Annotated in this window: 104 protein-coding genes, 3 tRNA genes, 3 pseudogenes and 1 riboswitch (1 of these 111 only partly in view); of the genes and pseudogenes, 62 read left to right on the top strand and 48 right to left on the bottom strand. The window is 71.0% G+C overall.

Annotation, left to right across the window (positions count from 1 at the left end; translation table 11 throughout):
• Positions 1–296, top strand: the 3' end of a protein-coding gene (locus tag AB0B58_RS28125) for an MFS transporter (protein WP_360229597.1). Its footprint begins 1,123 nt before the window's first position; 296 of the gene's 1,419 nt are visible here — the last part of the coding sequence; the start codon falls outside the window, past its left edge; it ends in the stop codon at positions 294–296.
• On the opposite strand, the gene AB0B58_RS28120 is transcribed toward AB0B58_RS28125, so the two are convergent.
• The 7 genes from AB0B58_RS28120 to AB0B58_RS28090 all read right to left on the bottom strand — a co-directional run bounded on the left by AB0B58_RS28120 (position 274) and on the right by AB0B58_RS28090 (position 5,594).
• Entirely contained in the window at positions 274–1,905 is a 1,632-nt protein-coding gene (locus AB0B58_RS28120; RefSeq protein WP_360229595.1) for a glycoside hydrolase family 13 protein, read from the bottom strand. The two genes, AB0B58_RS28125 and AB0B58_RS28120, sit on opposite strands and share 23 nt — an antisense overlap.
• Before the next feature lie 19 nt (positions 1,906–1,924).
• The gene (locus tag AB0B58_RS28115; RefSeq protein ID WP_360229593.1) at positions 1,925–2,644 is read right to left on the bottom strand and encodes an HD domain-containing protein; all 720 of its coding nucleotides are present in this window, start codon (positions 2,642–2,644) and stop codon (positions 1,925–1,927) included.
• 43 nt (positions 2,645–2,687) lie between these two features.
• Entirely contained in the window at positions 2,688–3,614 is a 927-nt protein-coding gene (locus AB0B58_RS28110) for an MHYT domain-containing protein (protein ID WP_360229591.1), read from the bottom strand.
• Between the two features lie 200 nt (positions 3,615–3,814).
• Positions 3,815–3,958: a GPGG-motif small membrane protein gene (locus AB0B58_RS28105; protein WP_184997106.1), complete on the bottom strand. Its 144-nt coding sequence runs from the start codon at positions 3,956–3,958 to the stop codon at positions 3,815–3,817.
• Between the two features lie 55 nt (positions 3,959–4,013).
• Positions 4,014–4,757 carry a metallophosphoesterase gene (locus tag AB0B58_RS28100; protein ID WP_360229588.1) on the bottom strand — a complete coding sequence of 248 codons (744 nt, stop codon included), beginning with the start codon at positions 4,755–4,757 and terminating at the stop codon, positions 4,014–4,016.
• A complete protein-coding gene (locus tag AB0B58_RS28095) occupies positions 4,754–5,008 on the bottom strand; it encodes a hypothetical protein (RefSeq protein ID WP_360229586.1) in 255 nt (84 codons plus the stop codon). The genes AB0B58_RS28100 and AB0B58_RS28095 overlap by 4 nt, the downstream gene beginning before the upstream one ends.
• Before the next feature lies 1 nt (position 5,009).
• The gene (locus tag AB0B58_RS28090) at positions 5,010–5,594 is read right to left on the bottom strand and encodes a nucleotidyltransferase family protein (RefSeq protein WP_360229584.1); all 585 of its coding nucleotides are present in this window, start codon (positions 5,592–5,594) and stop codon (positions 5,010–5,012) included.
• 210 nt (positions 5,595–5,804) lie between these two features.
• On the opposite strand from AB0B58_RS28090, the gene AB0B58_RS28085 reads away from it, so the two are divergent.
• Positions 5,805–6,596 (top strand): dTMP kinase, encoded by a 792-nt coding sequence (locus AB0B58_RS28085; RefSeq protein WP_360229582.1) that lies wholly within the window; start codon positions 5,805–5,807, stop codon positions 6,594–6,596.
• Here the strand turns inward: AB0B58_RS28085 and AB0B58_RS28080 are convergent.
• Positions 6,593–7,276, bottom strand: a complete 684-nt coding sequence (locus tag AB0B58_RS28080; protein WP_360229579.1) for an SDR family NAD(P)-dependent oxidoreductase — start codon at positions 7,274–7,276, stop codon at positions 6,593–6,595. The genes AB0B58_RS28085 and AB0B58_RS28080 overlap by 4 nt on opposite strands.
• Before the next feature lie 550 nt (positions 7,277–7,826).
• On the opposite strand from AB0B58_RS28080, the gene AB0B58_RS28075 reads away from it, so the two are divergent.
• The gene (locus AB0B58_RS28075; protein ID WP_360229577.1) at positions 7,827–8,828 is read left to right on the top strand and encodes a sigma-70 family RNA polymerase sigma factor; all 1,002 of its coding nucleotides are present in this window, start codon (positions 7,827–7,829) and stop codon (positions 8,826–8,828) included.
• A gap of 70 nt (positions 8,829–8,898) precedes the next feature.
• On the opposite strand, the gene AB0B58_RS28070 is transcribed toward AB0B58_RS28075, so the two are convergent.
• The 3 genes from AB0B58_RS28070 to AB0B58_RS28060 form a co-directional block, all read right to left on the bottom strand.
• Positions 8,899–9,858 carry an NlpC/P60 family protein gene (locus tag AB0B58_RS28070; RefSeq protein WP_360229575.1) on the bottom strand — a complete coding sequence of 320 codons (960 nt, stop codon included), beginning with the start codon at positions 9,856–9,858 and terminating at the stop codon, positions 8,899–8,901.
• Positions 9,859–9,870: 12 nt separating this feature from the next.
• Positions 9,871–10,004: riboswitch (cyclic di-AMP (ydaO/yuaA leader) on the bottom strand.
• Between the two features lie 210 nt (positions 10,005–10,214).
• The gene (locus AB0B58_RS28065; protein WP_360229573.1) at positions 10,215–10,541 is read right to left on the bottom strand and encodes a DUF3817 domain-containing protein; all 327 of its coding nucleotides are present in this window, start codon (positions 10,539–10,541) and stop codon (positions 10,215–10,217) included.
• Between the two features lie 17 nt (positions 10,542–10,558).
• On the bottom strand, positions 10,559–10,984 hold the full coding sequence (locus tag AB0B58_RS28060; protein ID WP_360229571.1) for a hypothetical protein: 426 nt from the start codon (positions 10,982–10,984) through the stop codon (positions 10,559–10,561).
• A 77-nt stretch (positions 10,985–11,061) separates the two neighbouring features.
• On the opposite strand from AB0B58_RS28060, the gene AB0B58_RS28055 reads away from it, so the two are divergent.
• Both AB0B58_RS28055 and AB0B58_RS28050 read left to right on the top strand, forming a co-directional pair.
• On the top strand, positions 11,062–11,319 hold the full coding sequence (locus AB0B58_RS28055) for a DUF6158 family protein (RefSeq protein ID WP_360229569.1): 258 nt from the start codon (positions 11,062–11,064) through the stop codon (positions 11,317–11,319).
• A 621-nt stretch (positions 11,320–11,940) separates the two neighbouring features.
• Positions 11,941–12,861, top strand: a complete 921-nt coding sequence (locus tag AB0B58_RS28050) for an ANTAR domain-containing protein (protein WP_360229567.1) — start codon at positions 11,941–11,943, stop codon at positions 12,859–12,861.
• 4 nt (positions 12,862–12,865) lie between these two features.
• Here the strand turns inward: AB0B58_RS28050 and AB0B58_RS28045 are convergent, their stop codons facing one another.
• The 5 genes from AB0B58_RS28045 to AB0B58_RS28025 form a co-directional block, all read right to left on the bottom strand.
• Entirely contained in the window at positions 12,866–13,168 is a 303-nt protein-coding gene (locus AB0B58_RS28045; protein ID WP_360229565.1) for an antibiotic biosynthesis monooxygenase, read from the bottom strand.
• 56 nt (positions 13,169–13,224) lie between these two features.
• Positions 13,225–14,958 carry an MDR family MFS transporter gene (locus tag AB0B58_RS28040; RefSeq protein ID WP_360229563.1) on the bottom strand — a complete coding sequence of 578 codons (1,734 nt, stop codon included), beginning with the start codon at positions 14,956–14,958 and terminating at the stop codon, positions 13,225–13,227.
• Positions 14,955–15,440, bottom strand: coding sequence for a MarR family transcriptional regulator (locus AB0B58_RS28035; RefSeq protein ID WP_360229560.1), 486 nt, complete (start codon positions 15,438–15,440; stop codon positions 14,955–14,957). Before AB0B58_RS28035 ends, AB0B58_RS28040 begins: the two co-directional genes overlap by 4 nt.
• A 63-nt stretch (positions 15,441–15,503) precedes the next feature.
• Entirely contained in the window at positions 15,504–16,136 is a 633-nt protein-coding gene (locus tag AB0B58_RS28030) for a 50S ribosomal protein L11 methyltransferase (RefSeq protein ID WP_360229558.1), read from the bottom strand.
• Positions 16,137–16,186: 50 nt separating this feature from the next.
• On the bottom strand, positions 16,187–17,053 hold the full coding sequence (locus tag AB0B58_RS28025) for a BTAD domain-containing putative transcriptional regulator (protein WP_360229556.1): 867 nt from the start codon (positions 17,051–17,053) through the stop codon (positions 16,187–16,189).
• 240 nt (positions 17,054–17,293) lie between these two features.
• On the opposite strand from AB0B58_RS28025, the gene AB0B58_RS28020 reads away from it, so the two are divergent.
• Complete coding sequence (locus tag AB0B58_RS28020; RefSeq protein ID WP_360229554.1) at positions 17,294–17,956, top strand: response regulator transcription factor; 663 nt, start codon at positions 17,294–17,296, stop codon at positions 17,954–17,956.
• A 283-nt stretch (positions 17,957–18,239) separates the two neighbouring features.
• A complete protein-coding gene (locus AB0B58_RS28015; RefSeq protein ID WP_360229552.1) occupies positions 18,240–19,553 on the top strand; it encodes a hypothetical protein in 1,314 nt (437 codons plus the stop codon).
• 21 nt (positions 19,554–19,574) lie between these two features.
• Here the strand turns inward: AB0B58_RS28015 and serA are convergent, their stop codons facing one another.
• Positions 19,575–20,789, bottom strand: coding sequence for a phosphoglycerate dehydrogenase (gene serA, locus AB0B58_RS28010; RefSeq protein WP_360229550.1), 1,215 nt, complete (start codon positions 20,787–20,789; stop codon positions 19,575–19,577).
• Positions 20,790–21,026: 237 nt separating this feature from the next.
• Between serA and AB0B58_RS28005 the strand changes: the two genes are divergently transcribed.
• Complete coding sequence (locus AB0B58_RS28005; protein WP_360229548.1) at positions 21,027–22,004, top strand: ATP-binding cassette domain-containing protein; 978 nt, start codon at positions 21,027–21,029, stop codon at positions 22,002–22,004.
• A gap of 150 nt (positions 22,005–22,154) precedes the next feature.
• Positions 22,155–23,003 (top strand): ABC transporter permease, encoded by an 849-nt coding sequence (locus AB0B58_RS28000; RefSeq protein WP_360229546.1) that lies wholly within the window; start codon positions 22,155–22,157, stop codon positions 23,001–23,003.
• A 270-nt stretch (positions 23,004–23,273) separates the two neighbouring features.
• On the opposite strand, the gene AB0B58_RS27995 is transcribed toward AB0B58_RS28000, so the two are convergent.
• Positions 23,274–24,398: a HAMP domain-containing sensor histidine kinase gene (locus AB0B58_RS27995; protein ID WP_360229544.1), complete on the bottom strand. Its 1,125-nt coding sequence runs from the start codon at positions 24,396–24,398 to the stop codon at positions 23,274–23,276.
• A complete protein-coding gene (locus AB0B58_RS27990) occupies positions 24,395–25,051 on the bottom strand; it encodes a response regulator transcription factor (RefSeq protein WP_360229542.1) in 657 nt (218 codons plus the stop codon). Before AB0B58_RS27990 ends, AB0B58_RS27995 begins: the two co-directional genes overlap by 4 nt.
• Before the next feature lie 124 nt (positions 25,052–25,175).
• Here AB0B58_RS27990 and AB0B58_RS27985 point away from each other — a divergent pair, with 124 nt between their 5' ends.
• The 7 genes from AB0B58_RS27985 to rph all read left to right on the top strand — a co-directional run bounded on the left by AB0B58_RS27985 (position 25,176) and on the right by rph (position 32,567).
• Positions 25,176–25,754, top strand: a complete 579-nt coding sequence (locus AB0B58_RS27985; RefSeq protein WP_360229540.1) for a hypothetical protein — start codon at positions 25,176–25,178, stop codon at positions 25,752–25,754.
• Positions 25,751–26,794 carry a peptidoglycan-binding protein gene (locus AB0B58_RS27980; RefSeq protein ID WP_360229538.1) on the top strand — a complete coding sequence of 348 codons (1,044 nt, stop codon included), beginning with the start codon at positions 25,751–25,753 and terminating at the stop codon, positions 26,792–26,794. The genes AB0B58_RS27985 and AB0B58_RS27980 overlap by 4 nt, the downstream gene beginning before the upstream one ends.
• A complete protein-coding gene (locus tag AB0B58_RS27975) occupies positions 26,791–27,450 on the top strand; it encodes an ABC transporter ATP-binding protein (RefSeq protein WP_360229536.1) in 660 nt (219 codons plus the stop codon). Before AB0B58_RS27980 ends, AB0B58_RS27975 begins: the two co-directional genes overlap by 4 nt.
• 2 nt (positions 27,451–27,452) lie before the next feature.
• On the top strand, positions 27,453–28,634 hold the full coding sequence (locus AB0B58_RS27970; RefSeq protein ID WP_360229534.1) for an ABC transporter permease: 1,182 nt from the start codon (positions 27,453–27,455) through the stop codon (positions 28,632–28,634).
• A gap of 66 nt (positions 28,635–28,700) precedes the next feature.
• On the top strand, positions 28,701–29,405 hold the full coding sequence (locus tag AB0B58_RS27965) for an MOSC domain-containing protein (RefSeq protein ID WP_360229532.1): 705 nt from the start codon (positions 28,701–28,703) through the stop codon (positions 29,403–29,405).
• Between the two features lie 22 nt (positions 29,406–29,427).
• Entirely contained in the window at positions 29,428–29,769 is a 342-nt protein-coding gene (locus AB0B58_RS27960; protein WP_360229530.1) for a gamma-glutamylcyclotransferase family protein, read from the top strand.
• A 188-nt stretch (positions 29,770–29,957) separates the two neighbouring features.
• Positions 29,958–32,567, top strand: coding sequence for a rifamycin-inactivating phosphotransferase (gene rph, locus AB0B58_RS27955; RefSeq protein ID WP_360229528.1), 2,610 nt, complete (start codon positions 29,958–29,960; stop codon positions 32,565–32,567).
• 12 nt (positions 32,568–32,579) lie between these two features.
• Here the strand turns inward: rph and AB0B58_RS27950 are convergent, their stop codons facing one another.
• Together AB0B58_RS27950 and AB0B58_RS27945 are read right to left on the bottom strand one after the other, a co-directional pair.
• A complete protein-coding gene (locus AB0B58_RS27950) occupies positions 32,580–33,146 on the bottom strand; it encodes a dihydrofolate reductase family protein (RefSeq protein ID WP_360229526.1) in 567 nt (188 codons plus the stop codon).
• A 108-nt stretch (positions 33,147–33,254) separates the two neighbouring features.
• The gene (locus tag AB0B58_RS27945; protein WP_360229524.1) at positions 33,255–34,019 is read right to left on the bottom strand and encodes an alpha/beta hydrolase; all 765 of its coding nucleotides are present in this window, start codon (positions 34,017–34,019) and stop codon (positions 33,255–33,257) included.
• 88 nt (positions 34,020–34,107) lie between these two features.
• On the opposite strand from AB0B58_RS27945, the gene AB0B58_RS27940 reads away from it, so the two are divergent.
• A complete protein-coding gene (locus AB0B58_RS27940; protein ID WP_360229522.1) occupies positions 34,108–35,805 on the top strand; it encodes an NB-ARC domain-containing protein in 1,698 nt (565 codons plus the stop codon).
• 60 nt (positions 35,806–35,865) lie between these two features.
• Here the strand turns inward: AB0B58_RS27940 and AB0B58_RS27935 are convergent.
• The 4 genes and pseudogenes from AB0B58_RS27935 to AB0B58_RS27920 all read right to left on the bottom strand — a co-directional run.
• Positions 35,866–36,111: pseudogene (locus AB0B58_RS27935) on the bottom strand (hypothetical protein); the annotation flags it as partial.
• Between the two features lie 15 nt (positions 36,112–36,126).
• The gene (locus AB0B58_RS27930) at positions 36,127–38,637 is read right to left on the bottom strand and encodes an Hsp70 family protein (RefSeq protein ID WP_360229521.1); all 2,511 of its coding nucleotides are present in this window, start codon (positions 38,635–38,637) and stop codon (positions 36,127–36,129) included.
• 515 nt (positions 38,638–39,152) lie between these two features.
• A tRNA-Arg gene (locus AB0B58_RS27925) sits at positions 39,153–39,225 on the bottom strand.
• Between the two features lie 69 nt (positions 39,226–39,294).
• The gene (locus AB0B58_RS27920; RefSeq protein ID WP_360229519.1) at positions 39,295–40,302 is read right to left on the bottom strand and encodes an alpha/beta hydrolase; all 1,008 of its coding nucleotides are present in this window, start codon (positions 40,300–40,302) and stop codon (positions 39,295–39,297) included.
• Between the two features lie 169 nt (positions 40,303–40,471).
• Here AB0B58_RS27920 and ssb point away from each other — a divergent pair, with 169 nt between their 5' ends.
• The 9 genes from ssb to AB0B58_RS27875 all read left to right on the top strand — a co-directional run bounded on the left by ssb (position 40,472) and on the right by AB0B58_RS27875 (position 52,154).
• Positions 40,472–41,245 carry a single-stranded DNA-binding protein gene (gene ssb, locus AB0B58_RS27915; RefSeq protein WP_360229517.1) on the top strand — a complete coding sequence of 258 codons (774 nt, stop codon included), beginning with the start codon at positions 40,472–40,474 and terminating at the stop codon, positions 41,243–41,245.
• 704 nt (positions 41,246–41,949) lie between these two features.
• Positions 41,950–42,918 (top strand): cobalamin biosynthesis protein, encoded by a 969-nt coding sequence (locus AB0B58_RS27910; protein WP_360229515.1) that lies wholly within the window; start codon positions 41,950–41,952, stop codon positions 42,916–42,918.
• Positions 42,915–44,507, top strand: a complete 1,593-nt coding sequence (locus tag AB0B58_RS27905; RefSeq protein WP_360229513.1) for a cobyric acid synthase — start codon at positions 42,915–42,917, stop codon at positions 44,505–44,507. The genes AB0B58_RS27910 and AB0B58_RS27905 overlap by 4 nt, the downstream gene beginning before the upstream one ends.
• Positions 44,504–45,112 (top strand): hypothetical protein, encoded by a 609-nt coding sequence (locus tag AB0B58_RS27900; RefSeq protein ID WP_360229511.1) that lies wholly within the window; start codon positions 44,504–44,506, stop codon positions 45,110–45,112. The genes AB0B58_RS27905 and AB0B58_RS27900 overlap by 4 nt, the downstream gene beginning before the upstream one ends.
• 40 nt (positions 45,113–45,152) lie before the next feature.
• Positions 45,153–46,214, top strand: coding sequence for a M48 family metallopeptidase (locus AB0B58_RS27895; RefSeq protein WP_360229509.1), 1,062 nt, complete (start codon positions 45,153–45,155; stop codon positions 46,212–46,214).
• A 61-nt stretch (positions 46,215–46,275) separates the two neighbouring features.
• Positions 46,276–47,625, top strand: coding sequence for a dipeptidase (locus AB0B58_RS27890; protein ID WP_360229507.1), 1,350 nt, complete (start codon positions 46,276–46,278; stop codon positions 47,623–47,625).
• A 1-nt stretch (position 47,626) separates the two neighbouring features.
• Positions 47,627–49,096: an FAD-dependent monooxygenase gene (locus AB0B58_RS27885; protein WP_360229505.1), complete on the top strand. Its 1,470-nt coding sequence runs from the start codon at positions 47,627–47,629 to the stop codon at positions 49,094–49,096.
• 261 nt (positions 49,097–49,357) lie between these two features.
• On the top strand, positions 49,358–49,564 hold the full coding sequence (locus AB0B58_RS27880) for a hypothetical protein (protein WP_360229503.1): 207 nt from the start codon (positions 49,358–49,360) through the stop codon (positions 49,562–49,564).
• A gap of 1,027 nt (positions 49,565–50,591) precedes the next feature.
• Positions 50,592–52,154 carry an ATP-dependent DNA ligase gene (locus AB0B58_RS27875; protein ID WP_360229501.1) on the top strand — a complete coding sequence of 521 codons (1,563 nt, stop codon included), beginning with the start codon at positions 50,592–50,594 and terminating at the stop codon, positions 52,152–52,154.
• A gap of 214 nt (positions 52,155–52,368) precedes the next feature.
• Here AB0B58_RS27875 and AB0B58_RS27870 read toward each other — a convergent pair whose 3' ends face one another.
• Both AB0B58_RS27870 and AB0B58_RS27865 read right to left on the bottom strand, forming a co-directional pair.
• A complete protein-coding gene (locus AB0B58_RS27870) occupies positions 52,369–52,791 on the bottom strand; it encodes a hypothetical protein (RefSeq protein ID WP_360229499.1) in 423 nt (140 codons plus the stop codon).
• Positions 52,792–52,801: 10 nt separating this feature from the next.
• Positions 52,802–53,620 carry an SURF1 family protein gene (locus AB0B58_RS27865; protein ID WP_360229497.1) on the bottom strand — a complete coding sequence of 273 codons (819 nt, stop codon included), beginning with the start codon at positions 53,618–53,620 and terminating at the stop codon, positions 52,802–52,804.
• 111 nt (positions 53,621–53,731) lie between these two features.
• Here AB0B58_RS27865 and AB0B58_RS27860 point away from each other — a divergent pair, with 111 nt between their 5' ends.
• A complete protein-coding gene (locus tag AB0B58_RS27860; RefSeq protein WP_360229495.1) occupies positions 53,732–55,213 on the top strand; it encodes a cobyrinate a,c-diamide synthase in 1,482 nt (493 codons plus the stop codon).
• Between the two features lie 846 nt (positions 55,214–56,059).
• Positions 56,060–56,662 carry a TIGR03086 family metal-binding protein gene (locus AB0B58_RS27855; RefSeq protein ID WP_360229493.1) on the top strand — a complete coding sequence of 201 codons (603 nt, stop codon included), beginning with the start codon at positions 56,060–56,062 and terminating at the stop codon, positions 56,660–56,662.
• 143 nt (positions 56,663–56,805) lie between these two features.
• Here AB0B58_RS27855 and AB0B58_RS27850 read toward each other — a convergent pair whose 3' ends face one another.
• The gene (locus AB0B58_RS27850; RefSeq protein WP_360229491.1) at positions 56,806–58,953 is read right to left on the bottom strand and encodes a transglycosylase domain-containing protein; all 2,148 of its coding nucleotides are present in this window, start codon (positions 58,951–58,953) and stop codon (positions 56,806–56,808) included.
• Between the two features lie 150 nt (positions 58,954–59,103).
• Here AB0B58_RS27850 and cobC point away from each other — a divergent pair, with 150 nt between their 5' ends.
• Genes cobC through AB0B58_RS27830 form a run of 4 tightly spaced genes read left to right on the top strand, consistent with a single transcriptional unit; the run spans position 59,104 to position 62,816 of the window.
• Positions 59,104–60,174, top strand: a complete 1,071-nt coding sequence (cobC, locus tag AB0B58_RS27845) for an Rv2231c family pyridoxal phosphate-dependent protein CobC (protein ID WP_360229489.1) — start codon at positions 59,104–59,106, stop codon at positions 60,172–60,174.
• Complete coding sequence (gene cobT, locus AB0B58_RS27840; protein WP_360229487.1) at positions 60,171–61,223, top strand: nicotinate-nucleotide--dimethylbenzimidazole phosphoribosyltransferase; 1,053 nt, start codon at positions 60,171–60,173, stop codon at positions 61,221–61,223. The genes cobC and cobT overlap by 4 nt, the downstream gene beginning before the upstream one ends.
• Entirely contained in the window at positions 61,220–62,413 is a 1,194-nt protein-coding gene (gene cobA / locus AB0B58_RS27835; RefSeq protein WP_360229485.1) for a uroporphyrinogen-III C-methyltransferase, read from the top strand. The genes cobT and cobA overlap by 4 nt, the downstream gene beginning before the upstream one ends.
• A 28-nt stretch (positions 62,414–62,441) precedes the next feature.
• Entirely contained in the window at positions 62,442–62,816 is a 375-nt protein-coding gene (locus AB0B58_RS27830) for a VOC family protein (RefSeq protein WP_360229483.1), read from the top strand.
• Here AB0B58_RS27830 and AB0B58_RS27825 read toward each other — a convergent pair.
• Positions 62,813–64,225 (bottom strand): trehalose-6-phosphate synthase, encoded by a 1,413-nt coding sequence (locus AB0B58_RS27825; RefSeq protein ID WP_360229481.1) that lies wholly within the window; start codon positions 64,223–64,225, stop codon positions 62,813–62,815. The two genes, AB0B58_RS27830 and AB0B58_RS27825, sit on opposite strands and share 4 nt — an antisense overlap.
• 216 nt (positions 64,226–64,441) lie before the next feature.
• On the opposite strand from AB0B58_RS27825, the gene AB0B58_RS27820 reads away from it, so the two are divergent.
• The 5 genes and pseudogenes from AB0B58_RS27820 to AB0B58_RS27800 all read left to right on the top strand — a co-directional run bounded on the left by AB0B58_RS27820 (position 64,442) and on the right by AB0B58_RS27800 (position 68,444).
• Complete coding sequence (locus tag AB0B58_RS27820; protein WP_360229479.1) at positions 64,442–64,873, top strand: hypothetical protein; 432 nt, start codon at positions 64,442–64,444, stop codon at positions 64,871–64,873.
• Between the two features lie 120 nt (positions 64,874–64,993).
• Positions 64,994–66,670 (top strand): energy-dependent translational throttle protein EttA, encoded by a 1,677-nt coding sequence (ettA, locus tag AB0B58_RS27815; RefSeq protein ID WP_360229477.1) that lies wholly within the window; start codon positions 64,994–64,996, stop codon positions 66,668–66,670.
• Positions 66,663–67,067 carry a thioesterase family protein gene (locus tag AB0B58_RS27810; RefSeq protein WP_360229475.1) on the top strand — a complete coding sequence of 135 codons (405 nt, stop codon included), beginning with the start codon at positions 66,663–66,665 and terminating at the stop codon, positions 67,065–67,067. Before ettA ends, AB0B58_RS27810 begins: the two co-directional genes overlap by 8 nt.
• Before the next feature lie 3 nt (positions 67,068–67,070).
• Positions 67,071–67,730, top strand: a pseudogene (locus AB0B58_RS27805) (hypothetical protein); the annotation flags it as partial.
• Between the two features lie 129 nt (positions 67,731–67,859).
• Positions 67,860–68,444, top strand: coding sequence for a YbjN domain-containing protein (locus tag AB0B58_RS27800; protein ID WP_184996985.1), 585 nt, complete (start codon positions 67,860–67,862; stop codon positions 68,442–68,444).
• 52 nt (positions 68,445–68,496) lie between these two features.
• Here the strand turns inward: AB0B58_RS27800 and AB0B58_RS27795 are convergent, their stop codons facing one another.
• From AB0B58_RS27795 to AB0B58_RS27780, 4 genes are all read right to left on the bottom strand, one after another.
• Entirely contained in the window at positions 68,497–69,756 is a 1,260-nt protein-coding gene (locus AB0B58_RS27795) for a PKD domain containing protein (protein ID WP_360229473.1), read from the bottom strand.
• A 60-nt stretch (positions 69,757–69,816) separates the two neighbouring features.
• Positions 69,817–70,242 (bottom strand): globin, encoded by a 426-nt coding sequence (locus AB0B58_RS27790; protein ID WP_360229471.1) that lies wholly within the window; start codon positions 70,240–70,242, stop codon positions 69,817–69,819.
• Complete coding sequence (locus AB0B58_RS27785; RefSeq protein ID WP_360229469.1) at positions 70,239–71,606, bottom strand: MFS transporter; 1,368 nt, start codon at positions 71,604–71,606, stop codon at positions 70,239–70,241. Before AB0B58_RS27785 ends, AB0B58_RS27790 begins: the two co-directional genes overlap by 4 nt.
• 222 nt (positions 71,607–71,828) lie before the next feature.
• The gene (locus tag AB0B58_RS27780) at positions 71,829–72,866 is read right to left on the bottom strand and encodes a mechanosensitive ion channel family protein (RefSeq protein ID WP_360229708.1); all 1,038 of its coding nucleotides are present in this window, start codon (positions 72,864–72,866) and stop codon (positions 71,829–71,831) included.
• Between the two features lie 270 nt (positions 72,867–73,136).
• Between AB0B58_RS27780 and AB0B58_RS27775 the strand changes: the two genes are divergently transcribed.
• A complete protein-coding gene (locus AB0B58_RS27775; RefSeq protein ID WP_360229467.1) occupies positions 73,137–73,679 on the top strand; it encodes an HNH endonuclease in 543 nt (180 codons plus the stop codon).
• Between the two features lie 16 nt (positions 73,680–73,695).
• Here AB0B58_RS27775 and AB0B58_RS27770 read toward each other — a convergent pair whose 3' ends face one another.
• Together AB0B58_RS27770 and AB0B58_RS27765 are read right to left on the bottom strand one after the other, a co-directional pair.
• A complete protein-coding gene (locus AB0B58_RS27770; protein ID WP_360229465.1) occupies positions 73,696–74,442 on the bottom strand; it encodes a class F sortase in 747 nt (248 codons plus the stop codon).
• Between the two features lie 56 nt (positions 74,443–74,498).
• Positions 74,499–74,987 (bottom strand): hypothetical protein, encoded by a 489-nt coding sequence (locus AB0B58_RS27765; RefSeq protein WP_360229463.1) that lies wholly within the window; start codon positions 74,985–74,987, stop codon positions 74,499–74,501.
• A 597-nt stretch (positions 74,988–75,584) separates the two neighbouring features.
• Here AB0B58_RS27765 and AB0B58_RS27760 point away from each other — a divergent pair.
• A complete protein-coding gene (locus AB0B58_RS27760; RefSeq protein WP_360229706.1) occupies positions 75,585–75,968 on the top strand; it encodes a DUF5130 family protein in 384 nt (127 codons plus the stop codon).
• Here the strand turns inward: AB0B58_RS27760 and AB0B58_RS27755 are convergent.
• Together AB0B58_RS27755 and pepN are read right to left on the bottom strand one after the other, a co-directional pair.
• Positions 75,965–76,525: a Uma2 family endonuclease gene (locus AB0B58_RS27755; protein ID WP_360229461.1), complete on the bottom strand. Its 561-nt coding sequence runs from the start codon at positions 76,523–76,525 to the stop codon at positions 75,965–75,967. The two genes, AB0B58_RS27760 and AB0B58_RS27755, sit on opposite strands and share 4 nt — an antisense overlap.
• Before the next feature lie 121 nt (positions 76,526–76,646).
• A complete protein-coding gene (gene pepN, locus AB0B58_RS27750; RefSeq protein WP_360229459.1) occupies positions 76,647–79,205 on the bottom strand; it encodes an aminopeptidase N in 2,559 nt (852 codons plus the stop codon).
• Between the two features lie 126 nt (positions 79,206–79,331).
• On the opposite strand from pepN, the gene AB0B58_RS27745 reads away from it, so the two are divergent.
• The 5 genes from AB0B58_RS27745 (at position 79,332) to AB0B58_RS27725 (ending at position 82,970) form a co-directional block, all read left to right on the top strand.
• Positions 79,332–79,958, top strand: coding sequence for a disulfide bond formation protein DsbA (locus AB0B58_RS27745; RefSeq protein ID WP_360229457.1), 627 nt, complete (start codon positions 79,332–79,334; stop codon positions 79,956–79,958).
• A 65-nt stretch (positions 79,959–80,023) separates the two neighbouring features.
• Positions 80,024–80,272: a hypothetical protein gene (locus AB0B58_RS27740; RefSeq protein WP_360229455.1), complete on the top strand. Its 249-nt coding sequence runs from the start codon at positions 80,024–80,026 to the stop codon at positions 80,270–80,272.
• A 54-nt stretch (positions 80,273–80,326) separates the two neighbouring features.
• Positions 80,327–81,517, top strand: coding sequence for a DUF1015 family protein (locus AB0B58_RS27735; RefSeq protein WP_360229453.1), 1,191 nt, complete (start codon positions 80,327–80,329; stop codon positions 81,515–81,517).
• 34 nt (positions 81,518–81,551) lie between these two features.
• Positions 81,552–82,472 carry an alpha/beta hydrolase gene (locus tag AB0B58_RS27730; RefSeq protein ID WP_360229451.1) on the top strand — a complete coding sequence of 307 codons (921 nt, stop codon included), beginning with the start codon at positions 81,552–81,554 and terminating at the stop codon, positions 82,470–82,472.
• 24 nt (positions 82,473–82,496) lie between these two features.
• Complete coding sequence (locus AB0B58_RS27725) at positions 82,497–82,970, top strand: ribose-5-phosphate isomerase (protein WP_360229449.1); 474 nt, start codon at positions 82,497–82,499, stop codon at positions 82,968–82,970.
• Positions 82,971–82,973: 3 nt separating this feature from the next.
• Here the strand turns inward: AB0B58_RS27725 and AB0B58_RS27720 are convergent.
• Both AB0B58_RS27720 and AB0B58_RS27715 read right to left on the bottom strand, forming a co-directional pair.
• Positions 82,974–83,168, bottom strand: a pseudogene (locus AB0B58_RS27720) (hypothetical protein); the annotation flags it as partial.
• A 293-nt stretch (positions 83,169–83,461) separates the two neighbouring features.
• Positions 83,462–84,703: a GNAT family N-acetyltransferase gene (locus AB0B58_RS27715; RefSeq protein ID WP_360229447.1), complete on the bottom strand. Its 1,242-nt coding sequence runs from the start codon at positions 84,701–84,703 to the stop codon at positions 83,462–83,464.
• A 101-nt stretch (positions 84,704–84,804) separates the two neighbouring features.
• Between AB0B58_RS27715 and AB0B58_RS27710 the strand changes: the two genes are divergently transcribed.
• The 4 genes from AB0B58_RS27710 (at position 84,805) to AB0B58_RS27695 (ending at position 86,788) form a co-directional block, all read left to right on the top strand.
• On the top strand, positions 84,805–85,404 hold the full coding sequence (locus AB0B58_RS27710) for a DNA-directed RNA polymerase II (RefSeq protein ID WP_360229445.1): 600 nt from the start codon (positions 84,805–84,807) through the stop codon (positions 85,402–85,404).
• An 88-nt stretch (positions 85,405–85,492) separates the two neighbouring features.
• Positions 85,493–85,876, top strand: coding sequence for a lipopolysaccharide assembly protein LapA domain-containing protein (locus AB0B58_RS27705; RefSeq protein ID WP_360229443.1), 384 nt, complete (start codon positions 85,493–85,495; stop codon positions 85,874–85,876).
• Positions 85,877–85,955: 79 nt separating this feature from the next.
• On the top strand, positions 85,956–86,276 hold the full coding sequence (locus AB0B58_RS27700; protein WP_360229441.1) for a metalloregulator ArsR/SmtB family transcription factor: 321 nt from the start codon (positions 85,956–85,958) through the stop codon (positions 86,274–86,276).
• Positions 86,273–86,788: an SRPBCC domain-containing protein gene (locus AB0B58_RS27695; RefSeq protein WP_360229439.1), complete on the top strand. Its 516-nt coding sequence runs from the start codon at positions 86,273–86,275 to the stop codon at positions 86,786–86,788. Before AB0B58_RS27700 ends, AB0B58_RS27695 begins: the two co-directional genes overlap by 4 nt.
• Positions 86,789–86,847: 59 nt before the next feature.
• On the opposite strand, the gene AB0B58_RS27690 is transcribed toward AB0B58_RS27695, so the two are convergent.
• Positions 86,848–87,243 (bottom strand): hypothetical protein, encoded by a 396-nt coding sequence (locus tag AB0B58_RS27690; RefSeq protein WP_360229437.1) that lies wholly within the window; start codon positions 87,241–87,243, stop codon positions 86,848–86,850.
• A gap of 167 nt (positions 87,244–87,410) precedes the next feature.
• On the opposite strand from AB0B58_RS27690, the gene AB0B58_RS27685 reads away from it, so the two are divergent.
• The 4 genes from AB0B58_RS27685 (at position 87,411) to AB0B58_RS27670 (ending at position 89,621) form a co-directional block, all read left to right on the top strand.
• The gene (locus tag AB0B58_RS27685; protein WP_360229435.1) at positions 87,411–87,821 is read left to right on the top strand and encodes a cytidine deaminase; all 411 of its coding nucleotides are present in this window, start codon (positions 87,411–87,413) and stop codon (positions 87,819–87,821) included.
• A 139-nt stretch (positions 87,822–87,960) separates the two neighbouring features.
• Positions 87,961–88,527, top strand: coding sequence for a hypothetical protein (locus AB0B58_RS27680; RefSeq protein ID WP_360229433.1), 567 nt, complete (start codon positions 87,961–87,963; stop codon positions 88,525–88,527).
• 82 nt (positions 88,528–88,609) lie between these two features.
• Entirely contained in the window at positions 88,610–88,834 is a 225-nt protein-coding gene (locus AB0B58_RS27675; protein WP_360229431.1) for a hypothetical protein, read from the top strand.
• A 13-nt stretch (positions 88,835–88,847) separates the two neighbouring features.
• Positions 88,848–89,621: a hypothetical protein gene (locus tag AB0B58_RS27670; protein WP_360229429.1), complete on the top strand. Its 774-nt coding sequence runs from the start codon at positions 88,848–88,850 to the stop codon at positions 89,619–89,621.
• Between the two features lie 15 nt (positions 89,622–89,636).
• Here the strand turns inward: AB0B58_RS27670 and AB0B58_RS27665 are convergent, their stop codons facing one another.
• Both AB0B58_RS27665 and AB0B58_RS27660 read right to left on the bottom strand, forming a co-directional pair.
• On the bottom strand, positions 89,637–93,326 hold the full coding sequence (locus AB0B58_RS27665) for a CHAT domain-containing protein (RefSeq protein ID WP_360229427.1): 3,690 nt from the start codon (positions 93,324–93,326) through the stop codon (positions 89,637–89,639).
• A gap of 685 nt (positions 93,327–94,011) precedes the next feature.
• Positions 94,012–94,563, bottom strand: coding sequence for a hypothetical protein (locus tag AB0B58_RS27660; protein WP_360229425.1), 552 nt, complete (start codon positions 94,561–94,563; stop codon positions 94,012–94,014).
• Between the two features lie 358 nt (positions 94,564–94,921).
• On the opposite strand from AB0B58_RS27660, the gene AB0B58_RS27655 reads away from it, so the two are divergent.
• The gene (locus AB0B58_RS27655) at positions 94,922–95,269 is read left to right on the top strand and encodes a hypothetical protein (RefSeq protein WP_360229423.1); all 348 of its coding nucleotides are present in this window, start codon (positions 94,922–94,924) and stop codon (positions 95,267–95,269) included.
• 706 nt (positions 95,270–95,975) lie between these two features.
• On the opposite strand, the gene AB0B58_RS27650 is transcribed toward AB0B58_RS27655, so the two are convergent.
• The 4 genes from AB0B58_RS27650 to AB0B58_RS27635 all read right to left on the bottom strand — a co-directional run bounded on the left by AB0B58_RS27650 (position 95,976) and on the right by AB0B58_RS27635 (position 103,932).
• Positions 95,976–96,284: a hypothetical protein gene (locus AB0B58_RS27650; RefSeq protein WP_360229421.1), complete on the bottom strand. Its 309-nt coding sequence runs from the start codon at positions 96,282–96,284 to the stop codon at positions 95,976–95,978.
• A gap of 717 nt (positions 96,285–97,001) precedes the next feature.
• Complete coding sequence (locus AB0B58_RS27645; protein ID WP_360229419.1) at positions 97,002–97,547, bottom strand: hypothetical protein; 546 nt, start codon at positions 97,545–97,547, stop codon at positions 97,002–97,004.
• Positions 97,548–98,014: 467 nt separating this feature from the next.
• Positions 98,015–102,532, bottom strand: a complete 4,518-nt coding sequence (locus AB0B58_RS27640) for a fibronectin type III domain-containing protein (protein ID WP_360229417.1) — start codon at positions 102,530–102,532, stop codon at positions 98,015–98,017.
• 1,193 nt (positions 102,533–103,725) lie between these two features.
• Positions 103,726–103,932 (bottom strand): hypothetical protein, encoded by a 207-nt coding sequence (locus AB0B58_RS27635; protein WP_360229415.1) that lies wholly within the window; start codon positions 103,930–103,932, stop codon positions 103,726–103,728.
• Between the two features lie 254 nt (positions 103,933–104,186).
• Here AB0B58_RS27635 and AB0B58_RS27630 point away from each other — a divergent pair, with 254 nt between their 5' ends.
• Positions 104,187–104,405, top strand: a complete 219-nt coding sequence (locus AB0B58_RS27630; protein WP_360229413.1) for a helix-turn-helix domain-containing protein — start codon at positions 104,187–104,189, stop codon at positions 104,403–104,405.
• Entirely contained in the window at positions 104,405–105,208 is an 804-nt protein-coding gene (locus tag AB0B58_RS27625; RefSeq protein ID WP_360229411.1) for a hypothetical protein, read from the top strand. Before AB0B58_RS27630 ends, AB0B58_RS27625 begins: the two co-directional genes overlap by 1 nt.
• Before the next feature lie 315 nt (positions 105,209–105,523).
• On the opposite strand, the gene AB0B58_RS27620 is transcribed toward AB0B58_RS27625, so the two are convergent.
• Positions 105,524–105,594 (bottom strand) — tRNA-Gly (locus AB0B58_RS27620).
• 142 nt (positions 105,595–105,736) lie between these two features.
• Between AB0B58_RS27620 and AB0B58_RS27615 the strand changes: the two genes are divergently transcribed.
• The 7 genes from AB0B58_RS27615 to AB0B58_RS27585 all read left to right on the top strand — a co-directional run bounded on the left by AB0B58_RS27615 (position 105,737) and on the right by AB0B58_RS27585 (position 111,732).
• Positions 105,737–105,810, top strand: a tRNA-Pro gene (locus AB0B58_RS27615).
• A 40-nt stretch (positions 105,811–105,850) separates the two neighbouring features.
• A complete protein-coding gene (gene tig, locus AB0B58_RS27610; protein ID WP_360229409.1) occupies positions 105,851–107,200 on the top strand; it encodes a trigger factor in 1,350 nt (449 codons plus the stop codon).
• 205 nt (positions 107,201–107,405) lie between these two features.
• Entirely contained in the window at positions 107,406–108,035 is a 630-nt protein-coding gene (locus AB0B58_RS27605; protein WP_184996956.1) for an ATP-dependent Clp protease proteolytic subunit, read from the top strand.
• A 10-nt stretch (positions 108,036–108,045) separates the two neighbouring features.
• Positions 108,046–108,702, top strand: a complete 657-nt coding sequence (locus AB0B58_RS27600; protein ID WP_360229406.1) for an ATP-dependent Clp protease proteolytic subunit — start codon at positions 108,046–108,048, stop codon at positions 108,700–108,702.
• A gap of 232 nt (positions 108,703–108,934) precedes the next feature.
• A complete protein-coding gene (gene clpX / locus AB0B58_RS27595; RefSeq protein WP_023359330.1) occupies positions 108,935–110,227 on the top strand; it encodes an ATP-dependent Clp protease ATP-binding subunit ClpX in 1,293 nt (430 codons plus the stop codon).
• A gap of 110 nt (positions 110,228–110,337) precedes the next feature.
• Complete coding sequence (locus AB0B58_RS27590) at positions 110,338–110,871, top strand: GNAT family N-acetyltransferase (RefSeq protein WP_360229404.1); 534 nt, start codon at positions 110,338–110,340, stop codon at positions 110,869–110,871.
• A 63-nt stretch (positions 110,872–110,934) separates the two neighbouring features.
• Positions 110,935–111,732 carry a carbon-nitrogen hydrolase family protein gene (locus AB0B58_RS27585; RefSeq protein ID WP_360229402.1) on the top strand — a complete coding sequence of 266 codons (798 nt, stop codon included), beginning with the start codon at positions 110,935–110,937 and terminating at the stop codon, positions 111,730–111,732.
• 736 nt (positions 111,733–112,468) lie between these two features.
• On the opposite strand, the gene AB0B58_RS27580 is transcribed toward AB0B58_RS27585, so the two are convergent.
• Positions 112,469–112,684, bottom strand: coding sequence for a hypothetical protein (locus tag AB0B58_RS27580; RefSeq protein WP_360229400.1), 216 nt, complete (start codon positions 112,682–112,684; stop codon positions 112,469–112,471).
• Positions 112,685–113,259: the final 575 nt, after the last annotated feature.

Below are 113,259 nucleotides of genomic sequence, written 5' to 3'. Positions count from 1 at the left end.
CCGAGCACCGCGGCACCGTCTACAGCCTCGGTAACCTGGTCAACGGCTTCGGCCGGGCCGGCGGCAACGTGCTGATCGCGGTGGCGTTCCGGGGCCTGTCCGGCGCCTTCCCGCCACCGCTCAACTACGCCGTCGGCCTGGCCGCCTTCCAGTTCTTCTTCGTGCCGACCGGCGTCATGTACTGGCTCGCCAGCCGGACGGTCGCCAGGGACATGGCCGACACCCATGCCGCCCTGGCCACCTATCGTGCGAGGGAGGAGGCGGAGGCGAAGATCAGACCCGCGCCCACACCGTGACGTCCTGCGGGACGCGACCGTCGTCGGCCAGCGGCTCGCTGGACAACTGGACCCGGGCGCCGAGCGGCAGCTCGGCCGGTGCGGCGCCGTAGTTGGTCACCACCAGCATGTCGGCGTTGCGGAACGCCAGCACCTCCGCCGGGGTGTCCACCCAGGTCAGCGCCCCGCCGCCGAGACCGTGCCCGGCGCGCAGGCGCAGCGCGGAGCGGTACAGCTCGTAGGTGGAGCCGGTGACGCCCCGCTGGCGGTCGAGGGCGTACTCGGCCCAGGTCGCCGGCTGAGGCAGCCAGCTGGCGTCCGATGGGCCGAAGCCGTACGAGGGGGCGTCGGCCTCCCACGGGATCGGCACGCGGCAGCCGTCGCGGCCGCGCTCGGCGTGCCCGGAACGCTCCCAGGCCGGGTCCTGCCGGAACTCGTCCGGTATCTCGGTCGCCTCGGGCAGCCCCAGTTCCTCGCCCTGGTAGAGGTAGGCGGAGCCGGGCAGCGCGAGCATCTGCAGCGTGGCCGCCCGGGCCCGGCGCAGCCCCAGCCCGGCGTCGGGCTGCGGATCGCCGATGCCGATGCCGTGCCTGCGCGGCTCGCCGACCGGGTAGCCCAGCCGGGTCGCGTGCCGCACCACGTCGTGGTTGGAGAGCACCCACGTGGTGGGGGCGCCGACCGCGGCGTTCGCGGTCATGGTGGAGTCGATGATCCTGCGCAGCGGGTCGGCGGACCAGGGCGCGTCCAGGTACTCGAAGTTGAACGCCTGGTGCATCTCGTCCGGGCGCACGTAGCGGGCGAGCCGCTCGGCCGGCTGCACCCAGGCCTCGGCCACCAGGATGCGCTCGCCGGGGTACTCGTCGAGGATCGTGCGCCACCGCTGGTAGACCTCGTGCACGCCGTCCTGGTCCCACATCGGCGGCGGCGGGGCGCCCTCGGGGCCGAGCCCGCCGAGGATCTCGCCCGCGTACTGCCAGTCGGCCAGGGTCGCGTCCTTGATCAGGCCGTGCGCCACGTCGACCCGGAATCCGTCGACGCCGCGGTCGAGCCAGAAGCGCAGCACCGACTCGAACTCGGCGCGGACCTTCTCGCTGCCCCAGTTGAGGTCGGGCTGGGAGACGTCGAAGAGGTGCAGGTACCACTGGCCGTCGTCGAGGCGTTCCCACGCCGGGCCGCCGAAGACGCTCCGCCAGTCGTTGGGCGGTTCGGCGCCGTCCGGGCCGCGCCCGTCGCGGAAGATGTATGGCTCCCGCTCGGGGCTGCCGCGGCCGGCGGTCAGCGCGGCCCGGAACCAGGCGTGCTCGTTCGAGGTGTGGTTGGGCACCAGGTCGATGATGACCCTGAGCCCGAGGGCCCGGGCCTCGCTGATCATCTTGTCCGCGTCGCCGAGGTCGCCGAAGATCGGATCGACGGCGCGGTAGTCGGACACGTCGTAACCGGCGTCGTGCTGCGGCGACGGGTAGAACGGCGAGAGCCAGACGGCGTCCACCCCGAGGTCGCGCAGGTAGCTCAGGCGCGCCGTGATGCCCGGCAGGTCGCCCATCCCGTCGCCGTCGCTGTCGGCGAAGGATCGCGGATAGATCTGGTAGATGACGGCGCTGCGCCACCAGTGCTCCGTGGGGGATGGCATGTCACCCAGGCTAGCCGCGCTATCCGTCGAGAATCGCGGCGAACCGTTCCTCTGCTAAATCGAGCTGGTCCAGGATGTGGTCCTTGGCGGCGAGCGAAAGCGGGGTGTCCGGGCGCCCGACCAGTTCGCGCAGCTTCGGCACCAGCGGCCGGTACTTGATCGCGGAGCTGCGGGCCTTGTCGTAGGTGGTGTGAATGACCCCGACGCCGTTGTCGGTGAAGTCGGACACCTTGATGACCCGGGCCCACGGGTCGCGCTCGAGGCTCTCCGCGACGTGCGCCCGATACTGCTCGTGCCTGTCGAACTCCGGGTCGTACTCCGGGTTGGTGACCGCCCGCACCAGCTCGGCCGTTCGGCGGTTGAACCGGCGGGCCAGCTCGGCGACGGCGGCGTCCGTCAGCACCTTGTGGCCGAGCGACTCCGGCAGGCCGGCCAGCTCCGCCGGATGGTCCTCGACGGCGTCGTGCAGCAACGCCGCCGTCAGCACGTCGACGTCGTGTATCCCGTAGTACCGCATGATCCGGATCGCCACCCGCAGCAGGTGGTTGAGGTACGGCTCCCGGACGCGGCGGTCCTCGGCGTGCAGCCGGGCCGCCAGGTCCAGCGCCTCCTCGAGCTGCCGGCGGTCGCCGGCCGGCAGCTCCTGCAGCTCAAGGGCGAACCGCTCGCGCAGCCCGGCCTCGCCGTACACCTCGGTGATCGCGTGCAACGGCATCGTGAGCAGCATCCTTGGCGCCATGCCGAACAGGTATACCCGACGGAGGCGCTCCGTGGGTCGCCGCTCAGGAAGGGATGTCGAGCAGCGGCTCTTCCGTCAGCGGCTTGGGCCGCGGCGGGACCGGCCGCGGCGAGGGCCGGACGCCCGGCGACGGGCGGCTGCCGGGCGCCCGCCGCATCGCCGACATCGACGCCTGCTTGAGCGACCAGGGGTTCTCGGCGTGCATCCCGCGGTGCGGCTTGCCGTCGCCCTCGGTGAACTCCTCCTCGGTCATCGCCTGCAGCGCGCTGAGCGCGACACCGAGGATCGTGGCGGCACTGATCAGGGTGATCGGCACGATCATCAGCAGCGGCCGGATGCCGCTCACCGCGGTGGAGACGGTGGTGCTGAGCTCGACGGACATGGCGGCCATGCCGGTGTAGTGCATTCCGCAGACGGCCAGCCCCATGATCGAGGCGGCGCCGATCATGGGGCGCCAGCCCTTCACGGAGACGGCGAACCACAGCGCGGCGGTGGATGCGGCGACGGCGATGACGCCGGAGACGGCGACCAGCGCGGGTTCAAAAAGGATCTTGCCGGAGACGTGCATGCCGATCATGCCGGTGTAGTGCATCGCCAGCACTCCGGCGCCGGTCAGGATGCCGGCGATCACGGTCTTCACGATGCTGCGCCGGCCGTGGCCGACGACCATCAGGCCGAGGCCGACGGCGACCACCGCCAGCCCGAGGCTGATCATGGTGAGCACCGGGTTGTAACGCACCGGGCTCTGCGGCACGTCGAAGCCCAGCATCGCGGTGAAGTGCATGAGCCAGATGGCCGCCCCGCCGATCGCGAAGGCGGCGATGATCAGCCAGCGGTTGCGGCGTCCGCGGGAGCGGGCGCTGCGGGCCCGCCCGGTGGACAGCAGCCCGAGGAAGGAGCCGAGGACCGCGACCAGGTACGCCGCGATCGGGTTGAAGGCACCGTACGTGAAGTGATGGACCTCGGCCACTTTGCCGTCACACCCTCGCGAAGGTCGGGAACAGGTCGCAGAGGATTGAGCCATAGGTCCGATGTGGGACATCGCACGTCGTGTGCGCCCTGCTACCCACAGAGAACCGGGGCCGCCGTGTAGCTGCCTGCTGGAGGCATCCACACGACAGCCCCGGTGCGGTCGTAGTGACCGGTCGGGTAGCCCGCCGGGGGGACGGATCAGGTGAAGATGCTGACGCCGCCGGGACCGACGAGGAGCCCGACGATGATCAGGACTACACCCCAGAGGATCTGCCGCCGGAACAGCGCGAGGACGCCGGCGACCACGAGGATGACTGCGAGGATCCAAAGCAACAGTGACATGTCGATCAGATACCCGTGCCACCCGAATCGAAAACCTCTGCCGGGCGCCCTGGGATCAGACGGCCACCAGCCCGGCGTCGACCTCCCCGGAGAGCAGCTGATACACGTTGTACGCCTGCTTGATCACGGGGTGCGACACGTTACGGACCGGCACGCCGCCGGGCGTGCGCCCCCGCTCGGTGCCGTGGTGTGCGTGCCCGTGCAGGGCCAGCGCGGTCGGCGCCGAGTCGATGGCCTGCCCGAGCAGGTAGGACCCCAGGAACGGATAGATCTCCAGCGGCTCCCCGGCGAGCGTCTCCGGCACGGGGGAGTAGTGGGTCAGCGCCACCAGCGCGTCGCAGTCGAGACCGCGCAGCGACGCGCCGAGCCGCTCGGCGATCGCCTCGGTGGTGCCGACGAAGTCCTTCATCTCCCGCTCGCCGAACTTGCTCGCGCAGGCACCGGCGAAGCCGCCGCCGAAGCCCTTGGCCCCGGCGATGCCCAGCCGGTGCCCGTGCAGTTCCAGCACGATGCCGTCGCCCTCGAGCACGGTCATGCCCGCCCCGCGCAGCACGTCGGTGACCTGCGCTTCCTGGTCGCTCTGGTGGTCGTGGTTGCCGAGCACGACGACGACCGGCACGCCGAGGTCGCCGAACTCCGTGGCCATGCACTCGGCCTCCTCGACCGTGCCGTGCCGGGTCAGGTCCCCGGCGATCAGCAGCGCGTCGGCGACCCCCGGCAACTGCTCCAGCGCGGGCCGGTAGCGGCCCAGCACGTCCTTGTCCACGTGGACGTCGCCCACGGCCGCGATCCGGATCATGAAATCTCCTCCACCTCACTGGGCGCCGCGGCGCGGATGATGCCGATGTCGCAGGCGATCTCCACGTCCGGGAAGCTCGCGGAGATCTGCCGGCAGATCTCGTCGCGACGCTGCGGGCTCTCCACCTCGCCGCCGAGCACCAGCACGTGTTCGCGGCGCTGCAGGGTGATGCCCTGTTCGGCGATCGCCCCGCTCTCGGTGAGCAGGCGCTGGATCTCCGCCTCCAGGTACTCGTCGAGCTGCGGTGTCATCTCATCCCCCAACTGTCAGGTTGGCGTCCCCCGCCAGCGGGACCACGTCGAGGCGGTCCAGCAGGACGAGGAATGCCTCCGCGTACGGTGACTTCACGGTCTCCGCCCGTACCCGGTCCCAGTCGATCTGCTCGCGCAGCGAGCGGGCGACGGGCAGCCCGGTGGCGAAGTCGCAGTAGTGCTGGGTGTAGCTGAGCAGCTTGTGGATCATGAGTTGGGTCGCCGAGAGCACGGGCATGTTGATCGCCTCGACGGGACGCATCACGGTGTCGCGCAGGGTCGCGTCGGTCACCGGCGACTCGACCGGCCGGTAGATCAGATCCACCATCCGGCCCTCGTCGTAGACCTTGACCAGCCAGTCCTCGGGCGGCTGCTCCACCTCGAAGCCGACGGCGGACAGCTCCTCGAGCGCACGCGGCCTGTCCTGCTCGCGGATGAGGAAGTCGACGTCGTGGTCGCTCGAGTGCCCGCCGTGTGCGTACACCGCGAAGCTGCCGCCGAGCGCGAACGGGATTTCGGCCTGTTTCAGAACGGAGGCCACCCGTTTGAGCGTGTTGACCAGGCCCTCGTCCACCCGGTGCGGCATGGCGGTCTCCCTGTGTCCTTGGTGTGCGTTTGCCACTTCAGCGACTACCCGAGCGGCTGACCCCTCACACCCCGCAGCACGCGGTGCCAAGGTCAAAATAAACTGCTTGACCCCATTTTGGTACGCCGACAGCCCCGCCCACGCCCGAACCGTCCGTGACTCTCCCGGGTACCGTTGGCGGGTATGGTCCCCGACCTTGTTTCCCTCCCGGTGTCCCGTTCCGATGGCGGCCGTCTACGCACGGTGGCGCTGGTCGGCATCGACGGCTCCGGCAAGACCACCCAGGCGCACCAGCTGGCGACCGCGCTGGCCGCGCGTGGCCTGCCCGCGACCTACCGGCGCAACGCCGGCGGCCGTCGCTGGTTCGGCCGGCTCGCCGTGGTTCTGGGCCGCCGGGACGGTGAGCACCTGCTCGGCCGCAGGGCCATGCTCTTCGTCGAGTCGGTGCTGCGCTGGCTCGCCATCCTGCGCACCCTGCTGCGCCGCCGGATCACCGGCGAGATCTCGGTCATGGACCGCTACGCGGTCTGCCAGTACGCGAGCATCCGCGCGCACGCCAAGACGCCCCGCCCCGGCCGGCTCAACCGCGCCGAGCGCCGGGCCCGGCTGGCCTACCGGGTCTTCCCGAAGCCGGACGTCACCTTCCTGCTCGCGGTCGACCCGGCGATCGCGTATGACCGGATCGAGCGGCGCGGCTACGACCACGAGGAGATGGCCTACCTGCGGGCGGCGTCGGCGGCCTACGAGGCGCTGCCGGAGCGCCCGGACTTCGTCGTGATCGACGCGAACGGCACACCGGACGAGGTGGGGGCGGCCCTGATCGGCTACCTCACCGACCCGGCGCCGCCGGCCGCCGTGACGGTCCCGCCGGCGCGGGTGCCCGTCGAGCGCCGCGGCCCGGCCGCGGCGGTCGTGTCACATGCGCGCGTGCTGATCCTGGCCGGGGCGACGCTCGCCGCGGCCGCGTCGGCGCTGACCTACCAGCTGGCCGAGGGCTTCTAGGCCCGGCCGTAGACGGGGATCGTCGCGCCGCTGGTCGGCTTCGACCCGTCGCCGGCCAGGAAGGCGATCACCTGGGCGATCTCGGCCGGCGCCACCCAGCGCGAGAAGTCGGCGTCCGGCTGGCCGGCCCGGTTGGCCGGGGTGTCGATCACGCTCGGCAGCACTGTGTTGCAACGCACACCGCTCTTTCGGTACTCGACCGCGACGGCGTTGGCGAAGGCCAGCACCGCGGCCTTGGCGGTCGCGTAACCGGCCGCGCCGGGGAAGGGGGCCACCGCCGCGCGCGACGACACGCACACCACCGAGCCGCCGCCGGCGTCCACCAGGTGCGGCAGCGCCGCCGCTGTCACCAGGTAGGTCGGGCGCAGGTTGGCCCGGATGATCGCCTCGAAGTCCTCGATCGCCGTCTCGTGCACGAGCCCGCCGCCCGCGTACCCGCCGACCAGGTTGACCACGGCGCGCAGCGGCGCGTCCGGGTCACCCGCCGCGACGGCCACGGCCGCCCGCACGTCCGCGGGCTCGCTCAGGTCGGCCTCGACCCCGACCGCACCCTTCGGCAGCCGGCCGGCCGCGCCCGCACGCACGGGAGCGACGACCCGCCAGTTCTGATCCCGCAGTATCTCGACGACCGCCTCGCCGAGCCCACCCGTCCCACCCGTAACCAGCACGCTGCGCTCCATGGGGAGCACGTTAGCGGTGTGTTTTCCCTCACTGTCGCGAGGATCGGCCGAAGGGTGCAACGGGCCCGTCCGAACGGCCGTCATCCATGCGTGGGTCACCCGTGCGGGCTAGTGAACTGCAGCCTGTCGTGCCGCATCGTGGCAGTTGGTCCCGGTCCGAGCAGCGGCGGGATCTTTTGCCGTGTGCATTTGCTTCAGGCCCGGCGACAACCTGTCGATGCTGGAGATGAACCCATTTGGCTACCCGGCCGTACTGGGTAGTGACGAGCATCGCAGGGAGACGCGTGATGCCCGTCGCTGTGACGAATGAGGGGCCGATGGTGTCATGAGGTAGGCGCAAGGGTATGCGTATATCGACGCATCCACGCCGGGTGCGGCTCCGAATGCCTCTGAGAGGGCCTTCCTCAGTAAGTATGCATGCGGCTCTCAGGTGACACTCAGACATTCGTGACACTTTCGAACCACCAGCCGGAATCAGTGCACGCCGACTTCTGTTCATGTAGGTGTCAGCACCGCAATGCACGAGCTGCGGAAGTTACGGGGACGGCTGATGGACGCAGGTATTGCCCGTAACAGGGTTAGTGAAGGCAATGAGGGGACCGTGGGCAACGTGGAGAAAAACACCGTGATGCGGACCGACCAGGTCGCCGAGGAGCGCGACCTCGTCGGAGTCTACCTGCACGAGATCTCCCGGACGCCGCTGTTGGATGCTGCCAGGGAGGTCGACCTCTCCAAGGCAATCGAGGCCGGGCTCTACGCCGAGCACCTGCTCGACACCGGCGAGGTCCGTCGCGGCGTGAGCCGGGAGGAACTGGAGCGACTGGCCACCGAGGGCAAGCGGGCGAAGGACCTCTTCATCCGCGCGAACCTGCGACTCGTCGTGTCGATCGCGCGTCGCTACGTGCGTTCGGGCATGCCGATGCTCGACCTCATCCAGGAGGGCAACACGGGCCTCGTGCGCGCCGTCGAGAAGTTCGACTACGAGCGCGGCTACAAGTTCTCGACCTACGCCACGTGGTGGGTCCGCCAGGCGATCAGCCGGGCGATCGCACAGCAGGAGCGCACCGTGCGCCTGCCCGTGCACCTGGTCGAGGACGTCAACCGGATGCGCAACGTCACCCGCCAGCTCGTCCGCGAGCTCGGCGCCGACCCGGAGCCCGCGCAGGTCGCCGCGGCGCTGGGCGTGACGGTGGAGCGCGTCACCGAACTGACCCGCTGGGCCCAGGACACCGTGTCGCTGGACACCCCGGTGGGCGACGACGGCGACACGAACCTCGGCGACCTCGTCGCCGACAGTGACGCCCCGTCGCCGGAGGAGATCGTCCTGACCGCGCTGGAGCGTCAGCGCATCGAGGGCCTGCTGAACCACCTCGACGACCGGTCGGCGGGCATCATGCGCGCCCGGTACGGCCTCGAGGACGGTCGCGAGCACTCGCTGACCGAGGTGGCGTCGCGCTTCTCGCTCTCCCGCGAGCGGATCCGCCAGCTCGAGATCCAGGCGCTCGGCCGGCTGCGCGAGCTGGCCCGGGCCGAGGGCCTGCAGGCCGCGTAACCCAGAACCGCCCACGATCACAAGAAGGCCGGCGCCCCCACGGGGCGCCGGCCTTCTGCTTGTGCCTGACTCAGCCGATCCGGCCGTAGCCGTTCGGCGTCATGATGTCGATCGACCGCTTCTTCACGGGCTGACCCGCGCGGGAGGCGTCGATGATCTGGCCGCCGCCGACATAGATGCCGACGTGACCGTTGCTGCGATAGAAGACCAGGTCGCCCGGCTGGAGCTGGGAACGGCTGATCCGGCTTGTCGCGCTGTACTGCGCGGCGGCGTTGTGCGGCAGCGACTTGCCGGCCGCCCGCCAGGCGGCGGAGGTCAGGCCGGAGCAGTCGTAGCCGTTCGGGCCGTCGGCGCCATAGTCGTACATGACGCCGATGGCGTTGTAGGCGAACGTCACCGCCTTGCCCGCCGAGCCCGAGATCTTCGGGATGGGGCCGGTGTACCTGCTGCCGGTCTCGGTCGCCGAGCCGTACGCGGCCGTACGCATCGCGTACAGCTCCTTGAGGTCGCCCTCGATCTTCTTCTTGCGGTCGGACAGCTCCTTGACCTCGGCGGCCTGCTTGTCCTGTGTCGCCTTGAGGGCGGCCTGACGCTCGGCGAAGTTCTGCGTCGTCGCGGTGTACTTGGCGATGTCCCGGCTGCGGCTGCGGGAGATCTGCTCGAGGATGCTCATCCGGTCCATGAGGTTGTCCGCTCCTTCGAGCATGACGTTCATGGTGCCGACGTTGCCGGACTTGTATGCCGACGCGGCGATGGTGTTCATCTGCGCGCCGGCGGCCACGAGGGCCTCCTTGGCGGGACCGAGCGACGCGATGAGTTCCTTTTCGTCAGCCTTCGTCTTCTTCAGGCTGATCTTCATCTTGTTGTACGACTCGACGACGTCCTCGAGCTGGTCGGACGCCTTGTCGATCTTCTTGGTGAGCTCACTCTTCGACGGTTCCGCGTGCGCGGCGGTCGCCGAGGTTCCGGAGATCGCGATCGCCAGGACGGCGACCGCCAGCGCGCGGAGCCTGGTTCGGGCGTGTGGCAACGGTACGTGGCCTTTCTTCCGCTTGGCCGCCTACCGGGTTAGCTGACGGATTCGGGCGGGAAGAAGGCCCTACCGCTGGCGCGGATTCACCCCGATGCTGCTCGGTGGTTCCCCGGTTCGTCGTGGCGGAAGGGTGACCCTGGGGGATCGGGGCCGTCCCATTCCGCCGGCGAGGATTCGACGGCGCTGGCCGGCGCCACCGAGGGGTGTGGCTGCGGACCGGACCAACCGCATTAACTTATCGGCGCTCGGCATTAACACAAGAGCCGGAAGAGTGACTTGCGCCAATAATCACTAATATCGGAATGATCCCGATAGCGGGCGGCGACAAGGCCGATTCGAAGCGTTACTTTCGCCTACTCTGCCATAGCCGGCGGGGCGTCCGGGACCTCGACGGCCCACTTGTGCGTGACGACCCGTTCCGCCCAGAAGGAGAAGAACGGGACGGTGCCGGCCAGCATCACGAGCAGCATCCGGCCGAGCGGCCAGCCCGCGCGGCGGCTCAGGTCGAACGTGGCGACCAGATAGAGCATGTAGAGGAAGCCGTGGAACGGCCCGACCGCGGCCACCACCGTGTCGTCGTCCCCGAGGTACTTCAGCGGCATGCCGATCACGACGAGCACGATGAGGACCACGCCGACGATCCAGGCGATGATCCGGTAGCGGGTGAGGGCTCCCTGCACGATCCACGTCCTTTGGTTCAACTGGTCTTGGTGCGGCGTCCGGGGTAGTCGCCGGGCCGGGCACCCGGGTGGGCGGCCAGCCAGCTCAGGTAGTCGTTGTACGCCGCCAGCTCGGGGTCGTCGTCGGCGGGTGCCGCGGAGGCCACGGGCACCCGGACCGGGCGGCGTACCGCCACCGGGGGCTCGCCCTGCGCGGGCTGCTCCGGCTCCTCGGCGTCCTGCGCGGGCGCGCGTCCCGCGCGGCGCTCCTGCTGGACCTCGCGGAACCACAGGAAGACGACGAACGCGGCGAACACCGGCCACTCGAAGGTGTAGCCCCAGCTGAGCGTGTTGCCGCCGGTGGCCCGGCTGAACTGCCACCAGCCCAGGCCCAGGAATCCGGCCACGAGCACCAGGGCGAGGACGTGGCGCGCGATCCACGCGGGGGTCCACAGCCCTTTCATGTCGCTCAGCGTACCGGCGTGGGTTTGGCGGCAGGGAGCTCGGGCAACCGTTGCGTTAGGCACAAGGAGGTGGAGTCATGACCGACGCCCGGCTCGGCCCCGGGGACGACGAGCTCGTCGTCTTCGAAACCGGCATCGCTCCCGCGGGTCTGGCAGACGACGACCTGCTGCGCGAGCTGGCGAGTCTGCACCGGACCCGGCTCGACGCGCTGCGGCACGCCCCCGAGGCGGCGCTCGCGACGCATCTGCGGCGCACGGCCGAGCTCGAGACCGAGTATCTGGCCCGGCATCCCGGCCGCGAGATCGATCCGTCCCGGCTCACCCAGGACTTCTGAGCGGATCGCGGGCGGCGGGTGTGGTCTGGGTCACAAGCGCTACCGGAATCCCGGTACCCCGCCGACGGTTGGGTTGGATGTCGGTGCGATCAGTGTCCCCGGGCCTCACCCTTAGCCTTCGCGGAATACCGTTCGGCTGGAGCCGCGTTGAGCCTTTCGCCGAGAGGCGACCTGCGCACCGGCATCTTCATCTGCGCCGCTCCTGGGTTCCGGGGGCGGCGCATTTGTCTGCCCGCGGGGGTTCGTGACGGCGGGGCACGGGTAATCGATCTCCATGGACCAGGACCGTGTCGATCAGCGCGCCGCCGGGACGACGCGCAGCCGTCGCCGAGTCGCAGGCAGCGGCCGTCCTCGCGGCGCTGGACGGGTTCGGGGCGGGCCCGGGGGCCGTGCCGGATTCGTTCCCGGTGCGCTGCGCGGGGAAGCGGACGGTGTCGCCCCGATAGGCACCCGGTAGTGGACACGACTTTCGTGTTCGCCGATGCGCATGGCAATATCGGGCAAATGTCAGCCCCGCAACGGAGCTCCGGACGGCTCGTCTCGCGCCGTGTCCCGCCGGCCTCCGGCACCCCGGGAAATTCCGTCACCGTCGGCCAGACCCGCGCCGTGGGTCGTGGTCGCGTGCCCCTGCCCACCAAGTCCCTGCCGGCCGCCGAGAGCGTGGCCGGCGAGCTGGCGGTGGCCACGGCGACCGTCGTCGCGGCGGGCCGTGGCGTGGCGCCGGAACCGGGCGCCGTGAACGACCGCGGTATCGGGGCGGTCGCGGTGGGCCGTGCGGTGAACGGCGAGGTCATCGCGGCGGACCGGGGCGCCGGCGGTGACCACGGAGTCCCGGCCGTCCGGCCGGGTGACGGCCTGGCCGCCGGCCCGCACCCGGTTGAGCTGGCCGGGCTGCTGCACGAGCTGTCCGTGCGCATGCTCGGCGCCGACGACGTGCCGCAGGCCCTGTACCGCCTCGCCGCCTTCGTGGCCGGCGCGGTGCCGGGGGTGCTGCGCTGCTCGGTGGCGCTGATCGGCGAGGGCGGTCCGCCCGTGCTGGCCGCCTCCGGGGCCCGGGCGAAGGCCCTGGACGACCGGCAGTACGGCACCGGACACGGCCCCGGCCTCGAGGCCGCCCGCAACCGCGTGCTGGTCACCGCGGGCGACCTGCAGTCCGACCCGCGCTGGCCCGAGCTCGCCGAGTGCGCCCGCGCCGAGGGGGTGCACGGCATCGTCTCGTTCCCGCTCGACGTGCAGCGCACCTCGGTCGGTTCGCTGAGCCTCTTCGTCGCGCAGCCGGGCGGCATCGCCCCCGAACTGCTGCTGACCACCATGGCGGTGGTCAACCAGGCCGAGGTTCTGCTCGGCGAGCTGCGCCGGCGCGAGGGGCTCAGCGAGGGCGCCACCGTCGACCGGGCGGCCGGCGTGATCATCGCTCAGCGCGGCTGCGGCGTGCAGGAGGCCTACGACGTGCTGCGGGAGACCTCGCAGCGCCTCGGCATGGACCGCCGGGCGGTCGCCGAGCGGTTGATCGCGGCGGCCGCCCGTAACGCGGAGGGCTGAGGGACTACTTCGTGACGTGCTGGACGACCTCGAACTCCAGCAGGCTGGCGCCCGAGGCGACCGGGCGGCTGCGCTCGCCGGCGTGTGCGGCCCGGCCCGATCCCGCGGACCAGGCCTGGAAGTCCTCCTCCGTCTCCCAGCGGGTGTAGACGAAGTACCGGGTCTCGCCGCTGACCGGGCGCAGCAGCTCGAAGCCGAGGAAGCCCTTGGCGTTCTCCACCGCGCCCTGGCGTGCGGCGAACCGCTGCTCCAGCTCCGGGCCGGCGCCCTCGGGGATCTCGATTGCGTTGATCTTCACGACTGCCATACGACAAAGGGTACGAGCGCGTGCTGCGCCCGTACCCTCCGGTCGTCGGTCTGTCGTCAATAGGAGCTCTTGATCTCCGCGCCGGGGCCGGCGCCGACCTCGCCCGGCACGCCGTTGCAGGCGGCCGCGGCCGCGGCGTCGTCGGCGCGTTGCTGCTGCGCCGACCGCTGGGAGAGCGGGATCTCCGGCAGGAAGAGCACGACGACCAGGCCGATCAGCATGATGGCCAGGGCCATCAGGTAGACCACCTGGAAGCTGTCGGAGAAGCCGGCCTTGAACGGGTGCGCCACGACGTCGGACAGCTGGCTGATGAACGACGTGTCGCTCATGCCCTCGCTCTTCGCCTGCTGGAGGAGCTGCATCTGTGTCGGGTCCGACGCCGCCTGCTGGAACGCGGGCGTCTCCCGGGCGGCCGCCAGCTCATTGTCGATCTTCCCCGGCAGCACGTTGAAGAGCACCGACAGGAAGACCGCGGTGCCCAGCGTGCCACCCATCGACCGGAAGAAGGTGACGGTGCTGGTCGCCACGCCGATCTCGCGCGGCGACACCGCGTTCTGCACCGCGGTGATCATCGGCTGCATGTTGCCGCCCAGGCCGAGGCCCATCAACACCATCACCAGCATGGTGCGCCACAGCGGGGTGTCCGCGTCGATCAGCGCGAACAGCAACAGCGAGGTCGCCATCAGCACGCTTCCGATGATCGGGAAGATCCGGTAGCGGCCGGTCCGGGCGATCAGCTGGCCGGCGGTGATCGAGCCGACCATGATGCCGGCCACGAACGGGATCATCTCCAGGCCGGCGACGGTCGGTGAGGCACCCTTCACGATCTGCAGGTAGAGCGGGACGGTCATCAGGCCGCCGAACATCGCTATGCCCAGGATGGTGCTGGAGGCGGCGCCGACGGCGACCGTGCGGTTGTTGAACAGCCGCAGCGGCAGCATCGCCTCGTCCTTGTAGGCCCGCTCCGCGAAGACGAAGGCCACCAGGCCGATCGCGCCGATCGCGTAGCAGAGGAACGACCGGCCGGAGTCCCAGCCCCACGCGCGGCCCTGTTCGGCGACGGTCAGCAGCGGCACCAGGCCGACGACGAGGAAGAGCGCGCCGGGCCAGTCGATGCGGTGCGGCGTGCGGATGTGCGGCAGGTGCAGCACCCGGGCCACGACGATCATCGCCGCGGCGCCGATCGGCACGTTCAGGTAGAAGACCCAGCGCCAGCCGTCGACACCGAGGATCGTGTCGGCGCCGGCGAAGAAGCCGCCGAGGATCGGGCCGACGACGCTCGCGGTGCCGAAGACGGCCAGGAAGTAGCCCTGGTACTTGGCGCGCTCGCGGGGCGGCACGATGTCACCGATGATCGCCAGCGCCAGCGACATGAGGCCGCCGGCGCCGATGCCCTGGATCGCGCGGAAGGCGGCCAGCTCGTACATGCTCTGCGAGAGTCCGCAGAGGATCGAGCCGACGATGAAGACCGCGATCGCGAACAGGAAGAACGGCCGCCGCCCGTAGATGTCGGACAGCTTGCCGTACAGCGGGGTCGAGATCGTCGACGTGATCAGGAACGCCGTCGTCGCCCAGGCCTGCAGGTTGAAGCCGTCGAGGTCGTCGGCGATGGTCTTGGTCGCCGTCGCCATGATCGTCTGGTCGAGGGCCGCGAGGAACATGCCCATCATCAGGCCGGTCAGGATGGTCAGGATCTGCCGATGGGTGAATTCCACCGACGGCCTGCCTGCGTCCGGTGCGCCCTGCGCCGATCCGTCCTCCGCCGATGCGGTGGTGCCGGAGTCACTCACGCGTTCTCCCGTGCTGATACGGCTGCGTCGGTGCGCAGGAGCGCCTCGACGGAGCTGTTGAATTCTGCGAACAGGTCGGCGAACGCGGTCACGCGCTCGGCCGGCCAGCCACTCAGCGCGTCGCTGAGCAGCGCGTGGCGCGCCTCGCGGAGCCGCAGGCACGCCGAGAGGCCCGCGTCGGTGACCGCGAGCCGCGACACCCGGCCGTCGGCCGGGTCGGCCTCGCGGCGGGCGAGACCGGCCTTGATCAGCTGCGCCGCCTGGCGGCTGACCGTGGACGGGTCGGCGCCCTTCGCCTCGGCGAGATCGGTGACCCGCATCGGCCCGTGGTGCTGCAGCGGGAAGAGCAGCATGAGCGCGGAGAACTCGGCACCGAGGTCTCCCGCGTTGAGCATGCCTTTGGCGCGCGCGCCGAGCCGGGCGAATCGCACAATCTCGTCGGCGAGCCGTCCCGTGGTGTCACTGGCGTCCGGTTTCGTCACGTCGCGCCTCCCGCCGAGATGCATGCAGCGTACATCTTGTTGGTTGGTGAAAGCATTTTGCGGTCAGCCGGACGCGGCGGCCTTCGTTCGCATCTCCCAGACGCCGGTGACCAGCGACTCGGTCTCCTCCAGCGCGGCAGGCACGGGGACGACATACTCCGCCACCCGTACGAACAGCCGTTCCGGGAAGAAGCCCCGGCCGGGGTCGCCGACCAGGACGCGGGCGCCCTCCCGGCTCGCCCGGCGCAGTCGGGACGCCATCCGGTCGGCGACGCCGCGGGTGTAGAAGACGTCGCCGGCCAGGATCACCTCCGCGGTGGTCTCCGCCTGCGCGACGTCCGCGACCCGGGTGTGCACCGCCGCGTCGTTCGCCGTCGCATTCCGGGCCGCCGCCGCCGCTGCCTGTGGATCGACGTCCAGCGCCGTGACGCGGGCCGCGCCGGCCCGGGCCGCGGCGATCGCCGCCACGCCCGAGCCGGTGGCGACGTCGAGCACCGTGCGGCCCCGCACGATCTCGGGATGGTCGAGGACGTAGCGGGCCAGTGCCTGGCCGCCGGCCCAGACGAACAGCCAGAAAGGCGGCGGCACGTCGCTGCTGAACGCGCCGCCGTTCTCGTCGAACAACCCCACCCGGCCGTCGGCCAGGTGCAGCGAGATCTCCGGAGCCAGGGGTACGGGCAGCAGCGTCGTATGCACGCGGCGATTCTGCGCGGTTTCCGCCCCGGGCGCCCGCTATTTGACCCGCGTCACGTCGCCGGGCCGGCGGCGAGCTCCGCGGCCCGCCGCAGCAGGCCCGCGACCGAGCCGGGCCGGTGTGCCTCGCCGGCCGCCGCCAGGATCGCCGCCACCGCGCCGTCCACCGCGGTGTCCGTGCCGTCCTCGCGCAGCAGCTCCAGGAAGAGCGCGCGGGTTTCCGGGGACGGCTCGACGCCCAGGCCCTCGGCGAGTTGCCGGCGGCAGCGGTCGTACGCCCGCAGCGCCGCCACCCGGTCGCCGAGCGAGCGGTGCGCGGCCATCGTGATCATCCAGCCGCGCTCCGCGACCGGGTCGATGCCCACCGCCCGGCCCGCGAGGTCCAGCGCCGTGCGGGGCTCCCCGGCGGCGAGGGCGAGCCCGCCCGCGTCGAGCAGCGTCGTCACCAGCCGGGTGCGGTACCGCTCGCGGGCCTCGGTCGCCCACTCCGGGTGCTCCTCGTCCTCCAGCAACGGCCGCCCGGCCAGGTGGGCGGCGGCGGTCAGCGGCCGCAGTGCGCGTCCCGCCGTGCGGCCCGAGGCCGCCGCGACGAGCTCGTCGAAGCGGGCGACGTCCACCCGTACCCGCTCGGCCACCAGCGCGTAGCCGCCGTTGCGGATAGTGATCGCGGAGTCACGAGTGTCGCCCGCCGGGTCGAGCCGATGGCGCAAAAGGGACACATATCCCTCCACCGTGGCCTGGTGGCCGGCCGGCGGGCGGCCGGACCAGAGCAGTTCCGACAGCTCTGCCCCGTGCATGTCCCCGCGCAGCGCGAGCAGCGCGAGGATGTGCCGGGGCTTGTCGCCGCCGAAGTCGTGCCCCGTCAGGCGTACGCCGCGGGTCCGGACTTCGAGACGACCGAAGAGCTGGATTTCGTACATGGCGTAAGACCCTGTCCGGGTGCCGGCCGCGCGACAAGCGTCCGCCGCGGCGTTCCGCACCCCGAAAGCGAGGGGTCCGGTCCACCGAAGATACGAGTTATGGCGGCCGCTCGGACTCATCCGGGCGGCGGGCGTACCGCCCGATCGGCTTGGCTCGCGGGTGCTGTCCGACTGTTGGTACGCCTTGGCTTCGTGCGCGAGACACATAGACTTCCAGCGCTGGCGGATCAGGAGGCGCGAATGGTGGGCGAGGCGATCACGGTGCTCGTGGTTGATGGGCATCAGACGTTCGCCGAGCTGCTCGGCGTGGCGCTGGCCGGGCAGCCCGAGCTGCGGTATGTCGGGCATGCGCGCACAGGTGAGCAGGCCATCCGGCTCGTGCAGGAGTTGCGGCCGAACGTGGTGCTGCTCGATCCGGACCTTCCGGACGCGGACGGGATCGCGATCGCGGAACTGCTGCGGCACCGGCAGCCGGACACCCGGTTCGTGGTTCTGACCGCGAACAACGAGTCCGCCCTGGTCGGCCGGGCGACGGCGGCCGGTGCATCGGGCTTCCTGTCGAAGAACGGCCCGCTCGGCGACGTGCTGAACGCCGTGCACACCGCGCACGGCGGCGGCATGACGGTCTCCACCGACATTCTGGCGCGGCTGCTGCGCAGCACCTCGCCGGTGGTCGGGCCGCGGGCCGGCGGGCTCACCGCGCGCGAGCGCGAGGTGCTGGACCTGATGGGTGCCGGGCTCGACCCGCGGGCCATCGCCCGGCGGCTCGGCATCAGCGTCCACACGTGCCGCGGCTACGTGAAGGCTGTGCTGGGCAAACTCGGCGCGCACAGCCAGCTGGAGGCGGTCGCGGTCGCCACCCGGCGGGGACTACTCAGCCCGCACCACAATAACGGAGAGTAATTCACGATCGTACTCATCCGATAAGCCGCGGCATCCGTACTTCTCGCTGGAGCGCCCCCTGAAGTCGTCGGCGCCGGCGCGAGTTGGAGGGCATCGCGTGGAACGATCACACGCCGGTTCGTCCGATGTGTCCGTCGCGGCGGCGGGCCTCGTGTCGACCTCGGGCGCCGACTGGGCGAACCGCGACAACCAGACACGCAACCGCGGGCCCGAATCGGACCCGGCACCCTACCGGCGGCCCCCCGCTGCGAACTCGTTCCGTGACGATGCTGATGAGGAAGACATGGCCGACTCCCAGAGCTGGAGTGCTTTCGGTTCGCCCGCCACACCCTCGTCCGCGGACGCGAACGGCTCGGCCGCCGACCCGCCGGAGCCCGCGTACGGCCCGGCGCCGCCGGCCGGCCCCGGCCGCGCGTCGTTCGGGTTCACCGCCGGCCCGATCAGCGGCAACCACAACAGCGGCAGGACCGCACCGACCCCGGGCGCGAAGTTCCCGCCCGCCGTCCAGCCGCCCGTGTCCCAGCCGCCCGTGTCCCAGCCGCCCGTGTCCCGGCCGGCTGAGCCCCGGTCGCCGGAGACGCGGATGCCCGAGCCGCGGTCATCGGAGCCGCGGATGCCCGAGCCGAGGTCGCCGGAGACTCGATCCTCCGCGCCGCACCCGGTCCGCTCCGTCACCGCGGAATCGGTGCTGGCCCGGTCCCGCCAGCCCCGGCTGCAGCACGCGGTGGCCGAGGACGAGGGCATCGGCGACTTCATCGGCGGTCCGGGCCGCGAGATCCGGCCGCACCGCGCCGCCCGCCACCCGCACGCGACCGGCGAGCAGGCCATCCTGGCCGGGCCCCCGCCGCGCGGCCGGGGCGTGTTCCTCGCCGGTGTCGCGCTGAGCGCGGCCGTCCTGCTCGGCGGCGTCGTCGCCGGCGTCTCGTACTTCTCCGGCCCGGACAAGAGCCTCACGTCGGTGCTCGAACTCGGCGCGGGGACGCCCGAGGACCGGACGGTCACCGCACCCGTCGACGGCCGTAAGGTGGCGTCCTTCGAACTGGCCACGGCCACGACCAAGATGACCATGCGCAGCGAGGACCTCGGCGAGGACCTCTACCGGATCTCGACCGCCGAGGACGCCGGGATCCTCCCGAACGCCGTGGTCGAGCAGGACCGGGTGCAGCTGAAGCTGGTTCCCGGCGGCGACGGCGGCTCCGGCGAGGTAGAGGTCGTGCTCTCCTCGAAGGTGATGTGGAACCTGCGCCTCGCGGGCGCCGTCGACGAGCAGCGCATCAACTTCACCGGCGGCGCGATCGGCGCCATCGACCTGATCGGCGGCTCCCGGGTCACCGAGATCGCCCTGCCGGAGCCGGCCGGCACCGTGGCGCTGAAGATCACCGGCGAGGTCGACGAACTGGCGCTGACCTCACCCGAGGGCAACCCGGTCCGGGTGAAGATGCGGGGCGGCGCGAAGACGGTCGCCGCGGGCGCGCGTACGCTGCGCGACGTCGAGCCGGGTTCGACGCTGACCCCGAAGGGCTGGGCGACCAACGACCGCTACGACGTGACGGCGGAGGCCCGGGTCACGCTCCTCTCGGTCGAGACCGTCGAGTAGCGCGACCCGGTCGCCTTCCGGCTACGAGAGGACCCGGAGCCGCACCGTCTGGCTCATGGCGCGCAGCTGGTCGAGCACGTCGGCGCTGTAGCTGCCGCCGATGTCGGTGATCAGGTAGCCGTACTCGCCGCGGGTGCTCAGCAGCTGGCCCTCGACGTTGACGCTGTGCTCGGCCAGGATGCTGTTCACCTGCGCCAGTACGCCCGGCATGTTCAGGTGCACGTGGATGATCCGGCTCATGCCGGTCGCGGACGGCAGGGCGATGCTGGGCAGGTTCACGCTCAGGGTGGTGTTGCCCTCCCGCACGAAGAGCGCCAGCTTGTTCGCCACGAAGTCGCCGATGTCCGACTGGGCCTCCTCGGTGGACCCGCCGATGTGTGGGGTGAGGATGACGTTCGGCAGGCCGCGCAGCTCGGAGACGAACTCGTCGCCGCGGCCCTTCGGCTCGGTCGGGAAGACGTCGACGGCCGCGCCGACCAGGTGCCCGCTGGCCAGCGACTCGCGCAGGGCGACGTGGTCGACCACTATGCCGCGCGACAGGTTGAGGAAGATCGCGCCCGGGCGCATCCTGGCGAACTGCTCGGCGCCGAAGAAGCCGGCGTTGCCGGGCCGCCCGTCGACGTGCAGCGTCACCACGTCCGAGGTCTCCAGCAGCTCGTCCATGCTGGCGCAGCGCTGCGCGTTGCCCAGGGCCAGCTTGTCCGCCGTGTCGTAGAAGGACACGTGCATGCCCAGGTTCTCCGCGAGCACCGACAGCTGGGTGCCGATGTTGCCGTAGCCGACGATGCCGAGCCGGCGGCCACGCACCTCGTGGCTGCCGACGGCGGCCTTGTCCCAGACGCCCTCGTGCATGAGGTTGTTCTTCTCGGTCAGCCGGCGGGTCATCGCGATGATCTCGGCGAGGGCCAGCTCGACCACCGAGCGGGTGTTGGAGAAGGGCGCGTTGAAGACGGCGATGCCGGCCTGCGACGCGGCGGCGAGGTCGATCTGATCGGTGCCGATGCAGAACGCGCCGATCGCGACGAGGCTGTCCGCGGCCTCGAGGACCTTCGCGGTGACCTGCGTCTTGGATCGGACGCCGAGCAGATGCACACCCTTGATGCGCTCGATCAGCTCGACCTCGTCGAGGGCGTTGCGGACGGACTCGACCTGGTAACCCGCCGTCTCGAGCCGGGACACCGCGTCCGGGTGAATGCTCTCGAGCAGCAGGACTCGCACCTTGGCTTGGTCGGTCATCACTTTCCGTTCATCTCGGGATGGACCATCCGGGCCGCCACACCGAAGCCCAGTTCACAGGCGCCCCAGCCTAATGCCCCGGATTGCCCTGCCCCCGGGGGTGTGCCGGAGCTCCCACCTGGCGGTCAACCCGTCACCAGCCGTTCGTGGGACACGGGGAGGTCCGGGGCCGGCCCGGGCCGAAAATGTCACACCGTCCCGGCACGATGCGTGCATGCCCGGCGGAGGGGAGACGACATGAGCGCACCGGCCATCGAGACATCGGGTCTCGTCAAGACGTTCGGCGACAACCGCGCGGTCGACGGGGTCGATCTGAGCGTCCCGCCCGGCACCGTCTACGGGCTGCTCGGCCCCAACGGCGCCGGCAAGACGACCGTCGTCCGCATGCTGGCCACCCTGCTGAGACCCGACGGCGGCCAGGCCCGGGTCTTCGGCCACGACGTGGTGCGCGAGGCGGACGCGGTCCGCGGCCGGGTAAGCCTGACCGGGCAGTACGCCTCGGTCGACGAGGACCTGACCGGCACGGAGAACCTGATCCTGCTCGCCAGGCTGCTCGGTCACGGCCGGCCGGCCGCCCGTGAGCGGGCCGCCCGGTTGCTCGAGGCCTTCGGGCTCACCGGCGCGGCGGCACGCCAGGTGAAGAAGTACTCCGGCGGCATGCGGCGGCGCATCGACATCGCCGCGAGCATCCTCAACACCCCTGACCTGCTCTTCCTGGACGAGCCGACGACCGGGCTCGACCCGCGCAGCCGCAACCAGGTGTGGGACATCATCCGGGTCGTCGTCGCGAACGGCACGACCGTGCTGCTCACGACGCAGTACCTGGACGAGGCCGACCGGCTCGCCGGCCGGATCGCGGTGATCGACCACGGCAAGGTCATCGCCGAGGGCACGCCGGGCTCGCTGAAGGCCTCGATCGGCGCCGGGACGGTGCACGTGCGCCTGCGCGACACCGCGCAGCGGCCCGAGGCCGCACGGCTGCTCGCCGCGGCGCTCGGCACGGCCGTGCAGCAGGAGCCGGATCCGGCCGCACTGACGGCGCGGGCCGCCGGGTCCGGCTCGGAACGGGGCGCGGCCGAGCAGGCGTCGCGGGCCCTCGCGGCCCTCGCCGACGCCGGGATCATCGTCGACGACTTCTCCCTCGGCCAGCCGAGCCTCGACGAGGTGTTCCTGGCGCTGACTGACCGACCGGCCACCGAGGAGGTCGCCGCATGAGTGAGCTTGCGAGCGAATCATCAACTCAGTCCAAAACTCATGTCGTCGCCGGAGCGTCAGCGGAGGGGATGGCATGAGTGAGCTTGCGAGCGAATCATCAACTCAGTCCAAAACTCATGTCGTCGCCGGAGCGTCAGCGGAGGGGATGGCATGAGCACTGCTGTTACGTCCGAGGCTGTCGCCGTTTATGCGCCGTCTGCCGAGACGCTCGGTGCGGTTCTGGCCCGGGGCGAGCGCCCGAGGCGGCCCAGTGCCTGGTCGGCGTCCGTCACCTTCGGCTGGCGCGCGATCCTGAAGATCAAACACGTACCCGAGCAGCTCTTCGACGTGACCGCGTTCCCGATCATCATGACGCTGATGTTCACGTACCTCTTCGGCGGTGCGCTGGCCGGCTCGACGGAGGAGTACCTGCAGTTCCTGCTCCCCGGCATCATGGTGACGAGCGTCGTGATGATCACGATGTATACGGGCGTCGGCCTGAACACCGACATCGAGAAGGGCGTGTTCGACCGCTTCCGCTCGCTGCCGGTGTGGCGGCCCGCGGCCCTGGTCGGCATGATCTTCGGCGACGTGCTCCGCTACATCCTGGCGGCGACGACGATCATGCTGGTCGGCCTTGCGCTCGGCTTCCGCCCGGACGGCGGCCTGCCGGGCGTGCTGGCGGGCGTCGGCCTGCTGGTCGTCTTCTCGTTCGCCTTCTCCTGGGTGTGGACGATGTTCGGCCTGTTCCTGCGCTCGGAGAAATCGGTGATGGGCGTGAGCATGCTGGTGCTCTTCCCGCTGACCTTCCTGAGCAACGTCTTCGTCGACCCGGTGACCATGCCGGGCTGGCTGCAGGCCTTCGTGCAGGTCAACCCGATCACCCACCTGGTCGCGGCGGTCCGCTCGATGATGGCGGGCGAGTGGGACACGGGCGAGATCGGGTGGGTTCTCGCGGCGAGCGCGGTGCTCACCCTGATCTTCGGGCCGCTGACCATGCGGCTCTACAACCGCAAGTGACCGGGGACGAGGCCCGCGAGTGACGGCAACGCCTGCGCGAGGCGTCCGAGGAGTCGCTGCGGCGACGGTCCGCCCGGGCGTCGGCCCGCGCGGCGGCGTCGGCCCGGCGGGCGCACGGGCTGCTGGACCGCCGGGCGGCCCGCCTGTCCCGGTTTCGGCGTGCGGCGGACGGCCCGTCGTTCGAGCCGGACCTGGACTGCACCAAGTGACGAGGCGACCACCACCGGGCTCGCGTCATGTCCCGCGCGGGTCGTCGCGATCGCCCGCCGGTCACTGCCAGGGCCGAGCGGCCGGTAGGGCGACCGTCACCACGAGGCCGCCCCCGTCCCGCGGCACGGCGTGCACCTCGCCGCCGTGCGCCCGGGCCACCGCCCGCACGATCGACAGGCCCAGCCCGGCGCCGGGACCGGCGAGCCGTTCGTTGCCGAGCCGGCGGAACGGCTCGAACAGCGTCTCGACCTCGTAACGGGGCACGACCGGCCCGGTGTTGCTGACCTCCAGCGTCGCGAGGCCGTCCTTCGTGTACGTGACAACCCGCACCCAGCCGCCGTCCGGCAGGTTGTGCCGCACGCCGTTCTCGACCAGGTTCTGCACCAGCCGTTCGAGCAGGACCGGATCGCCGACCGTTGCGGCCTCGCCCAGCTCGGCCCGGATGTCGTCCGTGCTCACGTGCGAGGCGATGTCCGCGAGATCGACGTAGGAGCGCTCGGTCAGCTCCCGTTCCGAGCGGGCCAGCGTGAGCAGCCCGTCGATCAGCCGGCCGTGCCGGTCGTTGATCGCCAGCAGGGTCGTGCCGAGCTGCCGCAGCTCCGCCGACGCCGACTCCTGCTGCAGCGCGACCTCCAGCAGGGTCCGATTCAGGGTCAGCGGGGTGCGCAGCTCGTGTGACGCGTTCGCGATGAACCGCCGCTGCCCGTCGAACGAGCGGTCCAGCCGGGTCAGCATGAGGTCGAACGTGTCGGCCAGCTGCTTGATCTCGTCGTCCGGGCCGGTCAGCGCGATCCGCTCGTGCAGGCCCCGGTCCGCCGCCGGCGCCTCGGCGATCCGCCGCGCGGTCTCGGTGATCCGGTGCAGCGGCTGGAGCAACCGCCCGGCCACCAGCCAGCCCAGCGCGATCGCGACGGTGCCGACCACCAGCAGGGCGATACCGCCCTGGGTGAGCAGCGCGGACAACGCGTCGTCGCGGGTCTCCCGGATGACCTGCTCGAAGTAGACCTCCGGCTTCGGCAGCCCCGGCTCCGGCACCGCACTGATGCCGCTCTGCCCCCGCACGATGGCCTTGCCGGGCACCCGCTGCCAGACGAGGACATACGTGAAGCCGAGCAGCACCACGCCGAAGGCGAGGAAGAGGCCGCCGTAGACCAGGGTCAGGCGGCCGCGCACGGTGAGCCTCATCCGATCCGATACCCCACTCCGGGCTCCGTGAGCAGCACCGGCGGGTTGCCGAGCTTGCGGCGCAACTTCAGGATCGTCATCCGTACGGCGTGGGTGAACGGATCCGCGTTCTCGTCCCACGCCTTCTCGAGCAGTTGTTCCGCCGACACCGCGGTGCCGTCCGCCCGCAGCAGCTCGGCCAGCACCGCGAACTCCTTGCGGGACAGGGGCACGTACCGGCCGTCGCGGAAGACCTCACGCCGGTGCGGGTCCAAGCTGATCCCGGCCCGGCGCAGCACCGGGGGCGCGGCCGGCCGCGACCGGCGGCCGAGCGCGGCGACCCGGGCGGACAGCTCCCGGAACGCGAACGGCTTGGGCAGGTAGTCGTCCGCGCCGAGCGCCAGCCCCTCGACCCTGTCGTCGATCTCGGCCGCCGCCGTCAGCATCAGGATCCGCGGCGTCGCGTCCCGCCCGGCCAGCTGTCGGCACACCTCGTCGCCGTGCACGACCGGCAGGTCCCGGTCGAGGATCATCACGTCGTAGTCGTTGACCTGCGCGCGTTCGAGCGCGGCCGCGCCGTCGTAGACCACGTCCACCGCGTGGGCGTCGTGCCGCAGGCCCTCCGCGACGGCATCGGCCAGCAGCGGCTCGTCCTCGACCACCAGGATGCGCATGCCTCCATGGTGACCCACGGTCACGTCACGTGGGCGTCATCGTTTTGCGTGACGGCCGGGAAACCTGCCGGGGACTTCACTGCATCCCGTGGCGGCCGCCCGGCCGCCGACGAGGGAGAAGACGATGCGGACCTGGAGGATTCTCGCGCTCGGCCTGCTGCTCACGGCTGCGGCCACCGGCTGCGGGGGTAAGCCCGCCGGCGATCAGGTGGCCTCGGCGGGCGGGACGCCCACGGCGTCCGCCGCGGCAGCGGCGGAGGAGCAGCGGGACGAGGACGCGCCGCTGAAGTTCTCGCAGTGCATGCGGGAGCAGGGCATGACATGGTTCCCCGACCCGAAGCCCGGCGGGGGACTACAGATCAAGGTCCCCAAGGGCACGGCCAAGGAGAAGGTCGACGCGGCGATGGAGGCCTGCAAGAAGTGGGCGCCGGACGGCGGCGACCGCGGCCCGGCGGACCCGGAGCAGCTCGAACAGGCCCGGCAGATGGCGCGGTGCATGCGCGAGAACGGCGTCGAGAACTTCCCCGACCCGAACCCCGACGGCAGCATCCGGATCGACGGCAGAAAGGTCGGCATGGGCCCCGGCGACCCGACGTTCGACAAGGCCGAGGAGGCCTGCTCCAAGTACCGCCCGGACGGCCCCGGCCCCGGCGGGGACAAGCGGGGCGGCACGTCCGGCGGCCGCGAAACGGCCGAAGGATGAGCCGCCGGCTGGGAATCGCCGCCGCCGCGGTGGTGGTGCTCACCGCCGGTGCCGCGGCCGTCGTCGTGGCCGGGCTGCCGGACGCGCAGGCCGAGGCCGAGGCGTCGGTGCCCCCGGTGACGGCCGAGGTGAAGAAGGAGACGCTCGTCGACACCCAGGACGCCGACGGCGAGCTGGGGTACGGGGACACGACCGCGCACGCCTGCCGGCTGTCCGGGACGGTGACCTGGCTCGCCGCGGCGGAGTCGACCGTGCGGCGCGGCAAGCCGCTCTACCGGGTCGACGACGATCCGGTGGTGCTGCTGTACGGCTCGCTGCCCGCGTACCGGAAGCTGTCCGCGGGCGACACCGGGCGCGACGTCAGGCAGTTCGAGAAGAACCTGTGGGCGCTGGGGTACCGCGGTTTCACCGTCGACCGGACGTACTCGTCGGCGACGGCCGAAGCCGTACGGGAGTGGCAGGACGATCTCGGGCTGGCGGAGACCGGCACGGTCGACCCGGCACGGATCGTCTACGCGGCCGGGGCGGTCCGGGTCGCCAGCCACTCGGCGGCGCCGGGTGCCGCGGTGCAGCCGGGCACCGCCGTGCTCGACACGACCGGCACCGGCCGGGTCGCCACCGTCGAGCTGGACATCTCCGACCAGCGGCTCGCCCGCAAGGGCGCGACCGTGCGGGTGACCCTGCCGGACGGCACCGAGGCGCCCGGCCGGATCACCGATGTCGAGACGGTGGTGACGCCCGCCGAGGGGCAGGAGGAGGCGAGCACCAGCCTGTCGGTCACCATCGGCTTCGCGAAGTCGCCGAAGGGGCTGGACCAGGCCGCGGTCGGCGTCGCGTTCACCGCGTCCGAGCGCGAGGACGTGCTCACGGTCCCGGTCGCGGCGCTGCTCGCGCTCGCCGAGGGCGGGTACGGCCTGCAGGTCGTCGAGGCGGGCGGCACCCGCTTCGTCGCTGTGGAGACCGGCCTGTTCGCCGACGGCCGCGTCGAGGTGTCCGGCGGCGGCGTCAAGGCCGGCACGATCGTGGGGATGCCGGAATGACCCAGGTCATCGAGCTCTCCGGCGCGACGAAGTCGTACCCGGGCGGCGTGACCGCGCTCGACTCCGTCGACCTCGGCGTCGAGTACGGCGAGCTCGCCGCGGTCGTCGGCCCGTCCGGCTCGGGCAAGTCGACGATGCTGCACCTGATCGGCACGCTCGACCGGCCGTCGGCGGGCACGGTCCGCATCGACGGACACGACGTGGCCCGCCTGTCGGACCGGCAGCTGTCGGCGCTGCGGGCCCGCCGGATCGGGTTCGTCTTCCAGCAGTTCCATCTGGCACCCGGGCGCACCGCCGTCGCGAACGTGGCCGACGGTTTGCTGTATGCCGGCGTACGCCGCAAAGAGCGTGAGCGGCGCGCGGAGGCCGCGCTGCACCGGGTCGGTCTCGGCGGCCGGCTCGGGCACCGGCCGCATCAGCTGTCGGGCGGCGAGCGGCAAAGGGTGGCGATCGCGCGGGCGGTGGCCGGGGATCCGGCGCTGCTGCTGGCGGACGAGCCGACCGGAAACCTGGACTCGGCCGCCGGATCGGGGGTGGTCGAACTGCTGCGGGAACTACACGCGGGAGGCACGACCGTGCTGGTGATCACGCATGACCGGGAACTGGCCGACGAGCTGCCCCGGCAGATCGCGCTGCGCGACGGGCGGGTGATCTAGCCATGGTCCTGTCACCTGCCCGGCTGCGCGTCTCGGATCTGGCCCGGGTCGGCCTGTCCGGGCTGCGGGCGCGTCCGTTGCGGGCCGTGCTCTCCGCGCTGGGGATCGCGATCGGCATCGCGGCGATGACCGCGGTCGTCGGGATCTCGTCCTCCAGCCGTGCCGACCTGGACCGCGCGCTGGCGGCGCTCGGCACGAACCTGCTGACCGTCGGGCCGGGCAACACGATGTTCGGCGAAAGCGCGACCCTGCCCGACGAGTCGGTCTCGATGATCTCCCGGATCGGCCCGGTGTACGCGGTCGCGGCGATCGGGGCGGTCTCCGACACGGGGGTGTACCGCACGGACCGGATCCCGTCGGCGCAGACCGGCGGCATCTCGGTGGCGGCGGCCCAGCCGGGCCTGCTGTCGACCGTCGGCGCCTCGGTGGCGTCGGGGAGCTGGCTGAACGCGGCGACCGCACGCTACCCGGCGGTGGTGCTTGGCGCGACTGCGGCGCGGCGGCTCGGCTCGGTGCCGTCGGTCTACCTGGGCGGGCGCTGGTTCACGGTGGTCGGGGTGCTGAACCCGGTGCCGCTGGCGCCGGAGCTGGACTCGGCCGCGCTGGTGGGCTGGCCCTCGGCCGCGGAGTACCTGGACTTCGACGGCCATCCGACGACCGTCTACACGCGATCGGCGGACGCGCAGGTCAGCGCGGTGCGGGGGGTCCTGGCGGCGACGGCCAACCCGTCGAACCCCAACGAGGTCAAGGTCTCCCGGCCGTCGGACGCGCTGGAGGCTCGGCGGGCGACGGACCGGACCTTCACCCAGCTGCTGCTTGGGCTGGGCGCGGTCGCGTTGCTGGTGGGGGGCATCGGGGTGGCCAACACCATGGTGATCTCCGTCCTGGAGCGGCGGGCCGAGATCGGACTGCGCCGGTCGCTGGGGGCGACGCGGGGGCAGATCCGGGTGCAGTTCGTGTCGGAGTCGATGCTGTTGTCGCTGGCCGGCGGGGCTGCGGGAGTGCTGATCGGATTCGTGGTCACGGCGTTCTACGCCTCGACGCAGACCTGGCCGACCGTGGTGCCGCTGTGGGCCCTGTGCGGCGGGGTCGGCGCGACCGTGGTGATCGGGGCGGTGGCCGGTTGGTATCCGGCCGTCCGCGCGGCCCGACTGGCGCCCACGGAGGCGCTCGCCTCCGCATGACCCGGCGACGGACCTGGGCGTGCAACAGCCGCCCAGGTCCGTGTGGCCGGGGTTTACTGTCGGCCCGTGATGGTGGCAGAGATTCGCCGATACCCGGTCAAGTCGATGCTCGGCGAGGTGGTCACCGGCGCCGAGGTGGACAGCCGCGGCGTGGTCGGCGACCGCCTGTGGGCGGTGCGTGACCCGGACGGAAAGCTCGGCAGTGGCAAGAACACCCGCCGGTTCCGGCGGATGCCGGGCCTGTTCCGGTTCCGCGCGTACGCCGCGGAGCCGGCACCGATCGTCGAAATGCCCGACGGCCGCCGCTTCGCCGCCGACGATCCGGCCGGGCACCGGGCGGTCGGCGAGGCGCTCGGCCGGCCGGTGACCCTCGTACCGGAGGGAACGGTCGCGCATCACGACGAGGGCCCGGTCAGCCTCATCACCACCGCGGCCCTGCGCCGGCTCACCGAGCTCAGCGGCGCCGAGCCGGGCGGCGGGTGCGTCGACCCGCAGCGGTTCCGGGCGAATCTCCTGATCGACGTTCCCGGCAGCGGCTTCCCCGAGGACGGCTGGCCGGGGCGCCGGCTGCGGGTCGGCCCGCAGGTCGTCCTGCGGCCGGTCCGCCCGCTCACCCGGTGCGCGATGATCGACATGGCGCAGGACCGGGCCGGCGAGCGGAACGACCTGCTCAAGGCCGTCGCCGAGCACCACGACCTGACCTTCGGCGGGTACGCCACCGTGGAGCGCGCGGGCCGGATCGCCGTCGGCGATCGGTGCTGGTGGACGTGAGACCGGGGATAGGATCCGGATCATGCCGCTGCTGTTCTCCTATGGAACCCTGCGCGACCCGGCCGTGCAGAAGGCCAACTTCGGCAGGGAGCTCGCTGGTCGCGACGATCGGATCCTCGGCTTCCGGCTCGGCCTGATCGAAATAGCCGATCCGGGGGTCGTCGCCGTCAGCGGCCGGACGCACCACCCGATCCTGCTCGCCGGCGACCGGGCGGACACGGTCGAGGGCGCGGTGTTCGAGGTGACCGACGACGAGCTTCTGCTGGCCGACGAGTACGAGGTCGACGACTATCGCCGCGTCGAGGCAGCCCTGGCATCGGGCGACACCGCGTGGGTGTACGTCGGGGCGCAACAGCCTCGGTGACGCGGTGCGGGTCAGCCGGGCTCCGCGCGCGGACGCGCGATCAACATTCCGCCGGTCACCGTCTCGTCGGGATGGTGCGGCGTCGACCCGTCGCCGGCGAAGAAGCCGAGCAGCCAGCCGGTGTCCGTCATGGCGCCAGACCCTAGCGCAGGACACCATGGAGCACGGATGCCCCGGAGGGATCGCAAATGATCGAGCAGTACGTGTTGGATCTTCATGAGGAGGGCGAGCGGCAGGTCGCGCTCGTCGGCGGCAAGGGCGCGCACCTGGGGGAGCTGTCGCGGATCGACGGCATCCGCGTGCCGGCGGGCTTCTGCGTGACGACGCATGCCTTCCGGCGGATCATGGCGGAGGCGCCGTCGATCGACGATCTACTGGATCGGCTGTCGCGCCTGAACCCGGACGCCCGGGACGCGATCCGCACGCTCAGCGCGGAGATCCGTCAGACGCTCGAGGGGGTCGCCATCCCCGACGACCTGGCGGCGGCGGTCACCGGCGCGCTCGCACGGCTCGGCGGGCAGGCGGCATACGCCGTCCGATCCAGCGCGACGGCGGAGGACCTGCCGACGGCTTCCTTCGCGGGCCAGCAGGACACGTACCTGAACGTCAGGGGCCCGGCGGCGATCCTCCGGCACGTCGGCCGGTGCTGGGCGTCGCTGTTCACCGAGCGGGCCGTGACCTACCGCCTGCGCAACGGCTTCGACCACCGGAAGGTCCACATGGCCGTCGTTGTGCAGCGGATGGTCTTCCCGCAGGCGGCCGGCGTCCTCTTCACGGCCGACCCCGTCACGGGCAACCGGAAGGTCGCCGCCGTGGACGCCGGCTTCGGCCTCGGCGAGGCCCTGGTCTCCGGCCTGGTGAACCCGGACGTCTTCAAGGTGCGCGACGGCGAGGTCGTCGCCAAGGCGATCGCCACCAAGCGGCTCGCCGTGCAGGCCCTGCCGGCGGGCGGAACGCGGGAAGTGGCGATCGAGCCGGAGCGGCAGGCGCAGCCGGCGCTGACGGATACGCAGGTCGTGCGGCTCGTGCAGCTCGGGCGGCGGGTCGAAGCGCACTTCGGCCGCCCGCAGGACATCGAATGGTGCCTGGTCGACGACGGCTTCCAGATCGTGCAGAGCCGGCCGATCACCACGCTGTTCCCCGTTCCCGAGACCGGCGACCAGGAGAACCACGTCTACCTCTCCGTCGGCCACCAGCAGATGATGACCGACCCCATGAAACCCCTGGGCCTCTCCATGTGGCAGCTGACGGCCATGGCGCCGATGCACGAGGCCGGCGGGAGGCTGTTCGTCGACGCCACCATGCGCCTGGCCTCGCCGGCGAGCCGTGCCGCCTTCCTGGACGTCGCGGGAAGGGCCGATCCGCTGATCAGGGACGCGCTGGAGACCGTCCTCGACCGCGGCGACTTCATCCCGACGCTCCCCGACGGGGCTCCCGGCGGCGGTCCCGGCGGGCCACCGGTCCGCGGCGCGTCCGCCCCGATCGGTACCGATCCGGCCATCGTCACCGAGCTGATCGAGCGCGGCAGGACCTCGACGGCCGCCCTGCGGCGCGACATCCGGACGAAGACCGGACCGGCGCTGTTCGACTTCCTGCTGGAGGCCATCCAGGAGCACAAGCGGGTCCTCGGCGATCCGCTGAGCATGCAGGCGATCATGGCGGGGATGGAAGCCACCTGGTGGCTCAACGACCAGCTGCGGGAATGGCTGGGCGAGAAGAACGCGGCCGACACGCTCACGCTGTCCGCACCCGGCAACGTCACCTCTGAGATGGGGCTGGCACTGCTCGACGTCGCGGACGTGATCCGCCCGCATCCGGAGGTGGTGGCGTTCCTGCAGGGGGTCGAGGACGAGGGCTTCCTGGACGAACTGCCGAAGCTCGCGGGCGGGACCGAAGCTCGCGACGCCATCGAGGCCTACCTCGACCGGTACGGCATGCGCTGCGTCGGCGAGATCGACATCACCAGGCCGCGCTGGAGCGAACGCCCCACGACGCTCGTGCCGCTGATCCTCGACAACATCAAGCTCTTCGAGCCGGGTGCCGCCGAGCGGCGCTTCGAGCAGGGGCGGCAGGCGGCGCGGCAGAAGGAACAGGACGTGCTGGAACGCCTGCGGGCCCTGCCGGACGGCGAGCGGAAGGCCGACGAGACCAAACGGATGATCGACCGGGTACGGACCTTCATCGGCTACCGGGAGTACCCGAAGTACAACATCATCAGCCGCTACTTCGTCTACAAGCAGGCCCTGCTGGAGGAGGCCGAGCGCCTCGTGCGGGCCGGCGTGCTTCCCGAGCGGGAGGACGCCTTCTACCTCACGTTCCAGGAGTTCCACGACGTCGTGCGCACCAACCGGCTGGACGACCGGCTCATCCAGCGGCGCAAGGACGCGTTCCGGTCGTACCAGGCGCTCACGCCACCCCGGGTGCTCACGTCCGACGGCGAGGCCGTCACCGGGGCGTACCGGCGCGACGACGTGCCGGCCGGCGCCCTGGTCGGCCTGCCGGTCTCCGCCGGAACCGTCGAGGGCCGGGCCCGCGTCATCGTCGACATCGCGGAGGCCGACCTCGAGGCCGGCGACATCCTGGTCACCACCTACACGGACCCCAGCTGGTCGCCCCTGTTCGTCGCGATCACGGGTCTGGTGACGGAGGTGGGCGGCCAGATGACCCACGGCGCGGTGATCGCCCGGGAGTACGGCCTGCCGGCCGTCGTCGGCGTGGTGGATGCGACCCGGCTGATCACCGACGGGCAGCGGATCCGCGTGCACGGAACCGACGGGTACGTCGAGCTCCTGCCGTGACGGTGCCGCCGGTCAGCGGTTCCGGCGGTACCGCAGGTTGATGCTCCCGCTGCCGGAAGTGGAGCTGGAGACCAGGTCGAGCCGGTAGGAACCGGGGACGCCGTCGAACAGCCGGGTGCCCTCGCCCGCGACGTAGGAGAACAGGCTCAGGTGGAGCTCGTCGATCAGGTCGAGCCGCATGAGCGACCGCCACAGGCTGACGCCGCCCCAGACCACGATGTAGCCGTCCCCGCCCAGCCTGAGCTTGTCGATCTCTTCTGTCGTGTCGCCGGCGGCGATGGCGGTGTTGGCCCAGTCGGCCGTCTTCAGGGTCCGGGAGAAGACGACCTTGCGACCGGCGGTCAGGATGTCGGCGAAAGGATGGTCGGTGGCCGTTGTCGTCATGGCCTCGGCGATGCTCTCGTAGGCGGTGCGGCCCATGACGTGCGCGTACGCGCCCTGGAGGAACCCGAGTTGCGACGGGTTGCTGGGATCGCGGTTCTCGGGCTGGTCGAAGCAGAACTTCCAGAACTCGGTGCCCTCGTCGGCGAGAAGGCCGTCGAGCGAGTAGTTGAACACCGTCGCTATCAGCTTCCGCATGATCGGAACCCCTTGGTCTCGGTCTGGGCCTTTCATCCTGACCAGGATCGCGAATCTTGTCACCGATACCGGCGCCCGGCTTCGCGCCGGACGCCGGTACCGGTCCGGTCAGACCCGGCCGAGGTGGCGCGACAGGAACGTGTCGTCCAGGCCGACCCACCGGACGGTGCGGTGGTCGCCCGGGTTCGCGTGCAACGTCTTCTCCGCGGAGGCGAACGCGTCGAACAACGCGAGCCCGGACGAACGGTCGGCGTGCTCGTCGTCCCACGGCAGCAGGAACTGGACCGGTACGGTGATCTGTCGCGCGGCGGTGATCACCGGTTCGTCCACAAAGAACCCGCCGCCGAAGATCGCGGCGGTGATCCGGGGCTCGACCGCGGTCAGCCGTACCCCGATCGCCGTGCCCATCGAGATGCCCCCGCCGTAGCCGACCGGCGCGTCCGGGCCGATCTGCGGCAGCGCCTGCAGGGCGTCCAGCGTCGCCCGCCACTCAGCTACGGCCTGTTCCGCGAGCGAGGCCGTGAAGCGGACGCTGGCCGCGGCGAACCGCGGGGTGTCCCGCGCCGTCACGGCCTGCCGGATCTCCGTACGGGCCCGCTCGTCCTCGTCCTCGTCCGTGCGCGGGCGGTCGCCGTGTCCCGGCGCGTCGATCGCGACGACGTTGAACCCCCAGGCGGCCGCGGCGTGCAGGGCGCGGGCCCGGAGCCCCGGCGCCTTCTTGTGCATGCCGCCGTTGTGCCCCACGAGCACGATCGGGGCGTGATCGGCGCCGGATGCGGGTGCCCAGAGCACACCCGGGATCTCGCCCACGAGGAAGTCGCGCTCGACGACACCGTCGGACGAGGACTCGGCGGTGAAACGTACAGAATGCATGGTTTGGTGCCTTTCGGGAGTGCCATCCTGATGGGCGCTCCCGGCGACGGTCGGTCAGTCGCCCGTCCGTGACGGGAGGGAGCACCACGTGCGAACTGCGTTCACGGGTCTCACCTCCTCGGCCGGGTCACGGATCTGCCGGGACGCTATCAACCCGGCCCCACCGCCGGCCAGTCAAATAACCGGTCGCCAGAAGTGTCGCGGCACCCTCCCCCTCGTTAGCACCGATATGCCGATGTATCCCCGTCGTCGCAGCTCAGCATCGCGGCGGCTGTGGATTCTCGCCGCCATCCTCTCCGTCGTCTCGGCCGGCACTGCGGCGATGACCTGGTCGGGGTTCGATCTCCCGGACGCCGTCAACCTGGAGAACGCCGACCAGGTGTCGAGTGTCGTGTCCGCGATACTCGCCGCCATCGCCGCCGGCGGCGCATGGTGGCAATCCGCCGCGGCCAGGAGGTCGCGCGGCGCACAGGACACCGAACCGGCCGAGGCATTGATCTGGGACATACCTCCGCCGGTCCGGACGTTCGTGCACCGCGACGGGGACATCCGGCTCATCGACGCCGCGATGCGCCGCCTCGGCGAAGCCGGGATGCGCGCCGTCGTGGCGCTCGTCGGACCTCCCGGCATCGGTAAGAGCCAGCTGGCGGCGGCCTATGCCCACCAGCACGGCGACGACGCCGTCATCGCGTGGCGAGTGGACGCGTCGACCGAGGAGAGCCTGAGGTTCGGCCTGGCACGGCTCGCCGAACAGCTGGGCATCGAGGAAACGGACGACGCGAAGGCAGCCTCGAGGGCAGTGGCCATGCTGTCCGGGCGGCGACGATGGCTTCTCCTCTTCGACAACGCCGGCGGTCCGGACGTCCTGCGACCGTTCATCCCGAAGCGCGGCGGTCGGGCCCTGGTGACGTCCCGCAATCCGGCCTGGGACTCCGCCGCGGAAGCGATCGAGCTGGCACCCTTCGGACAGCGCGAAGCGGCCCAGTTCCTGATGACCCGGGCCAACGACCCGAACGGCCGCCCCGCCGCCACGACGCTGGCCCGGGAGATGGCCGGGCTCCCGCTCGCCCTGGAGCAGGTCGGCGCCTACTGCCGGACCGTCGGCATCAGCCTGGGCCGCTACCTGGAGCGCTACCGCCGAGAACTGCTGCTCGGCGAGGGAGCGCCCGGCGACTACGCAAGCGGCGCGGTCACCGCCACCGTTGCCCTTGCGGTAGAACTGGCGATCGAACGCCATCCGGCGGCCGGCGCACTGCTGATGGTCTATTCATTCGTGGCACCGGTCGCCATCCCGCGCGATCTGCCCTTGCTGAAACCAGAAATCCTGCCCCAGGAGTTGGCTCAAGCCACCCGGAACAGCAAGGACTTCGACGAGCTGGTCAAGATCCTGCTCGAGACCTCGCTGATCGCCATCGACGGGCCGGAAACCCTCCGGGTTCATCAGCTGGTCCAGCGAATCATCCGGAATCAGGCCTATCTTCGGCCGGTGGGCGCACCCGCGCCCGACCCGGAACAAGCCGAGGCGCGAACCGCCGTTGAGCGTGGCAACGAGGTGCTCCGATGGGGACTCGTCGTGGGTGACCTGGTGGCAACCGGCCTACGGTACGGGCTCGAGGTGCTCGACAGCCGGCACGGTCCGCGGCACCAGCGCGTCGACGTCCGCTCGATCATGTCCCTCATGGCGGCTCTCACGTTCCAGCTGATGCACCAGAGCGAGATCATGGCCGACCAGCACGGCTACATGGCCGATCTTCATCAGCACGAGATCGAGAGCCAGGCCAATTGAGCCCGTAGCGGGGTCTCGAGCCTGCGACCGACGGATTGGAAGGGGCCATGACGTTCAGCCTCAGTGTTGTTGTCGTTCGCTGCGGATGCGGGCGCGTTCACGGCATTGAGCGGCCAGGATGTCGGGATGGCGGGCGTTGGCATTGCGCCAGCGCAGGTGTCGGTGTAGGTGGCCGGTCAGCGCGGGGTGATTCGGGTGATGGGAACCGGCGATCACGAAGGTGCGTAGCGGCCCGAACTGGGCCTCGATCGGGTTGGCCCAGGAGCCGTAGGTCGGGGTGAAACACAACTCGACCTTGTTCCGGGCGCGTGCGGTCGAGCCTCAGCAGGTCAGTGTGATCCGGGCGAAGCGGGCACGGAACGGGGTGGGCTTCGCACCGAACTGGGCCCGGTTGAGTACGGACACGCCGACCCGCACGGCCTGCGGCAGTGTCGTCATCGAGACGGTGGCCAGATCGGAGAACTCGGACGTGTCGAGGGAGCGCCAGGAGCCGGTGATGGTGTCGCCCGTCCGAGTCATTCGCAGAACGAGCCGGGCGGCCGCGGTCTCGATCGGGTTCTGGTTGGGCAGCGGCCCGTGCACCCGCGTGTGCTTGCCACCGTCCTTGTACTCGAAGCCCACTGTCCCGGTCTTGCCGAAGGCACGCTCGATCCGCACGTAGCTGTTCGGGCCGTTCCACAGCAGCAGCCCGGCGCCCTGGTAGAACACGGACGGGGTCACCTCCAACGTGGTCTCCAGGACGAAGTCGCCGGTGGCCGGGCGCAGCAGCATCGGCGCCGTCATGTAGGAGGTGAAGATGTCCGCACCGTCCGGGGCGTCCATTTCGGCCATCCCGCCGCTCACGATGATCGACGCGTCTGCCCGGGTGCGTTCCCAGGCGGGGTCCACCGTGGTGCCGACGAAGTCTTCGTCGAACCCGCAGGCCGGGGCGCTGGCGGTCGGCGACGGGGCGGCGGCCGGGTGGTCGTCGGCGCGCAGCAGCCGTACGGCGATCGGCACGCTGGCGGCGATCAGCAGGACGGCGGCGGCCGCGACCAGGATGCGGATGCGACGCCGGCCGCGGCCGGGAGCATCGGACGGTGGCTCGCCCGCCGCGGCGGGCGGGGCCGGGGAGAGGGGCTTGGCCGGAGCCGTCCCGCGGGGCGGCGTCACCTGCGGGAGCGCCGGAGCCGGCGCCGTCCCACGCGGGGTCGTCGCGGCCTGCGGCGTCCCATGCGGAGGCGTCGGGGCCTGCGGCGTCCCGTGCGGCGGCGTCGGAGCCGGCGCCGTCCAGCGCGGGGGCGACGAAGTCGGCGGCGTCACGCTTGGGGTCGTCGGGGCCTGCGGCGTCCCGTGCGGCGGCGTCACGGCCGGCGCCGTCCCACGCGGGGTCGTCGGGGCCTGCGGCGTCCCGTGCGGCGGCGTCACGGCCGGCGCCGTCCCACGCGGGGTCGTCGGGGCCTGCGGCGTCCCATGCGGAGGCGTCGGGGCCTGCGGCGTCCCGTGCGGCGGCGTCGGAGCCGGCGCCGTCCAGCGCGGGGGCGACGCCGCCGGCGGCGTCACCTGCGGCGCCGGCTGGGCTGGCGGCGTACCGCGCGGGGGCGGCTGAGCCTGCGGGGCGGGGAGCGGCAGCAGCTGGGTCAGCGGCTCGGCGATCCGCAGCGGCACGGTCGGCGGCTCGCCGAGCCGCAGCGGCATGGTCGCCGGCTCGGGCGACGATGGCGTTGGCGGCGGGGAGGTGCGCGGCGCCGGTGCGGGCGCGGCCGCCCGGGCCGCGGCCGGCGGCACGGGCAGCAGCGCCGGGACGTGGGCGGTGAGCCGGGCGGCGCCCAGCGCAATGCTGTGCTCCGGGTTGGGGTCGACCACGACCGGCCGGCCGAACGCCTCGCCGACCAGCGCGCCGGCCAGCGGGATCCGCGACGACCCGCCGGCCAGCAGGACCGCGCGCAGCCGCTCCGGGGCGACGTCGGCCGAGCGCAGCGCGCGGCCCAGCGAGCGCACCGTCTCCTGCAGCGCCGGCTCGATCATCGCCTCGAACTCGTGCCGGGTCAGCCGCACCCGGGTGTGCAGGCCGGGCAGCGCCACCCGGATCATCACCTCGGTGTCGTAGGAGAGCGCCTCCTTGGCGTCCACGCAGTCGCGCCGCAGCTGGGTGAGCGCCGGCACCAGGTCGGGGTCGTCACCGGTCAGCCGGTCGGCCGGCAGGATCTGGGTCACGTGCTCGAAGACGGCCTCGTCGAAGTCGGACCCGCCCAGCTGCTCGATCCCGTCCGGCGTGCCGAGCAGCTCGAACCCGTCGGCGGTGCGGCGCAGCACGGCCGCGTCGAAGGTGCCGCCGCCCAGGTCGTAGACGGCCACCACGTCGCCGTCGTCCATGTGCTCGCCCGCCGCATACGAGGCCGCGGCCGCCTCGGGCTCGCTGCGCAGCACCACCCGCGGCGCGTCGGCCAGGCGGGCGGCCTGTTCCAGCAGGTCGCGCTTGAACGGACCCCAGTTCGCCGGGCAGGTGAGCACCAGTGAGCCGGGCGGGCCCTGCTCGTTGGTCGTGGCGACCGCCAGGACGTGCTCCAGCTGGCGGGCGAGCAGCGCGTGTGCCGGATAGGGCGAGCCGCCGATCAGCAGCGGCACCGGGTCGCCGACCCGCCGCTTGAACTCGCGGGCCAGCCGGCCCGGTTCCTGCTCGCCGTGGCGCACGGCCGGCTCGCCGACCAGCACCGGCCCGCCGGCCGGGAGGAAGATCACCGACGGGATCTCGGGACGTCGGCCGCCGAGCCGGAGCACCTCCACGCCGCTGCCGCGCCGCACTGCCGCCGCGGTCCAGGTGGTACCGAGGTCCACGCCCAGCCCGTACACCGGCCTCCTCCCGTTCGCGCGCCCGTGTGGGCCGGCAACCAGCATCGGCCGCGGCACCGGCACCGACAAGGCCGCAGGCGACGGATGCACCAAAGGCTGCACCGCCGCACATCATTTTGACGATAGTCGATGTGTTGCCGCCGGATATGTCACGGGTCAGTCATGCTGTTGCAAACTCGGTGCAATCGATACCGACTAATGCGACCGGAGGTGTCATGCGGCACACGCCACGACTGTCCAGGTTGGCCGGCTGCTGCGCGGCGGCCGTCCTCGCCGTCGTCCGCCTCGGCGGCCGGGAGTGCGCCGGGTACGGGCGTTAGACCGGCCCGCTGAGAGCGCCGTACGGCCCAGATTCCGACACCGTCGGCGCGGGTGATGGCCGCATACAGCACAGCGGCTCTCAGTGGGCCGTACCAGCCGTACCGGGGGTGAGCTGTGGAAACTCCGGCTCGGTACGGCCATGAGTCGCACCACGCGAGCCTCTGGAAGATCGATGATCAATGCCTTGACCTCGGCGCGCCCGGCAGGATTCGAACCTGCGACCGACGGATTAGAAGTCCGTTGCTCTATCCGCTGAGCTACGAGCGCCTGACCAGCCCACATGGTGGGCTGGCCTGCACATACTAGAGTTTTGCCGCCGCCCGGTCGAGCGGGATGTCAGTGAGTCGCCACGCCCGCTTTGTCCTCCGGCGCGGGCGGAACCGAGACCTCCGGCGTGCCCTGCGGCGGTACGAACGCGTCCACCCATCTGCCCAGCTCGCGGAAGACCTCGGTGCGGACGTCCTTGCCGGACAGGGTGAGGTCGTGCACCCCGCCGTCGAATCGGGCGATCGTCACCCGTGGTCCCAGGCACGGAGCCCAGCGCACGATGTGTTCCACGTCCAGGACCGCATCGGAGACCCGGACCTCCTCGGTCCAGCCGCGGCCCCGGAAGGTCCGCGTCGAGCAGGCGACGAGCACGGGTGCGTCGATGGCCAGCCCGGCGCGCAGGCGGGCCTGGCCGCGCCGGATCGCTTCGAGCCATCCCGCGCGTACGGGAAAGCCGTTCAGCGGCTTCCATGCGAGGTCGTACGTCCACTCACCACGGTAGTCGCTGTGCAGACTCTGTCCGTACAGGCCGAGACTGCCCACGGGCAGCGTCCGGTAGGGCTTGCGGCCGGCCCGGCCGACGATCTTCATCAGTGGCCTGCGTAGCAGCCACGGCACGTTGAAGTCGAAGAACGGGCTGTTCAGGAACAGGCCGTCGACGAGGCCCTGGCCGCTCCTCGAGTGCGCCCACAGCGACGTGACCAGGCCTCCGGTGGAGTGCCCGGCGACCAGCAGCTGGTCGTGGCCGTCCTCCTCGCGGATGATCCGGACCGCCTCGTCCAGCTCCGGGTAGTAGTCGGTGAGGCTGCGGCAGAAGTTCGGCGTCTGGTGCTCGAGCAGGCTGCGGCCGTACTTGCGCAGATCGAGCGCGTAGAAGTCCCAGCCCCGTTCGACGAAGAAGTCGGCGAGGTGGGTCTGGAAGAAGTAATCCACGAATCCGTGTACGTAGAGCACCGCGCGGCGCGACGGGGTGTCCCCGCGGCGGCGGACGAGGGTCGCGATGACTGCACCCTCGTCGTCGGTGCCCAGGTCGATGGTGTGTCGCTCGTACGGCAGGCCTAGGACGTCGGTCTCCACGCCGTTAGGTTACCCACGCGTAGGGTTCTTGGCGCTATAGCAGAGCCCACCGATCTTGAGCCGTTTTCCACATTCTGCCGCCGTCCACAGGCCGGAGAAGCTTTCGAAGCGGACATCGGGGCATTCACTGCACGCTGCTTCCCAGATTCCCCACGTCGAAGGAGAAGCAGTGTTCGAGACAAACGTCGTAGTCGTCGGAAATGTCCTGACCGCGCCGGAGTGGCGCCGCACCGCCAGCACCAACGCCCTGGTCGCCAACTTCCGGGTGGCGTCGACCGCCCGGCGGATGGACCGGGAGAGCGGCCGCTGGGTCGACGGCAACCAATTCCGCGTACGGGTCAACTGCTGGCGCCGCCTCGCCGAGGGCGTGGCGTCCTCGGTCACGGTCGGCGACCCGGTCGTCGTGGCGGGACGCCTCTTCACCCGCGACTGGACCGACGCCGACGGCAACCTGCGCACCACTTACGAGATGGAGGCGGTGTCGGTCGGCCACGACCTGGCCCGCGGCCGCGGCCGCTTCCTGCGCAATAAGCCCGCCGCGACGAGCACGGTGGAGACGGCGGAGGCGGAGGGCCAGATCCGCGGCGAGTCGGCGGCGCTGGTCTCCGAGGAGGAGGCCCCGACCGTGTACGGCGACGGAGTCCTCGACGGCGACGAGCCGACGTTCGAGGACGTCCCGCCACTCGCCGCGCTGCGCGGCGGCACCCTCGAGCCGTTCGACGTCGACATGGCGATGCCGCAGGTGGAGGAGCCCGGATCTTCGGGCGAGCCCGGCCCGTCGGCGGAGCCCGGTTCCTCGGCGGAGCCCGGCGTCTCCGGGGAGCCTGATCCGTCGGGGGAGCCCGGTCCTTCCGGCGAGCCCGAGGCGGAGACCGCGGGCGAGGGCGGCGGCCGTCGCGCCGGCCGGAGCCGTGGCGGCCGGCGGCAGCCCGTGCCCGCCTGATGTCTCCTGAGCTGCCGCCGCTGCGGGACCGACATTCCCCCGTGGGTTGCGCAGCGGCGGCGCCGGACCGGCCCTCCCTTCCACCCACCCGGCCGACACCCCGACGCGCGGCGCCGACCTCCGCGGCCGCCACCGCACGGGAGTTCGGGCGGTGCGCACCGGTCCCGGTGCGGATGGCCGAGGGCCGGCCGGCCGATGGGCCTCGCCGGGGGCGAGCGCGAGGTCCATCGGTCCGGCGGGTGGCTGCCCGGTGGGTGGCACCGCCCGCCCAGCCCCCTGCCGCGCGGCGCTGACCGCCGCCGGCGGCCCGGCCGTCGTCGTTCGACGGCGGCCGGGCCCTGAGCCGCGGCGGCGGAAGGTCCCCGTCTTCCGCCGCCGCTCTCCGACCCGGTCGATCAGGCGCCCTGGGGTGAGCGCCGCGAACGACCGGCCCGGCGGGTGGGTGTTCGGTGGTCGGCACCCACCCGCCACCCGGGCCGCCCGGCCCGCGCCGAGGGCGCTCCCCGAAACCCCGCCCGAGAGGCGCATCCGCCCGGCAAGGCGGAACGCGCCCGCACGGGCCGGGCGGCATCGGCCGGCCGCCGTCCCAGTCGCCTGGGCGGCGGCCGGCGCGGGGGTCCGCGCCCGAAGGGGGTCAGGAGGCGGGCGGACCGGACGGGCGGGGAAGGGCTTACTAGGGTGAGTGAGTGGGAGGAACTGGGCGAATGCGGATCTCGAGGCCGGATGCCAGCGCTGCCGACGCCGTCGGCCTGCTCGCGGGCTATGCCCTGGACGCGGTGTTCGGTGACCCGCGGCGCCTGCACCCGGTGGCCGGCTTCGGCCGGGCCGCCGGCGCGCTGGAACGTCGCCTCTACTCGCCGAGGCGCCGCGCCGGAGCGGCGTTCACCGCCGTGGCGGTCGGCGTCCCGGTCGCGGCCGGGCTTGCCGCCGCCGCGGTGACCCGGCGGCGGCCCGCGGCCCGCGCCGCGCTGGTCGCCGCCGCGACCTGGACCGTCCTCGGCGGCCGCACGCTGCGTCGCGAGTCCGCCGTGATGGCCGGGCACCTCGAGCGTGCCGACCTGCCCGCGGCGCGGGACCGGCTCAGTCACCTCTGCGGCCGCGATCCCTCGACCCTCGACGAGCCCGAACTCGCCCGCGCCACCGTCGAATCGGTCGCCGAGAACACCTCCGACGCGGTCGTCGCGCCGCTGCTCTGGGGTGGGCTGCTCGGCCTGCCCGGGCTGCTCGGCTACCGGGCCGCCAACACCCTCGACGCGATGGTCGGCCACCGGTCCGCGCGGTACGCCCGGTTCGGCACCGCGTCGGCGCGCCTCGACGACGTGCTCAACCTGCTGCCCTCCCGGCTCACCGGGTTGCTCACGATCGCCGCCGCACCGCTGGCGCGGGGTGGCAGCGCCGAGGCACTGCGGGTGTGGCGCCGGGACCGCAACGACCACCCCAGCCCCAACGCGGGGCAGTGCGAGTCCGCGATGGCCGGCGCGCTCGGCGTGCGGCTGGGCGGGCGCAACGTCTACTTCGGACGTACCGAGACCCGGCCGCTGCTGGGCGACGGACCGCGACCGTCCGCCGGCGACCTGCGCCGCGCGGCCCGGATCTCCGGAGCCGTCGGCGCCGGCGCCGCGGTGCTCGCCGCGGGCGTCGCGCTGGTCCGGTCCGGCCTGGTGCGCCGATGAGCGGCGGGCTGCTGGTCGCGGGGACCACCTCGGACGCGGGCAAGAGCGTGCTCACCGCCGGGATCTGCCGCTGGCTGCACCGCCGCGGCGTCAAGGTCGCCCCGTTCAAGGCGCAGAACATGTCCAACAACTCCGTCGTCGTGGTCGGCGCCGACGGGCGCGGCGGCGAGATCGGCCGTGCGCAGGCCATGCAGGCCGCCGCGTGCGGGATCGCGCCGGACATCCGCTTCAACCCGGTGCTGCTGAAGCCCGGCAGCGACTACTCCAGCCAGGTCGTGCTGCTCGGCCAGGCCGTCGACACCGTGACCGCGGGCAACTACCGTTCCCTGCGGCCGCGCCTCGCCGAAGCCGCACACGCGACGCTGGCGCAGTTGCGCGACGAGTACGACGCGGTGATCTGCGAGGGTGCCGGCAGCCCCGCGGAGATCAACCTGCGGGACGGGGACTTCGTCAACATGGGCCTGGCCCGGCACGCCGGCCTGCCGGCGATCGTGGTCGGTGACATCGATCGTGGCGGGGTCTTCGCCGCGCTGTTCGGCACGGTCGCGCTGCTCAGCCCCGAGGACCAGGCGTTGATCAGCGGGTTCGTCATCAACAAGTTCCGCGGCGACCTGGGCCTGTTGCAGCCGGGTCTCGACATGATCACAGCCTCCACCGGGCGGCCCGTGCACGGCGTGCTGCCCTTCAACCTGGACGTGTGGCTGGACGCCGAGGACTCCCTGGCGTACGGGCGGGTGCTCGGCCGGCCCGCCGCGCCGCGCGGCACCGAGTGGTTGCGGGTCGCCGTCGTGCGCCTGCCGCGCATCTCGAACGCCACGGACGCCGAAGCCCTCGCCACCGAGCCGGGCGTACAGGTTCGCCTGACCATCGAGCCCGCCGAGATCGCCGACGCGGACCTGGTCGTGCTGCCCGGTTCCAAGGCCACGGTCAGCGATCTGGCCTGGCTGCGCGAGACCGGCCTCGACGACGCGATCCGCGTACACGCCGCGGCGGGCAAGCCGCTCGTCGGGATCTGCGGTGGCTTCCAGATGCTCGCCGGCACCATCCACGACGACGTCGAGAGCCGCCGCGGCACCGTTCCCGGCCTCGGCCTGCTGCCGGTCGACATCACGTTCGGCGAGCGGAAGACGCTGGCCCGGTCGCGGGGCACGGCCTGGGGGCAGGTCCCGGTGAGCGGCTACGAGATCCACCACGGGTACGTCTCGGCGGGCGACCCCGACCCGCTGCTGAGGTACACGGACGGCACACCGGAGGGCGCGGTCGCCGGAGCGGTCTGCGGCACGCACTGGCACGGCGCCTTCGAGTCGGACGGGTTCCGCCGCCGGTTCCTGTCCGAGGCCGCCCGGCAGGCGGGCCGGTCCGGCTTCGTGGTCGCGCCGGACACCCGCTTCGCGCAGGTGCGCGAACGCGCGCTCGACGTGCTCGGCGACCTGGTGGAGGAGCACCTCGACACGGACGCGCTCTGGCGTCTCATCGAAGCGGGGCCGCCGAAGAACCTCCCCTTCATCCCGCCGGGCGCCCCCGCCGACGGGGGAGCCTTCGCGCACCGGCGCGTCCCCACCGGCGAGGGCCCCGGGACCGCCGGATGAGTGCCGAGACCTATGCGGCCCTGGCCGCGCGGATTCTCGCCACCGAGCCCCGGCTCGGTCCCGTACGGCTCGTCGCCGTCGACGGGCCCAGCGGGGCGGGCAAGAGCCGGTTCGCCGGGCGGCTGGCCAAGGTCGCCGACATCCCTGTCGTGCACACCGACGACCTGCTCGACGGCTGGGACGACCAGTTCAGCTTCTGGGGGCGGCTCGAGGAACAGGTGCTCGATCCGCTGCGGCACGGCCGGTCCGCCACCTACCGCCGCTACCTCTGGCACCGAGGGGAGTTCGGCGGAGACCCGGTCACCGTCGAGCCCGCTCCGGCCGTACTGCTGGAGGGGGTGACCGCCGCGCGGCGGGTGATCCGGCCGGAGCTTTCGTACTCCGTTCTGGTCACCGCGCCGCCGGAACTGCGGTGGCGACGTGCCATCGCACGCGACGGACGCGACGATGTTGCGTTCCGGGCGTACCTTGAGCGCTGGCGCGCAAACGAGGACGAGCACTTCGAGTCGGACGCGACCGCGGCGCATGTGGATCTTCTGGTCGACGGCGCCGCGGAGGACACCGACGATCGGTACGAACGGCTCGCGCCGGCGCCGGCGGACTGAACCATGATCAGCCGTGAGAGCGGCGGAACGGGGACGGACGATGACGACCGACGACAACCGCCCGACGCGGCGCCGGATCACGCTGACGGGCATCAGCTCGCGGGCGTGGGAGCACCCCGCCGACCGCGGGGCTCTCACCGCGCTGCGCGAGCTTCGTGGCTTCGACGACATCGTGAAGGCGTTCTTCGGCATGTGGAACGAGCGCGGCTTCCGCCTGTCGTTCCTGGCCGGGGCCATTCGCGTCGACCACCGGCAGTACCCGCGCGTCTACCAGCGCTTCACCGAGGCGGCGGCGACACTCGACGTGGCCGAGCTGCCCGAGCTCTACGTGGAACAGTCGCCGATGATCAACGGTCAGGCGATCGGCATGGACAAGCCGTTCATCGTCATCACCACCGGCGCCGTCGAGAAGCTCGACGACGAGGAGCTGCGCGCGCTGCTCGGCCACGAGATCGGCCACGTTCGCAGTGGCCACGCCGTCTACAAGACGATCATGATGATCCTCACCCGGTGGGCCGCGAGCATCAGCTGGATGCCGGTCGGCGCCATCACGCTCCGGGCGATCATCGTGGCGATGTACGAGTGGTGGCGCAAGGCCGAGCTCTCCGCCGACCGGGCCGGCCTGCTCGCCGGCCAGGACCCGGCCGCCTCGCTGCGGCTGCTGATGAAGCTCGCAGGCGGCGGCGATCTCTCGCAGATCGACACGACCGCGTTCCTGGAGCAGGCGGCCGAGTACGAAGGCGGCGGCGACCTGCGAGACAGCATCCACAAGCTGGGGATGACCGCGTGGAGCACCCACCCGGTGCCGGTGGCGCGGGCCAGCGAGCTGCGCAAGTGGATCGACGCCGGCGACTACGGCCGGATCCTCGAGGGCGACTACCCGCGCCGGGACTCCGACGGCAACGCCTCGGTCACCGAGGACGTCAAGGCCGCCGCGGACTCGTACCGGCAGACCTTCAACAACTCGCAGGACCCGCTCGTCAGCCTGCTCCGCAAGCTCGGTGGCGGCGCCGCCGACATGGCCGGATCCGCCGCCCGCGGCGCCCGCGACTGGGCCGGCCGGGGCCGCGGCAGCGAGGGTGACCCACCGCCGGCAAGCTGAGTTGTCCACAGCCATCGAGGTGAGCCCGCGGCGCTCCGCCCCACCGGCTTAGGATCGCCTCATGACCCTGACAGAAGACGAACTGCGCGCCGCGATCGCGCGGGAGCTGCCCGGCGTCCGTGCCGACCTCGAGCGGTTGGTCCGAATCCCCGGGATCGCGTTCGACGGCTTCGACCACTCGCACGTCGAGCGGTCCGCCGAGGCCGTCGCCGAGCTGCTGCGCGGCTGCGGCCTCGAGGTGCAGATCGTCCGAGGCTCGGGTCAGCCGGCCGTCATCGGCCGCCGGGCCGCCCCCGCGGGCGCCCCGACCGTCCTGCTCTACGCGCACCACGACGTCCAGCCGGCCGGCGACCCCGCGCTGTGGACCAGCGACCCGTTCGAGCCGGTCGAGCGCGACGGACGGCTCTACGGCCGGGGCGCCGCCGACGACAAGGCCGGCGTGATGGCCCACGTCGCGGCGCTGCGGGCGTTCGGTGACCGGTTGCCGGTCGGCGTCGTGCTGTTCGTGGAGGGCGAGGAGGAGTACGGCTCCGAGTCGCTCGACGAGCTGCTCCAGACACACCGGGAGACGCTGCGCTCCGATGTCATCGTCATCGCGGACTCCGGCAACTGGGACATCGGCGTGCCGGCCCTGACCACCTCGCTGCGTGGGCTGGTCAACTGCTTCGTCGAGGTCAGCACCATCGGCAACGCCGTGCACAGCGGCATGTTCGGCGGCCCGGTCCCCGACGCGCTCACCGTCCTGTCGCGGCTCATCGCCACCCTGCACGACGAGAACGGCGAGGTCGCCATCGACGGCCTGGTCGGCCGGGAGAACGCCACCGTCGACTACCCGGAGGACCGGTTCCGCCACGAGGCCGGGATCCTCGACGGGGTCAAACTGATCGGCGAGGGCCGGCTCACCGACCGGATCTGGTCCAAGCCGGCGGTCGCGGTGCTCGGCATCGACGCCCCGAGGACCGATGAGGCCCCCAACGCCCTGGTGCCCAGGGCGAAGGCCAAGCTGAGCGTGCGGCTGGCGCCCGGCGACGACTGGCACTCGGCGTACGCGGCGATCCGCGCCCACCTCGAGAAGTTCGTGCCGTGGGGTGCGCACGTCGAGGTGACGCTGGAGAGCGGCGGAGCGCCCTGCGTGATCGATGCGGTCGGCCCGGCCTACGACGCCGCGCGGTCCGCGTTCCGCGACGCGTGGGACGGCGTGGCACCGGTCGACATGGGAGTCGGCGGCTCGATCCCGTTCATCGCCACCTTCCAGGAGCTCTTCCCCGAGGCGGCGATCCTGGTGACCGGCGTCGAGGACCCGCACGCGGCCGCGCACGGCCCCAACGAGAGCCTGCATCTCGGCGAGTTCGCCCGGGTCTGCCTCGCCGAGGCGCTGCTCCTGCGCAATGTGGCCGCGCTGGGCAAGTGACATGGCCGACGAGCTGAGCTGCGACGTTCTCGTGGTCGGTGCCGGACCGACCGGGCTGATGCTGGCGAACTGGCTGGTGAAGCTCGGCGTCCGGGTGATCGTCGTGGACGGCAAGGACGGGCCCACCCGGGAGTCGCGGGCGCTGGTGGTCCAGGCGCGCAGCATCGAGGTGTACGACCAGCTCGGCCTCGCCGACGCCGTCCTCGAGGCGGCGCACCGGGCCGAGGCGCTCGCACCGGGCTTCGGCAGCCGCGTCTTCGGCCGGATCCCGCTCGGGCCGCTGGGCGGCGACCTCACGCCGTACCCGTGGATCGAGGTCCTGGAGCAGAGCCGCAACGAGCAGATTCTGTACGCGAACCTGCAGGCGCTCGGCGGCTCGGTCCGCTGGGGCGAATCGGTCACCTCGCTGACCGGCGGCGCGGACCACGTCGAGGCGGTCGTCGGCGACACCACGATCACGGCCCGCTTCTGCGTCGGCGCCGACGGGGCGAACTCGGTGGTCCGCAGGTCGCGCGCCATCGCGTTCGACGGGGTGACCAACCCGCAGACGTTCTACGTCATCGACGCGACGGCGGTGGCCGGCCTGGTCGACGACGCGATCAACGTGCGCCCCGGCAAGGCGGACTTCCTCCTCGGCTTCCCGATGCGGGGCCGCGGCAACTGGCGCCTGATCGGCCTGGTCCGCGACGAGGACGCCGACGGCAAGCTGGCCGAGGAGGACGCGCAGGCCCGGATGCGCAGCGACTTCGCGGTCACCTACGCCCAATCCCGCTGGTTCGCCACCTACAAGGTCCACCACCGGGTCGCCGGGAAATTCCGGGACGGCCCGTTCTTCCTCGCCGGCGACGCGGCGCACGTGCACTCCCCGGTCGGCGCCCAGGGCATGAACACGGGCCTGCAGGACGCGCACAACCTGGCCTTCAAGCTCGCCGACGTCGTGCACGGCCGCGCGGGCGACGCCTGGCTGGACCGCTACGAGGCCGAGCGGCGACCGGTCGCGAAGACCCTGGTGGCGACGACCGACCGGGTGTTCGGCTTCATCACGTCGCAGAAGACGTCGCTGAGCGTCCTGCGCCGCGTCGTGGTGCCGCTACTGGCGTCGATCGGCGTCCGGGCGCTGCCGCGGACGGCGGGCGGCTCGCGCCTCTTCGGGTACGTGTCGCAGATCCGGATCCGCTACCACCTGACCCCGGACGCCCCGCCGGATCCGGTCGTCGGTCGCCGGCTGCAGTGGGCCGGCGGCAACTTCGAGGTGCTGCGCTCCCTGCAATGGCAGATCCACGGGTACGGCGGGCTGACCGAGTCGGACGCTCCGGACCTGGGGCTGCCCGTGCACATGTTCGGCCCGGCTCCGCAGACCAACCTGCTCCCGGGGCGGCTCTACCTCGTAAGGCCGGACGGGTTCGTGGCCGCGCAGGCGACGCCCCCGGAAGCGGCCGAGGTGTTCCGGCGCGCGATGCCGCCGCAGTGACGATCGACGGCAGTCCGCTGCCGCGTTGAATGGCCGGCGGTTGTCTGCCGCGTTGAGTGGCCTGGGCTGGTCTGAGCGGCCCGGATGCCATGCCACGGATGCCGCTTTGCGGGCGCCGTCACTGAGCATCAGTTGCCCCGGTGGCGTGCCGGTGTTGCCGCGCGTCGGCGATGCCGGACGGCCTGGCGGTCGCCGAAATCGGACTCGCTGGATCGGGTGAGTCAGGTGCGGACCCGAGATCAATCCTGTTAGGATTCGAACATGAGTTCGAATGACGCTATCGCGGCGCTCCGTGCCGCCGGCAGTGCTCTGGGGGACGTCGACGTCTCCGGGTGGGACCAGGCCGCCCTCAACGACAAGCTCGCCGAGTTGTCCGACGCCCTTTGTGAGCTCGATGCGCAGGTCAGTCGTGTCGCCGACGCGGTTCGCGCGCGTGGCTTCCGGGTCGCGGAGCCCGTCGCCGCCTGACCTTGTTCCCTGCCCTGGGCCGGAGCGAGACGCATCACGCCGCAGCGCGATGCGTCTGGATCCAGACCCACCATCGGGCTGGCTGCGGCCCGGTCCTGAGTTCTCGCCGGCTGAGTATCTGCGCTGCTGCGGTCGGGCCCGTCCGCAGCGTCGCGCTGGGCCCGGCTGGCTCCGTCTGGTTCTGATGGTTCTGGCTTGGGTGGTATCGCAAACCGGCGCCAGCGCGGCAAGGAGGCCGGAGTCAGAGTTGTTGTCGGCATCGACCCGGTGAACGTCGGTGCCTCGTGCCGGATTGCTTGGGCACGACTGATTTGGGCCCCGGTCGGGTTTGGGCATCGGCTGTCGGCTGTTCGAGCGCGGGTTGGGTGTGGGTCTATTGCCGGCTGCTGGCTTGGGTGTCGTGCTGCTCACGCGGGTTGGCTCGGGCGCTTGTAGCGGTGCTGACGCGGGTTGGCTCGGGTGTCGTGCTGATTCCCGGGTCGGCTTGGGTGCGTGTCGCGCTATTCGGCGGGTTGGCTCGGCGCCGCTCACGCGAAATTGGCTTGGGTGGCTCGTGCGGTGCTGGTCTTGCAGGTTCGTCGCCGGGGCGCCACAGCAGAGGTCGCCGGGCGCCAAGGCAGACGTCGCCGGGCACCACAGCAGACTGAGCGGGTCGTTCGGCCAGGACGGTCGACACTGGCGGCGGGTCGACCGCCGACTTGCTCGGACTGGCCGGCGGGTCGGCTTGAGTCACGGCCGGCCCCGGGTCGGCTTGAGCCGCGGCCGGCCCCGGGTCGGCCCGACTTGCTCGGGCTCGCCATGGATCGGCTTGAGCTCGGGCCTGCCGGCGGGTCGGTCGGCCCGGGTTGGATCGCCGGACTTTCCAGTCCTGACCACGGCGCGGGGCAGGTCGCCGCCAGTCGGCCGGGCCAGCCCGGCAGGTTTGCCGCGGATCCGGCCGGTTCGGGTCCGGCGGAGGGCCGGTGTTGACCGCTTCACGGGGGAGCGTGTCACCACCGGCCCGCGAATGTCGTAGGTGGCTGCCAGGATGGGGTTCGTGCGGTTCCTCGACCTGGCAGCCACCTCGGCAGCCGTCTCTGCGACGTCCGGCCGCAAGGCCAAGATCGACCTGCTCGCCGACGCGCTTCGTCGCCTCGCGCCCGATGAGCTGGCCGCCGGTTCCGCCTACCTCGCCGGCGAGCTGCGGCAGCGGCAGACCGGCGTCGGCTATGCCGGCCTGCGGGACCGGCCCGCACCGGCCGCTGAGCCCAGCCTCACCGTTGCCGACGTCGACGCGCAGATCGCCGCCATCTCGGCGGTCTCCGGCACTGGCTCACAGGCCCGCCGCCGCGACCTGCTCGCCGGGCTCTTCGGCCGGGCGACGGCCAACGAGCAACGGCTGCTGGTCGGCCTGTTCAGCGGCGAGATCCGCCAGGGCGCGCAGGCCGGCCTGCTGGCGGATGCCATCGCCCGGGCCGCCGAGGTTCCCGCCACCGTGGTCCGCCGGGCGCTCCTGCTCTCCGGTGACCTGAAGCAGGTCGCCGTCGCCGCGCTGACCGGCGGGGCGGCGGCACTCGCCGACTTCAGCCTGCGGGTCGGCACCCCGCTGACCCCGATGCTGGCCGGCAGCGCCCCGGACGTCGGCGCCGCGCTCCTGGCGACCGGGGCACCCGCCACCGTCGACGTGAAGCTCGACGGCATCCGCATTCAGGTGCACCGCTCCGGCGACGAGGTGGCCGTCTTCACCCGCAGCCTCGACGACATCACGCCCCGGCTGCCCGAGGTCGTCGCCGCCGTGCGGGCGTTGCCGGCGCGGGAGATCGTGCTCGACGGCGAGGCCATGGCCCTCGATGCGCTGGGTCGACCCCGGCCGTTCCAGGAGACGTCCAGCCGGGCGGCCACCCGCGGCGCCCGGCGTGGTGGCAAGGCCGGGCCGGTGGAGGGCCCCGCGCTGGTCCCCTACTTCTTCGACCTCTTGCATCTCGACGGCACCGACCTGCTGGACGAGCCCGGCCGGGTGCGCTGGGCGGCCCTCGCCGATGCGCTGCCCGACGGCCTCATCGTCGGCCGCCGGACCGTCGAGACCGAGGAGCAGGCCGCCGAGGCCTTCGCGGCCGCGCTCGCCGCCGGCCAGGAGGGCATCGTGGTCAAGGCGCAGGAGGCTCCCTACGACGTGGGCCGCCGCGGCGCCGCCTGGGTCAAGGTCAAGCCCCGGCACACGCTCGACCTGGTCGTGCTTGCCGTCGAGTGGGGACACGGCCGGCGTCAGGGCTGGCTGTCCAACCTGCACCTCGGCGCCCGCGACCCGCGCACCGGCGGGTTCGTCATGCTCGGCAAGACCTTCAAGGGCCTCACCGACGAGCTGTTGCGCTGGCAGACCGAGCGGTTCAAGGAGCTGGCGATCGACGACTCCGGCTGGGTGGTCACGGTCCGGCCCGAGCAGGTGGTGGAGATCGCCTTCGATGGGGTGCAGACATCCCCGCGCTACCCCGGGGGCGTGGCGCTGCGGTTCGCGCGCGTGCTGCGCTACCGCGATGACAAGCGTGCGGAGGAAGCGGACACCATCGACATGGTCAAGGCCCTCGGAATGCCCGCGGCCTTGGACGCTTGAGCCGGCGGGCGGTCCTGAGGCGCTTTCGAGGCGTTCGGCCGTCGTAGACCTGAGCCGCTGTGCCTGTGGCCTTGGACGCTTGAGCCGGCGGGCGGTCCTGAGGCGCGATCGAGACGCTCGGCCGCTGTAGACCTGAGCCGCCTGTCTGCGGCCCTGGACGCCTGAGCCGACGGGCGGCCTAGGGCGATACCGAAACGGTCGGCGCCGCGTTGCGTCAGAGGGAGGCCAGGGAGCGGACGTAGTTGACCTGCTGGTGGACGTAGGTCACCTGGGACTGGTCCGTCACCGGGATGCGCGCCACGTATTGACGGGTGGCGTTGGTCACCGTCACCTGCACGGTTCCGCGCGGGATGGTGACCTTGACGAGCAGGAACAGCAGGCTGAAGACCGTCAGCACGCAGAAGCCCACGATCGCCGCGACGATCGCCCAAGTGGGGATCTTCTGCTCGCTGTGCCAGTAGTCGTTCACCGTCCACGTCGAGCCCGCCAGCGGGATGTCGCCCGCCGGCGTGTGCACCACCGTCGACGTCACGCCCATGTCGCCGATCTGGACGACAACTGGGCCGGGCACCATCGGGTCCGCCGGCGGGGGCGGCGCCGGCACGCTCCACGGGTCACTCGCGTCCGGGAATGTCACCCGACAAACCCTAGTCGGGCCGTCGCGCGCTGGGAACGGTCGTCAGCCCCCGGTCCGCGGCCTCCACCCGGTCCACGCGCTTCTTCGGCGTGTCGCCCTTCGCCTCCTTGCGCGCCTGCCACCCGTACGCCAGCAGCGCCATCACGGCGAACAGCCACCACTGGACCGCGTACCCGCCGTTCTGCCACGAGTCCTCGTGGTCGATCGGGATGCCCGCGAAGCCCGGCGCCGGGTCGCTGAGCAGCACGTATGCCCCGTACACGGGGAACGGCAGCTCCTTGGCCAGCTTGGGCACCGAGATTCGCCGGGTGTCGATCCGGCCGTCGCGGTGCTCGATCGGCGCCGGGCGGCTCTCCGACAGGTGCACCTGGCCGACGACCGTCACCTCGCCCGTCGGCGGGGCCGATGCCACGGGCGCCGAGACGGCGTCGCCCTTCGCCGACGGGACCCAGCCCCGGTCGACCAGCACGGCGGTGCCGTCGGCCAGCAACAGGGGCGTGACGATCTCGAAGCCGACCGCCCCGTCGACCGTCCGGCCGCGCGCCTGGATCTCGTGCGCCGGGTCGTACCGTCCGGTGACCGTGACCTTCGTCCAGGCCGCGTCCTTGCCGGGGTAGGCGCCCGGCGTGCCGACCGCGGTCGGCCTTGCCAGCACGGACGTCAGCGGAACCGCCGGCACGGAGTCGGCCGCGTCGATGCGGGTGTTGATCTCGCTGCGCTCCTGGTACCGATGCATCTGCCAGTTGCCGAGCAGCACCATGACCACCGACGCGGCCACGGTGAGCGCCGCGCCGGCCAGCCAGCGGGGCGTGAGCAGGAACCGGTACACGATCAGAGGCTACCCGGCTCCCGTCGGCGGCTCGCGTCTGGCAGGTAGGGTGCGATGTCCGACGGTCAATATCATGTCGTCGCTGATTTCCGTATCCCCGAGGGAGCCATGATGTCCGCCCACTCGCGCCTGGTGGTGAGCGCACCCTCGTCGGGACACGGCAAGACCGCGATCGCGGTCGGCCTGCTCGCCGCCTGCAGCGCGCGGGGAGTCCCGGCCGCAGGCTTCAAGGTCGGACCCGACCACACCGACGCCGCCTATCTGGGCCTGGCCGCGGGCCGTCCGGGTCGCAACCTGGACCCGCGCCTGGTCGGCGCCCAGCGAATCGCTCCGCTCTTCGCGCACGGCGCGGCCGGGTCGCAGGTCGCGGTCATCGAGGGCGCGATGGGCCTGTTCGACAGCCTGACCGGACAACCCGAGATCGACGGTACGGCCGCAGTCGCCGCCGCCCTCCGCGCGCCGGTGATCCTGGTGGTCGACGTGGCGGCGATGGGCCACTCGCTGGCGGCGCTGGTGCACGGGTTCCGGATGTTCGACGAGATGGTGCACCTCGGTGGCGTCATCCTGAACCGGGTCGCCTCGCCGCGGCACGAGGAGATGCTCCGGACGGCGCTGGACGACATCGGCATGCCGGTGCTCGGGGCGCTGCGCCGCGGCGACCTCCCCGCCGTGCTGCCGGCCCGCGCGCAGGGCTCGGTGCCGGTCGCGCACCGCAGCGTGGAGGCCGTCCGCGCGGTGCGCCGGCTCGGCGAGGCCGTCGCGGGTGCCCTCGACGTCGACCGCATCCTGGCGCTGGCCGACGGGGCGCCGCCGCTGCCCGGCCAGGCCTGGTCGCCGATCGAGGCGCTGGCCGACGGGGCCGGTGAGCCCCCGGTTCCGCCCGAGACCCGGCCGGTCATCGCGCTGGCCGGCGGACCGGGAGCCGCATACACGTACGTGGAGGCGGTGGAGTTGCTCACAGCCGCGGGCGCGGACGTGGCGATCGTCGACCCGTTGCGCGACGAGACGCTGCCGGCGGGCACCCGGGCGCTGATGATCGGCGCCGCGCTGCCCGAGGGCTACGCGGAGGAGCTCTCCGCGAACCGCCGCCTGTGCGCGGCGGTGAGCCAGCTGGCCCACGAGGGCCGCCCGGTCATCGCCGAGGGCGTCGGCCTGCCGTGGCTGGGCCGCGACTTCGACGGCCGCCCGATGTGCGGCGTGCTGGACGTGTCGGCGCAGACCGCGGGGATGACGATCGCGGGCTACCGCGAGGCGACCGCCCCGGCGACGTCCGCGCTCGCCCCGGCCGGGGCGCGGATCACCGGCTACAAGCAGCACCGGGCGATCGTCGCGCCGCGAGCCGGGCAGGTACCGGCGTGGACCTGGGCGGGCGGGAATCCGGAGGGCTTCGTGTGGCGGCAGGTGCATGCGTCGCAGCTCGGGCTGCATTGGGCGGGCGCGCCGGAGATCGCGCGCCGGCTGGTCGCGGCCGCGCTGGCGCCCGCGCCGGGCATGGGTCCCGCTCAGCCGGGCATGGGCTCCGCTCAGCCGGAGGGCGACGATCCCGGCGAGCAGACCCTCTCCCTCTCCGCGATCACCCCGCCACAGGCCTGACGCTTGCGCGGCGAGCGCTCCGGCCGGCGCCGCTGACCGAGCCGCCGCGACCGGGGAGCTCCGGGAGCGGGTGACCGCTAGGAGTGCTGGGAGCGCGAGAGCGCCGGGACCCGCTTGGACCGCTTGGACCGCTTGGACCGCTTGGACCGCTTGGACCGCTTGGACCGCTTGGACCGCTTGGACCGCTTGGACCGCTTGGACCGTGGGAGCGCCGGGACCACTTGGACCGCGGAAGCGCCGGGACCACTTGGACCGCGGAAGCGCCGGACCCGCGGGACCCGCCGGGACCGCTTGGACCGTGGGAGCGCCGGGACCGTTTGGACTTTGGGAGCGCCGGGACCGCTTGGACTGTGGGAGCGCCGGGACCGCTTGGACTGTGGGAGCGCCGGGACCGCTTGGACTGTGGGAGCGCCGCGGCCGCTTGGACCGTGGGAGCGCCGGGACCGTTGCATAGCAAGGCGGGACTCCGCGGGCAAGGCCTGCGACGTCCTCCAGGTTGTCGACCGTGCGTTGCGCCGCGCGTGGACCGGGAGGCGTTGATCGCCCTGGCGGGGAGGGTCGTGCATCGCGCCGGGACGGCCCTGCGCTGGTGTGACCTGGCACGGATACTCGCGCGCCGGTCTGCCGAGCGTAGGTGGGTGATCGATCCGTCCGTGGCGGAGAGTGGTCACCCGGCGCCGGCATGAACCGGCTCGGGATTCCTGCGCAGGTGAGTGCGCCGGGCGCAGGCACTCCGGGTGCGGCGCTCGACGAGGCCGGCCGCCCCGGCGATGACCCACTCGGAGTCCGGCAAATGTCGCACCCCGGCCGTACGGTGAGGGGGTTCCGCGAGAAGGGAGCACCGCCGTGGCCGATCGTGTCCCCCTGGATTTCTCCCCACCGGTCCGACAGATCCGGGCCCTGCTGCTGGGCGTGACCGACGACCACCTGAGCTCCCCGACGCCTTGCCCCGACTGGACGGTCGGCGACCTGCTCGATCATCTGACGGGGCTCTCCTGGGCGTTCACGCAGGCCGCGCAGAAGACCGAGGCACCCGGCGCCGATTCCCCGCCGCCCCGGCCGTCGGCCGCCAATCTGTCGTCGCACTGGCGCAGCCGGCTCCCGGTCGTCCTCGAGGAGCTGGCGATCGCGTGGCGGTCGCCGGCGGCGTGGGAGGGCACGGCCCGGGCGGGCGGCGTCACCATGCCGGCCGCGGCGATGGGCACGGTCGCGATCAACGAGTTGATCATGCATGGCTGGGACCTGGCCCGGGCGACCGGGCAGGAGTATGCCGCTGATCCGCGGATCCTGGAGCAACTGATCGAGTTCCTGTCCCAAGGCCCGCGGGAGGGCACGCCCGGCCTGTTCGGCCCGGTCGTGGACGTCGGTGACGAGGCCGATCTGCTCGAGCAGACAGTCGGCCTGGCCGGCCGCAACCCACACTGGCGGCCGATCTCGTCAGCACACTGACGGTGGCTTGGCCCTGACGGTGGCTTGGCGCTGAAGGCGGGTCGGCGCTGAACGCGGCTCGGATCTGACGGTGGGTCGGATCTGACGGTGGGTCGGCGCCGACGGTGGGTCGGCACGCCGACCGCGATGGCCGGACCCGGTTCTCAGCCGTGGACCATCTCGTCCGGTGGCGGGGTGAACTTCAGCTTCGGCTTACCCTTCAGCGCGTCCTTCAGCGTCTGCGCCACCGTGTACTTCGAGATCGTGCCCCGGCTCGTGCCCACCGTGTTGTCCGGGTTGTCGGGGTCCGCCACGAAGGCCGCCGCCGCCAGCTGTGGCGTGAAGCCGCAGAACCACGCGCTCCGGTTGCTGTCCGTCGTGCCGCTCTTGCCCGCCACCGGCCTGTTCATCACCGCGTGCACCATGGGGGAGGTCTCCCAGCCGCCGCAGCTGCCCCGCGCCGCGCCGTAGCCCGTCACGCAGCGGGCCGCGTCCGTCGCGGCCTGCGCCACCTCCGGTCGCAGCGCCTGGTGGCAGCGCGGGCCGGCGACCTTCTTGCCCTCGTACTCGAGCGACTTGCCGTCCCGGGTATTGATCATGCGGACGGGTAGCGGCTCGCAGTATCTGCCCTCGGCGCCCAGCGTGGCGAAGACGTTCGCCATCTCGACCGGGGTCACGTCGCTGACGCCCAGCGTGAATGCTCCCCAGCCGTCGGCGTGGTCGGGGCCCGCCAGCGTCCGGTCGATCTCCGTGCGCCACTTCAGGCCGAGCCGCTCCGCCATCCGGACCGCCTTCTCGGCGCCGACCTTCTGTTCGAGTTGCACGAAGTACGTGTTCACGGACTTGCCGAAGCCGCTCCACATGTTCTGCCGGCCGGTCATCGAGGCGCTGGCGTTCTTCGGGCACCAGTGCCGTCCGCAGGTCGCCGGGCCGGGCGCCGTGATGTATTTCGACACGTAGCGCTTCGGGGCGTGGAAGGCCGTGCTCAGCGGCATGCCCTCGTCCAGCGCCGCCAGCAGGGTGAAGATCTTGAAGGTCGAGCCGGCCTGGTAGCCCGCCATGTCACCGCCGCCGAGCAGCGGGTTGACCGTGTTCGGGTAGTTGCCCTTGGTGTCGTCGCGCTTCCGGCGGTCGCTGTGCTCGCCGTTCTTCTTCTGGCTCAGCGAGTACTTGCGGTTCACCGCCATCGCCCTGATCCGGCCGGTGCCGGGTTCGATGACGACCTCGCCGTGCGCGTAGACGCTCCGCTTCTTCTCCTTGTCCAGGATGTGCTCCAGCGCCGAGCGCTGGATCTTCGGGTCGATGGTGGTGACGATCTTGTAGCCGCCGCGGCGCAGGTTCTCCAGGCGGTCCCGTGACGTCTTGCCGAACGCCGGCTGCTCCATCCACCAGTTGCGCAGGTAGTCGCAGAAGAAGCCCCAGTCGTTGTGCTTCTTCGGCACCGAGACGCAGTCGTTCGGCGGGGTGGTCAGCCTCAGTTCGATCCGGGTCTTCTTGGCCGAGGCCGCCTGTGCCGAGCTGATCGAGCCGATCTTGACCATCTGGTCGATGACGTAATTGCGGCGTTCGGTCGCCGAGGTCTGGTCGTTGGTCGCCGGGTCGTACGCGGACGGCGCCTTGACCACCCCGGCGAGCAGGGCCGCCTCGGTCAGCGTGAGGTCCTTCGGCTCCTTGGAGAAGAAGACCTCGGCGGCGGCGAAGATCCCGTACGCGCGGTGCCCGAAGTACGCCGAGTTGAGGTACCGCTCCAGGATCTCCGCCTTCGAGATCCGCTTCTCCAGCTCCAGCGCGAGCCGCATCTCCCGCAGCTTGCGTGCCGTGGTCTGCTCGGTCGCCTTGAGGGCCTGCATCGGGGTCTTGGCGCCGTCGCGCAGCGCCATCCGCACGTATTGCATGGTCAGCGTCGAGGCGCCCTGCGAGACGCCGCCGGCCTGCTGGTTCGCGACGAAGGCCCGGGCGACGCCCTTGGCGTCGACGCCGTTGTGCTCGTAGAAGCGGCTGTCTTCGGACGCCACGATGGCCTTCGTGATGAACGGCGACATCTCCCCGATGGCGACGGGCCGGCGATGCTCCTCATAGAACGTGGTCAGCAGCGTCCGGCCGTCGTTGGCGTACACGTAGGTGGTCTGGGCGGAGGGCACCTCGATGAGCTCCTCCGGCATGCTCTGCAGCGCGTCGGCGCCGTCCTTGGCGGCGGCCCCGGCGAGCGCGACCAGCGGGAAGATCAGAGCGGCGACCGCGATCCCCGCGATGAGCCCGGCCCGGACCAGCGGGGCGATCCGTCCGGCTTTGGCGAGTCCGCTCTTCGTCACTTCTCGAAGGTATGACAAAACCGCTCATGTCCTGACGGAACGGCCGAAGTATTCCGGCGGATCACGTCCGGCATGCTGGGTCGTGTGACCCCTTCCGTGGACCTTCATCCTCATGGTGACGCCGCCGGAGGACCTGACGTCCCCGGACGGGTGGACGCGACCGGGGCCGGCGAGTGGGACCTGCACCATCACGGCGACGCCGAGGTCGGACCCGGGCTGGTCGACCTCGCGGTCAACGTGCGCCGCCAGCCGATGCCGTCCTGGCTGGCCGGCCCGATCCACGCGGCGCTGGCGGACCTGGCCGCGTACCCGGATCACACCGAGGCCACCGCGGCCGTCGCGGCGCGGCACGGCCGCGACCCGGGCGAGGTGCTGCTCACCGCCGGCGCGGCGCAGGCGTTCGTGCTGATCGCGCAGGCCCTGCGCGACGCGCGGCGCCCGGTCGTGGTGCATCCGCAGTTCACCGAGCCGGAGGCGGCGCTGCGCAACGCCGGGCACGCCGTCGAGCGCGTGCTGCTGCGCGAGACCGACGGCTTCCGGCTCGACCCGGCGCTGGTGCCGCAGGACGCCGACCTGGTCTTCGTCGGCAACCCAACCAACCCGACGTCGGTGCTGCACCCGGCCGCCGACGTCGCCGCGCTGGCCCGCCCGGGCCGGGTGCTGGTCGTCGACGAGGCGTTCGCCGACACGACGTTCCGGCCGGGGGAGGCGGGCGAACCCGAGTCGCTCGCCGGGCGCCGCGACGTTCCCGGCCTGATCGTGCTGCGCAGCCTCACCAAGACCTGGGGGCTGGCCGGGCTGCGGATCGGCTACGTGCTCGGCCCGGCCGGCCTGCTGGCCCGGCTCGCCGCCGCACAGCCGCTCTGGGCGGTCTCGACGCCGGCCCTCGCCGCCGCCACCGCCTGCGCGGGGCCGGTCGCCGTCGCCGCGGAGCGGGAGATCGCCGCGGAGCTCGCCCGGGAACGGGACCATCTGGTCGCCTCTCTCGCCGACGTGCCGGACGTCACTGTCGTGGGCACGCCGGCCAGTGCGTTCGTCGCGCTGCGCGTGGCGGGTGCCGCCGAGGTCCGCCTTGAGCTGCGCAAACGCGGGTACGCGGTGAGGCGCGGCGACACGTTCCCGGGGCTGGGCGCCGATTGGCTGCGGATCGCGGTGCGCGACACTGCCACCACTGACGCGTTTGTCGCGACACTGGTTGATGTGCTGAAGGAGCGACAGTGACCCTGGAGACGACCCTCGCCGCGATCGCGCCCGCCGATGAGCAGGCCATGTCCGCCGCCCGCGACCTGCAGGGCCGCCTGACCAAGCCGGCGGGTTCGCTGGGCGAACTCGAGGAGCTTTCCGTCCGCCTGGCCGGGCTGGCGGGTTTCTGCCCGCCGCCGCTGCCGGAGCCGGGTGCGATCGCCGTCTTCGCCGGAGACCACGGCGTGCACGCGCAGGGTGTCACCCCCTGGCCGCAGGAGGTCACCGCGCAGATGGTGGCCAACTTCGTGGCCGGCGGCGCGGTGATCAACGCGTTCGCCCGGCAGGTCGGCGCCTCGCTGATGGTGGTGGACGTCGGCGTCGCGATCCCGCTGCACGGCGGTGAGAATCTGCTCGACGCGAACATCCGGCGGGGCACCCGCGACCTCAGCGTGGAGCCGGCGATGACGACCGAAGAGGCCCGGGCGGCCCTCGAGGTGGGCATCTCGGTGGCCGGCGCGCTTATCGACGGCGGCGCGAAGTGCCTGCTCACCGGCGACATGGGCATCGCCAACACCACCCCGGCGGCGGCGCTGATCGCCGCGTTCACCGGCGCCGACCCGGCCGTGGTCACCGGCCGCGGCACCGGCATCGACGACGAGACGCACGCCCGCAAGGTCGCCGTGATCGCGGCCGCCCTCGACCGGCACGCGCCCGACCCGGCCGAGCCGCTCGCCGCCCTCGCGGCCGTCGGCGGCCTCGAGCACGCCGCGCTCGCCGGCTTCATCCTCGGTGCCGCCGCGCGCCGGGTTCCGGTGATCGTCGACGGCGTGATCGCCGGATCCGCCGCGGTGGTGGCCGCCGCGTTCGCTCCCGACGCCGTCGCCGCGATGGTCGCCGGGCACCGGTCGGTCGAGCCCGGCGCGACGGTCGCCCTCGCCCACCTCGGCCTCACCCCGCTGCTCGACCTGGGGCTGCGGCTCGGCGAGGGTACCGGCGCGGCGCTCGCCCTGCCGATCGTCGCCGGCGCGGTCCGGGTGCTGCACGACGTGGCCACGTTCGACTCGGCGGGAGTCTCGGAGAAGTGAACCTCTACCCCTTGGCGCTCAAGCTGGACGGACGGCGGGTGCTGGTCGTCGGCGGCGGCGCGGTGGCGACCCGGCGGATGCCGGCCCTGCTCGCGGCCGGCGCCCGGGTCGACGTCGTCGCCCCCGAGCTGACTCCCGCGCTGCGGGCGCACGCGGAGGCCGGACGGCTGACCTGGCACGAGCGGCGGTTCGCCGCCTCCGACGTGGACGGCGCCTGGCTGGTGCAGGTGGCGGTCGACGATCCGGCGGCGGCTGCCGAGGTCAGCACGGCGGCCGAGCGGCGCGGCGTGTTCTGCGTACGCGCCGACGACCGTGCCGCCGCGACGGCCTGGACCCCCGCCGTGACCCGGCACGACCAGGTGACGGTGGCGGTGACCGACGGCGGCGACCGCAAGCGGGCCCTGGCGGTACGCGACCAGATCGCCGCCGCCCTCGAGGCCACCCCGCCGCGGCAGCGGGAGTCGCTGAAGGGGCACGTCGCGCTGGTCGGCAGCGGGCCGGGCGACCCGGAGCTCATCACGGTCAAGGGCCGGCGCCTGCTCGCCCGCGCCGACGTCGTGGTCGCCGACCGGCTCGCCCCGGGCATGCTGCTCGACGAGCTGCGCCCCGACGTCGAGCTGGTCGACGCGGCCAAGATCCCCTACGGCGCCTCGGTGGCGCAGGAGGAGATCAACCGCATCATCGTCGAGCGGGCCCTGGCCGGCGCGTTCGTCGTACGGCTCAAGGGCGGCGACCCGTTCGTCTTCGGCCGTGGCGGCGAGGAGGTCGTCGCATGCGCGAAGGCGGGCATCCCGGTGACCGTGGTGCCGGGCGTGACCAGTTCGATCGCCGCCCCGGCGCTGGCCGGCATCCCGGTGACCCATCGCGGGGTGGCCCACGAGTTCACGGTCGTCTCCGGGCACGTGCCGCCGGAGAGCCCGGAGTCCTTGGTCGACTGGGCGGCGCTGGCCCGGCTGCGCGGCACCCTTGTCGTCCTGATGGGCCTGAAGAACCTGCCGAGGATCGCCGCCCGGCTCGTCGCCGAGGGCCGGGCCGCCGACACCCCGGCCGCGATCGTGCAGGAGGGCTCCACCGACTCCCAGCGGGTGCTGCGCAGCACCCTCGGTGGGGTGGCCGCCGCCGCCGCCGAGGCCGGCATCCGGCCGCCCGCGGTCGTGGTGGTCGGGGATGTCGTCGCGGTGCTGGGATAGTTGTGTGACCGGTGGGTAACCCACTGAAATGAGTGAGCGACCGCACATGACATTGTCCGGGATCGTGCTCGACTCCCCGGACGCGAGGGAACTCGCCGGCTTCTATCAGCGGCTGCTGGGCTGGAGCGTCGTCCAGGACGAGCCCGGGTGGGTCAAGCTGGGCGCGCCCAACGGTGGCCCGGGCCTCTCCTTCCAGACCGATCCCGCGTACGTGCGACCGGTCTGGCCCGCCGGGCCCGGCGATCCGCAGATGAGCGTCCACCTTGACATCCGCGTCGAGGAGCTGGAGCGGGCGGGCGCCCACGCGGAGAAGGCCGGGGCGGCCAAGGCCGACTACCAGCCGCAGGAGGACGTCCGGGTCTATCTCGACCCGGACGGCCATCCCTTCTGCCTCTTCCTCTAGCTCGCCTCGGGCTCCGGCTCGGCGTCCGTCACGCCGAGCTCGTTGAGGAACGTGCGCGCCCACTCCGCGACGTCGTGGGTGCGCAGGTGCCGCTGCATGACGCGCATCCGGCGCCTGAGTTCGGACGGCTCGGCGCCGACGGCGCGCAGCAGCGCGTCCTTGACGCCGTCCGGGTCGTGCGGGTTGCAGAGGAACGCCTGCCGCAGCTCGGTCGCCGCGCCGGCGAACTCGCTGAGCACCAGCGCACCGCCGCCGCTGGCCCGGCAGGCCACGTATTCCTTGGCGACCAGGTTCATGCCGTCGCGCAGCGGCGTGACCATCATGACGTCGGCGGCGAGGTAGAGCGCGGCGAGCTCGGTCCGGCTGTAGGACTGGTGCAGATAGTGCACCGCGGGCATGCCGACCCGGCCGAACTCGCCGTTGATCCGGCCCACCTCGCGCTCCACCTTCACCCGCAGCGTCTGGTAGTGCTCGACGCGTTCCCGGCTCGGCGTCGCGACCTGCACCATCACGGCCTCCGGCACCGCCAGCTTGCCGTCGGCCAGCAGCTCGCGGAACGCCTTGAGGCGCAGCTCGATGCCCTTGGTGTAGTCCAGCCGGTCGACGCCGAGGATGACCGTCTCCGGGTCGCCCAGCTCGGCGCGGATCTGCTTCGCGCGGGCCTGGACCCCGGGGTCGGCGGCCATCCGCTCCATGTCCGCGGTGTCGATGCTGATCGGGAACGCACCGGCCTTGACCTTGCGGCCGTCCACCTGGATCGACTGGCCCTCGTAGCGCAGGCCGAGCAGGTGCCGGGCCAGCCGGACGAAGTTCTGCGCCGCCAGCCGCTGCTGGAAGCCGACCAGGTCCGCGCCGAGCAGCCCGCGCAGGATCTCGGCGCGGAACGGCATCTGCATGAAGAGCTCGATCGGCGGGAACGGGATGTGCAGGAAGAAGCCGATCCGCAGGTCGGGACGCATCTCGCGGAGCATCGCCGGCACCAGCTGCAGCTGGTAGTCCTGCACCCAGACGGTGGCGCCCTCGGCGGCCACGTCGGCGGCGGCCTGCGCGAAACGCTGGTTGACGATCCGGTACGCCTCGCGCCAGCGCCGCTTGTAGACGGGCGTCTCGACGGCATCGTGGTAGAGGGGCCAGATCGTCGCGTTCGACTGGCCCTCGTAGTAGCGCTCGAGCTCCTCGGCGCTCAACGGCACCGGATGGATCTTGATGCCCTCGAGCTCGAACGGCTCCGGCGCCTCCCCGGCGCCGCCGGCCCAGCCGATCCACGTGCCTCGCTGCTCGGCAAGTACCGGATGCAGGGCGGTGACGAGCCCACCCGGGCTAGGACGCCACTGCCGCTCGCCGTCGACCATGACCTCGTCGACGGGCAGGCGGTTGGCGACAACAACAAAGGAACTTCGTTCGGCCACGCTGAGTGCACCTCCGGGTCGTTCTGGGTTCCCGCTCACGAGCCTACTGTGCGTAGCCGGTCGGGGCGTGCCCAGCAAACTTCCAGCCGCGCGGCAACGCCTCTGGCAGGAGGGTGCCATCCTTGGCCGGTGAGCCTGTCCGACGATCTTCCACCGCCGCGTCGACCGCTGTTCTTTCCTGTGGTCATCGCCACCGTATTTCTGAGCATCATCGGGATGTCGGCGGGTCTGGTCCTGGGCTCGCACCACGAGACGCCGCGGGGGCCGGACGACCCCACCGCCACCTACGTACCCACCGAGCCGGTCGTTTCATCGGTCAGGTGCCCGCCCGAGATGCATGTCACCGCCCGTAAGCTCGGCTACTCCGCGACCCTGAACCAGGTGCTGAAGGTACGCGCGGCCGACACCGGTACCACGGTGTGGATCTGCAGTGACGAAGGTGGACGGCTGTTCTACCAGGCCAACCGTGGTGGCTACGAGAAGAAATGGATCGAGGGGGAGACCGCGCTCTTCCTGGCGAACGTCGTCAAGGACGACGACGGCTACCACGCCACCGCCGACGACGGGAACACCTTCTCCGTCAACGACCAGCGGCTGGAGATCGTCAAGAACGGCGTGCGGGAGAGCTGGAAGGTCACGCCCGAGTGATCCCGCCGGGGAATCCTGGCGGCGTCGACGGGGTTGTTGTAGGTGGCCGGCGGGCGACCTGGAAAGATTGACCTCTCGTCCGGCATCCCGGAAATCCCGATCACGGAGGTAGGCCGCACCGTGGCCCAGTTCATCTACGTCCTGGAAAAGGCGCGCAAAGCGCACGGCGACAAGGTCGTGCTCGACAATGTGACGCTGAACTTCCTCCCCGGCGTCAAGATCGGTGTGGTCGGCCCCAACGGCGCTGGTAAGTCCAGCCTGTTGAAGATCATGGCCGGGCTGGACACCGTGAGCAACGGCGAGGCGCGGCTGATGCCGGGCTACACCGTCGGCATGCTCGCCCAGGAGCCCCCGCTCAACGAGGCCAAGACCGTCCTCGGCAACATCGAGGAGGCCGTCGCGGAGACGAAGGCCAAGCTCGAGCGGTTCAACAAGATCGCCGAGCAGATGGCCACCGACTACACCGACGAGCTCATGGAGGAGATGGGCAAGCTCCAGGAGGAGCTCGACCACTCCAACGCGTGGGACGTCGACTCACAGCTCGAGCTCGCCATGGACGCCCTGCGCTGCCCGCCGCCGGACGCCGACGTCACCCAGCTCTCCGGTGGTGAGCGCCGCCGCGTCGCGCTGTGCAAGCTCCTGCTCGAGGCGCCCGACCTGCTGCTGCTCGACGAGCCCACCAACCACCTGGACGCCGAGAGCGTGCAGTGGCTGGAGCAGCACCTGGCGAAGTACGCCGGCACGGTCATCGCGATCACGCACGACCGGTACTTCCTCGACAACGTCGCCACCTGGATCCTCGAGCTCGACCGGGGCCGCGCGTTCCCCTACGAGGGCAACTACTCGACGTACCTGGACAAGAAGGCCGCCCGCCTGCAGTTGCAGGGCCGCAAGGACCAGAAGCTGCAGAAGCGCCTCACCGACGAGCTCGAGTGGGTCCGGTCGAACGCGAAGGCCCGTCAGACCAAGTCCAAGGCGCGCCTCGAGCGCTACGAGGAGATGGCCAACGAGGCGGAGAAGACCCGCAAGCTGGACTTCGAGGAGATCCAGATTCCGCCGGGCCCGCGTCTGGGTAGCACCGTGATCGAGTCGAAGGACCTGGTCAAGGGCTTCGAGGACCGGGTGCTCATCGACAACCTGTCGTTCTCGCTGCCGCGCAACGGCATCGTCGGCATCATCGGCCCGAACGGCGTCGGCAAGACCACCCTGTTCAAGACCATCGTCGGGCTGGAGAAGCCGGACTCGGGCACGGTGCGGGTCGGCGAGACGGTCAAGCTGTCGTACGTCGACCAGAACCGTTCCGGCCTCGACGGCTCGAAGACGGTCTGGGAGGTCGTCTCCGACGGGCTCGACCACATGATGGTCGGCAAGGTCGAGATGCCGTCCCGGGCGTACGTCGCGGCGTTCGGCTTCAAGGGGCCGGACCAGCAGAAGCCGGTCAAGGTGCTCTCCGGCGGCGAGCGCAACCGGCTCAACCTCGCGATGACGCTGAAGATCGGCGGCAACGTGATCCTGCTCGACGAGCCGACGAACGACCTGGACGTCGAGACGCTGTCCAGCCTGGAGAACGCGCTGCTGGAGTTCCCCGGCTGCGCCGTGGTCATCTCCCACGACCGGATGTTCCTGGACCGGGTCTCCACCCACATGCTCGCGTGGGAGGGCACCGAGGAGGACCCGGACAACTGGTTCTGGTTCGAGGGCAACTACGAGGCGTACGAGAAGAACAAGATCGACCGTCTGGGTGCCGACGCGGCCCGGCCGCACCGTGTCACCTACCGCAAGCTGACGCGTGACTAGGTTCAGCTACGACGTGGCCGTGCGCTGGTCCGACATGGACGCGTACGGCCACGTGAACAACACGCGCTTCCTCACCCTCTACGAGGAGGCGCGGGTCGCCATGTTCTTTGTCGGCGCGCGGGCGCAGGGCGTCACCTCCTTCGAGGACGGCATCGTCATCTCCCGGCACGAGGTCGACTACCTGCGCCCGGTCGACTACGGCGACGCCGTGCGCATCGAGATGTGGGTCTCCCAGCTGCGGGCGGCCAGCTTCACGGTCTCGTACGAGCTCTTCGACGACGGCGTGCTCGCCAGCCGGGCCAGTTCGGTCTGCGTGCCGTACAACCTGGCCGAGCAGTTCCCGCGCCGGTTGACCGAGGCGGAGCGCGATTTCCTCAAGCCTTACCTGGAGGCTTGAGCGATGACCGCTCACGGGATCACCGGCGTGGCGGATGCGGGTGCCTTCCTGGCCCGGCTGGTCCGGCTGGACCGGCTGGTGCCGGTCCGGCTGCGCTCCGCGGGGGACCGCACCGCGCTCTGGGCGCCGCTGCCCTGGGGCGTGCTGGTCACCCGCGAGGTGGCCGGGCCCGGCCCGGGCGACGCGACCGTGCCGGCCGCCGAGCTGCTGGCCGCGCTGGCGGAGCGGAGCCCGGAGCTGCCGGCCCGCCGCGACGGCGACTGGCGCTGGCCGTTGCCGCCGGCCCGGTCCACGGTCGTGGAGTCGGTGGCGACCGCGGAGCTGAGCCGGCTGGCGACGGCGGCGGCGGGAACCCTGCGCGAGGTGACCGCGGGCGGCATCGCGGGCCGGGCGGTCGGTCAGCGCGCGGTCCGCGACGCGCTGCTCGATCACGTCGCGCTCGTCGTCACGGCGGCCGCCGCCGGCCCAGTCGAGGTGTCGCAGCGGCTCGTTCAGGCGAGCTCGCGGATGGGGTTCCTCGGTCCGGCCGATGAGGACGGTCCATCCGCCCGAGTGTGCGTGGCGGGACGCTGGGTGGGACTTTCCGCACCATATGGAGTCGCCTGGCTACAGCCGGTCAAAGAACTGACTGTTATGCCTATAGGGGGTCACCCGAAAGGGTGATGATGCATCGTTCCTCCGGTCGCGCCCTCCCTTTGAGGGGATGACCTCCGCGACCTGTACGGGTACCGTCGCCCCGGGGTCCACCGCTACGTCCGGCGGAGGGCCTGCTGGGGAGTGAGGTGCACAACGATGCCGTGGTGGTCATGGCGTCCCGGGTCGGCCGGAGGCGATGAGCCCGAGACCGGCGGCGAGGTGGCGTTGCAGAGCAGCGTCCGCGTCGGAGTGCCGGCGCAGCGTGAGCCGGGACACTCTTCGATGTCCTCCGCCGATCTGTCCGCGATCGACGAACCAGGCCAGGTCGCCCCGGTCGACTTGGCGCGGCTCGGCAAGGCCCTCGACCTGCTCGACGTCCGGTTCCTCGCCGACGGCGGCGGGAGCCTGCTGGCGATGTGGGAACGGCACGCCGTGCTGTTCACGCTCGAGGGACCCGACGACGAGATCCTGGTCATGCGCGCCCGTCCGCACGCGACCGTCCCGCCCGACTGGGCCGACCGTGCGTACCGCGTGGTTAACGAATGGAATCACACCCGCCGCTTCTGCAAGGCCTACGTGGGTGACCCCACCGAACGCGGGCAGCTGCCCATCTACGCCGAGCTGCAGGTGCCGCTCGCGTCGGGCGCGCACGACGCGCTGCTGGTGGAGATGCTCGACTGTGGTGCCGCCGTGGCGACCTCGTTCGTCGACTGGCTGCACGACGAGGGCGCACTGCTCTGAGAGCCGCAGAAGGGGCACCCGGGATGCCGGGTGCCCCTTCCTTCTGCGCCGGTCAGGAGGGCGGGAACATCCCGATCCGCCCGTGGTACTCCTTGGCGAGCTTGTCGGTGTCGGAGCCGACGATCAGGCCCTCCGGAACGACCTGGAACGCCCGCACCCCGACGCCCCGGTCCCGGCCCGGGTTCCAGGACAGCGCCCTGCCGGTGCTGGGGCTGATCGCGCCGATGCCCACCCGGGTGACCGCGCCGGGTCCCGGGCCCTTCGAGTCGCTGCCGTACGGGTTGTCCAGGTAACGGTGGTGCCCGCCGACGTAGACGGCGCTGCCGGTGACCGCGACCGCGTAGAGCGAGTCGCCACCGGTGCGCTGCACCCAGGTCGGGTTGTGCTTGCCGTTGCCGCCGGTCTCGAAGCGCGCGGCCGAGTCGCAGAGCTTGGTCGGCGAGGAGGCCCGGCCGGTGGAGGCGACCACGAAGTACCTGCCGTCGGGGGAGAACTTCACCTGCCGCAGGTAGGTGTCGAAGCCCTTCATGCACGGCGGCTTGTATGCGTCCGTGTACCAACTGGTCACGGTCGCCGCGGGGCCGGTGATGTCGAACATGGCGATCTGCGCCCGGCTCACCGATCCGACCCTGAGCAGCGCGCCGACCGCGACCAGCCGGGTGCCGTCCGGGGTGATGTCGAAGTGCTCGACCCGGGTCCGGGTCAGGCCGGGCGCGGAGAGCTTGGCGTCGAAGCCCATGTCGACCGCCCCGCTGCCCGCGTCGAGGCGGGCCAGCCCGGCCCGTTTGGTGCCGTTGATCGAGGAGAACGTGCCGCCGGCGTAGAGGCTGGCGCCGCGGGCGTTCAGCGTCCGCACGTCACCCCAGTTGATCGTCGCGTTGAAGGCGGTGACCCGCGAGCCGTCCGCCACCGAGACGCGGGCGAGGCCACGCTGGGTGGTGCCGTTCACGGTCTTGAAGGAGCCGCCGAGGTAGACGGTGTCGGTCGAGCCGGCGGCGAGTGCGTAGACAGGGGCGTCCACCTGGGGAGCGAAGGCGCTCACCACCCCGTCGCGCAGCCCGTACGCGAAGATGTTCTTGCGGGGGTAGGTGGTCTTGCGGGTGCTGTCCTGCACGCGGGTGAAGCTGCCGCCGACGATGACCGTGTCACCCACGACGGCCAGGGCCCAGACCGTCCCGTCGAGGACGTGCGGGGTGAAGTCCACGGGATCGGCCGAGACCACCGCCGGTTGAGCCAGATCGGCCGCGGCGGGCGTCCCACCCAGCAGGGCGGCGCAGGTCAGCGCGGTAGCTGCGAGCAAGCGGCGTCGCATCGTTCACTCCTGGGATCGGGCCGCGATGTCCGTGATGAGACGTTCGCGGTGTTAATCCGATCAACGAGTGGGCTGCCCCCCGGGATGTGCCTCCATCGTGTTGACCATGAAGTAGGCGGCCCGCTCGAGGTAGTCCCAGAGGGCGGTGCGGTGCGGCTCGGGCAGGTGCAGCGAGTCGACCGCGGCGCGCATGTGCAGCAGCCAGGCGTCGCGCTCGGCGGGGCCGACCCGGAACGGTGCGTGCCGCATCCGCAGCCGCGGGTGGCCGCGGCTGGCCGAGTAGGTGTTCGGGCCGCCCCAGTACTGCATCAGGAACAGGGTCAGGCGGTCGGCGGCCGGGCCGAGGTCCTCCTCGGGGTACATCGGGCGCAGCAGGGGGTCCTGCGCGACGCCCTCGTAGAACGCGTCGACGAGCCGGCGGAAGGTCGGCTCGCCGCCGACTGCCTCGAAGAAGCTGGCTTCCGGTTGCTCTTCTGCTGCGCTCACCTGTCCAGTTTGCCAGCAGGACCGGGCCGAACCGGATCCGGTGTGACGTGCGTTGCCGCGGCGGTCGGCGGGACGACCGCCTGGGCGTCCTCCTCGGCGACCGCCTGCGGCCGGTAGGCGACCAGGGCCAGCATCAGCAGCAGCCCGCCGATGCTCCACACGCCGACGACCAGCGGGATCGACGAGACCTGGGCCAGGGCGCCGGTGGCGATCACGGCGAAGCACTGGGTGAACTGCAGGCCGCCCTGCACGACGCCGTACGCCCGGGCGCGGTAGCCGTGCGGCAGGGCCAGCACGAACTCGCCGTTGAGGGTGGGCATCAGGCCGCCCTGGGCGATGCCGGAGATCACGACGAACACGGCGACGGTCCCGGCGTTCGGCGCGAAGACGGTCAGGGCCAGCGCCGTCGGCGCCAGCAGGGCGAGCGGCCTGACCAGCCGGCGGCGCCGCGACTGGACGACCAGCCGGTTGATGCCGAGCCCGCCGATGACGAAGCCGATCGGGCCGGCGGCCATGATCAGGCCCTGGTCGAAGCCGCGGGCGGAGGGCTCCTCGTGGAACAGCGCGGCCCAGCCGGCGGCCAGGCCCTCGGGCAGGATCGTGAAGGTGGTCAGGGCGAACACCATCAGCGCGATCGAGCGCAGCAGCGGCGTACCGAAGACCAGGCGGAAGCCCTCGCCGGTCTCCCGCAGCAGGTGCCGTCGCTCGGCGCGGTCGGCGGCCCCGGGCCGCGGCCGGACGCCCATCGCGATCAGGCCGGCGGAGACGACGAAGGAGACCGCGTCCAGCGCGATGCCCAGCCGGGGGTTGATCGCGACGGCGAGCGTCGCGCCGAGCAGGTAGCCGACGACCTGGGCGGCCTGCGAGGTCGAGGCGTTGATGGCCAGGCCCGTGACGAGCTCGCGGCGGTCCAGGATCAGCGGCATCAGGGCGGAGCGCGCCGCCTGGGTGGGCGGGGCGCCGAGCATCGCCACGAAGAGCAGCACGATGATGACGTAGACGTTCATGCCGGGCAGCGCGATGAGCGCGATCGGGACGGCCCGGGCCAGGTCGGCGACGATCAGGACGCGGCGGTAGGGGTAGCGGTCCGCGAGCGCTGCCAGCACCGGGCCGCCGACGATCCACGGCACGTAGCTCACGGCGAACGACACGGCGGAGAGCAGCACGGACTCGGTCTGCTGGTAGACCAGCACGACGATCGCCGCGCGGGCCAGATAGTCGCCCAGCCAGCTGACGACGAGCGAGACGTAGAGCGCGCGGTACTCCTGAACCGCGAAGACGTCCCGGAAAGTCACGGGGCGCTCCGGCTCCGTCGCGCCGCCGGCCCGTTCGGCCGGTCGCGCGGCGGGTCGGTCGTCCGACACCAGGGCCCTCCATCGATCGCGACGGCCGGCGGGATCGCCGACGGCGGCCGGTCACGTTCGCCGGGTTTCTCCGGATTTGAAGCCTGCGCGAACGTGACGCTGCATGTGCAGATGCTCTTTGCGCGATTCTGCCCGATCGTCCGAGTCCTGGCTAGGGCGTACGGGCGAAATATCGTCCATTCGGTCGAGGTCGGACATCCCCCATCCTGCCGTATATGCAGGTCAGGTCGCACCCCCAGGAGTACCCGGGGTGTCGGGCGAGTGGTGCGGAAACCCCGGAGGTACCGCCGAACGGGGCAACATCCGCGACACGGCGATCCGCTCGGCGATCCCGGCGGCCTCCAGTGCCTCGGTGAGCCGGCGGCGCAACTCCCGCTGGATGGGGATCCGGCTGGCCGCGGCGGTCTTGGCGATCGTGCGGATGACCGCGCCGTCCACGGTGAGCTGGTCGACGCCGATGACCTCCGGCGGCTCGAGGAACTCGGTCGAGTGCGCGGGCTCCTCGGCCAGGGCGAGCGCGGCCTCGCGCAGCACCTGGGTCGCCTCCTCCGAGTTGACGAAGCCGATCGGGATGTCGATGACCACCATGGCCCAGCCCTGGCTCTTGTTACCGACCCGGATGATCTCGCCGTTGCGGACGTACCAGAGCACGCCCTGCATGTCCCGCACGGTGGTGACCCGCAGGCCCACGGTCTCGACGATCCCGATGGCGTCGCCCAGGTCGACCGTGTCGCCGACGCCGTACTGGTCCTCCAGAAGCATGAAGAGGCCGGCGATCAGGTCCTTGACCAGGCTCTGCGCGCCGAAGCCCACGGCAACCCCGACGATGCCGGCGCTGGCCAGCAGCGGGCCGAGATTGAAGCCGAGCTCACCCAGGACCAGGAGCGTGGCTATGGTGAAGACGACGGCGGTGACGAAGCTGCTCAGGACCGACCCGATCGCCTCGGCCCGCTGCCGGCGGCGCTCGGGGATGTAGGTGCTCTCGGCCGCCTCCTGCTGCTTGTCGGCGCGCTCGCGCAGCGGCTTGAGTAGGGCCGGCATCTCGGCCCGCGACGTGGTGGCGGTCAGCCGCCGGATGCCGCGGCGCAGCAGCCACCGGATGAAGATCGCGATCAGGACGATCAGGATGATCCGCAGCGGCTTGACGACGATCACGTAGCTGCTGTTGGCGAGCCACTGGATGCCGGTCTGGTCGAAGACCCAGGAGCAGAGCACGTCCGACTTGCAGGAATCCGTGAGCTCGGCGGGCACGCTGTAGATCGGTTCGGTGGAGCCGGACGGGGTGGGAACGGGGGCAAGCGGAATCACGGGGGCTTAACCTACCGGCCCGCGGTCCGGGGCTGCAGGCGGAACCGGACCGGGCGTGCCCGCACAAGACCTCAGACGTTTACGAGCCGACCGCAGATTCTGCTCGCAAATTCGTCATTCATCAGGGACTATTGGCGCACGAGCACCGGTAGATCCGGCGCTCGACCTATGACCACAAGCACACGGGAGCGGTTGCAAGCACCATACCGAAGGGTGATCGCGATGCCTGACATACGACCCACGGTCGGCTCCTCCGCGTTGGTATTGAACGCCACCTACGAGCCGCTGTGCGTCGTGTCGGTGCGTCGGGCGACGATCCTGGTGCTGACCACCAAGGCGGAATGCGTCTCCGACGGGGACGGCATCCTGCACAGCGCGCGCCAGGCCCTCCCGGTCCCGTCGGTGGTGCGCCTGACCCGGTACGTGAAGGTCCCGTACCGCACACACGTCGGCCTGTCCCGCCGAGCGATCTTCGCCCGCGACGGCGGCCGCTGCGCCTACTGCCGCGGCTCGGCCGAGACGATCGACCACGTCTTCCCCCGCAGCCGGGGCGGCCTGCACGCCTGGGAGAACGTGGTGGCGGCCTGCGCGAAGTGCAACCACAGCAAGGGCGACAAGACGCCCGCCGAGCTGGGCTGGCGCCTGCACGCGGCGCCTGCGGCCCCCCGGGGCGTCGCCTGGCGGGTGCTGGGCCACCGGACCCCGGACCCCCGGTGGGCGGACTGGCTCGACCTGCCCAAGCCCCTCGAGGCGGAGGCCGCGTAGGGACCGGCCGCGCCCGTCAGGCGTCTCTCGTGCCCGTCAGGCTGGCGAAGACGATGACGTTGTCGCTGTAGCCCCGGTCGCCGCCGAGCCAGCTCCCGCCGCACGTCACCAGGCGCAGCGACGGCCTGCTGTAGTCGCCGTAGACGCGCTTGATCGGGAGCTTCTCCTTGTTGAAGTGCTCCACCGAGTTGATCCGGAAGATCGCCACCCGGTCGTCCGCGCGCAGGATCTCGATCCTCTGACCCGGCTTCAGCCTGCCCAGGTCGTGGAAGACCGACGGGCCCGTGCGGGTGTCGGCGTGGCCGACGATCAGCGCCGGCCCGAACTGTCCCGGTGTCGGGCCCTGGTCGAACCAGCCGACCTCGTTGTGCCGCTTCAGCGGCGGCGTGCCGACCGAGCCGTCCTTCGCCAGGCCGACGTTCAGGATCGGCGCCGCCACCTTGATCGCCGGGATCATCAGGCGCTCGGGGTCGCTGGGGCTCAGCACCGGAAAGGCCCGCGGCGGCGGCTTGTCCGGGCCCTTGAAGAGGTCGCGCAGGTTGAAGCCGGTCGCCGCGCCGACCCCCGTGGCCACCGCGAACAGGCCGAGGAAGACCAGGATCACCGCGGCCAGGCCCAGCGGCATCTGCCGGCGGCCGCGGACCGGCTGCGGCGCCGGCAGCTTGGTGCCGCCCGAGGGGCGCGGCAGGCGGGCCGGTGCGGGCGGGGGAGGCGGCCGGGAGATCACCTCGGCCGGGCGGCGCCGGAGCACGGACTCGGGCATGCGTGGGCCGGGGGGCTCCTGCCTGGACACCGCCGGGCGGGGCATCTGCCGCCGCCTCAGCCGAGGCGGCGGCGCCGGGCGGCCACCACGCCGAGGGCCACGCCGGCCGCCACCGCGGCCAGCCCGCCGCCGATCATCGCCGTGGCGGACAGGGCCGGTGCGGTGCCGCCGCCGCCCGTCGCCGGGCCGCGGGCCGGTTCCACCTTCACGACCACGTGCAGGGTGTTCTCCGCGGTCTTCCCGTCCGGGCACTTCAGCCGTACGGGGTAGTCGCCCGGATCGGTCGCGGCCGGGACGCGCGTCGTTGCGGTGAGGAACCCGTAGCTCGGCGACACGGTGATCGTGCCGATCGGGTCGATCGTCACCGTCGCCGGTTTCAGGTTGTCGTCGCAGCTGGCGCGGATTCCGATCTCGTCGCCGGAGGGCACCGTGCTGGGGTTGGTCTCCACGAAGACGCTCGCCGCCAGGGCGGGTGATTCCTCCATCAGGACGACGGGCAGGGCCAGGGCAAGAGCCGCGAGTGCGGCCGGGACGGATGTGCGCATGACCTCCCCCTCCTGCCGTCCGCGGCAGAAACCTCGCGGACGGCGCGTGAGGGTGATTTTCGCACCTGCGCGCCGTTTTCGCGTGGGTGCGGTGATCCCACTTCGGGGGTGTTGACACCCGGCGGCCCGTGACGGCTAACACTCCGCTACCGTGATTACCGTTCGGATCACTGGGAACACAGTGAATTGGCCCGGTTCCTTTTTGACGCCTGGGGGCGTTGAGGTTGTCGATATTCAACACGGTTCTTGTCTTTGTCATCATTCCATCGGCGATCATCGCCGTGATCGCGGTGTCCGGCGCGTCCGGCGGCAGCCGGCACCGGCCGTCCCGCCGCTACCGCCCCGGCCGGCCCTACGACTTCAGGCCGATCTGGTTCCTGGCGTCGCCCGCGCAGGTGACCGCCCCGGGGACGCAGCCGGCGCTTCCGGCCGGAGTCCTCGAGGACTCCTCCGGCGCCCCGGTCCGGCCCGGCCCGACAGGAGGCGCAAGTGACCGTTGGTGAGACTCAGGCCCTGACGGCGGAGAGCAACGAGCAGCCGCTGACCGCGCTCGACCACCCCGGCGGGCCGACGCTGACCGAGCAGCCCGAGCTGACGATGTCGCAGGCCAGCATCGACGCGCTCGACGGGCCGTTCACGACCCGCCAGCTGCTCCGGCTCGACGAGGCGCTGCGGGTCGCCGATCAGCAGACCGGCCTGACGTTCAGCGTCTACCTCGGTGACCTCGAGGAGCCGACCCGCGAATACGCCGAGCAGCTGCACCGTCAGCTGGAGGGCGCCCCGAAGGCGGTGCTCGTCGCCGTCTCGCCCAACCAGCGGGTCCTGGAGATCGTGACGGGGTCGGAGGCGCGCAAGCGCATCACCGACCGCGACTCGAAGCTGGCCGCGCTCTCGATGGCGGCCGCGTTCGCCGGGGGAGACCTCGCGGGTGGCGTCCTTTCCGGACTCGACCAGCTGTCGTCACACGCCGGCCGGCACTAGAGCCACGCGGACGGGGAGACCCGTACCGGGAACGGGGCGTCGACCTTCACCAGGTCGGCGCCCTGCAGCGTCTTCTCGTGGACATAGCCGTCCGGGCCCAGGGCGTACGTGTGCAGCACCGGCGACCGGTCCGGCTCGATCCGCCAGTACGTCTCGATGCGCGCGTCCGCGTACAGGGCCGGCTTGAGCAGGCGGTCGTAGCGCCGGCTGGTGTCGGTCTCCACCTCGACCACCAGCGCGACGTCGGCCGGGTCGGCCCAGATCGCGCCCGAGGAGCGCGGCCGCAGCACGGTCACGTCCGGTACCAGGTTGCTGGCGCCGACCGCGACGCCGAGCCGTGCGCAGACCCACCAGCCGCTCGGTGCCGCGTCGCGCAGCAGCGTCACCACGGCCTGCACCACGGCCTCGTGCGGGCCGTTCAGGGGCGGGGTGACGTGCAGGCTGCCGTCGACGATCTCGTAGCGGTGCCCGTCCTGCGGGAAGAGGTGCAGGTCCGGCTCGGTCCACTGTCCTTCCGGGGCGGTCCAACGCACGACCGGGTTCGCACCGATAGTCACCGGACCACCTCCATCAGCGTGGAGTGTCAGCGTACTCACGCTTAGTTGTTTCCGGTGGGTTTCGACCCCGTAAGTTTCGCGGGTCGCAAGGAATTCATTCCCTCACGACCCGCGAAAACTCTCAGCCTGCGCTAGCGTCCTTCGCCCGGGCCTTCAGGGCCCGCAGCACGCCGTCCCGGCCCTCGGCGACCAGGCGGCGCAGCGACGGCGAGTGCCCGTCGGCGGCGAGCCACGCGTCGGTCAGCGCGACCGTCTCCTCGCTCACCTGGTACGCCGGGTAGGCCAGCATCGCGAACTCCTGGGCCGGCTCGCTGTCGGAGCGGGCCCAGACGGCGTCGACGGCCTCGAAGAACTTCGGGGCGAACGGTGCGGTGAGCTCCACCTGCGTCGACGCCTGGAAACCCTGCAGCAGCGAGCGGTTGAGCCAGTTCGGCAGCTTCTCCTCGCCCGTGAGCTGCGCCCAGACCCGGGCCTTGTTCTCCGCCGTCGGCAGCAGGGCACGGGCGAGCGCGGCCTCCCGCTCGCCGCTGGCGGTCAGGTCCGACGCCAGCTCCTCGTCGACCTCCGCCTCGCCGGCCGCGCCCTTGGCGGCCAGCGACTCGAGGATCGTCCAGCGCAGCTCGGTGTCGATGGTCAGGCCCGCCGGGATCCCGGTCCCGTTCAGCCAGCCCCGCAGGATCGCCAGGTCCTCGTCGCCGCGCGCCGCGTTGATGAAGGCGCGCGCCCAGGCGAGCTGGAAGCCGCTGCCCGGCTCGGTCGCGGCCAGCGTGGTCCGGGCGGTCTCGGCGAGCTGCGCCCAGCCCGTCGGCGCCCACTGCGGGTCCGCGTACATGGTCAGGGTGGTGGCGGCCTGGCGCAGCGTCGCCGTCGTCAGGTTGATGTCGCGCTCCAGCGGCAGGCCGGCGCGGACCAGCGCGATGTAGTCGCGGGCCGCAAGCTCGGCGTCGCGCAGCTGGTCCCAGGCCGCGGCCCAGCACAACGCCCGCGGCAGCGACGACTCGAAGCCGTCGATGTGCTGCACGACCGTCGCCATCGAGCGGTCGTCGAGGCGCAGCTTCGCGTACGTCAGGTCGTCGTCGTTGACCAGCAGCACGTCCGCGGCCCGTACCCCGGTCAGCGCCGGGATCTCGGTCTCCTCGCCGGTCACGTCGATCTCGAGCAGGTCCCGGCGGACCAGGCGGTCGTCCTGCAGGTCGTAGAGGCCGACGCCGATGCGGTGGGTGCGCAGCGTCGGGTAAGCCGCCGGCGCCTCCTGGCGCACGACCACGCTCTCGTACGTGCCGTCGGCGCCGATCGTCACCAGCGGGCGCAGCGTGTTGACCTGAGCCGTCTCGAGCCACTGCGCGGCGAACTTGCGCAGTTCCCGGCCCGAGGCCGTCTCCAGCTCGGTCAGCAGGTCGTCGAAGGTGGCGTTGCCCCACGCATGCCGCTGGAAGTACGCACGCAGCCCGTCGAGGAAGGCGTTCAGCCCGACGTACGCGACGAGCTGCTTGATGACGCTCGCGCCCTTGGCGTAGGTGATGCCGTCGAAGTTGACCTCGACGGCCTCCAGGTCGGGCATCTCGCAGTAGACCGGGTGCGTCGAGGAGAGCTGGTCCTGGCGGTAGCCCCACGCCTTGCGCACCGACAGGAACGTCGACCACGCGTCGGTGAACCGCGTCGCGGTCGTGTTGCACCAGTGGCTGGCCCACTCGGCGAACGACTCGTTCAGCCACAGGTCGTTCCACCAGCGCATGGTGACCAGGTCGCCGAACCACATGTGGGCCAGCTCGTGCAGGATCGTGTTGGCGCGCTGCTCGTACTCGTAGTCGGTGACCTGTGAGCGGAAGATGTAGTGCGCCTCGGCGTGCGTGACGCAGCCGAAGTTCTCCATCGCGCCGGCGTTGAAGTCGGGCACCCAGAGCTGGTCGTACTTCGGCAGCGGGTAGCGCACACCGAACTGCTCGTGGAAGAAGTCGAAGCCCTGCTTGGTGATCAGGAACAGGTCGTCCGGGTCGAGGTACTGCGCCATCGAGGCCCGGCAGTAGACACCCAGGTCGATGCCGTCGTGGCTGTCGCGCAGCTCGTGGTACGGCCCCGCGCACAGCGCCGTGATGTAGGTGCTCATCCGCGGCGACGTCTGAAAGTGGACGGTCTTCGCGCCCGCCTCGGCCGGGACGGTGTCGTCCACCGGCATGTTCGAGACGACCTTCCAGTGCGCCGGCACCGTGGCGTGCCAGGTGAAGACGCTCTTCAGGTCGGGCTGGTCGAAGGCGGCGTACACGCGCTGGGCGTCCGCCGTCTCGAACTGGCTGTAGAGGTAGATCTCCTTGTCGACCGGGTCCTCGCTGCGCTGCATGCCCTGCCCGCTCGCCGAGTACGCGAAGTCGGCATCGACGATCAGCGTGTTCTCCGCGGCCAGGCCGGTCAGGGTCAGGCCGTTCTCCGCCGACCAGCCGGACAGGTCGACGGGTGCGCCGTTGAGCGTCGCGTGCCGGACGCTCGCCGCCGCCACCTCGATGAACGTCGTCGCGCCGGGTTCGGTGCAGCGGAAGGCGACCCGGGTGGTCGTGCGGAACGTGCCCGTACCGGGCCCACCCTGGCCGTCGGTCAGGTCCAGGGCGATGTCGTACCCCGTCACCTCGAGCAGGCGGGCCCGCTCGGCGGCCTCGACCTGGGTCAGGTTACGAACTCCGGCCACTTCAATCTCCTCAATGCTGGTCCAGGCTTCATCGCCCCGACCTAGAGCTTTCCACGTCACCATATGTGGTCGTCGCGTGGCGCACGTCACCGCCGGGTCCGGGCCGGGCGAGGCAGGATCAAGGGTATGAGTGAACGCGCCGCGGTCGACATGTGGTTCGACCCCCTGTGCCCATGGGCCTGGATAACCTCCCGCTGGCTGCTGGAGGTCGAGAAGGTCCGATCCGTCGATATCACGTTCAACGTGATGAGCCTCTCGGTGCTCAACTCGGGCCGCGACCTGCCCGAGCAGTACCGGGAGCTGATGACCAAGGGCTGGGGCCCGGTCCGGGTCTGCATCGCCGCCGCCGAGGCCGCCGGTCCGGCGGTGCTGCGCGACCTGTACACCGCCCTCGGTACCCGCATCCATCTGCAGAAGTACGAGCTCGACGAGAAGCTGTACACCGAGGCGCTCGCCGAGGTCGGCCTCGACCCGGCGCTGGCCGCGGCGGCCGACACCGACGCCCGGGACGAGGCGCTGCGGGCCAGCCACAACGCGGGCATGAAGCCGGTCGGCACGGACGTCGGAACGCCGGTCATCCACGCGCCCGGTCCGGTCGAGGGCGAGAAGATCGCCTTCTTCGGTCCGGTCGTGACGCCCGCGCCGAAGGGTGAGGCGGCGGGCCGGCTGTGGGACGGCGTCCTGCTGGTCGCCGGCACGCCGGGCTTCTACGAACTCAAGCGCACCCGCGATCTGGGCCCGATGTTCGACTGATGCGCCACCTGAGTCTCCGGCAGGTCGTTGGATGAGGCGAGAACCACATCCGACCGGAGGCTCTGATGGCCGAGTCCGACAGCATCGCCACTTCCACCATCGCGGTACATCGCGGGGCCTGGGACAGCTTCTGCCCCAACCTGCCCTCCGATGTCGCCGCGATGGTGGCGCCGCCCGTGACCGTGTCCAGCTTTCCGCTGGTCACGGCGCCGGAGCCCGTCTCGGCCCGGCGCCGGGCGAAGCAGGGCAAGCTGCGCGGCAACCTGCCGTCCGCGCCGCAGTACGGCCGGCACCGGCTCCGCTCGCAGCCGTGAGACGACACCGGGGTGTGCGCACGGCCGTCACACCCCGGCGGTAGGTTCGCTGGCATGACGGTCGTGCACCCGATCAGCCGGGCCTGGATCACCACTGGCGGCACCGGCGCGCAGAATTACGACGAGTTCGCCGACGACGCGGAGATCACCGCGATCATCGCCGCGAACCCGCACAGCGCGCTCGCCATCGAGATGCCACACCGGGCGCCGGACTCCGTGGGTAAGGCGTTCGCCGACTGCCTGCCCGACGCCGCCGCGCGACTCGCGGAGGAGAAGGCCGCGGGCAGCTACTCGTCGGCGGAGGACGTGGTGGTCCTCTACCGGATCACCGCGCCCGGCGACCCCGCCGCCTACGGGCTGTGGTCGATGGTCGACACCGACCAGATCTCCACCAGCGCCGACGAGCCGGGCCTGGTCATCCGCAACGAGGACGTGTTCATCGCCAAGGTGCGCGAGCGCGTCGCCCTGGCCGAGACGCTGCAGACGCTGCTCTCGCCCGTGCTGCTGCTGCAGACCGGCAGGGGCGAGGAGCTGCACGCGGCGCTCGCCGCGGCCACCGACGCCGCCGGTGCGCCCGCCGCGACCGACACCGACCAGAGCGGCCGCACGCACGCCATCTGGGTGGTTTCCCCCGGCCCGCTGCAGGACGAGCTCACCGCGCTCGCGGGCGGCGGCGAGCTGGTCGTCGCCGACGGCAACCACCGCAGCCTGGCCGCGCAGACCGGCGGCCTGCCGCGCTTCCTGGCCGTCGTGACCACCCCCGGGTCCGTCGCGATCCAGCCCTACAACCGCCTGATCAGCGAGCTGCCGGCCGCCGGCTTCGTCGAGCGCCTCACCGCGGCCGGCGCCCGGGTCGAGGAGCTGCCGCGCCCCGCGGCCATCCCCGCCAAGGGCACCATCGAGCTGTACGCGGGGGGCCGCTCGTTCTCCGTAGTGCTGCCGCCGGCCGAGGGCAGCAGCCCGGTGGAGAACCTCGACCACGCCCTGGTCGAACGGATCCTGCTCGGCGACGTCCTCGGGCTCGACCCGGGAGACAAGCGCATCTCGTACGTCGGCGGCGACTACCCGGCGCAGTGGCTGTGCGGCGAGGTCGACGCCGGCCGCGCCGAGCTGGCGGTCCTGATCGCCCCGGTCACCGTCGACGACTTCGTGGCGGTGAATCTCGCCCGGCAGAAGCTGCCCCGCAAGAGCACCTGGTTCACGCCGAAGGCCCGCGGCGGCCTCGTCCTGGCCCAGCTCTCCTGATCCTTCCGACCGACCGCCACCCGAAGAAGGAAGAATGGCCTTACATCCGCAGGTGGAGGCGTCGCTGGCGATCCGGCGTCGCCCGGGCGCCGAGGTCCTGGCGGTGGACCCTCACGCGCAGCTCGTCCTCGCGCGCGAGGCGATGGAGGAGTCCGTCGAGGCCGAGTGCGGCCCGGCGATCCCGCTGCCGGTGGTGGTCGATGTGGATGCGGCCGGCGTGCCCTGCCGGCTCTACGCGGCCGGCGTCGGCGCGCCCGTCTTCGTCTACGTGCACGGCGGCGGCTGGTGCTACGGCAGCGTCGAGACGGTCGACCGGCTCTGCCGGCGCATCGCGGACCGCTCGGGCTGCGCGGTGTTGTCGGTCGGCTACCGGCTCGCGCCGGAGCACGTCTTCCCGGCGGCCCTCGACGACGTCGAGACCGTGCTCGCCTGGGTACGCAAGGAGGGCACGGGCCTCGGCCTCGACCCGTCCCGGCTGGCGATCGGCGGCGACAGCGCGGGCGGGCAGCTCGCCACCGTCGCGGCCCGGCGCCAGCGCGACGCCGCCACACCGCTCGACTACCAGGTGCTGATCTACCCGGCCATCGACCCGATGACGGCGTCGGAGTCCTACGACGAGGTCGGCGGCTACGGTCTCGACCGCGAGTGGATGCGGCTGGCCTGGGAGGCCTTCGTGCCGGAGCCAGCCCTGCGCTTCAGCGCCGACGTCGCGCCGCTGGCGGTCGCGGACCTCGCCGGGATGCCGCCGACGCTGCTGCTCACCGCGGAATACGACGTGCTGCGCGACGAGGGCGCCGACTACGCCGACGCGCTGCTGGCGGCCGGCGTCCCGGTGGTGCACGTCCGCTATGCGGGCGTCAACCACGGCTTCGCCCGCAAGCTCGCGCTCTTCGACGCCGCGCGTGCCGCCGCCGACCAGATCGCCGCGAGTCTGCGGGCCGCGCTGACGTTCTGATCGCGGTTTGAAAGACTGCGGGTCATGCGCGTCTATCTGGGTTCCGACCACGCCGGCTACGAGCTGAAGATGCACCTGGTCAACCACCTCAGCAAGCAGGAGTACGACGTCGTCGACGTCGGTCCGTTCGGGTACGACCCCGAGGACGACTATCCGGCGTTCTGCCTGAACACCGGCGCGAGGGTGGTCGCCGACGAGGGCAGCCTGGGCATCGTCATCGGCGGCTCCGGCAACGGCGAGCAGATCGCCGCCAACAAGATCGCCGGGGTCCGCTCGGCGCTGGCGTGGAACGTCGAGATCGCCCAGCTCGCCCGCCAGCACAACGACGCGAATGTGCTCGCCATCGGCGGCCGCCAGCACACCCTGGACGAGGCCACCGCGATGGCCGAGGCGTTCCTGACCACCCCGTTCTCGGGCAGTGAGCGGCACGCCCGCCGCATCGGCCAGCTCGCCGAGTACGAGCGCACCCGCGTGCTGCCGCCGCTGCCGCAGAGCTGAGCCCTACCTGTTGCGGGGCAGGTCCTCGCGGGGCATCCAGTTGCGCCGCACGATCGGAAGTTCGGCGTCGGCCTCGGCGAGTTGCTCCGGGGTCGGCCGGGCCGCGTCCCGGGCGCGCAGCGCAGCGCCGACGCTGACCTGTGACGAACCCGATCCGACGAGGCCGCGCAGCCCTCGCTCGGACTGGTCGTCGCCGCCGGCGCCCGCGCCGGAGGTCGGCCGGGCGCCGTGCGCGGGCCGGGGCCGGCCCGCGAAGGCGTTGCCGGCGGCCCGGGGCGGCCGGGCCGCGGGTCTCGGGCTCTCGGTGACGGGATCCAGCACCGGTGCCGTCGCGTCGACGGTCTCGCCGGTCACGGCCGGCGTGGGCGTGACGGCGGCCGGGTCGGGCGCCGCGGCGGGCGCGGCCGAGGCCGCTGAGGGGGGACGCAAGCGGCGGCGTCGACGTTCGGGTTCTTCGCCCATGACGCCGAACCTACCGCCGCCTGGCCCACTCAGAACACCTCGGTGGGATTCGGCAGGCGATGCCAGGCGAAGGCGGTCGAGGCCCGGCGCAGCGCGCCCGGCGTCAGTTCGCGGACCGTGCCGGCGGCACCGAGCGCCGCCAGCGACGTCGCTCCCAGGTAGGCCGAGCCCAGCTCCAGGACCGTGCAGGCCAGGTCGGCGGGGTCGTCGGTGCGCGTGCAGGTGGCGACGCCGTCCGGGTCGGTCCTCAGCCGCCAGCGGCCGGCGTTCGCGGCCAGCAGCGGGTCGGTGACCTCGAGGACCACGTCGACCGGGGCGGCGTACGCGCGGGCGGCGAGCGCCTTCGGCACGTCGACGACGCGGATCCAGAGGCCGTCGACCAGTACGCTGCCGAGCCGGCGCGGCTCGTCGACCAGGTACTGCAGCGGCTCGTCGACCGCCGCGAAGTGCATCGTCGCGGAGCGGGCCAGATCGGTCGTGAGAAGGAAGTTCCACAGGGCCGCGTAGGTGGCCGGGTCGGCGGCCACGACCTCACGGATCTGTACCTCGCAGTCCGGGCCCAGGCGGTCCCAGCGGGACTTGGCGCGCCAGAGGGCGTACCCGGTCGGGCCCTCGGGTGTGTCGTGCACCACGCCGTGCAGGGCGGTCGAGCCCCCGCGCTGCGACTCGAGGTCGGCCAGCACGTAGCGCCACCACCGGTCGTCCCGGCTGGACCAGCCGGTGCGTTCGGGGCGCAGCTGCTCGTAGACCTTCGCGAACTCGGCGATCGCGTCCGCTGGCGCCACCACGCGCAGCCGGGAACCGGAACCGGGCACGAGCGCCGCGGGCGGGCGTACCTCCCGGGTGGAGATCTCCATGCGGAGACGCTGCGCCGCCGGCCCGTAGCCGAACCGGGGATAGATCTTGGACTCGCTCGCCCAGAGGACGGCGAGCGGCTCGCGGCCGGCGGCCGCGATCTCCCGCAGCTGCCGGTGCATCATGCGGGTGAGCAGCCCACGCCTGCGGTGGGTCGGCGCGACACCGACGAGTGACACGTGCGCTGCCGGCAGGATCGCACCGGGCACGGTCAGTTCCCTGCTGAACGCCCCCGCGTGCCCGACGACCGCGCCGGCGTCGTCGGCGACCAGCGTGCGGTCGGTCTCGACGACGGAGGCCTCGACTTCGCTGGCCTGCTGGTCGATCGCCTCGTGAAAGACGTGGCCGAGCAGGGCGGAGACCGCGGCCCAGTCGTCGGCGTCGCCCATCCTGATCCGGATCGCAGAGTCGTCCATGGTGTTTGTGTAACGGAACCCGCGCGCTACTGCGACCGATATTTGCCCGGTCGTTACTCTCGATGCAGGGCGGTGTCCGGCCGTACCGGGGGAGGGGAACTATGTCAGAGCAACCGCAGTGGCCCGAGCGGACGCTGGACATGCCGCCGCAGGATCCCTGGGCAGAGCAGCCGACGTCGCGGACGGTGCCGCAATCCGCATCCGCGCCGCCGCCGACGCAGGCCGTGCCGCCGTCGCCGTTCTCCAGCGGTCGCGCAGCGGTGAATCCGCGCCCGCGCACCCAGCAGTTCGCGGCGGAGCACGAGCCGACCGGCACCGGCTGGCCGGGCGCCGACGCGCCGCAGGAGCGGCAGCCGCTCGGCTGGCACGTGCGCCAGCTGCGCCGCGGCGGCGAGTGGAGCTTCGCGGGCCTGCTCTTCGCGTTCGTCTGCTGGGGCATCTGGGCCATCTCCTCGGACGGCGACCTGACCACGCCGGTCGTGGTGTTCATCGTGTCGGTGCTGGTCGCCGCGGGTCTTTTCGTCCTGTCCCGGCTGGTGGGCCGGGTGGTGCTCGAACGCCAGTTCGGCCGGGTCCGCCGCACGGCGCGCGGCTCCCACATGGTGGCGGGGCTCTTCCTGGTCGGCGTGGGGATCGCACACCTGCGCCAGACGGAGTGGGTGATGACCGCCTTCAACTGGGTCGCCGACCTGTTCCGGTAGGCCCGTACCGGCGGACTCAGTCGATTTGCCGGCGGCAACGCCGGTGAACGGGGTTGACGGAGCGCTGTCGTGGGCAAGACTGTGAGTTATGGCGTACCCACCCGAGGATCGTCCCGTCGCCGCCCCGGAGGACGGCGCGCCGCCGCCGCTGCCGCCGGAGCTGGCCGGGACCCTCGCGGGCCTGGAGGGCGCCGGTAAGGCACCCCCGCCGCGGCGCCCGGACACGGCGGTGCCGCGGACGCGTACGAGTGCGGTCTGGTTCGGGGTGTGGGCCGGCGCCGTCGCGCTCATTCTGCTGATCATCTTCGTCGCGCAGAACACCGGAAACGTCCGGCTCAGCTTCCTCTGGATGGACGGCCAGATCTCCCTGGCGCTGGCGATGTTGATCGCCGGCGTCTGCGGCGCGTTCGTGGCCATGGCCGTCGCCTCCGTCCGGATCATCCAGCTGCGCCGGCTGGTCCGCCGCCGCTGATCCGTCGAGTTCCCCGCTTTCCTCGGCGGTACCGCCTCACGCCTTGACATGTGACCTTTTGGTCACATAACTTTGAGTCATGGCGGACGACGACCGGGTGTTCAAGGCGCTCGCCGACCCGACCCGTCGCTTCCTGCTCGACCTGCTCTTCGCCCGCGAGGGGCGCACCCTCACCGAGCTCGAGTCCGAGGTGGAGATGACGCGCTTCGGCGTGTCCAAGCACCTGAAAGTGCTGGAGGAGGCGGGGCTCGTGGTGGTGCGGCGGGAGGGCCGGGAGAAGTTGCACTTCCTCAATCCCGTGCCGATCCGGCTGATACACGACCGCTGGATCGACAAGTACACGGAGCGTCACGTGACGGCGCTCGTTGACCTCAAGAGATCGTTGGAGGAAGAGTCATGACCGACACCACCACCCAGGTCTACCGCGTGTGGATCAAGGCGGCCCCGGAGAAGATCTGGGCCGCGATCACGGAGCCCGAATGGACGAGGAAGTACGGATACGCGGCCCCGTCCTTCTACGAGCTCAAGCCCGGTGGCGCCTACCGCTCCGAGGCCACCGAGGAGATGCGCGAGTTCGGCCGGCAGAACGGCTTCCCGATCCCGGACACGATCGTCGACGGTGAGGTGCTGGAGAGCGACCCGCCGCGGCTGCTGGTGCAGACCTGGCGGATGCTCATGGACCCGACGACGGCGGCCGAGCCCTTCACCAAGCTGACCTACCTGATCGAGGAGCTGAAGTCGGAGCCCGGCGTCTGCCGGGTCACCGTCACCCACGAACTCGTCGACGCGCCGGCGACGGCGACGATGGTGGCCGGCTCGCCGCTGGACGAGGCCGGGGGCGGCGGCTGGGCCTGGGTGCTCAGCGACCTCAAGTCGCTGCTCGAGACGGGTTCGCCGCTCAGCGCCCGCTGACCGGACGGGATGCCGGCCCGCGAGGGGGCCGGCATCTCGTGTTCGAGCCGCCGTGGTTCCTACCGGGTCCAGGGCTCCGCGGGCAGGCACTGCGAGCCGGCCTCGCCGTAGACCACCTCTCCCGACGGGTCGGCATAGCACCGGTCGACCCGATCGAACGATCGGAGCAACCGGCGGCGCCCGATCCCGCCGCCGCCTTCGCCGATGCTGACGAGTTCGGCGTTCTTCGTGACCGAGCCCCCGCTGATCAGCCCGAAAACGCCGCGCTCGACGCGTGCCGTCGTCGTGCGACCGTTTCCGTGATCGAGCACGAGCCGCTGCACCCGGTCGCTGACCCGTCCCGCCACGATGACCTCACCCCCGTCGACCTCGGTCGACGAGAGGCTCACCACCTGCACCGGGCCGGGCATCCAGTCCCGCGATCGCCAACACTCGCCGCTGGTGCCACCGCTCACCTCCTCGCCGGCCGCCGCTCGGTGCGTGCCGTGTTGGTGGCGACCACCAGCAACCACGGCAGCATCGAGCCCTCGACGGCCCGGGTGTCCGCCCGGCGACGCCACGCCGTCACACCCACCTATGACCGGCCGGGCCGGCCGTGTTGCACGGGAAGTAATCTCACGCGGTGCTGACGTCGATGCGTGACCTCAACGATGATGATCGTGAACTTGTCGAGCATGCACGCGGGATCGTCGATGCGAACACCGACGGCGTCGACGGCGTACACACCATGGGCGCGGCGGTGCGTGCCGCGGACGGTCGGATGTTCGGCGGAATCAACCTCTACCACTTCACGGGCGGACCGTGCGCCGAACTCGTCGCGCTGGGCCACGCCCGGGCGTCCGGCGCGCGCCTGCTGACGACGATCGTGGCGGTCGGCAACTTCGGGCGCGGACCGGTCGGACCCTGCGGCCGGGACCGCCAGATCCTCATCGACTACCACCCGGACATCCGGGTGATCCTTCCGACGCCCGACGGACCGAGGAGCGTGTGGATCCGCGACCTCGTACCGCTCGCCACGATGTGGACGCCGTAGCCCGGCTACGACGGGTGATCGCCGGGTGGCGGACGGATGAATATGCCATTCGCACTATCCCCGTCGCGGGTCGCCCGGCACTAGGTTTTTCTGCCGGCGCCGACCCCGACGGGCGTGCGCGGACTGATCGGAGACGACTGTGAAGAACGGCAGGCTCAACGCCCTCAGCGCCCCGCTGGCGACTCTGCTGTTGACGGCCGTCGTGAGCGGGTGCGGGGACGCGGGCGGCGAGACGACGTCGGCGCGGCCGGTGGACGCCCCCGTAGCCGTGCCGACCGCGGACGCCACGGCGGAGACGACCACACCGGCCGCGGACAGTGCGGCGAAGGTCACCGCGCCGGACGCCTGCGACCTGCTCACGATCGCGGAGATCAAGAAGCTGACCGGCCTGGCGGTGTCGATCCGCACCAACACGCCGGACCGGTGCATCTGGATCGTCGAGAAGCCCACGGACAGCCACTACGGCGGGCTGACCATCGGCGTGCAGGCCTATGCCACGGCGGAAGAGGCCAAGGAGCAGTTCAAGTGGTTCGTCTCCGAGCGGGTGCCGGGCATCGGTGACGAGGCGTCGGTCAGGGAGTCGGGCGTTACCGAGCTGGCCGTACGCGTCGGCGCCGCGAAGCTGACGATCACCGAGCAGAACCCGGCCATCACCCAGGAGGTCCTCTTCGAACTCGGGCGTTCCGTCGCCCGCAACGCCGGCTGAGGGGCGCCCCGACCTGCCGTTCGGGCGCGGCTGTCGGGTTTCGGACACCGGTGGCAGGCGCGCATCGTGGGAGCATCGCCGGATGCCGGACGGTACTGATCCCGTGGCCGAGCTCGCTCCGCAGACATATCAGTGTCACCTGGACAACCGGGACCTGACCGATCAGGTGCGCGAGGAGCTGGCCGAACAGGTCCCGGTGGCATTCAGGAAGCGCGGCCTTCGCCCCTTCGAAGTGATCGTCACCTGCCCGGGTACCACCGCGCCGCATGACGTCAGCGTCTCCGGCCAGGTGCGGTACTCCAGGTAGGGGGTCGGCACCGATGACGGACGCGGCGGGCGTGAGCCGCCCGGTGAGCGCGCGCAGCCGGATGTGGGCCGCCGCGGGCGCGGAACTCGCGCCCGCCAAGTCCCTGGCCCGGGTGGACGAGCGCGCCAAGCAGATCGTGACAAACGTCAGCCTGGTCGGCTCGCTGCTGACCGGACTGGGCCTGGTGGCCGGCGCAAAACTCGACCGGTCCACGCCGGCGAAGACCCTCGCGATCGCCGCGGTGTGCGCGGCCCTGTTCGCCATCGTGGTGGCCCTGACTTCGATGCTGCTGCGATTCACGCCCGCGCTCACCCCGGCAAATGTGCTGGAGGTCGAGGAGTGGTACCGGCGGCAGTTCCGATGGGCGTACGGGGTGATCGCGGGCGGGGTGCTGCTTCTCGTCGCCGTGCTGCTGGCCGGTGCGGCGGCGCTCGTGGTCCTCATCGGCGCCGGCGGCGCCGACGAGCCGGCGGTGTCCGCGCAGATCGCCGGCACCGGCACCGACGCGAAGCTCACGGCGCAGGTCGGATTCACCGGGGCGACGCCTGGCCAGACGCTGTACACCGAGGTGGTCGGCGTCGATGCGGCCGGTTCCCGCACGATCCTCGTCCAGTCGGTGACGCGGGCGGGTGACACCGCGTCGGTGGCGTCGACCGCCGAGGTGGCGGGGGTGTCCAGGTACGCCGCGATCGAGCTGACCGCGACCCTGGCGGACCGGCGCTGCACCGCGCGGCTGGTGCCCGTAGTGCCGCCTTCTCGGCCGACCGTGGTGTGCGAGCGGCGGTAGGCACAGCCGACCCGATCAGCTTCCGGTGACCTGTTCGATGGCGGCGACCAGCTCCTGGGTGTACTCGCTGTCGGCGGTTGCGGCGGTGCCCAGGTTCTTGAGGTCGCGGAGGGCGGCCTGGGCGTAGAGAAGTGCTTCCTCGTGTCGGCCCGCCTTGAAGATCGCCACCGCGGCGTTGTGGCGGGCGCGTGCCGCCGAGTACCGGTCCTGCGTGTCTTCGAAGTTCTTGATGGCTTTCTGGAAGTGGCTCAGTGCGGTGTCGATGCGGCCGGCGGCGGCGTAGATCGAGCCGAGTGCCGCGTGTTTGATGGCGCGGTCGTTGAGGTGGTCGGTGGGAGTGAGGTCGAGGGCCTGGTGGTAGGCGGTGGCAGCGTTGTTGAGGTGGTCGTCCCGCACCTGCTCGGGTACGTCGGCGTCATAGGCGTCCCGGAAGCGCTCGTATGCGACGTGGCCGAGTTGGGTGACGGCGCGGGCTTGGCCGAGTCGATCGTCTTCGTCCGTGAGGTCGAGGCGGTGGCGGTACCAGCGTTCGGCCTGGTCGAGGTCGCGAAGTCCGGGGATTTCGATGTGGGCGTGTCCCAGGTTGAACGCGACCATGGCTTCGCCGCGGCGCTCGCCGATGCGTCGGAACAGGCCAAAGGCCTCCTCATAGGAGGGGATGCAGTCGGCGCGTTGCTGCTCCCGCAGGACATGTCCGAGGTCTTCCAGGCTGACGGCGAGGCTGCGGATTCGGTTGCGCTGTAGGTTGTCGAGTTGGTCGGGTCGAATGGCGAGAGCATCGGCGGCGCGGTCGCGGCACCGGGCCACATTGGCGGTCTGCAGGCGTTCGGCGGTTGCCCAGTCCCGGCGGTCGCGGGCGAGCTTGACCCGGTAGTCGCTGAGCAGATCCCATTCGTTGTCGCGGTGGGGCAGTGGCCCGTCAGTGGCGGGGTCGACGAGGTCGGGGACGAGTTCTTCGACCAGCCGGGCCCATTCCGCCCCCCGACCGAAGTAGTCATAGAGGACGCGCAGGCCTTGCATGCAGCCGATGACGTCGCTCCACCGGTGGTTGCCGCGGGCCAGGGCGCGGGCGTGCAGCAGGTTGGCCTCCTCAACCGCCAAGGTGTTGATGATCTGGTGCAGGCCGTGGCTGTACTCGCCGTGGTAGTAGTTGGCGATGGAAGCGATGGCGTCGGTGTAGGCGTGCTCGGCCCGCTGGGCGGTGGGGGTGTGTGGGGCGCCGTAGTGGGTGGTGAACAGGTGGGTGAAGTACCAGGGCAGGGCGGGGTGGATGGCGTAGTAGCCGCTGCCGAGCGGGGTGAGCAGGCCGATGTCGGCCGCCCGGTCCAGCAGCGCGATGCCGGCTTCGCGGGTCTGCGCGGCCGGTTCGGGCAGGGCCGCGCCGTTGTGAAGATCCTCGGCGGGATTGCCCATCGCGATGAGAGCGTCGACGTCGACGGTGTCCTGGAACAGGTGTAGCAGGGCGAGTTGGGCGCGTTCCCCGTCGGTGAACGCGTTCTCGAAGCCGAAGGCGAGCGAGGCGCCCAGCGATTTGGTGCGGCCCTGGGTGGCGTCGTCGTCCAGGGGCGCCTCGCCGGCGCGCAGCCGGGCGACGAACGCGTCGATCTGTGTCTTGCTGGTCAGCCCGTCGCGCAGGGCCTGGCCGACCAGCACGCTGATGGTCAGCGGGTTGCCGGCGGTGTAGTGCAGCAGCGGCCGCCAATCGTGCACGTCGGTGATCCGATGGCCGTGCCGGTGGGCGAGGGCCTGGGTGAGCTGGATGCGTTCCCGCATCGGCATCCGGGGCAACCGGACCCGGGCCGGAAGCCGGCCGAGCCAGTCGTGTTCGTCGCGGCGCGAGGTGAGCAGCACCTTGGCCTGGGTGTCGGCCAGGTCGCGCAGGAAGTCGGCCAATTCGGCCTGCTCGGCGCCGGTCCACGCCGACGGCGTTCCGGTGGGGAATCCGGCGACCGGTTCGACGTTGTCCCAGATCCAGAGCGCCGGCACCTGACGCAGCACCTGCAGGGCGACGTCGCGGCGGCCGGCCTGGTCCAGCGCGGCCCAGGCGATGTTGTTGCCGGCCAGCAGCGGCCCGAACACCTCGCCGAGCTGGTTGAGCAGCCGGGCCAGCGGCGTGTGGTGTTCCAGCGACGAGAAGATCACCGGTCCGGCGCCGAGGCCGGGGTGTGCGAGCCCGCCGGTCTCGGTGTACCAGCGGGCGAACTCGCTTGCGGTGGTGGTCTTCCCCGCCCCGGCGTATGCGTGCAGGAGCACGATCCGATGGTCGTCGAAGGACCGGTCCAGGGCGAGCAGCGTCTCATCGCGGCCGAAGAACCCGACGTCGGGACGGCGCGGCAACCCGGAAACCCCGGCCGGCTCACCCGCGGCGGGTTGCTGACCGGGCTGGCCGACCCGGATGGTCACCTGCCGTTGGGCGGCCGGCGTGAACAGGGCGATCGGCGCCGACTCGTAGACCACCGGCACCGACCAGTCCTGCAACGGGCGCGGGTCGAAGGCGATCTGCCGGCTGGGCTGCGCGTGCAGCTGCCGCCGCCCGGCCGTCACCGCCGCGCCCAACGGCTGCCCGTCCAGCAGCGCCGCGTACAGGTCGGCGACGAACCGGGCCGCGGTCACCACGTACACGCTGTAGCGCATCGCGACCACCCCCGGCACGCCGGCGTCGGTGACCTCCAACGCCAGCGAGCCGTAGCCGCGCACCCTGGCGTGCACATCCCCCTCCGCCGCCTCCGCGCCGATGTCCGCTTCGGCGCTGCCGGCGCCGTCCTCGGCAACGGCTGGCCGGGTAGGTGCCTCCGCGTAGGCCGAGCGGCAGGCGTTGAGTACCAGCACCGACACCCCGGTCCGGGCCAGCAGATCACCCAACGCCGGCCCGTCCACCAACTGCTCGTTGTCCTCGTGACCCGGATCCTCGAACAACAGGTAGCCGTGGCTACCCGCCCGCGGCGGTGAAACGAGATTCAACCGCTGGAACCGGTACGGACTGAACCCGCCGCCCGCCGACCCGTTGTTCCCGCCGTCCTCGTCATCGGCGGTGTCGTCGCCGGAGGGGTCGGTGTTCAGGTAGGTGCCGTGCCCGTCGAAATGCACCACGTGATACGGCCGGCCGGCCCGGTTGGCGTCGCTGAGCACCTTCTCCAGCTGGGCGAACGTCGGTGGCCGCAGCACATCCAGCGTGAACACCTGCCGGGCATCGGCGCTCAACCGCACCAGGTAGCTGGCCACGGACCGGAAGGGCACATCCGCCCCCGCGGCCGGCCGGCAGATCACCAGCAGCACCCGCAGCCGATCTCCCCCGGACGGTTCCCGCTGGGGGCGGGCCGGCCGCTGGTTGACCCGTACGAACGAGGCCGCCTCCAACGCCAGCGGGGTGCCGGTGGCCGGGTCGCGCAACAGCTCCCACGGCAGCGCGGTCGCGTCCTCGACGTCGCTGGCGATCTCCACCCGGGTCTCGGCCAGCCGATCCTGCAGCCGTCCCCACAACCGCTGCCCGTCCCGGCCGTCGAACACCTCGCTGAACAGCTGCTCACCGAGCTCGGCCAGCCGCTTCTCCACCCCCGCCGCGATGGTCGGCGCCGGCTGCACCGGGTACTCCAGGAAGTCCTCCAGATACCAGCGCACCCGTTCCCGGTCCGCGGCGGACATCGTGAACTCCACCCGGCTGACCGCCTGCTCGCTCACCCGCCCGCCGGTCAGCGTGGCCTGCACCCGGTGCGATCCATCGGCGTTCGCCGACTGACTCACCTGCAATGTCAACATCGCACCCGTCCCGACTACGCAGCACTACCTGTCGATCACCCGCAGCGATCCTTCAGTCAACACCAAACCGGCAAACAACCAGAGTCGGCTACCCGGACACCCCAACCCACCCACACGGCCATCCACAATGCAGGCCCGCCCCATCGCGGGAGCTCTCATGGACGCTGCGTGACGCTCCGCCGGGTGCTGGGTACGGCAGCGTCGGCCTCCCGGGCATCCACACAGGAGGGCTACGGTCGCGTCGGGTGCTGCAATCGACGTGACGCCGACCTGACGGTCCGGACACCCGCGCCGGTAGCTGATCATCCGAGCGGCAGGGCGCACCCTCCCGTGCCGGCCCCTCGTCCGTCATGCCCGAGATGCTTCGTGCAACTCCCCAAGACCGGGATTTGCGACTCGTGCAGCTGACGGCTCGCCACTGTGCGAACAGCGGCAAGGCTGTTGACGAAGGTCGAGGCTGATTCGGCGGCCTACCAAGTTGCGCAGCGATCCGCTGGCGGTTTCGAGCTGCGGAGGATGCGCGGCGGCAGGCCAGGCCCGGCCGGCAGGTCTTGGCGCGCGACCAGCGGCCGGGGCGGACGGCCGCGGGCATGGGGGTGGCCTCGGCCTCCCGCCGAATCGACGTGCGTCGACCTTAGCCCGGAGATCCCTCGCGGGCTGTCCGATGCCAATATGCGGCGGTCTCGCTGGTTTGGCGGACGACCTGGTCGGGAGCCGGCGGAGCCGGCCAGAACTGCACGAGGTAACGCTCCTGCGCTCCGGTCTCCTCGGCGTCCTCGCTGTCGAAGCCGGCGGCGGAGTACCGCACGCGATAGTCACGCTGCTCCAGGGCCAGTTCGGAGCCGGAGCCTTCCCACGGGGCGAACCACGTGTCCGGGCTTGCGGGGGCGAACGAGACCTCAACCACCTCTGACGACGCCGCGTCGAGCGGCGGTTCGCACTCGTGCAGCTCCATACGCAACAGAACATCGCCGGTGTGCGTGCCGGTGATGAACGTCAGCTGGCCGGGTACGCCTGCGCCGCAGAGGCCGTTCTGCTGGCCATCCATGCCGAGGTCGTCCGACCGGTCGTCGTCCTCATCGTCTTCCTCGTCCCAATCCTCCAGATCCGGCCCGTTCGGATCGACGCTCCGAACCCGGAACAAGCGGTACGCCACGGGGATTACCTGGTCGAGTAGAACCTGCATGAGCCCACGATCCCCGAGCAGGCGCCGCCGGACGGGCATTCACAGGAACTACTGCGCAGGGGTCCGCGATCTGGGGCCTAGTCGTCCTGCCCGGTACGTCATCTGAAGATCAGACATCGGGGGTTGATCATGGGTGCAGCCAGGCGGAAGTTCGGAGAGGCCAGGAGTACCGAATTCTTGGTTGCACACGGCGAGTGCTCGGGCCACTCATGTCGTTCTCGGCACTCTGGGCGCGCTTTGCGTCGTCGACTGGCGTGTCATGCCCCCAATGCCAGCCACATGCAATTCCCCACATTCAGCGGGATTCGCCCGCAGTGCCGGAGTCGGCCGGACGAGCCCATAGCGACCTTGATTGGTCATGGCGTTCATCGCAGTGTGGGTCCATGATGATCACATGACACCGACGGTGATTCACCAGCCGCGGGTGGCCTGGGACGGCGCCCGCGCCTTCGTCCGCATCGCCCAGACGCCGAACTATCAAGCTTTCGCCGACCACGTTTACCACCGGCTCGGACCAGAAACCTTCACGCAGCTGGAGGAAACCCATGAGCGATTGCTTGACGGCCTAATTCGCTCTGGTGGCGACCGGTACGTAATGGACGTCGAGGCCGGCAAGTGGAGAGTTCGCCTCGAGGATCTGCTCCGCACCCGGCCCAATCTCGCCGACGCAGTGCTCGACCTGACCGCGATGGTGCCGCGCACCTGACACGCAACCCCGATGCGACGCAGCAGGGCGCTCGGCAAGATCGACGGAGCCCATCGTTGATGAGGCCCTGTTAACCCGGCCCTTGTGGACCTCGCCGACCACATGGGTGAGCCTTCGGTCGGAATCGAATCGACGACGTTCCTTGTGAGGCGCTGGCGGCCATGGGCGAGCGGCGACGAGTCGGTGACGGGCGTGGCGGCGCGCAACCTGATGAGGACTGGCCACCGGCCCGCCTTATGACCAACCTGCCGCTACGAAGCGGGCGGGTCGGCGGAGACCGCGGCCGTTGCACCGACCGACGGGCCTTGTCCGGGCAGCCTGCCCGTCGCCGACATTCCGAGCAGCAGGGCACCGCAATCGAACTCGCGTAGTCACTTTGGAAGATCCTCTCCGTTGGGGAAATCTGGCTGAATCGCCTGCTCGGCATCGGTGACCAACCGCCCGCTCGTGCCCGCTGACCGCCCCAGTTGATCACGACTGCTGGCGCCAATGGCCCGGAGGCCGATGGGAGCGGCGCGGCAGCGCGATCGCGGAACCGATGACGGCGGAGAGGCGGAGTAGCAAGACTGACGCCCACCGCCCTTGCGGCGCCCTGATCCAAACGAGAGCAATTCGGCAGTGGCGACGTCACTGACGACGTCACTGACGATGTCCCGTCACGACTGATGGTTGTCACCCAGTTAGACACCCACTCGATCTGATGCCGTCACCGTTCGACGATCCATCCGAGCGCCGCCAAGCGGTTGACGAGCCGGTCGACATTGAGCGTCCGGAACATCCACAACTCGTCGTGATCAGCGACCTCGAACTCCAACCCACCTTCGCGCCATCGACGGATTGCGATCAGATTGTCGGCGGTGACCGCCAAGGTTCCGGCCCAGATCTCCCGTAGCGTGATGGAGTCCTGGTCCGCCCGTAGCCTCGCCATCGGCCAGCCGGAGTCGGCGCGAAAGCCACCCCCAACCTTAGGGACGACCCGGATACCGCCACGTATTGAGAACCCGCGCGCATCCACCTTCTACCCCTCCGTGCCATCAAGGCATCGTCCTCGCTCAGTAGCCGAGGTCATCAGATCGAACCTCAGTCATCGGTCTTGCCATCCTGATGCCTTATGCATCTCCAGCTCCGCCGGCCCCGCCGTTGGGGAGTTCGACTCCTTCGTCTCGAAGCAACAATCAAGGGGAGCTGACCTTGGCATAGACCGAGCCGACCTGGGCTTGAGCGTCCGCGAACGTCCGCCCGCGTCCCGTAAAGATCGCACCGATTGACACTCAGTTCGACGCTCAGAGTCGATCGGCTGCTTAGAGATCCTCCGGTTGGCGAGGGCAGCTCGACGGCATCCGCGGCACGGTGTTCGGCCGAGACGACGGCAGCACACAGAGATCATCGACTACATGGGGGTGATGTGTGCAGGCCCTGGCGGCGTCCGGATCTCTAGACACCTTTCGCGGTCGGGGTTATGGCCGTTGCTGGTGGAGATTGGACCTGCTCCGGTGAGATGGTCGTCGAGCAGGCCCGGTGTGGTGTGGCATTCGTTGAGCCGGTTCTTCACGGCGGCGGCGAGGGCCGGTGCCGGTGCCGGTGAAGCATCGAGCGATCCGCGCCGGTATACCAGGGTCGGTGTCGCCTTCGTGCAGCGATCAGTGTGCGTTCATCCGGTAGTGGCACTTCAATCCCAATTTTCCCGAACTCGCCCGCTTCACCCGATTTGGGGCCACGCTTACGGGTGTCACTACCTCACTTGGAAGGAATTTCCATGCGACGTGCGAGCGTCTTCCTGGCCGGGCTGTGCTTGGCCGCCGGCACTGGACTCGCCCTTGCGACACCCGCGTTTGCCGCGGACAGTTCCGGTTCCGTGGCCAGCACTACTTCCGCCACCGAGCAGCAGCAGGGGGGCTGCCGCCGCGACAACCACTGCCGTAACCACGGCCAACGCGGAGACGGCTTCGGCGGGGATGGCTTCGGCGGGGACGACTTTGGCGGGGATGGCTTCGCCGGGGATGGCTTCGGCGGGGATGGCTTCGCCGGGGATGGCTTTGGCGGGGGCGGCTTCGGCGGGGATGGCTTCGCCGGGGGCGGCTTTGGCGGGGATGGCTTCGCCGGGGGCGGCTTTGGCGGGGGCGGCTTCGCCGGGGATGGCTTCGCCGGGGATGGCTTCGGCGGGGATGGCTTCGCCGGGGGCGGCTTCGCCGGGGATGGCTTTGGCGGGGGCGGCTTCGGCGGGGATGGCTTCGGCGGGAACGACTTGGGGTAGAACGACTTCCGCAGGAACGGCCACGGGCGGAACGATCACCGCTGGAACGGCCACGGGCGGAACTGGCGCCAATCGGAGCACAACATCGTCATTCACTGACGATCAGCCAGATGTGACGGAAGCCTGGCCGGGCGAAATCGCCCGGCCAGGCCCGTTAGTGTGTTCGACCGCGTCGTCACCCCGGCGTCGGTGTCCGCACAGTTCGACCTTGATGTATGAGGAACCGGGGCGGGCGGCTCATCCGAGCCATCCCGGGAGCCCTGCCCGTCACACCATCAAGGCGATCCTCGTCGCCACCCTTGCCTGAGTTTCATGAGCGGCAGGCACCCGCCGCCGAAGTCCGCCGCCGGGGCCCGGGTCGTCGTGTAACGCGACGGCCAGGGCCCCTTCCTCCGACGCCCGGTTGCGGCGGGATGGCGCCGGCTGACGCTGCCGGCGCCATTCCACCAGGGTGCCGGTCGACATACGTCGACCGGCACCTCATCGCCGGTTCAGCAGCTACGCCGCTCCGACGGCGAGTCGGACAGGCCGACGATCTGGTACTGGCCGCACTCGGCCAGCGTGTCGAAGGCCGGGTACCCGTTCGTCGAATAGTGCGGATACTGGATGACCTCGTAGGACGGGAAATGGTCGGTCCGCAGGCTTGCCGACATGTTCGTGCCGGAGCCCTTGGCGAGGTTGACCTCGGTGTCGATGTGCCACCCCAGGCGCCACAGGTTGTTGGTGTCGGAGTTGGTGGCCTTCCAGTGGAATCGGAGAGCATCGTCCCCGGTCGCGTCGGTCCACACGTAGTTGCTGGGTGTCGACTGGGTGTCGGTGGCGCCGGAGTACCTGAAGCTGATCGGCAGAGCGCTACTGCAGGCGATAAGCACACAGCTCGGTTGCGCCAGGGCCCCGAGTAGCCCCCGGTCGGTGTCCCAGGCGACATGGATCCGCGCGCTCGCGAATGGGCCGGATGAGGACTCGGAGCGCCCGTCGCTGATCGGTATGTAGGCGCCCTTGTCGCCGATGTAGGCGCGAGCCACGACGATCCCCGAGTCGACGCTCGCCTTCTTGACCGGGATGAAACCCTTGGTGTGCTGCCCGGGAGCCGGGCCGTTGAAGTAGCGCCAGCGGGCTTCACGGTACAGCGAGTTCTCCATCAGCGGAGACATCGTGTCCATCCCGGACTTCGGCCCGACCCGCCCGTTCTTGACCGCGGCGACCGCCCAGAAGTGGATGCCGACCTGGGTCAGATAGCCACCGGTGAAGGTGGTCTTGTTACCGCCCAGCACGGGCAGTTCCAGTGGCTTCAGAGAAGGTATCGAGATCATGGACCCCGACACCCCGTGGTAGACGATGTAGCTGTCGGCGCCGGGAACCGCGTTCCACGTCACCTTCACGCCGTACGGCCCGTTCGGCACCGATGAGATTCCGGTCGGCGCCGGCGGCAGGGGCATCGTCACCGAGACCACATTGGATGGTGTGCTGTCGCCGGCGGCGTTCGTGGCGCGGACCCGGAACTCGTACGCCGAGGCGGTGAGATAGCCCGCCTTGGCGGTGCAGCAGGTGGTGTCCGGGGCCTTGCCGCGCTGCCAGGCACCGCCCGGTGTCCGGAACTCCACCCAGTAGTAGACGTTCGGGGTGGGGCTGGCCGTCCAGCGCAACGACGCCTCGCCGAGGCTCGCGGTCACGCTCAGCCCGCTGGGTGCCTGCGGTGTCGGCGGCATCGGCCGAGCCGTCACGGTCCCGGTGTAGCCGCTCTCGCCCGCCGCGTTGGTGGCGCGCAGCCGGAACTCGTAGACGGTGTTGTTGGTGAGGTAGCCCGCGACGAAGGTGCAGCACGTGGAGATCGGATCCTTGATCCGCTGCCAGGAGCCGCCACTCGTTCGGTATTCCAGCTGGTAGAAGACGTTCGGGGTCGAGCTGGCGGTCCAGCGCAACGTCACCTTGCCGTCTCCCGGCGTGGGCGTCAGCCCGCTGGGCGCCGCCGGCAGCGGCGGCATCGGCTTCGCGGTCTTCACCTCGGAGGCGATGCTGTCCCCGATGTTGTTGGTCGACCGGACCCGGAACTCGTACGTCGTCCCGTTGCTGAGGAAGCCGACGTCGCTGACACAGCAGGTGGATACCGGGCTTGCCGGTCGCTTCCAGGTGCCGCCGGTGGGCCGGTACTCCACCCAGTAGTAGACGTTGGCGGTCGCGCTGGCGGTCCACCGCACCGTTGCCTTGCCGTCGCCGGCCACGGCGGAGGTGATGGTGGGCGGCAGGGGAAGGCCGCCCTTGGAGGTGACCCGGATGGTCGCGGACGCCGGCCCCTCACCGCTGCCGTTCGCCGCAGTGACCTTGAACTCGTAGACGTGGTTGTTCTTCAGGCCGCCGAGCGTCACGTTCAGCTTGTCCGAGGGATAGACCGTGCGCACGAACGCACCTCCCTCGGTGACGTTCCGGTAGTAAGCGTAGTAGTAGAGGTTCGGGGCGGGCGCGTCCCAGTTCAGGTCGATCCTTCCGTCACCGTCGGTGCTGCCGGTCAGGCCGGTCGGCGCCGCCGGTGGGCTGATCTTGCTGGTTGCCGACACGACGTCGCTGGCCGGGCTCTCCCCGCCGTCGCTGCTCGCCTGCACCTTGAACTCGTACCGATGCCCGGCGGTGAGGTAGCCGGCGGTGAACTTGGTGCCCTCGGTCGGGTACTGCGCACGCTGCCAGTCCTGCCCGGCCGTGGCATCCCGGAAGGAGACCACGTAGAAGAGGCCCGCCGCGGGTGCGGTCCAGGTCACCCCGATGGTGCCGTCGCTGTTGGCGGCGGCGGCGACGTTCGTCGGCGCGGCCGGCACCGCCGCCCTCGGCGTGGCCTGCACCGCCGCGCTGAGCGGCCCGACCACCGAGCCCTGCCCGATCGCCGCGATCTTGAACTCGTACGTGTGGCCGTTGGTGAGGTAACCAGCGGTGAAGGTGCTGGCCTCGCTGGCCGGGTATTCGAGCTTGGCGAACTCCGTCTCACCGGCGGTGACGTCGCGCATGTAGACCCAGTGCCAGTAGTCCTCCCCGGAATCGGTCCAGGTCAGCTTCACCTCGCCGGGAGCGGCAGTGGCCTTGAGCCCGGCCGGTGCGGCCGGCGCCGGATAGGTGGAGGCGGCGGTGACGACCGTCGATCGGGGTGATTCGCCGGCGCCGTTGATGGCGGCCACCGCGAACTCGTAGCTGTGGCCGTGGGTGAGCCCGCCGGCCGTCATCTCCGTGCCGGCGGTGACCGGAATGCCCAGCTGGGTGAACTCGGCCTCACCCGCGGTCACATCCCGCTGATAGATGTAGTACCAGAGGCCGGGTGCCGGTGCCGACCAACGCAGCAGCACGGAGCCGTCCGGCTTCGCCGCGGCGCTCAGGCCGGTCGGCGCGGCGGAGACGTCGTAGCGGACCGCAACGCGCACCTTCGTCGACGGGTCGGATTGGCCGCCGCCGTTCTCCGCCGTCACGTAGAACTCGTATTCGTGACCGTTGGTCAGCCAGTCGAGTCCCTGACTCGTCTGCGACCAGTCGACTTTCGCCTGCTCCTGGAACGCCGCCTCCCCTGCGGTGACGTCGCGGTAGAAGACCTGGTAGCTCCACGCGTTCGGGAGCGCCGCCCAGGACACGGTGACCCGTCCGGCGGCGTCCGTCACCGCGTTCACGTTGCCCGGCGCGGGCGGCTTGGGCACCGTCGCGGTCACCGTGGCCGGCGCGGACCGCGGGCCTTCGCCGCTCGCGTTCGCCGCCGAGACCGCGAACCGGTACTGGTGGCCGTTCTTGAGGCCGGGCAGCTCGATCGACGTACCGGTCAGGTTGTCGGGGACCCGCGCGATGTGGGTCTGGCCCGCGGTCAGATCCTGCTGGTAAAGCCAGTAGCGGGTTGCCGACGCGGAGGCGGACCAGGACAGCTTGACGATTCCCTGGTCGTCCACGGTGCCGGCGAGGTCGGCCGGCGCGGCCGGGACAGTGGCCGGGTCGGGCGCGGGCAACGGCCACGCGACCTCGACGAAGCGCGGACGGTAGGAGCGCGCGTCGTTGTAGTTCCCGTCGTCGGTCAGGTCGTTGACGTTGTAGGAGAACAAAATCTTGCCAGGTCGGGCCAGGGCGGCATGGATGCGAGTCTCATAGACGATCACGCCGGCCCGGGACTCCGGAGCGGTGTGCACGATCTGCGGGCCGGTGAAGGGACCCGCCGGCGACGACGCGGTGTAGGCCACCACGGTCGGATTGAAGACCAGGTTGGTGTCCATGGTGATCAGCACATACTGGCCGCCGATCTGCTGGAGCCCGTACGAGGTGCCGACCCCGCTCATGATGCGGCCCGAATCGTTCAGCTGCGATGTCCACGCGGACCCGGTCCAGTACTGCCAGGCGCCCGAGATGCCACCGGCCGGCACCCGGGCGAGGTGCATGAACTTGGTGCCGTCCGTGGCGAACTCGGTGCCGTAGATGTAGGTGAAGTCGGTGCTCTCGACGATAGTCGACCCCCAGGTGACCCTGGTGCCCTTGTTGAGGTCCGTTAGGCTCTGCAGAGTCAGCGACGGCAGCGCGAAGGTCGCCAGCCAGGTTCCGGTGAGCGCCACGTCGAGGCTGCCCGTGCCCGTCCTGCGGTAGTGGTTGAACAGCACCCGGAGCGAGGTGCCCTCGACCGTGCCGTCACCCACCCAGTAACCCGCGCTGTCGTTCTGGCCGTCAGTGTCGGCGCCGACCAGCGACGTGGGTGCCGCGGTGGTCCCGCCGTGGCGGGTCTCCAGGATCTGGTCCCCGCTCTGCACCACCATGGCGTTGTGCACCATGGGGGTGTTCCGCGGGCGGCTGCCGTCGGGGTTGATCGGGCCGAGGAAGGTGTCGGAGAACAGCCACACCAGCCGGCCGTCCGGCAGCGGCACGGACGCCGTGGCGTCACCGCCGTTCCACCGGCCGCTCGTGTCGCCGTAGGTGCCGAACATTGCGCTCACGTCGGGCGCGGTCATCCCGCCGGCGGGCAGGTCCGCCAAGGCCGGCGACGACGGGGCCGCCACCTGCACGCCTAGTCCTATCAGGACGCAGGCCAGTAAGGCGGAAAGATGGCGTCTCATCTCTTCTCGATTCTTCTGAGGGCATAGGGGATCGCCGCGTGTGCACCGGTTAAGGAATGCGGGCGCGCAACGGTGAGCCGAGAATCGGCTCCGGGCCGGTCGATCGGCGGGGAGCGTAACAGCAAATTCTCGATAATGGTGTCCACATGAACGCCTCGTAAAAGGTCACCGGTGCCCTCGTTGAAATATTTGGGACAAACTCAAGGTTGCGCAACAGGTCAGATGGCACCCACTACGTCATCGAACGCTGCCCGGGACGGACCACCCAATTCCGGCGCCTGGCATGCGCTCTGACGGTGCTCGCGTATCTGCTGCCGACCGGCCCGGGCATGTGCGATGAACAGGGAGTTGTGGTGGTGAATGTTGCCGTACGCCCGGTGGAAGAAGTGCGGCGGGGACGGTGCCGTCGACCTCGACGACTGCCGACCCCAGGGGATGGTGCAGGCGACTTCGGAATAGCCGGCATCCCGATGAAAATGCCCGAGCGTATTGCGCCGGTCTCTCGCGCAGCACGTCTTGGCTCTCGATGAGGAAGCCGCTCTCGAAGTCGGTGGCGTGCCCCTGGATCAGCGCCTCCACAATGGTGACGATCTCGTCCACTGCGAGCGCAGCTATCGCTTGCAGTCCCAGCACGGCGAGCAGCTTGGTGAATTAGGCGTCACTGAACGGGTGCGCCATTTCGCGAGTAGAGTTCGAGCCGCTTATCCAAATTGACTTCCAGGCGCAGATGTCTGGCCTCTACCAATCACCGTGCTCGGTTCACCATGTTCCGGTGCCGTATCCGCAGCTGAACTCGCCCATTTCGCGATCAACGAAGCAGCTATTTGATCAGTCGACCGACGTAGCCTGCTTCGACCAGACGCTCGTAGGCGCTCCGAACGGGGCCAGGAATGTCTTGGGCAATTGCGAATCCGTGCTCAGCGTAGAGATCGATGCCGGTTCGATCCCAGACGGTCCGCTGGCGAGAATCCTGCCGTCGTCCCAGTGGCTGCCAGGCGGCCCCAGAACTTCAACACGGCCTCCACATGCGTGGAGACGACGCGCGCGTTACCAGATCACCCAGCGGCGCAACGGAGCACCTCCACGTGCGTGGAGAGGACTACGGCGTCGGCGCGTCCGGCCGCACCTGGCCTGGCAGGGGACTAGCGCCGCTCCTCCGCGTGTTGAAACGGCTCGCCGCGCACGGCGCTTGTGAGCGCATCGAGATGTGCGCAGTGTTCGATGATCTGGCGGTCAAGGCCGGTGAGGGCGCGGAGGTGAGCGCGGATCTCCGCGCGTCGTGTGGCAGGCAGGATGCTCCTGGCGATGGCGAGCCAGTGTTCGCCGCGGTCGGCCGGCCAGTCGGTCATGTTCGGCTCGCTGCGTGCTGGGGCGGCAGCGTGGAGTCGGCGCAGGATGTCGCCGGCTTGCCTCGACCTCCTAGCTCAGCGGCGAGAGAGAGTTCTGCCGTTGGAACACCGGATCCTGCGGGCCGTCTCAGCCCGGATCCGGTGGCGCAACCAGCTCGACGCTGCCCGCCGACAACACGGCGCTCTTTCGGCAACTGTCCCGGCCGCCCGCGCGGCCTGATCGTGCAACGCCAGCCGTGCAGAGGGGAAACCACATGGATGACGGGCTGATGACCGCCGATGAGGTCGCCGCTCGCCTACGTGCCACACCGAGATTCGTGCGCCGGCTCGTCTCCGAGCGGCGCATCGAGTACGTCAAGGTCGGTCGCCTGGTCCGCTTCGAGCCGGCCGCCGTCACCGGCTACATCGAGAACAACCGCGTCGTACCGACGGACCGGGCGGCGATTCGTGCCTACGTCGGGGGAGCGCACTGATGGCCAACCGGAAGGGACGCCGCCGTTTCGGCAATGTCCGCAAGCTGCCCTCGGGTCGGTTCCAGGCCCGTTACCTCGGGCCGGACGGGATCGAGCGGACGGCACCGAACACCTTCGACACGGAACGGTTGGCAGGCAAGTGGCTCACCCTGGTCGAGTCCGAGATCATCCGGGGCGATTGGCAGGCGCCGGAAGCGGGAGACGTGCGACTGGCCGAGTACGGCAAGGAGTGGATCGCGCACCGGAGGCTCCAGCCGCGCACCCGGGAGAACTATGAAGACCTGTTCCGTCTGCACCTCGAGCCCTTCCTGGGGAATCTGTCGCTCGTCCCTGGCTATGACCGATACCACACTCCTGAACGTCCGGTGGCCACCATCGTCCAGGTGCTCGCGCTCGCCGAGCAGATGTCGCCTCGTTACACAGCGCTGATTTTGGTCGCCGCGTTCTCCGGGCTGCGCTGGGGAGAATTGGCCGCGCTGCGGCGCTGCGATGTTGACCAGGAGGTCGGCACGGTGCGGGTGCCTCGCAAGCTGGCTGCGCTCAAGAGCGGGATGGAGTTCGGTCCGCCGAAGTCGGCGGCGGGAATTCGGGTAGTGGCGCTCCCGGTGGTGGCGCGCACGGCACTCGCCGGGCACCTGGGCGGGTTCACCGACGCCGAGCCGGAGGCCTTGGTCTTCACCGGCGACAAGGGGACGGCGCTGCGGACCGGGAACTTCCGTCGAGCGGTCAAGTGGTCGACGGCGCTGGAGGACGCCGGGATGCCCGCCCGGGTTCCACTTCCACGACCTGCGCCACACGGGTAACCACCTGGCGGCGTCGAGCGGGGCCAGCACGCGGGAGCTGATGCGTCGGATGGGACACGCCAGCATGCGAGCGGCACTCATCTACCAGCACGCGACCAGCGAGCGAGATCGCGAGATCGCGAGATCGCGACGAGCATGGACAAGCGGATCAGCAAGGGTGCGAAAGCCGCGAAGAAGGGAAAGGCTGGCAAGCGAGCGCGCGGAGCCTCGTAGACGCCTAATGGCACGCCAATGACACGCAAGATCATCTAGGTGGTTGGAACGATGAAGGCCCAGGCTCGGGATATGCTCCCTGACCTGGGCCTTCGTGCTCGGAGCGGGCGACGAGAATCGAACTCGCGTAATCAGTTTGGAAGACTGAGGCTCTACCATTGAGCTACGCCCGCGTGACACCCCACTGGCGTGCGGTGCCGGGGTCAGCCTACTGAATGCGGCCGCCGCACGCGAACCCGATATCCCCCGCGTGGCGCACCGGGGTGACGCCGCGGCACACGACACGCGGTGGACCGCATACACTTGCCGTCGCCACGGGGTGTGGCGCAGCTTGGTAGCGCACTCGCTTTGGGAGCGAGGGGCCGTGGGTTCAAATCCCGCCACCCCGACTTCACCAACACACGAAGAGATCCATCAAGGAGTACGCCTGTGAAGAGCACCGTCGAGACTCTGAGTCCGACTCGGGTGCGGCTCGCCATCGAGGTGCCGTTCGACGAGCTGAAGCCCAGCCTGCTGAAGGCGTACCGTGAAATCGGTTCTCAGGTCCAGATCCCAGGCTTCCGCCGGGGTAAGATCCCCGCCGCGGTCATCGACCAGCGCGTCGGCCGGGGCACGGTCCTCAACGAGGCCGTGCAGGAGGCCATCCCGCAGCAGATCCTGGCCGCGGTTCGCGAGCACGACGTCAAGACGCTCGGCCGCCCCGAGGTGGAGATCACCGAGTTCGCCGACAACGAGCCGCTGAAGTTCACCGCCGAGGTCGATGTCCGCCCGGAGATCACCATTCCGGACCTGTCGGGCATCACCGTCGAGGTCCCGGTCGTCGAGATCGGCGACAACGAGATCGACGAGCAGATCTCCGGCCTGCGCGAGCGTTTCGCCACCCTCAAGACCGTTGACCGTCCGGCCGCGGAGGGCGACTACGTCCAGCTCGACCTCCGGGCGACCGTCGACGGCGAGGAGGTGCCCGGCGGCTCCGCGACGAACATCTCGCACGAGGTCGGCAGCAAGCAGCTTCTCCCCGGCCTCGACGACGTCCTCGTCGGCCTGGTCACCGGCGCCGACGCCACGTTCACCACGCAGCTGGTCGGCGGCGACTTCGCCGGCCGTGACGCCGAGGTGGCCGTGACGGTGCGCAGCGTCAAGGACAAGCAGCTGCCCGAGGTCGACGACGAGTTCGCCCAGCTGGCGAGCGAGTTCGACACCCTCGACGAGCTCAAGGCCGATCTCAAGGAGCGGCTGGGCAAGGTCAAGAAGGTCGAGCAGATCTACGCCGCCCGCGACGAGGCGCTCAAGCAGCTCGTCGAGGCCGCCGACATCCCCGCGCCCGAGGGCATCGTCAAGGACGAGGTCGAGGGCCGCAAGCAGGCGATGACCGACCAGCTGGAGCGCATCGGCGCCAGCCTCGAGGACTACCTGACCTCGGAGGAGAAGACCGAGGAGCAGATCGACACCGAGCTGACCGAGGCGGCCACCGAGGGCGTCCGGATCCAGCTGCTGCTCGACACGATCGCGGACGCCGAGGACATCCAGGTCTCCGACGACGAGTTCGGTCACGAGATCGTGCACCGGGCGCAGCGCGCGCAGATGCAGCCCCAGCAGTACTACGACCAGCTCGTGCAGTCGGGGGCGGCCGCGGCCGTCTTCGGCGACGTGCGCCGCGGCAAGGCCCTGGCCAACGTCATGGAGCAGGTCACGATGAAGGACACCGCCGGCAACACGCTCAGCCTCGACGACCTCCGCGAGGCCTCCGGGGACGAGCACGCCGGGCACAACCACTGATATCCGGACGGGTCGGCCGCCGCGCGCCCCTTGCGGCACGCGGCGGCCCACGCCTTTTTCCGGGTACGGGGGGAGCTGATGCGCTGTCAGCGAACACCTGCCCGAGCGGGAAGCTGATGCGGATGCGACCGGTTAGGTTGGTGCTACGACGGACAACCTGTCGGCCGGATCCCTCGGCCGACACAGTCAGCTGTGAAGGGCTGCCATGACCGATCTGCACATCCCTGCAAGTCCCACGCTGCGTGGTGACTCCCTCAGTGGCAACCTGGACGACTCGGTCTACAACCGCCTGCTGCGCGAGCGGATCATCTTCCTCGGCAGCGAGGTGACCGACCAGGTTGCCAACCGCATCTGCGCGCAGCTGCTCCTGCTCTCCGCGGAGGACCCCGAGCGCGACATCAACCTGTGGATCAACTCGCCGGGTGGTTCCGTCTACTCCGGCATGGCGATCTACGACACCATGCAGTTCATCGACAACGACGTCTCCACCGTGGCCATGGGCATGGCCGCGTCGATGGGGCAGTTGCTGCTCTGTGCCGGCACGGCGGGCAAGCGCTACGCGCTGCCGCATGCGCGGATCATGATGCACCAGCCGTCGGGCGGCATGGGCGGCACGGCCGCCGACATCGCCATCCAGGCCGAGCAGATGCTCTACACCAAGCGCATGTTCCAGGACCGGGTGGCCTTCCACACCGGCCAGGACCAGGCGCAGATCGAGGCCGACTCCGACCGGGACCGCTGGTTCACGGCTGAGGAGGCCAAGAACTACGGCTTCATCGACAAGGTGATCACGGGTGCCACTCAGGTCCCCGAGGGCGCCGGAACGCTGAACTGAGGAGCTGACAATGACCGACCTGACGATGCCTCCCGGGTTCGCTCCGGTGCACAACCGCTACGTCCTGCCCTCGTTCGTCGAGCGCACGTCGTACGGCGTGAAGGAGTCGAACCCGTACAACAAGATGTTCGAGGACCGGATCATCTTCCTCGGCGTCCAGGTGGACGACGCGTCGGCCAACGACGTGATGGCCCAGCTGCTCACGCTGGAGAGCGCCGACCCGGACCGCGACATCCTGATGTACATCAACTCGCCCGGTGGGTCGTTCACCGCGATGACGGCGATCTACGACACGATGCAGTACGTCCGTCCGGACATCAGCACGGTCTGCCTCGGCCAGGCGGCCAGCGCGGCCGCGGTGCTGCTCTCCGGCGGCACCCCCGGCAAGCGGATGGCGCTCCCGCACTCGCGGATCATCATCCACCAGCCGGCCACCGAGGGCGGCTACGGTCAGGGCTCGGACATCGAGATCCAGGCCCGCGAGATCATGCGCATGCGCACCCAGCTCGAGGAGATGCTCGCGAAGCACTCCAACCAGACGGTGGAGAAGGTCCGCAAGGACATCGACCGCGACAAGATCATGACGGCCAGTGAGGCCAAGGAGTACGGCCTCGTCGACACGGTCCTTGCCACGCGTAAGAAGAGCCTGCAGAAAGCCGGCGTCTGAGCCCCAACGTGTCATGTCGGGGGTCGGTCAGCGCACGCTAGACTGACTGACCCCTGACACGCCCGTTTTGGGGGGTCGGAGAACTGCCCGTCAGCGGGTAACGTCGAGCCAGCAACCTCAGTAACGCGGGTCGGCAGACGATGAACTCTGTAGGACGTTGTTTGGCGACGAGGAAACCATCCTCAGGCCAGGGGCCGGCACGAGCCGGCCGATGAGCGCAGGGAGAACGTAGGTGGCACGGATCGGCGACGGTGGCGACCTACTGAAGTGCTCCTTCTGTGGGAAGTCCCAGAAGCAGGTCAAGAAGCTCATCGCGGGCCCTGGTGTTTATATCTGCGACGAGTGCATCGACCTCTGTAACGAGATCATCGAGGAAGAGCTGGCCGAAACCGGCGAGGTGAAGTGGGAAGAGCTTCCCAAGCCGATGGAGATCTGCCAGTTCCTCGACAACTACGTGGTCGGGCAGGAGCAGGCCAAGAAGGCCCTCTCGGTTGCTGTCTACAACCACTACAAGCGGATTCAGGCCGAGTCGGCCGGCGCGCCCGGAGGTGGCAGCGACGTCGAGGTGGCCAAGTCCAACATCATGCTCATCGGCCCCACCGGCTGCGGTAAGACCCACCTGGCGCAGACACTGGCCCGGATGCTCAACGTTCCGTTCGCGATCGCGGACGCCACGGCGCTGACCGAGGCGGGCTACGTCGGCGAGGATGTCGAGAACATCCTGCTCAAGCTGATACAGGCCGCCGACTACGACGTCAAGCGCGCCGAGCAGGGCATTATCTACATCGACGAGGTCGACAAGATCGCCCGCAAGAGCGAGAACCCGTCGATCACCCGCGACGTCTCCGGCGAGGGCGTTCAGCAGGCCCTGCTGAAGATCCTCGAGGGCACGGTGGCGAACGTGCCGCCGCAGGGCGGTCGCAAGCACCCGCACCAGGAGTTCATCCAGATCGACACCACCAACGTGCTGTTCATCGTCGGTGGGGCGTTCGCGGGTCTGGACCGGATCATCGAGTCCCGGGTCGGACAGGGCGGGGTCGGCTTCGGCGCCCACCTGCGCTCGATCTCGGAACGCGACACGGACGACATCTTCAGCAAGGTCATGCCCGAGGACATGCTGAAGTTCGGCCTGATCCCCGAGTTCATCGGCCGGCTGCCGGTCATCACCACCGTGCGCAACCTCGACCGCGAGGCGCTTATCAAGATCCTCACCGAGCCCCGCAACGCGTACGTGAAGCAGTACCAGCGGCTCTTCGAGCTGGACGGCGTCGAGCTGGAGTTCGACACCGGCGCCCTCGAGGCGATCGCCGACCAGGCGATGCTCCGGGGCACCGGCGCCCGCGGCCTGCGGGCCATCATGGAGGAGGTCCTCCTCTCCGTGATGTACGAGGTACCCAGCAACCCCGACGCCGCCCGGGTGCTCATCACCCGCGAGGTGGTCGTGGAGAACGTCATCCCGACGATCGTCCCCCGCGAATTCGTGGGCCGGCGGGCTCGTCGCGAACGCGAGGAGAAGTCGGCCTGACCGCACCGCACGGTCTTCCGGAGGTCCTGGCCCGAGTCGAGCACCGCGAACGACTCCCGACGGACCCCTGGCTCGAACTGGTGCCGCCACCGTCGCCCCATCGGGCGGCGGTGGCGTCGTTTCCCGGCCATGTGGTCGTGGCCGCCGACGTCGACCGCCCGTGGGTCGAATCGTGGATGGGCACCGACGACGACCTCAGCGCGCCGCTCTCGCCGAGATTCCTCGGCGCCCTCGAACAGCGGCTGCGCATGACCGCCGGCAACATCGACGCGGTGCTGCTCGCTCAGCCCGCCGCGGGCGAGCCGACGATCCCGCTCACACCGATCACGGACAGTGATCATCCCCGGGTGGTCCGCGCGCGCCGATACCGCGAGGACGTCCGGGCGTGGACATGCGGCCCGGCGGTGCTCGTCCTGGGCCGCGGGCTGGCCGGGCGGTGGGAGGCCGCCGTCGAGGTGGCGCAGGGCGCACGCAACGAGGGGCTGGGGCGCTCGCTGGCGGCCGCGGCCCGGCATCTGGTGCCGCAGGGTCGGCCGGTGTGGGCCCAGGTCGCTCCGGGCAACGCAGCAAGCCTGCGCGCCTTCCTGGCGGCCGGCTACGAGCCCGTCGGCGCCGAGGCGCTCCTCATGCCGGCGCCGGACTGAGTTCGGCCGACGGAACGGCTTTCGGAGCGGCGGGCGCGTGCTGCCGGCCGTACGCTGGCAGTCATGCGCGTCGCCGTATGCCAACTGAATGCCCGCGACGATCGGGCGGCCAATCTGGCCGCCGCCCGCGAATTGCTGGGCCGCGCGGCCTCGGCCGGCGCCGACCTCGCGGTCCTGCCCGAGTACGTCGACTACCTGGGCAGGTCCGCCGGCCTGCCGAAGCCCGAGCCGATCGACGGCGAATTCGCCGAGTTCTTCTCCACGGCGGCCCGCGAGCTCGGCATCTGGGTGCACGCCGGCTCGTTCCACGAGACCGGCCCGGACGAGACGCGGGCCTACAACACGTCGCTGGTCTTCGACCGCTCCGGCGAGCTCGCCGCGACCTACCGCAAGATCCACCTGTACGACGTGGAGATCCCGGGCCGGGTCTCCTACCAGGAGTCCCGCTCGGTGGCGCCGGGCGACCAGACCGTGGTGACAGACATCGAAGGCGTACGCACGGGCCTGTCGATCTGCTACGACCTCCGCTTCCCCGAGCTGTACCGCCGCCTGGCCGTCGACGGCGAAGCCAGGATGATCGTGGTGCCGGCGGCGTTCATGATGCACACGGGCCGTGACCACTGGGAGGTCCTGCTCCGCGCGCGGGCGATCGAGAACCAGTGCTACGTGGTGGCCGCCGGCCAGATCGGCGACCACGACCCCGACCGCACCTGCTTCGGCCGCAGCATGATCATCGATCCCTGGGGGACCGTGGTGGCGCAGGCGCCGGACGTCGTCGGCATCGTGACCGCGGACATCGATCTGGGCCGGCTGGAGGAGATCCGCAGCGAGCTGCCGAGCCTGACCAATCGCCGCCTGTAGGCGGGCCACCTCGCTTCATCGCCGCCTGCGCAGTCGCAGTCGCAGGGGAGGGGAGGCGGGCGGGTGCAGGTGGGGTCGGTGTTGCGCGGGTTGTCGGTCGGGCGGTCGCGCTGGTGTCGGTGCTGCTGGTCCGTTGTGCGGTGATCGAGCGCCGATCTGGGCGCTGGGTATTCGTGTGGTGTTGCCGGGCGCGGGTGGCGTGTGACGGCGACCTGGGTTCGGGGCGCTGGCGGGGTTCGGTGCAGGCGAAATCGGCATTGCGCGGGTTGTCGGTCGCGCTGGTGTCGGTGCTGCTGGTCCGTTGTGCGGTGATCGAGCGCCGATCTGGGCGCTGGGTATTCGTGTGGTGTCGCCGGGGACGGGTGGTGTGTGACGGCGACCTAGGTTCGGGCGCTGGCGGGGGTTCGGTGCAGGCGGGATCGGTGTTTGCGCGGGTTGTCGGTCGGTCGGATGTCACGCTGGTGCGCCTCGGCCGCCGTTGTCACGACAGTCCGGTACAGCCCGGCCGACGGCGCTGCTGGTCCGTTGTGCGGTGATCGAGCGGCGGGTCCGGGCACACGAGAACCCGCTCGGCATTTGCCCGGACGGAGGCGGGGCGAGGCACGCGATCGGCGACCCGAAGTCTGGCGATGCGGGCGAGGCTGCGGGTGGGTCGACCAGAGCTGAGACGGGCGCCCGCGCGATTCGCTGCCGGACGAACCGATTGAAGGGCAGCGGCCTGGGCCGGGCGGAGCTTCTACAGGCTTTGCACGAGGTAGCTCAGGACCGCGACGCACACCAGGGCGCCGCCGACTATGAGCATTGCTCCGCCCATCCGGGTGGGGCCGCGCATGATCAGGCGGTGGACGGAGACCACCACCGCGGCCAGCACCAGAACGCCGATGAGCAGCTGTGTCAGCGGCGTCAGCAGACTGAACAGTGCGTCGGCGGCAAGCACCGGGGAAGCGGCCATGACTGCCACTCTGGCACGGGCGGGCACGCGATGGCGGCACGGGGACGGCTGTCGATTTGCGTTTCGGGTGGGGCGTCGCGTAACTTTCTCTTTGCCCGAGGGGAACCGGACGGAGCGGCACGAAAGTGACCGATCTGAAGGGGACGCGGAGGCGGCTGAAGGGAAGCGTTATGCTGACCTCAGCGACCGGGCGAAGCGGGTGCCGGGAAACCGGATTTGCGCCAGCGAGAACGACCGGGTAGAGTACAACGGCCAGCAGGAGCCGGGCGGATGGATCGTTAAGCGATCATCGGCCGGTCTGCAGAGGCCATCCGCATCGACGAACACCCCGAGTTGGGGTGAGCGTCAGCGCGGGAAAACATTCGGGCGATGCTACGAAGATCTTCGGATCTTCCAAGACTCGGGTCTTGCGCTGGCGAAGTCGACCGGGTAAGTTAGAGCGGTTGCCCCGAGCGGGTCTCCTGAAGAGGAGATTTGGTTCGGTGTGTGGTTGTTCTTTGAGAACTCAACAGGGTGCTAGATAAGCCAGTGCCAATAGGTTTTTGACTGTGGCTGGTCTGCTTTGGTGGATTGGT

The sequence above is a fragment of the Actinoplanes sp. NPDC049118 genome (genome assembly GCF_040648555.1).
Classification (GTDB): Bacteria; Actinomycetota; Actinomycetes; order Mycobacteriales; family Micromonosporaceae; genus Actinoplanes.
This window is presented reverse-complemented; position numbering and strand designations above follow the sequence as displayed.

What these genes read in the sequence shown, in the direction of transcription:
- AB0B58_RS28120 (WP_360229595.1), bottom strand. Translation starts at nt 1,905, where the DNA reads ATGCCATCCCCCACGGAGCACTGGTGGCGCAGCGCCGTCATCTACCAG.
- AB0B58_RS28115 (WP_360229593.1), bottom strand. Translation starts at nt 2,644, where the DNA reads ATGGCGCCAAGGATGCTGCTCACGATGCCGTTGCACGCGATCACCGAG.
- AB0B58_RS28105 (WP_184997106.1), bottom strand. Translation starts at nt 3,958, where the DNA reads ATGTCACTGTTGCTTTGGATCCTCGCAGTCATCCTCGTGGTCGCCGGC.
- AB0B58_RS28100 (WP_360229588.1), bottom strand. Translation starts at nt 4,757, where the DNA reads ATGATCCGGATCGCGGCCGTGGGCGACGTCCACGTGGACAAGGACGTG.
- AB0B58_RS28095 (WP_360229586.1), bottom strand. Translation starts at nt 5,008, where the DNA reads ATGACACCGCAGCTCGACGAGTACCTGGAGGCGGAGATCCAGCGCCTG.
- AB0B58_RS28090 (WP_360229584.1), bottom strand. Translation starts at nt 5,594, where the DNA reads ATGCCGCACCGGGTGGACGAGGGCCTGGTCAACACGCTCAAACGGGTG.
- AB0B58_RS28080 (WP_360229579.1), bottom strand. Translation starts at nt 7,276, where the DNA reads ATGGAGCGCAGCGTGCTGGTTACGGGTGGGACGGGTGGGCTCGGCGAG.
- AB0B58_RS28075 (WP_360229577.1), top strand. Translation starts at nt 7,827, where the DNA reads ATGGACGCAGGTATTGCCCGTAACAGGGTTAGTGAAGGCAATGAGGGG.
- AB0B58_RS28060 (WP_360229571.1), bottom strand. Translation starts at nt 10,984, where the DNA reads ATGAAAGGGCTGTGGACCCCCGCGTGGATCGCGCGCCACGTCCTCGCC.
- AB0B58_RS28055 (WP_360229569.1), top strand. Translation starts at nt 11,062, where the DNA reads ATGACCGACGCCCGGCTCGGCCCCGGGGACGACGAGCTCGTCGTCTTC.
- AB0B58_RS28045 (WP_360229565.1), bottom strand. Translation starts at nt 13,168, where the DNA reads ATGGCAGTCGTGAAGATCAACGCAATCGAGATCCCCGAGGGCGCCGGC.
- AB0B58_RS28025 (WP_360229556.1), bottom strand. Translation starts at nt 17,053, where the DNA reads ATGTACGAAATCCAGCTCTTCGGTCGTCTCGAAGTCCGGACCCGCGGC.
- AB0B58_RS28020 (WP_360229554.1), top strand. Translation starts at nt 17,294, where the DNA reads ATGGTGGGCGAGGCGATCACGGTGCTCGTGGTTGATGGGCATCAGACG.
- AB0B58_RS28015 (WP_360229552.1), top strand. Translation starts at nt 18,240, where the DNA reads ATGGCCGACTCCCAGAGCTGGAGTGCTTTCGGTTCGCCCGCCACACCC.
- serA (WP_360229550.1), bottom strand. Translation starts at nt 20,789, where the DNA reads ATGACCGACCAAGCCAAGGTGCGAGTCCTGCTGCTCGAGAGCATTCAC.
- AB0B58_RS28005 (WP_360229548.1), top strand. Translation starts at nt 21,027, where the DNA reads ATGAGCGCACCGGCCATCGAGACATCGGGTCTCGTCAAGACGTTCGGC.
- AB0B58_RS28000 (WP_360229546.1), top strand. Translation starts at nt 22,155, where the DNA reads ATGAGCACTGCTGTTACGTCCGAGGCTGTCGCCGTTTATGCGCCGTCT.
- AB0B58_RS27995 (WP_360229544.1), bottom strand. Translation starts at nt 24,398, where the DNA reads ATGAGGCTCACCGTGCGCGGCCGCCTGACCCTGGTCTACGGCGGCCTC.
- AB0B58_RS27990 (WP_360229542.1), bottom strand. Translation starts at nt 25,051, where the DNA reads ATGCGCATCCTGGTGGTCGAGGACGAGCCGCTGCTGGCCGATGCCGTC.
- AB0B58_RS27985 (WP_360229540.1), top strand. Translation starts at nt 25,176, where the DNA reads ATGCGGACCTGGAGGATTCTCGCGCTCGGCCTGCTGCTCACGGCTGCG.
- AB0B58_RS27980 (WP_360229538.1), top strand. Translation starts at nt 25,751, where the DNA reads ATGAGCCGCCGGCTGGGAATCGCCGCCGCCGCGGTGGTGGTGCTCACC.
- AB0B58_RS27975 (WP_360229536.1), top strand. Translation starts at nt 26,791, where the DNA reads ATGACCCAGGTCATCGAGCTCTCCGGCGCGACGAAGTCGTACCCGGGC.
- AB0B58_RS27970 (WP_360229534.1), top strand. Translation starts at nt 27,453, where the DNA reads ATGGTCCTGTCACCTGCCCGGCTGCGCGTCTCGGATCTGGCCCGGGTC.
- AB0B58_RS27960 (WP_360229530.1), top strand. Translation starts at nt 29,428, where the DNA reads ATGCCGCTGCTGTTCTCCTATGGAACCCTGCGCGACCCGGCCGTGCAG.
- rph (WP_360229528.1), top strand. Translation starts at nt 29,958, where the DNA reads ATGATCGAGCAGTACGTGTTGGATCTTCATGAGGAGGGCGAGCGGCAG.
- AB0B58_RS27950 (WP_360229526.1), bottom strand. Translation starts at nt 33,146, where the DNA reads ATGCGGAAGCTGATAGCGACGGTGTTCAACTACTCGCTCGACGGCCTT.
- AB0B58_RS27945 (WP_360229524.1), bottom strand. Translation starts at nt 34,019, where the DNA reads ATGCATTCTGTACGTTTCACCGCCGAGTCCTCGTCCGACGGTGTCGTC.
- AB0B58_RS27910 (WP_360229515.1), top strand. Translation starts at nt 41,950, where the DNA reads ATGCGGATCTCGAGGCCGGATGCCAGCGCTGCCGACGCCGTCGGCCTG.
- AB0B58_RS27905 (WP_360229513.1), top strand. Translation starts at nt 42,915, where the DNA reads ATGAGCGGCGGGCTGCTGGTCGCGGGGACCACCTCGGACGCGGGCAAG.
- AB0B58_RS27900 (WP_360229511.1), top strand. Translation starts at nt 44,504, where the DNA reads ATGAGTGCCGAGACCTATGCGGCCCTGGCCGCGCGGATTCTCGCCACC.
- AB0B58_RS27895 (WP_360229509.1), top strand. Translation starts at nt 45,153, where the DNA reads ATGACGACCGACGACAACCGCCCGACGCGGCGCCGGATCACGCTGACG.
- AB0B58_RS27890 (WP_360229507.1), top strand. Translation starts at nt 46,276, where the DNA reads ATGACCCTGACAGAAGACGAACTGCGCGCCGCGATCGCGCGGGAGCTG.
- AB0B58_RS27885 (WP_360229505.1), top strand. Translation starts at nt 47,627, where the DNA reads ATGGCCGACGAGCTGAGCTGCGACGTTCTCGTGGTCGGTGCCGGACCG.
- AB0B58_RS27880 (WP_360229503.1), top strand. Translation starts at nt 49,358, where the DNA reads ATGAGTTCGAATGACGCTATCGCGGCGCTCCGTGCCGCCGGCAGTGCT.
- AB0B58_RS27875 (WP_360229501.1), top strand. Translation starts at nt 50,592, where the DNA reads ATGGGGTTCGTGCGGTTCCTCGACCTGGCAGCCACCTCGGCAGCCGTC.
- AB0B58_RS27860 (WP_360229495.1), top strand. Translation starts at nt 53,732, where the DNA reads ATGTCCGCCCACTCGCGCCTGGTGGTGAGCGCACCCTCGTCGGGACAC.
- AB0B58_RS27830 (WP_360229483.1), top strand. Translation starts at nt 62,442, where the DNA reads ATGAGTGAGCGACCGCACATGACATTGTCCGGGATCGTGCTCGACTCC.
- AB0B58_RS27820 (WP_360229479.1), top strand. Translation starts at nt 64,442, where the DNA reads ATGTCGGCGGGTCTGGTCCTGGGCTCGCACCACGAGACGCCGCGGGGG.
- AB0B58_RS27800 (WP_184996985.1), top strand. Translation starts at nt 67,860, where the DNA reads ATGCCGTGGTGGTCATGGCGTCCCGGGTCGGCCGGAGGCGATGAGCCC.
- AB0B58_RS27795 (WP_360229473.1), bottom strand. Translation starts at nt 69,756, where the DNA reads ATGCGACGCCGCTTGCTCGCAGCTACCGCGCTGACCTGCGCCGCCCTG.
- AB0B58_RS27775 (WP_360229467.1), top strand. Translation starts at nt 73,137, where the DNA reads ATGCCTGACATACGACCCACGGTCGGCTCCTCCGCGTTGGTATTGAAC.
- AB0B58_RS27770 (WP_360229465.1), bottom strand. Translation starts at nt 74,442, where the DNA reads ATGCCCGAGTCCGTGCTCCGGCGCCGCCCGGCCGAGGTGATCTCCCGG.
- AB0B58_RS27765 (WP_360229463.1), bottom strand. Translation starts at nt 74,987, where the DNA reads ATGCGCACATCCGTCCCGGCCGCACTCGCGGCTCTTGCCCTGGCCCTG.
- AB0B58_RS27760 (WP_360229706.1), top strand. Translation starts at nt 75,585, where the DNA reads ATGTCGCAGGCCAGCATCGACGCGCTCGACGGGCCGTTCACGACCCGC.
- AB0B58_RS27745 (WP_360229457.1), top strand. Translation starts at nt 79,332, where the DNA reads ATGAGTGAACGCGCCGCGGTCGACATGTGGTTCGACCCCCTGTGCCCA.
- AB0B58_RS27740 (WP_360229455.1), top strand. Translation starts at nt 80,024, where the DNA reads ATGGCCGAGTCCGACAGCATCGCCACTTCCACCATCGCGGTACATCGC.
- AB0B58_RS27735 (WP_360229453.1), top strand. Translation starts at nt 80,327, where the DNA reads ATGACGGTCGTGCACCCGATCAGCCGGGCCTGGATCACCACTGGCGGC.
- AB0B58_RS27730 (WP_360229451.1), top strand. Translation starts at nt 81,552, where the DNA reads ATGGCCTTACATCCGCAGGTGGAGGCGTCGCTGGCGATCCGGCGTCGC.
- AB0B58_RS27725 (WP_360229449.1), top strand. Translation starts at nt 82,497, where the DNA reads ATGCGCGTCTATCTGGGTTCCGACCACGCCGGCTACGAGCTGAAGATG.
- AB0B58_RS27715 (WP_360229447.1), bottom strand. Translation starts at nt 84,703, where the DNA reads ATGGACGACTCTGCGATCCGGATCAGGATGGGCGACGCCGACGACTGG.
- AB0B58_RS27710 (WP_360229445.1), top strand. Translation starts at nt 84,805, where the DNA reads ATGTCAGAGCAACCGCAGTGGCCCGAGCGGACGCTGGACATGCCGCCG.
- AB0B58_RS27705 (WP_360229443.1), top strand. Translation starts at nt 85,493, where the DNA reads ATGGCGTACCCACCCGAGGATCGTCCCGTCGCCGCCCCGGAGGACGGC.
- AB0B58_RS27700 (WP_360229441.1), top strand. Translation starts at nt 85,956, where the DNA reads ATGGCGGACGACGACCGGGTGTTCAAGGCGCTCGCCGACCCGACCCGT.
- AB0B58_RS27695 (WP_360229439.1), top strand. Translation starts at nt 86,273, where the DNA reads ATGACCGACACCACCACCCAGGTCTACCGCGTGTGGATCAAGGCGGCC.
- AB0B58_RS27675 (WP_360229431.1), top strand. Translation starts at nt 88,610, where the DNA reads ATGCCGGACGGTACTGATCCCGTGGCCGAGCTCGCTCCGCAGACATAT.
- AB0B58_RS27670 (WP_360229429.1), top strand. Translation starts at nt 88,848, where the DNA reads ATGACGGACGCGGCGGGCGTGAGCCGCCCGGTGAGCGCGCGCAGCCGG.
- AB0B58_RS27660 (WP_360229425.1), bottom strand. Translation starts at nt 94,563, where the DNA reads ATGCAGGTTCTACTCGACCAGGTAATCCCCGTGGCGTACCGCTTGTTC.
- AB0B58_RS27655 (WP_360229423.1), top strand. Translation starts at nt 94,922, where the DNA reads ATGGCGTTCATCGCAGTGTGGGTCCATGATGATCACATGACACCGACG.
- AB0B58_RS27635 (WP_360229415.1), bottom strand. Translation starts at nt 103,932, where the DNA reads ATGACCGACTGGCCGGCCGACCGCGGCGAACACTGGCTCGCCATCGCC.
- AB0B58_RS27630 (WP_360229413.1), top strand. Translation starts at nt 104,187, where the DNA reads ATGGATGACGGGCTGATGACCGCCGATGAGGTCGCCGCTCGCCTACGT.
- AB0B58_RS27625 (WP_360229411.1), top strand. Translation starts at nt 104,405, where the DNA reads ATGGCCAACCGGAAGGGACGCCGCCGTTTCGGCAATGTCCGCAAGCTG.
- AB0B58_RS27605 (WP_184996956.1), top strand. Translation starts at nt 107,406, where the DNA reads ATGACCGATCTGCACATCCCTGCAAGTCCCACGCTGCGTGGTGACTCC.
- AB0B58_RS27600 (WP_360229406.1), top strand. Translation starts at nt 108,046, where the DNA reads ATGACCGACCTGACGATGCCTCCCGGGTTCGCTCCGGTGCACAACCGC.
- AB0B58_RS27585 (WP_360229402.1), top strand. Translation starts at nt 110,935, where the DNA reads ATGCGCGTCGCCGTATGCCAACTGAATGCCCGCGACGATCGGGCGGCC.
- AB0B58_RS27580 (WP_360229400.1), bottom strand. Translation starts at nt 112,684, where the DNA reads ATGGCCGCTTCCCCGGTGCTTGCCGCCGACGCACTGTTCAGTCTGCTG.